Origin of the sequence: Veillonella sp. AS16, from assembly GCF_000517785.1 — a bacterium.
Lineage (GTDB): Bacteria > Bacillota > Negativicutes > Veillonellales > Veillonellaceae > Veillonella > Veillonella denticariosi.
Genome location: NZ_AZYX01000007.1, coordinates 115,343 through 230,685 on the forward strand (window position 1 = coordinate 115,343; position 115,343 = coordinate 230,685).

General features: G+C 41.8%; 104 protein-coding genes, 5 tRNA genes and 1 pseudogene (2 of these 110 running past the window's edge). 104 read left to right on the forward strand and 6 right to left on the reverse strand.

The genetic code is table 11. The annotated features are described in order from the left end of the window. The 3 genes from uvrB to uvrC form a co-directional block, all read left to right on the forward strand. Nucleotides 1-1,771, forward strand: partial view of an excinuclease ABC subunit UvrB gene (uvrB, locus tag HMPREF1521_RS00675; protein ID WP_038114603.1) — the 3' portion only. The gene continues 401 nt to the left of window position 1, outside the view; the window shows 1,771 of its 2,172 coding nt (coding positions 402-2,172); the start codon falls outside the window, past its left edge; its stop codon occupies nt 1,769-1,771. Nucleotides 1,772-1,880: 109 nt separating this feature from the next. Further along, on the forward strand, nt 1,881-4,736 hold the full coding sequence (uvrA, locus tag HMPREF1521_RS00680) for an excinuclease ABC subunit UvrA (protein ID WP_038114606.1): 2,856 nt from the start codon (nt 1,881-1,883) through the stop codon (nt 4,734-4,736). A gap of 120 nt (nt 4,737-4,856) precedes the next feature. After that, nucleotides 4,857-6,689, forward strand: coding sequence for an excinuclease ABC subunit UvrC (uvrC, locus tag HMPREF1521_RS00685; RefSeq protein ID WP_038114609.1), 1,833 nt, complete (start codon nt 4,857-4,859; stop codon nt 6,687-6,689). Between the two features lie 150 nt (nt 6,690-6,839). Here the strand turns inward: uvrC and HMPREF1521_RS00690 are convergent. Then, nucleotides 6,840-8,210: pseudogene (locus HMPREF1521_RS00690) on the reverse strand (MATE family efflux transporter). Nucleotides 8,211-8,511: 301 nt separating this feature from the next. On the opposite strand from HMPREF1521_RS00690, the gene HMPREF1521_RS00695 reads away from it, so the two are divergent. The 11 genes from HMPREF1521_RS00695 to HMPREF1521_RS00745 all read left to right on the forward strand — a co-directional run bounded on the left by HMPREF1521_RS00695 (nt 8,512) and on the right by HMPREF1521_RS00745 (nt 18,157). Further along, nucleotides 8,512-9,177: a TerC family protein gene (locus HMPREF1521_RS00695; RefSeq protein WP_051435738.1), complete on the forward strand. Its 666-nt coding sequence runs from the start codon at nt 8,512-8,514 to the stop codon at nt 9,175-9,177. A 140-nt stretch (nt 9,178-9,317) separates the two neighbouring features. Then, a complete protein-coding gene (locus tag HMPREF1521_RS00700) occupies nt 9,318-9,986 on the forward strand; it encodes a TerC family protein (RefSeq protein ID WP_038114615.1) in 669 nt (222 codons plus the stop codon). After that, the gene (gene rlmD / locus HMPREF1521_RS00705) at nt 9,986-11,473 is read left to right on the forward strand and encodes a 23S rRNA (uracil(1939)-C(5))-methyltransferase RlmD (protein WP_038114617.1); all 1,488 of its coding nucleotides are present in this window, start codon (nt 9,986-9,988) and stop codon (nt 11,471-11,473) included. Before HMPREF1521_RS00700 ends, rlmD begins: the two co-directional genes overlap by 1 nt. Before the next feature lie 165 nt (nt 11,474-11,638). Then, on the forward strand, nt 11,639-12,046 hold the full coding sequence (locus HMPREF1521_RS00710; protein ID WP_038114620.1) for a hypothetical protein: 408 nt from the start codon (nt 11,639-11,641) through the stop codon (nt 12,044-12,046). Nucleotides 12,047-12,070: 24 nt separating this feature from the next. Further along, a complete protein-coding gene (locus HMPREF1521_RS00715) occupies nt 12,071-12,556 on the forward strand; it encodes a prolyl-tRNA synthetase associated domain-containing protein (RefSeq protein ID WP_038115997.1) in 486 nt (161 codons plus the stop codon). A gap of 14 nt (nt 12,557-12,570) precedes the next feature. Further along, nucleotides 12,571-13,338 carry a putative quinol monooxygenase gene (locus HMPREF1521_RS00720; RefSeq protein ID WP_038114624.1) on the forward strand — a complete coding sequence of 256 codons (768 nt, stop codon included), beginning with the start codon at nt 12,571-12,573 and terminating at the stop codon, nt 13,336-13,338. A 108-nt stretch (nt 13,339-13,446) separates the two neighbouring features. Beyond that, nucleotides 13,447-14,226 (forward strand): protein-ADP-ribose hydrolase, encoded by a 780-nt coding sequence (locus HMPREF1521_RS00725; RefSeq protein ID WP_038114627.1) that lies wholly within the window; start codon nt 13,447-13,449, stop codon nt 14,224-14,226. 138 nt (nt 14,227-14,364) lie between these two features. Next, on the forward strand, nt 14,365-14,862 hold the full coding sequence (locus HMPREF1521_RS00730) for a methylated-DNA--[protein]-cysteine S-methyltransferase (protein ID WP_038114630.1): 498 nt from the start codon (nt 14,365-14,367) through the stop codon (nt 14,860-14,862). 167 nt (nt 14,863-15,029) lie between these two features. Next, nucleotides 15,030-16,052 carry a branched-chain amino acid aminotransferase gene (locus HMPREF1521_RS00735; RefSeq protein WP_038114633.1) on the forward strand — a complete coding sequence of 341 codons (1,023 nt, stop codon included), beginning with the start codon at nt 15,030-15,032 and terminating at the stop codon, nt 16,050-16,052. Nucleotides 16,053-16,373: 321 nt separating this feature from the next. Beyond that, nucleotides 16,374-17,156 carry an SDR family oxidoreductase gene (locus HMPREF1521_RS00740; protein WP_038114636.1) on the forward strand — a complete coding sequence of 261 codons (783 nt, stop codon included), beginning with the start codon at nt 16,374-16,376 and terminating at the stop codon, nt 17,154-17,156. Between the two features lie 11 nt (nt 17,157-17,167). After that, nucleotides 17,168-18,157 (forward strand): AraC family transcriptional regulator, encoded by a 990-nt coding sequence (locus tag HMPREF1521_RS00745; RefSeq protein WP_038114640.1) that lies wholly within the window; start codon nt 17,168-17,170, stop codon nt 18,155-18,157. A gap of 175 nt (nt 18,158-18,332) precedes the next feature. Here HMPREF1521_RS00745 and HMPREF1521_RS00750 read toward each other — a convergent pair whose 3' ends face one another. Further along, nucleotides 18,333-18,725, reverse strand: coding sequence for a thioesterase family protein (locus HMPREF1521_RS00750; RefSeq protein ID WP_038114643.1), 393 nt, complete (start codon nt 18,723-18,725; stop codon nt 18,333-18,335). 198 nt (nt 18,726-18,923) lie between these two features. Here HMPREF1521_RS00750 and HMPREF1521_RS00755 point away from each other — a divergent pair, with 198 nt between their 5' ends. The 29 genes from HMPREF1521_RS00755 to ade all read left to right on the forward strand — a co-directional run bounded on the left by HMPREF1521_RS00755 (nt 18,924) and on the right by ade (nt 52,893). Continuing rightward, the gene (locus HMPREF1521_RS00755) at nt 18,924-19,661 is read left to right on the forward strand and encodes a TVP38/TMEM64 family protein (RefSeq protein WP_038114645.1); all 738 of its coding nucleotides are present in this window, start codon (nt 18,924-18,926) and stop codon (nt 19,659-19,661) included. 127 nt (nt 19,662-19,788) lie between these two features. Next, nucleotides 19,789-20,982, forward strand: a complete 1,194-nt coding sequence (locus HMPREF1521_RS00760) for a PLP-dependent aminotransferase family protein (protein WP_038114647.1) — start codon at nt 19,789-19,791, stop codon at nt 20,980-20,982. Nucleotides 20,983-21,206: 224 nt separating this feature from the next. After that, on the forward strand, nt 21,207-22,040 hold the full coding sequence (locus HMPREF1521_RS00765; RefSeq protein WP_038114649.1) for an Mrp/NBP35 family ATP-binding protein: 834 nt from the start codon (nt 21,207-21,209) through the stop codon (nt 22,038-22,040). 230 nt (nt 22,041-22,270) lie between these two features. Further along, the gene (locus tag HMPREF1521_RS00770; protein WP_038114652.1) at nt 22,271-23,671 is read left to right on the forward strand and encodes an anion permease; all 1,401 of its coding nucleotides are present in this window, start codon (nt 22,271-22,273) and stop codon (nt 23,669-23,671) included. Between the two features lie 238 nt (nt 23,672-23,909). Then, nucleotides 23,910-25,268 carry a M18 family aminopeptidase gene (locus HMPREF1521_RS00775; protein WP_038114654.1) on the forward strand — a complete coding sequence of 453 codons (1,359 nt, stop codon included), beginning with the start codon at nt 23,910-23,912 and terminating at the stop codon, nt 25,266-25,268. Between the two features lie 190 nt (nt 25,269-25,458). Next, nucleotides 25,459-28,905, forward strand: a complete 3,447-nt coding sequence (locus HMPREF1521_RS00780; protein ID WP_038114658.1) for a pyruvate carboxylase — start codon at nt 25,459-25,461, stop codon at nt 28,903-28,905. Between the two features lie 190 nt (nt 28,906-29,095). After that, entirely contained in the window at nt 29,096-29,587 is a 492-nt protein-coding gene (gene nrdR, locus HMPREF1521_RS00785; protein ID WP_038114662.1) for a transcriptional regulator NrdR, read from the forward strand. 64 nt (nt 29,588-29,651) lie between these two features. Beyond that, nucleotides 29,652-30,578: a dipeptidase gene (locus HMPREF1521_RS00790; protein WP_038114665.1), complete on the forward strand. Its 927-nt coding sequence runs from the start codon at nt 29,652-29,654 to the stop codon at nt 30,576-30,578. Further along, nucleotides 30,578-31,147, forward strand: coding sequence for a D-sedoheptulose 7-phosphate isomerase (gene gmhA / locus HMPREF1521_RS00795; protein WP_038116000.1), 570 nt, complete (start codon nt 30,578-30,580; stop codon nt 31,145-31,147). Before HMPREF1521_RS00790 ends, gmhA begins: the two co-directional genes overlap by 1 nt. 22 nt (nt 31,148-31,169) lie before the next feature. Next, nucleotides 31,170-32,648, forward strand: a complete 1,479-nt coding sequence (gene rfaE1 / locus HMPREF1521_RS00800; protein WP_038114667.1) for a D-glycero-beta-D-manno-heptose-7-phosphate kinase — start codon at nt 31,170-31,172, stop codon at nt 32,646-32,648. Next, nucleotides 32,645-33,610, forward strand: coding sequence for an ADP-glyceromanno-heptose 6-epimerase (gene rfaD / locus HMPREF1521_RS00805; RefSeq protein WP_038114672.1), 966 nt, complete (start codon nt 32,645-32,647; stop codon nt 33,608-33,610). Before rfaE1 ends, rfaD begins: the two co-directional genes overlap by 4 nt. Then, on the forward strand, nt 33,610-34,104 hold the full coding sequence (locus HMPREF1521_RS00810) for a D-glycero-beta-D-manno-heptose 1,7-bisphosphate 7-phosphatase (protein WP_038114675.1): 495 nt from the start codon (nt 33,610-33,612) through the stop codon (nt 34,102-34,104). Before rfaD ends, HMPREF1521_RS00810 begins: the two co-directional genes overlap by 1 nt. 44 nt (nt 34,105-34,148) lie before the next feature. Continuing rightward, the gene (locus tag HMPREF1521_RS00815) at nt 34,149-35,171 is read left to right on the forward strand and encodes a glycosyltransferase family 9 protein (protein ID WP_038114677.1); all 1,023 of its coding nucleotides are present in this window, start codon (nt 34,149-34,151) and stop codon (nt 35,169-35,171) included. Beyond that, on the forward strand, nt 35,171-36,211 hold the full coding sequence (locus HMPREF1521_RS00820) for a glycosyltransferase family 9 protein (RefSeq protein WP_038114681.1): 1,041 nt from the start codon (nt 35,171-35,173) through the stop codon (nt 36,209-36,211). The genes HMPREF1521_RS00815 and HMPREF1521_RS00820 overlap by 1 nt, the downstream gene beginning before the upstream one ends. A 9-nt stretch (nt 36,212-36,220) precedes the next feature. Next, a complete protein-coding gene (locus HMPREF1521_RS00825) occupies nt 36,221-37,207 on the forward strand; it encodes a 3'-5' exonuclease (RefSeq protein ID WP_038114684.1) in 987 nt (328 codons plus the stop codon). A gap of 113 nt (nt 37,208-37,320) precedes the next feature. Next, complete coding sequence (locus HMPREF1521_RS00830; protein ID WP_038114687.1) at nt 37,321-38,712, forward strand: aminopeptidase; 1,392 nt, start codon at nt 37,321-37,323, stop codon at nt 38,710-38,712. A gap of 53 nt (nt 38,713-38,765) precedes the next feature. Further along, a complete protein-coding gene (locus tag HMPREF1521_RS00835) occupies nt 38,766-39,143 on the forward strand; it encodes a hypothetical protein (protein ID WP_038114690.1) in 378 nt (125 codons plus the stop codon). A 140-nt stretch (nt 39,144-39,283) separates the two neighbouring features. Further along, nucleotides 39,284-40,261 carry an ABC transporter substrate-binding protein gene (locus HMPREF1521_RS00840; protein WP_038114693.1) on the forward strand — a complete coding sequence of 326 codons (978 nt, stop codon included), beginning with the start codon at nt 39,284-39,286 and terminating at the stop codon, nt 40,259-40,261. Nucleotides 40,262-40,288: 27 nt separating this feature from the next. Continuing rightward, a complete protein-coding gene (locus tag HMPREF1521_RS00845) occupies nt 40,289-41,269 on the forward strand; it encodes an ABC transporter substrate-binding protein (RefSeq protein ID WP_038114696.1) in 981 nt (326 codons plus the stop codon). 11 nt (nt 41,270-41,280) lie between these two features. Beyond that, nucleotides 41,281-42,153: an ABC transporter permease gene (locus HMPREF1521_RS00850; RefSeq protein ID WP_038114699.1), complete on the forward strand. Its 873-nt coding sequence runs from the start codon at nt 41,281-41,283 to the stop codon at nt 42,151-42,153. 10 nt (nt 42,154-42,163) lie between these two features. Next, nucleotides 42,164-42,961 carry an ABC transporter ATP-binding protein gene (locus tag HMPREF1521_RS00855; protein ID WP_038114701.1) on the forward strand — a complete coding sequence of 266 codons (798 nt, stop codon included), beginning with the start codon at nt 42,164-42,166 and terminating at the stop codon, nt 42,959-42,961. 129 nt (nt 42,962-43,090) lie between these two features. After that, the gene (gene rpsO, locus HMPREF1521_RS00860) at nt 43,091-43,357 is read left to right on the forward strand and encodes a 30S ribosomal protein S15 (RefSeq protein ID WP_038114703.1); all 267 of its coding nucleotides are present in this window, start codon (nt 43,091-43,093) and stop codon (nt 43,355-43,357) included. A gap of 153 nt (nt 43,358-43,510) precedes the next feature. Further along, nucleotides 43,511-45,580: a polyribonucleotide nucleotidyltransferase gene (locus HMPREF1521_RS00865; protein ID WP_038114705.1), complete on the forward strand. Its 2,070-nt coding sequence runs from the start codon at nt 43,511-43,513 to the stop codon at nt 45,578-45,580. Between the two features lie 10 nt (nt 45,581-45,590). Further along, on the forward strand, nt 45,591-46,040 hold the full coding sequence (dut, locus tag HMPREF1521_RS00870; RefSeq protein WP_038114706.1) for a dUTP diphosphatase: 450 nt from the start codon (nt 45,591-45,593) through the stop codon (nt 46,038-46,040). Between the two features lie 139 nt (nt 46,041-46,179). Next, complete coding sequence (locus tag HMPREF1521_RS00875; protein WP_038114708.1) at nt 46,180-47,805, forward strand: class I SAM-dependent methyltransferase; 1,626 nt, start codon at nt 46,180-46,182, stop codon at nt 47,803-47,805. Nucleotides 47,806-47,813: 8 nt separating this feature from the next. Continuing rightward, on the forward strand, nt 47,814-48,347 hold the full coding sequence (locus HMPREF1521_RS00880) for an NUDIX hydrolase (protein WP_038114710.1): 534 nt from the start codon (nt 47,814-47,816) through the stop codon (nt 48,345-48,347). A gap of 127 nt (nt 48,348-48,474) precedes the next feature. Continuing rightward, nucleotides 48,475-49,647, forward strand: a complete 1,173-nt coding sequence (locus HMPREF1521_RS00885) for a phosphopentomutase (protein WP_038114712.1) — start codon at nt 48,475-48,477, stop codon at nt 49,645-49,647. A gap of 245 nt (nt 49,648-49,892) precedes the next feature. Beyond that, nucleotides 49,893-51,206, forward strand: a complete 1,314-nt coding sequence (locus HMPREF1521_RS00890; protein WP_038114714.1) for an NCS2 family permease — start codon at nt 49,893-49,895, stop codon at nt 51,204-51,206. A 13-nt stretch (nt 51,207-51,219) separates the two neighbouring features. Beyond that, complete coding sequence (gene ade / locus HMPREF1521_RS00895) at nt 51,220-52,893, forward strand: adenine deaminase (protein WP_038114716.1); 1,674 nt, start codon at nt 51,220-51,222, stop codon at nt 52,891-52,893. A 173-nt stretch (nt 52,894-53,066) separates the two neighbouring features. On the opposite strand, the gene HMPREF1521_RS00900 is transcribed toward ade, so the two are convergent. Continuing rightward, entirely contained in the window at nt 53,067-55,265 is a 2,199-nt protein-coding gene (locus HMPREF1521_RS00900; protein ID WP_038114718.1) for an RNA ligase, read from the reverse strand. A gap of 139 nt (nt 55,266-55,404) precedes the next feature. Continuing rightward, a complete protein-coding gene (gene rpsT / locus HMPREF1521_RS00905) occupies nt 55,405-55,665 on the reverse strand; it encodes a 30S ribosomal protein S20 (RefSeq protein ID WP_038114721.1) in 261 nt (86 codons plus the stop codon). Between the two features lie 179 nt (nt 55,666-55,844). On the opposite strand from rpsT, the gene polA reads away from it, so the two are divergent. The 16 genes from polA to HMPREF1521_RS00985 all read left to right on the forward strand — a co-directional run bounded on the left by polA (nt 55,845) and on the right by HMPREF1521_RS00985 (nt 72,097). Then, on the forward strand, nt 55,845-58,466 hold the full coding sequence (gene polA, locus HMPREF1521_RS00910) for a DNA polymerase I (RefSeq protein WP_051435727.1): 2,622 nt from the start codon (nt 55,845-55,847) through the stop codon (nt 58,464-58,466). Nucleotides 58,467-58,478: 12 nt separating this feature from the next. Further along, nucleotides 58,479-59,093 (forward strand): dephospho-CoA kinase, encoded by a 615-nt coding sequence (gene coaE, locus HMPREF1521_RS00915; RefSeq protein ID WP_038114723.1) that lies wholly within the window; start codon nt 58,479-58,481, stop codon nt 59,091-59,093. A gap of 27 nt (nt 59,094-59,120) precedes the next feature. Then, on the forward strand, nt 59,121-59,675 hold the full coding sequence (locus HMPREF1521_RS00920) for a lytic transglycosylase domain-containing protein (RefSeq protein WP_038114725.1): 555 nt from the start codon (nt 59,121-59,123) through the stop codon (nt 59,673-59,675). Continuing rightward, nucleotides 59,659-60,366 carry a hypothetical protein gene (locus HMPREF1521_RS00925; protein WP_038114726.1) on the forward strand — a complete coding sequence of 236 codons (708 nt, stop codon included), beginning with the start codon at nt 59,659-59,661 and terminating at the stop codon, nt 60,364-60,366. Before HMPREF1521_RS00920 ends, HMPREF1521_RS00925 begins: the two co-directional genes overlap by 17 nt. A gap of 244 nt (nt 60,367-60,610) precedes the next feature. Continuing rightward, nucleotides 60,611-61,069 (forward strand): ribosome maturation factor RimP, encoded by a 459-nt coding sequence (rimP, locus tag HMPREF1521_RS00930; RefSeq protein WP_038114727.1) that lies wholly within the window; start codon nt 60,611-60,613, stop codon nt 61,067-61,069. A 17-nt stretch (nt 61,070-61,086) separates the two neighbouring features. Beyond that, on the forward strand, nt 61,087-62,163 hold the full coding sequence (gene nusA / locus HMPREF1521_RS00935; protein WP_038114728.1) for a transcription termination factor NusA: 1,077 nt from the start codon (nt 61,087-61,089) through the stop codon (nt 62,161-62,163). Nucleotides 62,164-62,165: 2 nt separating this feature from the next. Beyond that, entirely contained in the window at nt 62,166-62,435 is a 270-nt protein-coding gene (gene rnpM / locus HMPREF1521_RS00940; RefSeq protein WP_038114729.1) for an RNase P modulator RnpM, read from the forward strand. 17 nt (nt 62,436-62,452) lie between these two features. Next, complete coding sequence (locus tag HMPREF1521_RS00945; RefSeq protein ID WP_038114731.1) at nt 62,453-62,758, forward strand: ribosomal L7Ae/L30e/S12e/Gadd45 family protein; 306 nt, start codon at nt 62,453-62,455, stop codon at nt 62,756-62,758. A gap of 15 nt (nt 62,759-62,773) precedes the next feature. After that, nucleotides 62,774-65,269 carry a translation initiation factor IF-2 gene (infB, locus tag HMPREF1521_RS00950; protein ID WP_038114733.1) on the forward strand — a complete coding sequence of 832 codons (2,496 nt, stop codon included), beginning with the start codon at nt 62,774-62,776 and terminating at the stop codon, nt 65,267-65,269. A gap of 9 nt (nt 65,270-65,278) precedes the next feature. Further along, nucleotides 65,279-65,635, forward strand: a complete 357-nt coding sequence (gene rbfA / locus HMPREF1521_RS00955; RefSeq protein WP_038114735.1) for a 30S ribosome-binding factor RbfA — start codon at nt 65,279-65,281, stop codon at nt 65,633-65,635. Between the two features lie 17 nt (nt 65,636-65,652). Further along, nucleotides 65,653-66,597: a bifunctional oligoribonuclease/PAP phosphatase NrnA gene (locus HMPREF1521_RS00960; protein WP_038114737.1), complete on the forward strand. Its 945-nt coding sequence runs from the start codon at nt 65,653-65,655 to the stop codon at nt 66,595-66,597. Continuing rightward, complete coding sequence (locus HMPREF1521_RS00965) at nt 66,597-67,538, forward strand: tRNA pseudouridine(55) synthase TruB (RefSeq protein ID WP_038114740.1); 942 nt, start codon at nt 66,597-66,599, stop codon at nt 67,536-67,538. The genes HMPREF1521_RS00960 and HMPREF1521_RS00965 overlap by 1 nt, the downstream gene beginning before the upstream one ends. Nucleotides 67,539-67,540: 2 nt before the next feature. Continuing rightward, nucleotides 67,541-68,473: a bifunctional riboflavin kinase/FAD synthetase gene (locus tag HMPREF1521_RS00970; RefSeq protein WP_038114742.1), complete on the forward strand. Its 933-nt coding sequence runs from the start codon at nt 67,541-67,543 to the stop codon at nt 68,471-68,473. A gap of 17 nt (nt 68,474-68,490) precedes the next feature. After that, nucleotides 68,491-69,255 (forward strand): shikimate kinase, encoded by a 765-nt coding sequence (locus HMPREF1521_RS00975; RefSeq protein ID WP_038114745.1) that lies wholly within the window; start codon nt 68,491-68,493, stop codon nt 69,253-69,255. Then, on the forward strand, nt 69,255-71,408 hold the full coding sequence (locus tag HMPREF1521_RS00980; RefSeq protein WP_038114748.1) for an ATP-dependent RecD-like DNA helicase: 2,154 nt from the start codon (nt 69,255-69,257) through the stop codon (nt 71,406-71,408). The genes HMPREF1521_RS00975 and HMPREF1521_RS00980 overlap by 1 nt, the downstream gene beginning before the upstream one ends. After that, entirely contained in the window at nt 71,408-72,097 is a 690-nt protein-coding gene (locus tag HMPREF1521_RS00985; RefSeq protein WP_038114751.1) for a ComF family protein, read from the forward strand. Before HMPREF1521_RS00980 ends, HMPREF1521_RS00985 begins: the two co-directional genes overlap by 1 nt. 102 nt (nt 72,098-72,199) lie before the next feature. Here HMPREF1521_RS00985 and HMPREF1521_RS00990 read toward each other — a convergent pair whose 3' ends face one another. Then, nucleotides 72,200-72,802 carry an HD-GYP domain-containing protein gene (locus tag HMPREF1521_RS00990; protein ID WP_038114752.1) on the reverse strand — a complete coding sequence of 201 codons (603 nt, stop codon included), beginning with the start codon at nt 72,800-72,802 and terminating at the stop codon, nt 72,200-72,202. A 939-nt stretch (nt 72,803-73,741) separates the two neighbouring features. On the opposite strand from HMPREF1521_RS00990, the gene HMPREF1521_RS00995 reads away from it, so the two are divergent. The 34 genes from HMPREF1521_RS00995 to HMPREF1521_RS01160 all read left to right on the forward strand — a co-directional run bounded on the left by HMPREF1521_RS00995 (nt 73,742) and on the right by HMPREF1521_RS01160 (nt 103,198). Further along, nucleotides 73,742-74,545 carry a basic amino acid ABC transporter substrate-binding protein gene (locus HMPREF1521_RS00995; protein ID WP_038114753.1) on the forward strand — a complete coding sequence of 268 codons (804 nt, stop codon included), beginning with the start codon at nt 73,742-73,744 and terminating at the stop codon, nt 74,543-74,545. A 15-nt stretch (nt 74,546-74,560) separates the two neighbouring features. Beyond that, entirely contained in the window at nt 74,561-75,211 is a 651-nt protein-coding gene (locus tag HMPREF1521_RS01000) for an amino acid ABC transporter permease (RefSeq protein ID WP_038114756.1), read from the forward strand. Then, nucleotides 75,208-75,927: an amino acid ABC transporter ATP-binding protein gene (locus tag HMPREF1521_RS01005; protein ID WP_038114760.1), complete on the forward strand. Its 720-nt coding sequence runs from the start codon at nt 75,208-75,210 to the stop codon at nt 75,925-75,927. The genes HMPREF1521_RS01000 and HMPREF1521_RS01005 overlap by 4 nt, the downstream gene beginning before the upstream one ends. Nucleotides 75,928-76,470: 543 nt before the next feature. Next, nucleotides 76,471-76,668: a cold shock domain-containing protein gene (locus tag HMPREF1521_RS01010; protein WP_004693056.1), complete on the forward strand. Its 198-nt coding sequence runs from the start codon at nt 76,471-76,473 to the stop codon at nt 76,666-76,668. 242 nt (nt 76,669-76,910) lie between these two features. Continuing rightward, a complete protein-coding gene (gene hpf, locus HMPREF1521_RS01015) occupies nt 76,911-77,438 on the forward strand; it encodes a ribosome hibernation-promoting factor, HPF/YfiA family (RefSeq protein ID WP_038114762.1) in 528 nt (175 codons plus the stop codon). Nucleotides 77,439-77,756: 318 nt separating this feature from the next. Further along, entirely contained in the window at nt 77,757-80,192 is a 2,436-nt protein-coding gene (gene secA / locus HMPREF1521_RS01020) for a preprotein translocase subunit SecA (RefSeq protein ID WP_038114764.1), read from the forward strand. A 94-nt stretch (nt 80,193-80,286) separates the two neighbouring features. Further along, a protein-coding gene (gene prfB, locus HMPREF1521_RS01025) for a peptide chain release factor 2 (RefSeq protein ID WP_232203178.1) occupies nt 80,287-81,394 on the forward strand; the annotation gives its coding sequence in 2 pieces (ribosomal slippage) (nt 80,287-80,343 and nt 80,345-81,394; 1,107 coding nt in all). 8 nt (nt 81,395-81,402) lie between these two features. Further along, on the forward strand, nt 81,403-82,098 hold the full coding sequence (locus tag HMPREF1521_RS01030; protein ID WP_038114768.1) for a DUF2993 domain-containing protein: 696 nt from the start codon (nt 81,403-81,405) through the stop codon (nt 82,096-82,098). A gap of 12 nt (nt 82,099-82,110) precedes the next feature. Continuing rightward, nucleotides 82,111-84,153 carry a DUF5693 family protein gene (locus HMPREF1521_RS01035; protein ID WP_038114769.1) on the forward strand — a complete coding sequence of 681 codons (2,043 nt, stop codon included), beginning with the start codon at nt 82,111-82,113 and terminating at the stop codon, nt 84,151-84,153. Continuing rightward, nucleotides 84,146-85,246, forward strand: a complete 1,101-nt coding sequence (gene csaB, locus HMPREF1521_RS01040; RefSeq protein ID WP_038114770.1) for a polysaccharide pyruvyl transferase CsaB — start codon at nt 84,146-84,148, stop codon at nt 85,244-85,246. Before HMPREF1521_RS01035 ends, csaB begins: the two co-directional genes overlap by 8 nt. A gap of 35 nt (nt 85,247-85,281) precedes the next feature. After that, nucleotides 85,282-86,118, forward strand: coding sequence for a transketolase (locus HMPREF1521_RS01045; RefSeq protein ID WP_038114772.1), 837 nt, complete (start codon nt 85,282-85,284; stop codon nt 86,116-86,118). Beyond that, nucleotides 86,118-87,050: a transketolase family protein gene (locus HMPREF1521_RS01050; RefSeq protein WP_038114774.1), complete on the forward strand. Its 933-nt coding sequence runs from the start codon at nt 86,118-86,120 to the stop codon at nt 87,048-87,050. Before HMPREF1521_RS01045 ends, HMPREF1521_RS01050 begins: the two co-directional genes overlap by 1 nt. Before the next feature lie 15 nt (nt 87,051-87,065). Further along, on the forward strand, nt 87,066-87,752 hold the full coding sequence (gene ftsE, locus HMPREF1521_RS01055; protein WP_038114775.1) for a cell division ATP-binding protein FtsE: 687 nt from the start codon (nt 87,066-87,068) through the stop codon (nt 87,750-87,752). Next, entirely contained in the window at nt 87,742-88,629 is an 888-nt protein-coding gene (ftsX, locus tag HMPREF1521_RS01060; protein WP_038114777.1) for a permease-like cell division protein FtsX, read from the forward strand. Before ftsE ends, ftsX begins: the two co-directional genes overlap by 11 nt. A gap of 6 nt (nt 88,630-88,635) precedes the next feature. Next, nucleotides 88,636-89,817: a murein hydrolase activator EnvC gene (locus tag HMPREF1521_RS01065; RefSeq protein WP_038114779.1), complete on the forward strand. Its 1,182-nt coding sequence runs from the start codon at nt 88,636-88,638 to the stop codon at nt 89,815-89,817. A gap of 1 nt (nt 89,818) precedes the next feature. After that, nucleotides 89,819-90,955, forward strand: coding sequence for a S41 family peptidase (locus HMPREF1521_RS01070; RefSeq protein WP_038114783.1), 1,137 nt, complete (start codon nt 89,819-89,821; stop codon nt 90,953-90,955). Between the two features lie 20 nt (nt 90,956-90,975). After that, nucleotides 90,976-92,247 carry a GTPase ObgE gene (obgE, locus tag HMPREF1521_RS01075; RefSeq protein WP_038114785.1) on the forward strand — a complete coding sequence of 424 codons (1,272 nt, stop codon included), beginning with the start codon at nt 90,976-90,978 and terminating at the stop codon, nt 92,245-92,247. 8 nt (nt 92,248-92,255) lie between these two features. Next, nucleotides 92,256-92,540 (forward strand): ribosome assembly RNA-binding protein YhbY, encoded by a 285-nt coding sequence (gene yhbY / locus HMPREF1521_RS01080; protein ID WP_038114787.1) that lies wholly within the window; start codon nt 92,256-92,258, stop codon nt 92,538-92,540. Nucleotides 92,541-92,625: 85 nt separating this feature from the next. Further along, nucleotides 92,626-93,747 carry a glutamate 5-kinase gene (gene proB / locus HMPREF1521_RS01085; RefSeq protein WP_038114789.1) on the forward strand — a complete coding sequence of 374 codons (1,122 nt, stop codon included), beginning with the start codon at nt 92,626-92,628 and terminating at the stop codon, nt 93,745-93,747. 10 nt (nt 93,748-93,757) lie between these two features. Continuing rightward, nucleotides 93,758-95,017 (forward strand): glutamate-5-semialdehyde dehydrogenase, encoded by a 1,260-nt coding sequence (locus HMPREF1521_RS01090; RefSeq protein WP_038114791.1) that lies wholly within the window; start codon nt 93,758-93,760, stop codon nt 95,015-95,017. 139 nt (nt 95,018-95,156) lie between these two features. Beyond that, entirely contained in the window at nt 95,157-95,771 is a 615-nt protein-coding gene (gene nadD / locus HMPREF1521_RS01095; protein WP_038114793.1) for a nicotinate-nucleotide adenylyltransferase, read from the forward strand. A gap of 3 nt (nt 95,772-95,774) precedes the next feature. Then, nucleotides 95,775-96,344 (forward strand): bis(5'-nucleosyl)-tetraphosphatase (symmetrical) YqeK, encoded by a 570-nt coding sequence (gene yqeK / locus HMPREF1521_RS01100; RefSeq protein WP_038114795.1) that lies wholly within the window; start codon nt 95,775-95,777, stop codon nt 96,342-96,344. 13 nt (nt 96,345-96,357) lie between these two features. Continuing rightward, nucleotides 96,358-97,482: an LCP family protein gene (locus tag HMPREF1521_RS01105; protein WP_038114798.1), complete on the forward strand. Its 1,125-nt coding sequence runs from the start codon at nt 96,358-96,360 to the stop codon at nt 97,480-97,482. Nucleotides 97,483-97,491: 9 nt separating this feature from the next. Then, a complete protein-coding gene (gene rsfS / locus HMPREF1521_RS01110; RefSeq protein ID WP_038114800.1) occupies nt 97,492-97,854 on the forward strand; it encodes a ribosome silencing factor in 363 nt (120 codons plus the stop codon). 1 nt (nt 97,855) lies between these two features. Next, a complete protein-coding gene (locus HMPREF1521_RS01115) occupies nt 97,856-98,758 on the forward strand; it encodes a S1 RNA-binding domain-containing protein (protein ID WP_038114801.1) in 903 nt (300 codons plus the stop codon). Between the two features lie 5 nt (nt 98,759-98,763). Next, nucleotides 98,764-100,104, forward strand: a complete 1,341-nt coding sequence (trkA, locus tag HMPREF1521_RS01120; RefSeq protein WP_038114803.1) for a Trk system potassium transporter TrkA — start codon at nt 98,764-98,766, stop codon at nt 100,102-100,104. A 12-nt stretch (nt 100,105-100,116) separates the two neighbouring features. Next, entirely contained in the window at nt 100,117-101,604 is a 1,488-nt protein-coding gene (locus HMPREF1521_RS01125) for a TrkH family potassium uptake protein (RefSeq protein WP_038114806.1), read from the forward strand. A gap of 8 nt (nt 101,605-101,612) precedes the next feature. Beyond that, nucleotides 101,613-102,209, forward strand: coding sequence for an MBL fold metallo-hydrolase (locus tag HMPREF1521_RS01130; RefSeq protein WP_038114811.1), 597 nt, complete (start codon nt 101,613-101,615; stop codon nt 102,207-102,209). Nucleotides 102,210-102,259: 50 nt separating this feature from the next. Continuing rightward, nucleotides 102,260-102,335 (forward strand) — tRNA-Asp (locus tag HMPREF1521_RS01135). A gap of 4 nt (nt 102,336-102,339) precedes the next feature. Next, nucleotides 102,340-102,415: transfer RNA gene (locus HMPREF1521_RS01140), tRNA-Phe, on the forward strand. A gap of 7 nt (nt 102,416-102,422) precedes the next feature. Beyond that, a tRNA-Gly gene (locus HMPREF1521_RS01145) sits at nt 102,423-102,497 on the forward strand. Between the two features lie 9 nt (nt 102,498-102,506). Then, nucleotides 102,507-102,581 (forward strand) — tRNA-Cys (locus HMPREF1521_RS01150). A 14-nt stretch (nt 102,582-102,595) separates the two neighbouring features. Next, nucleotides 102,596-102,684: transfer RNA gene (locus tag HMPREF1521_RS01155), tRNA-Leu, on the forward strand. A 61-nt stretch (nt 102,685-102,745) separates the two neighbouring features. After that, complete coding sequence (locus tag HMPREF1521_RS01160; RefSeq protein ID WP_038114814.1) at nt 102,746-103,198, forward strand: DUF523 domain-containing protein; 453 nt, start codon at nt 102,746-102,748, stop codon at nt 103,196-103,198. Nucleotides 103,199-103,373: 175 nt separating this feature from the next. Here the strand turns inward: HMPREF1521_RS01160 and HMPREF1521_RS01165 are convergent, their stop codons facing one another. Next, complete coding sequence (locus HMPREF1521_RS01165; protein WP_038114817.1) at nt 103,374-105,206, reverse strand: phosphoethanolamine transferase; 1,833 nt, start codon at nt 105,204-105,206, stop codon at nt 103,374-103,376. Nucleotides 105,207-105,358: 152 nt separating this feature from the next. On the opposite strand from HMPREF1521_RS01165, the gene HMPREF1521_RS01170 reads away from it, so the two are divergent. The 11 genes from HMPREF1521_RS01170 to rsmD form a co-directional block, all read left to right on the forward strand. After that, complete coding sequence (locus HMPREF1521_RS01170; RefSeq protein ID WP_038114820.1) at nt 105,359-106,084, forward strand: ScpA family protein; 726 nt, start codon at nt 105,359-105,361, stop codon at nt 106,082-106,084. A gap of 12 nt (nt 106,085-106,096) precedes the next feature. After that, complete coding sequence (gene scpB, locus HMPREF1521_RS01175; protein WP_038114824.1) at nt 106,097-106,606, forward strand: SMC-Scp complex subunit ScpB; 510 nt, start codon at nt 106,097-106,099, stop codon at nt 106,604-106,606. Nucleotide 106,607: 1 nt separating this feature from the next. After that, nucleotides 106,608-107,336, forward strand: a complete 729-nt coding sequence (locus tag HMPREF1521_RS01180) for a pseudouridine synthase (RefSeq protein WP_038114826.1) — start codon at nt 106,608-106,610, stop codon at nt 107,334-107,336. After that, nucleotides 107,333-108,580: an NAD(P)/FAD-dependent oxidoreductase gene (locus HMPREF1521_RS01185; RefSeq protein WP_038114829.1), complete on the forward strand. Its 1,248-nt coding sequence runs from the start codon at nt 107,333-107,335 to the stop codon at nt 108,578-108,580. The genes HMPREF1521_RS01180 and HMPREF1521_RS01185 overlap by 4 nt, the downstream gene beginning before the upstream one ends. Before the next feature lie 8 nt (nt 108,581-108,588). Next, nucleotides 108,589-109,272 carry a (d)CMP kinase gene (cmk, locus tag HMPREF1521_RS01190; RefSeq protein ID WP_038114832.1) on the forward strand — a complete coding sequence of 228 codons (684 nt, stop codon included), beginning with the start codon at nt 108,589-108,591 and terminating at the stop codon, nt 109,270-109,272. After that, the gene (locus HMPREF1521_RS01195; protein WP_038114835.1) at nt 109,265-109,885 is read left to right on the forward strand and encodes a 1-acyl-sn-glycerol-3-phosphate acyltransferase; all 621 of its coding nucleotides are present in this window, start codon (nt 109,265-109,267) and stop codon (nt 109,883-109,885) included. Before cmk ends, HMPREF1521_RS01195 begins: the two co-directional genes overlap by 8 nt. Further along, the gene (locus HMPREF1521_RS01200) at nt 109,876-111,774 is read left to right on the forward strand and encodes a bifunctional 4-hydroxy-3-methylbut-2-enyl diphosphate reductase/30S ribosomal protein S1 (protein ID WP_038114839.1); all 1,899 of its coding nucleotides are present in this window, start codon (nt 109,876-109,878) and stop codon (nt 111,772-111,774) included. Before HMPREF1521_RS01195 ends, HMPREF1521_RS01200 begins: the two co-directional genes overlap by 10 nt. 114 nt (nt 111,775-111,888) lie before the next feature. Continuing rightward, a complete protein-coding gene (der, locus tag HMPREF1521_RS01205) occupies nt 111,889-113,223 on the forward strand; it encodes a ribosome biogenesis GTPase Der (protein WP_038114842.1) in 1,335 nt (444 codons plus the stop codon). Next, nucleotides 113,223-113,822 carry a glycerol-3-phosphate 1-O-acyltransferase PlsY gene (gene plsY / locus HMPREF1521_RS01210; protein ID WP_084214618.1) on the forward strand — a complete coding sequence of 200 codons (600 nt, stop codon included), beginning with the start codon at nt 113,223-113,225 and terminating at the stop codon, nt 113,820-113,822. The genes der and plsY overlap by 1 nt, the downstream gene beginning before the upstream one ends. A 1-nt stretch (nt 113,823) precedes the next feature. Then, nucleotides 113,824-114,822 (forward strand): NAD(P)H-dependent glycerol-3-phosphate dehydrogenase, encoded by a 999-nt coding sequence (locus HMPREF1521_RS01215; RefSeq protein WP_038114848.1) that lies wholly within the window; start codon nt 113,824-113,826, stop codon nt 114,820-114,822. A gap of 67 nt (nt 114,823-114,889) precedes the next feature. Continuing rightward, on the forward strand, nt 114,890-115,343 hold the 5' portion of the coding sequence (rsmD, locus tag HMPREF1521_RS01220) for a 16S rRNA (guanine(966)-N(2))-methyltransferase RsmD (RefSeq protein WP_038114851.1). The gene runs 98 nt beyond the window's last position; only the first 454 of its 552 coding nucleotides appear in the window; its start codon is at nt 114,890-114,892; its stop codon lies off the right edge, out of view.

Here is a 115,343-nt window from a genome sequence, read left to right on the forward strand (position 1 = left end):
TGCTACGATGAGTTTATTTGAGCGTCGCGATGTCATTATCGTCGCTTCGGTCAGCTGTATTTACGGCTTGGGGGACCCTGAGGATTATTCGGACCTCGTATTATCGTTGCGATTAGGTCAGACGAAGAGTCGCGATGAAATCTTATCAAAATTGGTTGATATTCAATATACGCGCAATGATATGAATTTTGTACGTGGTACATTCCGCGTACAGGGGGATACGATTGATATTTTTCCTGCCGCATATAGTGAAAGAGCTGTGCGAGTTGAGCTGTTCGGCGATGAAATCGACCGCCTCGTGGAAGTGGATGCATTGACCGGCGAAGTCATTGCGGAACGCAAGCATGTTGCCGTCTATCCGGCATCTCATTATGTAACGACGAAAGAAAAAATGAATATTGCCGTAGAGCGCATCGAAGCCGAGCTGGACGAACAGTTGTCGAAATTAAAAGCGGCTGATCGCCTTTTGGAAGCGCAGCGATTGGAACAGAGGACGCGATACGACATTGAAATGATGCAGGAAATGGGATATTGCTCAGGTATCGAAAATTATTCCCGTCATATGTCGAATCGCAAGGCCGGGGAAGCACCGTATACATTGATTGATTACTTCCCTGATGATTTTCTTATCATGGTGGATGAGTCACATGTAACGATACCGCAGGTGCGGGCTATGTATAATGGAGACCGGGCCCGTAAGGAATCCCTTATCGAATATGGATTCCGTTTGCCTTCCGCATTAGATAACAGACCTCTTAAGTTTGATGAGTTTGTAGAGAGAATCAATCAAATTGTTTACGTATCGGCTACACCGGGTCCATATGAGATGGATGTGCAAACAAATGTGGCGGAGCAAATCATTCGACCTACAGGACTTTTAGATCCGTCGATTGAAATCCGTCCTATCAAGGGGCAAATGGATGACTTGCTTGGGGAAATCAATACAAGAGCCGCAAAAAATGAACGCGTTCTCGTTACGACATTGACGAAGAAGATGGCGGAAGATTTGACGGAATTCTTGAAGGAAATGGGCGTTCGCGTACGTTATCTTCATTCGGATATCGTTACCATTGAGCGTACCGAGATTATTCGGGACTTGCGGGCCGGCGTATTCGATGTGCTGGTAGGAATTAACTTGTTAAGAGAAGGTCTCGATATGCCTGAGGTATCCTTAGTGGCTATCCTCGATGCGGATAAGGAAGGTTTTCTGCGTTCCGATACGGCCATGATTCAGACAATCGGTCGTGCGGCTCGTAATGTAAATGGCCATGTTATCATGTATGCTGACCGGATTACGGGCTCCATGCAGCGCGCCATCGATGAAACAGATCGCCGTCGTGCCGTACAGGAGGCTTATAACGAAGAATATCATATTACACCGAAATCGGTAGCTAAAGAGGTTAAGGAATTAATTGAATTAACTAAGATTGAAGACGATATGGTGACGGATGGACAGGGACTTTCACAGGCAAAACGCAAAGGCAAGACCAAATCCGATGTGATGAATCACGGTCATGAGTCATATGTACAAGATACGCAATCCACCAAGGTGGCGGATATTACACCGGAAGAACTGTATAATAAGATTGAGGATGTGGACCGACAAATGAAGGCGGCCGCTAAGCAGCTGGAATTTGAAAAAGCAGCAGAGTTACGCGATCAGTTGGGAGTTTTACGTCAACAATGGTCGGATATGCACAGCGCCGGTAACAGTAAATTGAAGAAACCGAAACGAACTGTGAAAAAACAAGCGCCGAAAAGTAAAAAATAATATAGATTATATAGCTCATATGTGCGATACTATAGTAGTATGGATATATGGTATATACGTATGCCGATGATACCTACGGGTATCATCGTTGCTATATAGAAAGGAAAGTATGAAAGACCAGTTAATAGTTAAAGGTGCACGTCAGCATAATCTTAAGAATATAAATATCGCTTTGCCCAGAGACCAGTTTATCGTCTTGACAGGCCTCAGCGGATCCGGTAAGTCATCACTTGCGTTTGATACGATTTATGCCGAAGGACAGCGAAGATATGTGGAATCTTTGTCGGCATATGCACGTCAGTTTTTAGGGCAGATGGATAAGCCCGATGTAGATTATATTGAAGGATTGTCACCGGCTATCTCTATCGACCAGAAAACGACAAGCCGTAATCCGCGTTCTACGGTGGGCACCGTGACGGAAATTTATGATTATTTGCGGCTTCTTTTTGCCCGTGTCGGTCATGCTCATTGTCCTGAGTGCGGCAAACCGATTACGCAACAGACGATTCAACAGATGACGGATGACGTCATGTCGTTTCCGGAAGGCACAAAGATTTTGGTATTGGCGCCTATGATACAAGGAAAAAAAGGGGAGCATAAATCAGTTTTCGAACAACTGCGTAAGGAAGGCTTCGTACGGGCTCGTGTAGATGGGGTTGTACGCACCTTAGATGAAGAGATCAGTTTGGAGAAAAATAAGAAACATTCCATTGATATCGTCGTGGATCGTCTCATTGTGAAAGCCGGCATAGAATCCCGCTTAGCGGACTCCATGGAAACGGCAGGCAAATGGGCGGAAGGCATCGTCGTAATTCAGGAAATCGACGGTCCTGACCATATGTACAGTCAACATTTCGCCTGTCCTGATTGTCATATTTCATTACCGAAGATTGAACCTCGTATGTTTTCATTTAACAGTCCTTTTGGTGCATGCCCCGCATGTCTCGGTATCGGTTCGACCATGGAGGTCGACGAGGAACGGGTTATCCCTGACGGATCTATATCCTTTGCGGACGGATGCGTACAAGCTTTGAGTTCGAATCCTAATGCGTGGTTTATGCGTCAATTGGAGGGCCTTCTCATAGCGAACGGGTATTCATTGAACTCTACATATGATGAATTGCCGAAGGCATTGCAAAAGAAGGTCATGTACGGTACTACGGAGAAGGTATCTTTCACTTATGAGAATATGCGCGGTGAAGTGAAAGAGTTTTTTACCGAATATGAAGGCATTTTGCCTATGGTGAAGCGTCGTCACAGTGAAGCATCGACGGACTCCATGCGTGAGGAATTTGAAAAGTTCATGTCCATCAAGCCATGTACCACCTGTCATGGAGCGCGTTTAAAACCGGAGGTTCTCGCCATTACCGTCGGACATAAGAATATCAATGAAGTGACGCAGCTAACAATCAAAGAGGCTTTGGATTTCTTTGCGAATCTCAAAATGACGGAGCGGGAACAAGTTATCGGGGCTCAAGTTCTGAAGGAGATCAACGCCCGTTTAGGGTTCCTCAATAATGTGGGACTTGATTATTTAACGATGAATCGCAGTGCCGGCACATTATCCGGCGGAGAGGCGCAGCGTATTCGGTTAGCCACTCAAATCGGTTCCGGTTTAGTGGGGGTCCTCTATATTCTTGACGAACCGTCTATCGGTCTGCATCAACGGGATAATGACAGACTCATCGATACCTTAAAAGGTCTTCGTGACTTAGGCAATACATTGCTTGTTGTAGAGCATGACGAAGACACGATGCGCGCCGCCGATTATCTTGTCGATATCGGACCCGGTGCCGGTGAACATGGTGGCGAAGTTGTTGCGGCAGGTACCGTAGATGAAGTGATGAAGGTAAAGGATTCCATTACCGGCCAGTATTTGAGCGGTCGTAAATTCATCGCTCTTCCTGAAAAACGTCGCAAAGCCGGCAAAAACTATATTGAAATTCGAGGGGCTAAGGAGAATAACTTACAGAATATTAATGTAAAATTTCCAATCGGTCTCTTTACCGTTGTTACCGGTGTCAGCGGATCAGGCAAATCCACATTGATTAATGAGATTTTATACAAAGGGTTAGCTAATAACTTATATCGTTCCTATCATAAAGTGGGAGCTCATAAGGAAATTCGAGGCTTAGAACATATCGATAAGATCATCAACATCGATCAGAGTCCGATCGGTCGTACGCCGCGTTCAAATCCCGCTACCTATACAGGTGTGTTCGACGCGATTCGCGAATTGTACAGTCAAACGCCGGAGGCAAAGATGCGCGGTTATAAACAGGGCCGTTTCAGTTTTAATGTGAAAGGCGGTCGCTGTGAAGCTTGTCGCGGTGACGGTATTATTAAAATTGAAATGCACTTCCTGCCGGATGTGTATGTTCCTTGTGAAGTGTGTAAGGGAGACCGTTATAATAGAGAAACTCTGGAGGTTAAATACAAGGGTAAATCCATAGCAGACGTGTTGGCCATGACCGTCGATGAAGCGGTGGAATTTTTCAGCGCCATTCCGAAAATTCATCGTAAGATGGTCACTCTACAAGAGGTGGGGCTAGGCTATATTCGCTTGGGGCAAGCCGCTACGACATTGTCCGGCGGGGAAGCTCAACGTGTTAAGCTTGCAACGGAACTGGCTCGTCGCAGTACAGGTAAAACTCTGTATATTTTAGATGAGCCTACAACGGGACTCCATGCTGAGGATATTCGCAAGTTGTTACATGTTTTACAGCAACTCGTAGATGCAGGCGATACGGTTATCGTCATTGAGCATAATTTGGACGTTATCAAGATGGCGGATCATATTATCGACTTAGGCCCTGAAGGGGGGAATCGAGGCGGTATGATTGTGGCTACCGGTACACCTGAGCAGATTGCGAAGGTGAAAGAGAGCTATACGGGAAAATTCCTTGGACCTGTATTAGATCAGACCAATGCATTTATGAAAGCGGCCGGTAAGAGTAAAAAGTAAATGTTAAGATTTTAAATACTGGTATGGTTAAATAAGCATGGTTAAATAAGATTATATAGGAAACATGTTAGCTGATATAGACGGTGGTTACAAAATATTTCTACATGGAAAGGAGGACCTATGGCATCAGAGGAATTACTGGAAAAGGTCAGTCATCTACCGACAACGCCGGGCGTTTATCTCTGGCGTGATCAATATAACCGTATTATTTATGTAGGAAAGGCTATCAATTTACGCAATCGCGTTCGTTCTTATGTACGGAATGATGTAAACAGGGCGCCTAAGGTGACGGCTATGATGAAACGGGCCGTCGATGTAGAGGTGATCCAAACCAAGACGGAAATGGAAGCGCTTATTTTGGAGAATACGCTTATCAAGGAGCATCATCCGAAGTATAACATCAGACTTCGAGATGATAAGACCTATCCGTACGTAAAAATTTCCGTTCAGGAAGATTATCCGCGTGTATATATGACGCGCCGACTTGAGCGGGATGGTGCTAAATATTTCGGCCCCTTTACAGATGTCACCTCCGTTCATGTAGTGCTTAAACTGCTACACCTTTATTATCCGCTCCGTACATGTAGGTCCATGAAGGTTGAACGTCCTTGTTTACAATATCATATGCATTATTGTGAGGCCCCTTGTGCGGGAAAAATTACAAAGGAAGCTTATGATGTGTATATTCAGGAGATTATACAGCTCTTTGAAGGTAAACCGATTCCACTGTTGAAAGAACTTAAAGAGAAGATGGAAACAGCAGCTGAGCAATTACGCTTTGAAGATGCCGTAAGATACCGGGATCAGCTGACAAGCATCGAGAAGATTCAGGAAAAACAACGGATGGTAACACAGCGCGGTGATTTGGATGTACTAGGTATGGCTGTAGATCATTCAATGGCCTGTGTACAGTTGCTTTTTATTCGCGGGGGTCGGCTGTTAGGCCGAGAAAACTACTTCGTGCAGCACGATGGGGATAGTCCGGAAACGATTATGACGGACTTCATTAAACAGTATTATGGAGAGACGAATTTTATTCCGAAAGAACTGTTGCTGCCGATTGAAAGTTCGGACCGTCAGTTGCTCAGTGAGTGGTTTACACAGCTGAAAGGGCAGCATGTGGATGTGTCCGTGCCGCATCGCGGGTATAAGATGGATATGATTAAGATGGCCCATGAAAATGCGGAAGCCTTCCTGGAGGAGCGGCGTCGTCAATGGCAATATCAAATTGATAAGACAGGCGGAGCCGTTAAGAAATTGGCGGAAGTCCTTGACCTACCGCGCTTACCGGAGCGCATGGAGTGCTTTGATATCTCTCATACTCAAGGTGCTGAAACCGTTGCATCCATGGTTGTTTTTGAAGGCGGTAAGCCGGCAAAGAAGGAGTATCGTCGCTTTAAGTTGAAAACGACTCAGGGCAAGCCGGATGACTTTAAGTCGATGGCGGAGATTATGGAGCGTCGTTACGGAAATGAAACGGACTGGCCTATGCCGGACCTCATCATCATTGACGGCGGTAAGGGGCAGCTCAATGCGGCTATTCCTCTTATTCGAGCCGTAGGTGTTACGGATGTACCTGTTATATCTCTGGCAAAACGCATTGAAGAGGTCTTTGTGGAAGGACAGTCTGACAGTATAATATTGAGTCATCATACGCCGGAGCTGCAACTGTTACAACAAATCCGCGATGAGGCCCATCGCTTCGCCATTACATATCATAGAAAATTGAGAGGTAAAAGGAATCTCGAATCTATCCTTGACCATGTTGAAGGTATCGGTCCAAAACGACGCAAGGCTTTATGGGCTCATTTCAACAGCCTTGAAGCCATGAAGGCCGCCTCTATCGATGAGCTGGCGCAGGTTGATTCGATGAATTATAAGACGGCGGAAACATTGTACAATTTTTTTCGTATGTCGAAAGTAGATAAACATAACTTGTTGAATAGTAAATAATATTTGATACTAAAATAGTATCCATATGAATAAAATAATATTTTTCATATTGAAAGCCCCTAGCGTAGATTGGTTTTAATCTAACGCTAGGGGCTTCGTATTGTGTAGTTCTCGTTATATAAGTTATGTTTATACTATTAAGAGATTGAATTATTGAACAGCTGTATTATTTACGGATTTTGGTTTGTAATGTTGAATATACCATGCTCGGATTGTAAATAATATACTGGCAGCCGCTACGCTTGATAAGAGACCGATCCATACGCCATATGGTCCGTATGCAGGATTTTTAGATAGGATATAAGCCATAGGGAAGCAGACGCCCCAGTAGGAGATAAAGGAGATGTAGAAGACCATTTTTACATCTTTATATCCTCTTAGAATGCCTTGTAACGGAGTTCCGATGGCATCGATTGCGGCGAAGAATACGCCGTATCCCAAGAAGCTGTATATCAGATTATATACTTCCGGATCGTTCGTGAAAAGCGATGAAAGCGTATCCATATGGGTAAAGGTAAAGCTGCAGATAAGTACAGCCATAATGATGGCCAGTATACGGGCTAAGTATGAATATTCAATCGCATCTTTCGGGCGCATGGCCCCCACTTCGTAAGCTACCGCAATAGTTGCCGCCATGGAAACACTCAACGGTAAGCAATAGAATACATTCGTAAAGGAAATAACCGATTGATGGGCTGCAACAACGGCAGAGCCGAAGTGAACCATTAAAAGTCCGGCGATACTGAATATGCTTACCTCTAAAAACGTGGAAAGACCGATTGGAATTCCGATTTGCAGTTGCTCCTGAATATAAATCCATTTAAGGCCATACCAAGTTTTAAAGACCTGATATCCTTTAAGCTTGGGATGAAACAGCATCATAGCGCTGAAGAGTATAAAGTTTGTCTAGCATGCCCCTGCCGTTGCATAGCCGGCACCGACACCTCCCAGTTCCGGAAAACCGAAGTGACCGAAAATAAGGGTATAGTTTAGGCATACATTGATTATGAAGCTGGTAACGACAATGAGCATAGAGTAGTGAGTGAGCCCATGAGAATCCACCGTATTACGCAATGTGTTGACCCATAGTAGAGGGAATAGGCCGATACTGAAAACTTTCAGATAATCGATACACACATCGCGTGCCGCCGGTTCCAAATTGAGATATGTCAATAGCGGATCGAGACCGAAAATGCCGAGTAATAGAATTATTAAGCCTAGAACGGTACCGATAAACAAACCTTGATAAATGATAATACCGATAGAGGTGGTCTGTTTTGCCCCCAATAATTGTGATATAATCGGCGAAATACTCATCAGTATGCCCATAGCGAAGATATAGAATAAAATCCATAAATTATATCCCGTCGCAACACCGGCCAAATCCGTCGTGCTATATTGTCCGGTCAGGAATATAGCGATGAACGTGCCTCCTACGAGGGAGAACTGGGTGATGCACATGGGGGTGAATAGTCTGATAAATAGCCATAATTTTTCCAATATAGAATATGTCTGATACATGATGACCTCCCTAGTTGATGATATAGTATACCATAAAGTATGGCAATTTGATAGTTAAATCCTTGTCGTTGAGGGATTAAGAATTATGAAATACGGAGATATTGTAGTTATGTTTGTATTTATGTATCAATCATGGAATTGCTCATGATGATACGATAGGATTTAATGGTCAATGGTCTATGATAAAAATGAATATATACTTTAATAATTGAATTTTACATTCTCTATATAAATCGAATATAATAAATATATTGAATATATTATATTCCGTGTTATGTTGAAATTTGTATAGGAGGATATGTTGGACATAGTATCTGCACAGGGATTATTGGTGATGCTGCAAATCATCGTTATCGATATTTTATTGGCCGGTGATAATGCTATCGTAATCGGTATGGCGGCTCGTAATTTGCCTGCTGATTTGCAAAAAAAGGCTATTTTCTGGGGCACTGCGGGGGCGATTATCCTGCGTCTCGTTATGGCGTTTCTCTTTGTGGAGGCCTTAAATAATATTCCCGCACTTCGTTTAGTCGGTGGTATCCTCTTATTGTGGATCGGTTATAAATTGGTGGCTGATGACGGGAAAGAGCATACTATCGAGGCGAAAGATAATTTGCGGTCCGCTATTATGACCATCGTGATTGCCGACGGCATTATGGGGATAGATAATGTAATCGGTGTCGTCGGCGCTGCCGGCGGTCATATGATGATGGTGGCGATCGGTATGCTGATTACGGTACCTATCATCATTTATGGCAGTACATTGTTTGTGAAAGTTATCGAACGTTTCCCGATTATTCTTTATATCGGCGGCGGTATCCTTGCGTGGGTCGGTGCTGCGATGAGTGTTGAAGATAAACTTATTGCGCATGTGGTTGAACCGTATGCATTATTTATTAAGATTGCGGCTGTTATCATCGTTGTAGGGGCATCGTTACTAACAAATAAATTGAAAAATAATCCTTAATATCCGTTTCCTCTCTCGTCATGATCGGGGGAGGAAATTTTTTATATCCGTGGCATTTTACTGTGAAAGACGATGAAATTTATGATATAGTTAATAGATAGTTATTAAGTTTATGAACGTATAGTCGGGGTAATATAATCATGGAATTTTTAGAAGCGGCTACATGGCTTACCATTAGTAAAATTATTTTGATAGATATTTTATTGGCCGGCGACAATGCCGTTGTAATCGGTATGGCGGCGGGGAAACTAGCGCCGGAATTACAAAAGAAAGCCGTTATATGGGGTACTGTGGGAGCTATTGCCATGCGTTTGCTGTTCGCCACGATTTTAGTGGAGGCATTGACTTTGATTCCTCTCATCCATTTAGGGGGCGGACTTGTTCTTTTGTGGATCGCCATCCAATTACTCAAGGGCGGTGATGAAGAGGCTCATATCGATGCGAAGGACTCCTTGCTCGGTGCTGTCTGGACTATCATTGTGGCGGATGCCATGATGAGTATTGACAATGTTATCGGTGTAGTCGGTGCAGCGAAGGGGCATTTGGAATTAGTGATTGTGGGGATGCTGATTACGGTGCCTATTATCGTATTCTGCTCCACATTATTCGCCCGTCTCATCAATAAATTTCCCGCTATTCTATGGGCCGGAGGTGCCCTGCTCGGATGGGTTGCAGGGGAAATGATCGTAGAGGATCCTCTTTTAATACCGTATATTCAAGGTGAAGAACTGTTGGTTAAAATCGGCACCGTATTCTTTGTTCTCATCGTGACCGGCATGATTAAAATTTGGAAGAAGAGAGATTCGTAATGAGTGACAGAAATCATATATCTCGTAAATTTACGAAGTGTGGAAACAAATATAATCACGGGCAGCGTCAGAAATCTCAGGATATATCAAAACTCTCTAAAAAACAGAAGGCTGTTACATCGGTTCCCGTTAAGGTCGGCGATACTGTACTCGTAGGAATTCACGGTATCGGCAGCAGCGGTGAAGGCGTAGGCCGTATAGAGGACTTTACCGTTTTTGTACCGTTTGCTTTGCCGAATGAAACTGTGAAAGTAACTATAACAACAGTGAAAAAGACATATGCTACGGGGCGGCTCTTAGAGGTCGTAATCGCAGCGGATAATCGGATTGAACCGAACTGCGAACTATACGGCATTTGCGGCGGCTGTCAATTACAGCACATAACCTACGAGGGACAGCTTTCACTAAAAACACAAAAGGTGAAGGATGTTATTGAACGAATAGGACATCAGAATCCGGATCTTGTAAAAACCGCATTGGGACCGGAGAATCCGTGGGCCTATCGGAATAAGATGCAAATACCTGTAGGAGGCACACGAGAAACGATACAGATGGGTTTCTATGCCATGGGGTCTCATGATATCGTTCACGGCACAAACTGTCCTATACAGATGAACGGAAATAATCAGATTGCTCAAGCATGCTATGAAATCGCGAAGGAACTTGGTATAGAACCGTATGACGAACATACGGGTAAGGGTGTATTACGCCATGTCATCGGTCGTATCGGTCAATCCGGATATATGGTTATCCTTGTAACGGCAACTGATTATTTGCCGGACCAGGACCAATGGATTGAAATGCTGACAGAACGGGTGCCATCGGTAGAAACAATCGTTCATAATGTGAACGGAAAGCGGACAAATGTCATATTAGGGCCTACAAATCATGTTCTTTATGGGGACGGTACGATTACGGATCATATTAAGGATTTGCGATTTACCTTGTCACCACACTCCTTCTTTCAGGTTAATCCGGAACAGACGAGGGTATTATACGATCAAGCGTTAATATATGCGAATTTAAAAGGCCATGAGAGCGTTGTCGATGCCTATTGCGGTACGGGGACAATCTCATTGTTTCTTGCGCGCGAGGCGAAGCATGTTATCGGCATAGAGATTGTAGAACCGGCCATTATCAACGCTCGTGAAAATGCACGACGCAATGGCTATGATAATACGGAATTTATCGTTGCTGATGCGGCCGTGGAAATGCCGAAATTATATAAAGCCGGTGTACGACCTGATGTTATCGTATTCGACCCGATCCGCGCAGGCTGTAAAGAAGAAGTTCTTACATCCGCAGCGGGCATGGAACCGAAACGCATCGTTTATGTGTCCTGTAACCCCGCTACCATGGCGAGAGATATTGAAATTTTGACACATTACGGCTATGAACTGAAAGAAGTGCAGCCGGTGGATATGTTTCCGATGACGGCACATGTTGAGGCAGTGGCTTTGCTCACTAGGAGTGAAGCGACACAGTGAGTATTAGCACTGTCCTTGTCAGGGGTGTCCAAGAATTCGAACGAAGTGAAGAATGATTGGAAACAGCCTACGGCTGAGACCGTGGCTTTACTTATAAGGAATCAAGTGAAGCGGTAAGTATTATCATAATCATGGATGTTCAGGAATTTATATGAGGTGATCGTTATGGCAATTTCTAATATGAAAGTTACTCTTTTATGCCCTGTAGAAATCGTGTGGAATACGGTCACGAATGTAAATGATTTTTCCTGGAGAAGTGATTTAAAAGATGTAAGAAGTCTAGATGAGCATAATTTTATAGAGATTACCAAGGACGGAATTGAAACTCATTTTAAAGTTACAGAATGCGTTACATACCAATCATGGATATTTGAGATAGAAAATAAGAATATTAAAGGCACTTGGGTTGGAAAATTTTATACAAAGGGAGATAAAACAATTCTGGACTTTACTGAAAACGTTGTCTCTAAAAAATTAATATTTAGGCCATTTATAAGTTTATATTTGAAACGACAACAAAAAATATATTTTAGAGATTTAAAAGCGAAACTGAATTGTGAAGAATTTAGTTAATACATAGGATTGGTAAGTAGTATGATATTGGACAAACAAGGCGTATATGATTATTTAAAAGAACATCATATCGATTTTGAATTTACTGATCACGCACCATTATTTAGTATGGATGATAAGCCGAATGTGCAGTTGCCATATCCTGAGTTGGATGCGAAGAATTTATTTATACGAGATCATAAACGAGAGCATTACTATTTAATTACCGTTCGCGGTTCTAAACGTGTAGATTTAAAACAATTCCGTAAGGATCATAAGCTTAAAAAGATTTCCTTTGGTTCCGAAGAAGAGCTATGGGATATATTGAAGATTAAACCAGGTCATGTATCTCCATTCTGCTTGCTCCACGATGAAGAGCGTAAGGTACATTACTATATTGATGCGGACTATAAGGATAATCTAATCGGTATCCATCCAAATCAAAATGATGCGACCGTATGGCTACAAGGTAAAGAATTAGTTAAACTTATTGAAGAGCATGGTACAATAGTAGAATATATTACATTGTGATTTAGGAGTCTTTTATGAACAAAAATTTGTTAAAACGTATTGTATTAACATCTGCCATAGCCGTTTTAGGTGTGAGCACATCCTTTGCAGCTCTTGTTATGGAGCGGGATCAATCTGTAGATACAGCACCTAGTGTAGCTATGTATCGTTTTGAAGTACCTGTAGAGCTGCTAGGCACTTATAATAGTGCAGGTGTAGCTAATCTGACAGCATCTATGGAAAAAGAGCCTAATACATTGTCCATGAATGTGGCTCATGTAAAGGGGAATCCTTCGGAGTCTTATGTAGTTGAAATCTATAAAGATTTAGCCGCTATTGAAACACATCGCAAATCTGACCATTATCAAGCATTTGTTAATGAAGTCGGTTCTAAATTAACAAATCGTAAAATGTACGATGTACAGTCTGTACTTTTATTTGAAAAGAAAGATGCTTTATCTATCGTAAATGATGGTAAGGCAGTAGTTACCTTAACTGAGTTTACTGTTGATAGCAATGAAATCGATACGGTGCAACGCCAATATCAACTCGATATAGAACGTGCCCTACGCGATGATGCAGGCTACAAGGCCGGTTATGTGCTTCGTGAAAGAAACGCAAAAAATCGCTGGTACGTTATTCAGATCTATAGCGATCAAGAAGCCCTTACTAAACATTTGAACAGCCCCGGTTATCGCTTTATGATGAGCCAAATCCAAGGTAGTTTACAAGGAGTTACTACTAAAGTATTAGATGGGGATATCCTTGTAAACCATGGTGGTCAAGCTTTTGTCAGACCTTAGCCTCTGGTATAATACTAATCAGTAAAGTTACTGCTAGCATACTATGTGCTAGCAGTTTTTTACTATATAATAGGTTATAATCTAGTTAATTCTACTTAGGAGTTATATATGACACAGCAAGAACGATTACGCTATCTTTTAGAGGGATTAGTCGTCGAATATAAACAGAAATATAACGAACATATAGATATTCCAGTAAATGAAGAAGAACAGTTTACTCTATTTAGAGCACTATGTAATATTCGTCCTGCAGGAGCCATGCCCGCTGAGTGGATGAAGGTAGAGGATGAATATTTAAATACATTGGCTCACGAAAAGGGCATTGTCATGATTCATGATATGGAAGAGCGAGAACCTCAGATATATTTGTGGCAAGGTGATATCACACGGCTAGCTGTGGATGCCATTGTTAATGCAGCCAACAATCAATTGCTTGGTTGTTTTGCTCCTAACCATAAATGTATCGATAATGCGATTCATACCTTTGCGGGTATTGAGCTCCGTATGGAATGTGCAAGAATGATCGAGTATTTAGATATGCCTGAGAAGACCGGCGTAGCTCGTATGACATACGGTTTTAATTTGCCGGCAAAGCATGTACTTCACACTGTTGGGCCTATTATTTATGAAGCGGTAACAGATAAAGAACGAAATGAACTAGCCTCTTGCTATCGCTCCTGCTTAGAGCTGGCTAATGCGTATAGCTTACACTCTATTGCCTTTTGCTGTATCTCTACCGGTGAGTTTAGATTTCCGAATGAAGAGGCCGCACAGATTGCTATTGATACTGTGAGAACCTATTTAAAAGAATTAAATAGTAAAATCCAAGTGGTATTTAACGTATTTAAGGATATAGATTATGACATCTACAACAAATTATTGGGATAATATAGACGCACTATATGTACTAATTAAACTTAATAAACAATGAAATCCATTTGATATTCAGCAAAGAATAGTAGTATTAAATAATGATATACTAAAGGTATTACATGATTTATTGTCTTAAGAAGGAGTTAATGTACTATGAATTATAAATACACCTATGAAAGCCCATTAGGAACTATGGTTATGCTTGGTACATTATCATACTTAACAGATTTATTTTTTATTGATGAAAGTCACGTACCGTCTTATGATGATGCGGAGTATATCGAGCAGTTGACCGGCCCTTTTGAGGTGACTGTTATGTGGCTCAATGATTATTTTAAAGGGCAGAGGCCACGAATATACCCGCCGATGCAATTGGAAGGATCTGCTTTCAGAAGGTCAGTGTGGGCTATACTTCAAACGATACCGTATGGTGAAACGACTACATACGGTGCGATTGGAAAACAGATTGCAAAGGCGCAAGGTAAAGAAAGTATGTCCGCTCAGGCGGTAGGAGGAGCTGTAGGTCATAATCCCATATCCATCATCATTCCATGTCATCGCGTAGTGGGGTCTAACGGACAGATGACGGGGTATGCAGGGGGCATCGCCCGTAAAGAATATATGCTTCGATTGGAACAAGAGCATAAATGATAGATGGGAATCAAAGTATAAATGATAGATGCAGTATTACTTTCAGATAAAGTATCTGTTGTGGTGATTGTACCGTATCGAATTGAATTCTATAGAATCTATTGAAATTACATGCATATAGTGTTAAGATTATTCATATATTCAAGAATGTTTTGGAGGTTATGGTTATGAGTAAAAATATCGACTGGGACAATATCGGGTTCGGTTACATAGAAACCGATTACCGTTATTTATCTACATATAAAGATGGTAAATGGGATGAAGGCGGACTGATTACAGATGCCAATGTCGTTTTGAATGAATGTGCCGGTGTATTCCAATATGCGCAAACCGTTTTTGAAGGTTTGAAAGCATATTATACAAAAGATGGTCATATCGTATGCTTCCGTCCGGACTTGAATGCGGAACGCATGAATAATTCTGCAGAACGTCTTGTGATGCCTACATTGCCTGAAGGCAGATTTGTAGAAGCCGTTAAAAAAGTAGTAGAAGCGAATAAAGATTTCGTACCTCCATATGGTCACGGTGCAAGTCTTTATATTCGTCCTTACATGATGGGCACAAATTCCGTTATCGGTGTAAAGCCTGCGGATGAATATCAGTTCCGCGTTTTTACGACACCTGTAGGACCTTATTTTAAAGGCGGCGCTAAACCGATTAAAATCCGTATCACTGACTTTGACCGCGCAGCTCCACATGGTACCGGTCATATTAAAGCGGGCTTGAATTATGCGATGAGCTTATATGCAATTACCGATGCTCACAAAGCGGGTTATGCGGAAAATATGTATCTTGATGCGGCTACGCGTACACATGTAGAGGAAACCGGTGGTGCAAACTTTATCTTTATTACGAAGGACGGTACTCTTGTAACGCCTAAATCTGACAGTATTTTGCCGTCCATAACACGTCGATCCTTGATGTATGTGGCTGAACATTACCTCGGTATGAAGGTGGAACATCGTCCGGTACATGTAGATGAGTTGAAAGACTTTGCTGAAATCGGTCTTTGCGGTACTGCAGCGGTTATCTCTCCGGTCGGTTTGATTCATACTGAAAGAGGTGATATCAACGTACCTGCCGGTATGGATGATATGGGCCCTGTAACGAAAAAATTATATGACACATTACTCGGCATTCAACACTGTGAACTTGATGCACCTGAAGGCTGGGTTGTGAAAATCTGTTAATTTATTATTGAGTCAACAGATATATGGGGATAGGGGTAAGTTTGTTTTATCTTTGTTATATTCCCGAAGAATTAAATCTATAGTTAGAGTAGCAGCCGATTCGGTTGCTGCTCTATTTTTATTGATTGATTAACTGTAGGAACTTTTATTGGAATACTTTAATATTTTGCACATCATATATATTTCCATATTGGCGTAAATTGATTAAATGATGGCACGCATTGATGTTACATTTAAGGTTACAGTCAGATATAATATGAGTGTAATGATTCAGGGCATTCTGGTAAAACAGAATGTGCATATTATGAAATGAGGTATATAATGAAACATACAACAGCATTAATTACAGGGTCTACGGGTGGATTGGGCATCGAGTTTGTTAAATTGCATGCCCGTCAGGGCGGTGATGTAATTCTTGTAGGCCGAGATGAAAATAAGTTAGATGAGCAAAAAAAATGGGTGAAAGATACCTATCATGTTCAAGTTTACTCTATTGCAGCTGATTTTACTAATTATAATGCGGCAGAGACAATCTATAATACAGTTAGAGATTTGGGCGTAACTGTCGATTATCTGATCAATAATGCCGGTTTTGGAGGTCAAGGCACATTTGTTGAGCGTACCATAGAGCAGGATTTGTATATGGCAAATGTAAATATGATTACGCCTACAAAATTGATGAAACTGTTTCTTCCTGAGTTCATAGCTCGTAATAGCGGGCGAATTTTAAATGTGTCCTCCACGGCAGCACTGATACCCGGACCGTTACAAGCTGAATATTATGCTACGAAAGCGTATCTTACATCGTTGAGTAATGCGGTGTGGTATGAATTAAAGGATACCGGTGTAAGTTGTACTGTATTGATGCCCGGTGCGATGGCGACAGGATTTGCAGCGGCTGGCGGCTTGGCTGATACGAAGATGTTTGCCAATGCAGGTAAGCCCGAACAGGTTGCAAAGGATGGGTATGAAGGTATGATGAAAGGTGAGATGAGCGTTATTTCCGGATTACCGGGATGGCAGAAAGGGTTTGTGAAGCTTATGCCGATGATGCCTAAAAAAATAACTATGGGGTTTATAGCGGATCAACAGACTGTTAAATAAGGTTAAAAGCAATGAAAAAATATCATTTGGATGGGCAATATGAGGAACTGTTAAAACGAAATAATGTAAATTTGACTGAAGTATTAAAGAAAGCAAATCTTCCGTCAGGATTGTTCCGTGCTGAAAAGGTGATGATGACATCTGACGAGTATAGGCGGTTTATGGATGTCATAGGGGAATCCTTACAGACTCCGCAAGATTTAATCCGTATGGCTACAGGTGAGGGCATAGAAATATTCTCACCTCCTATTTTTGCGGCTTATTGCAGTCAGAATGGAATGGAATGCATCCGGCGGTTAAAACAATATAAAATGTTAATTGGCCCCATGAATTATCGACTTGAAATAAATGCATCATCAGTGACGGTTTCGTTAATATCTTATGATAAAGGGCAATTATCTGCTACGTTTGTTGTCGGTGAATTTCTGTTTCTTGTCAATTTATTACGTAAAGCGACTAAAGAACATATAAGTCCCATTTATGTAGGAATAGATAATTTCACAATAAATACAGATCTGTATAGCGAGTATTTCGGTATAGATATTACAAACGACAGTCAACCAAATATAATCTTTCGGATTTCTGATTTACATATTCCCTTTATCTCGAACAATGATACGATGTGGACGTTCTTTAAACCAGAGTTAAATAAACGGCTATATAACATGGGAACCGAAGAGTCGGTTTGTAAGCAGGTGAAGGCCATATTACTTGAAGCATTGCCGGCCGGTAAATATACTGTTGATGATGTGGCACATGAATTGGGAATCAGCAGACGTACGTTACAACGTTATTTAACAGAAGAACATAGTACATTTCAGAGCATATTAAATGAGACTCGGAAAGAACTGGCGATATACTATTTTGAACATACGACCATGGAAACGCGGGAGATAGCATTTTTATTGGGATATCAAGAATATAACCCTTTTACACGTGCTTTCACTGTATGGACAGGAATGAGTGTAAGTGAATTCAGACGACAGTTGTCATTAAATTGACGGTTACTGGTAATGTGATGGTAAAGTTAACATTTAAGGGACGTAAGAAAAAATAAATACCGAGCATATATAAATTTAATGGTGTTTCATGGATATGTAAACATGACCGCTCATATCTCTAATGTTTAATTTGAGATATGAGCGGTCGTTTTGTGTGTGCTTTTCCGTCATGGCATTAATTGCTGGAACTGCGTTGTACAACCTTCTTCGTGAATTTATCATTGTTGATGATGAATCGTTCATGCGTACCGCGGCCGATAATACCTATTCCGTCAGATGCTTCAATATCGAATGTGATTTTGCGACCTTCGACTGCGCTGACAGTAGCTTTTGCCGTAATCGTTGCACCGAGAGGTGACGGTGCTTCGTGAGTGATGGATAGGGAAATCCCCACCGTGCCCTCGCCGGCTTCCAGATGTGGTTGTACGGCTGCCTGTGCGGCTTCTTCCATGAGAGCGCACATAGCGGGTGTGGCGAATACATCTAAGGCACCGGATTTCATTGTTCTTGCGATGTTTGACTCTGTAACGACGACAGTGGCTGTTGCTGTTTGACCTGCTGATACCATAGTATACCTTCTTTCATTGAGAATATTGTTATAATAATTGTATTATACATCTTTAAATAATTGTTATGCTATTCTATGGTAAATAATTTTTATGATATTAGCGCTAGAGCGCTAGTTAGAATTAAATTTTTTATGCTGCATAACTGTTCTATAGAATTCATGGTATAATGGAACTAGTTTTTATAAAACGAGGTATATATGAGTAAACGACATTTAAAGCCTTCCGGTGAAGGCTGGGTTCAGTTAATAGCTGGCATTGGTTTTATTGCCCTATTAATTGCCATTAATATAGTAGATCCTACATTTTATCCGACTATGTGGCATCTGGCTACAGATGGATCGATGGAGGAAATTGCAGAGTATATTCAAAGCTTCGGGCCTATGGCGATGTTGATCAGCATGGTCCTCGACATTTTTGTTAATGCGGTCGGCTTTTTACCATCCATTTTTATTTCTACAGCTAACGGTTTGGTTTTCGGTATGTGGCCGGGCATTATTATCTCTTGGCTCGCTGAAACGATTGGCGTTGTTATCAGCTTTTATATTATGCGATACTTCTTGCGCGATACGGCGGATAAACTGATTGCCAAGAGCAGCGTGCTGATGAAAGTAGATGATTTTTCCGGTAAAAACGGCTTTGTCGTTATGCTTTTTGCACGGTCGCTACCGTATTTTCCGTCCGGTGTCATCACGGCTTTGGGCGCTATCAGTAAGATTAAGCCGCGTGATTATATCTTGGCCAATTTAATCGGTAAGTTTCCTTCAACGGCGCTCGAAGTTGCCATCGGTACGGATATCGTTAATTTTCAGGACAATATGTCCCGCCTCGGTATCATCGTCGTTGTGGCAGGCATTGCATATTTTATATTGTGGAAAGTATATAAATATTACATCAATAAACGAAATGCCGAGCAGGATCATGATCCGAATGCGTAATGTGTTATATGTTATACTGCAGCTGATTAATATCGAGTTGCGGTGCAGCGTGTAATTTGTAATAGTGCTATTGAATGCATATCGTAATAGAACGTAGATATAGTTATTATGTGAAAGAGGCGATTTTATGAGCTTTTCCCTTCCTGAACGGGTGACCTTGAAAGGCCCTAATTTTATTCGTGAAGTTTTTGAACGTGGTGTGGGCGTAGATGGTTTTATCAGTTTCGGTATCGGTAATCCCGCACCGGAGGCTATTCCTGTTGAAATTATTGAAAAAGCTTTTGATAAGGTGGTACATTCAAACCCTATGAGTCTGTTGCAATACGGACCGATGCAAGGCGATGCCAGACTTGCAGAGTTGACTTTACAGCGCTTGGTTAAAACGCATCATATGAACCCGGAAGGCCAAGATCTCATCATTTCTAATGGAGCGGGACAACTGTTAGGCCTTGTGCCTATTACCGTCATTGAACCGGGTGACGAAGTGTACATGGATGAGTATACTTTTACCAGTGCAATCAATTCGGTGCGCAATATGGGCGGTAAGGCGGTAGGAATTAAAACCGATGAATACGGGATGATTCCGGCTGAGCTGGAAAAGGCTGCTCAATCTGGAAAGGGGAAATATATCTATCTTATTCCTAATTTTCAAAATCCTACAGGAATTACGATGCCGCTGGAGCGACGGAAAGAGATTTATGCAGTTGCCTCAAAATATGACTTATTTATTTATGAAGATGATCCTTACGGTGAAATTCGCTTTGCCGGTGAATATATTCCGACCTTTAAGTCTTTTGATACGGAGGACCGTGTTCTTTATGCAGGCTCTTATTCCAAGACGTTATCAGCAGGCCTTCGGGTAGGTTTCTTGTTCGGACCGGCGAAGATTATCGAGGCGGTTCAGGCACTCAAAAATAATACGGCAGGGCAGATGCCGCTAGTGACACAGAAGGTAGTGGCCCATGTTTTAGATACCATTGATTATGATGCACATCTCGATAATGTACGCAAGGTATATAAAATGAAGTGTGATGCATTGCTCAACGCTTTCGATACATATGCGAGTTCTAAAGTTCATCTTACAAAGCCTACAGGCGGTATGTTCGCATGGATGACGATGCCGGAATCCGTCGATTGCGACGCATTTTTTGAAGCCTGCATGGATAAGAATGTGGGCATAATTAAATGCGGAGCCTTCGCGGCGGACGGAGCCGGTGAGGGTCATGCATTCCGGTTGAGTTATACGGTGCCGACTGTTGAGGAAATCACAAAAGGGATGAAGATTTTAGGCGCCTTGACGAAAGAATTCTGTGGTGAATGAGATAAGCCTTGAATTTGTATAACGGTTACTCCATAGGTTTTTTATATTATCGGAATGTAAAACCGGATTAATTACATTGTCATCATTATGGTATATCTATATATTGATAAATTTTGATATAACATGATACAATGTTACTGTAGATACGTCGTATTTACAGTGTAAGAATTAAACTTTTATATAGATTATAAAGGCAAGTCCTTTAAAGAAAGTAGGTGTTTACTATGGGTTGCAGTAGCAGCGGCAGCGATTGCGGCGGATGCCCATCTCAATCCTCCTGCGGTGGTGGCGCACCACAACAACCGCAAGATCTTACGGCTCCATTACATGAATTGAGTTCCGTTAAGCATGTTATCGGTGTTGTTTCCGGTAAAGGCGGCGTAGGTAAGTCCTCGGTTACGAGCTTGATGGCTATTACGATGGCTCGTAAAGGTTATAAAGTCGGTATTCTAGATGCGGATATTACAGGTCCATCAATTCCTAAAATCTTTGGTATCAAGGAAAAAGCGTATGCCGATGAAATCGGTATGTATCCTGTGAAATCCAAGGGCGGTATCGATGTTATGTCCGTAAACCTCCTCTTGGAAAACGATACGGACCCTGTTTTATGGCGTGGTCCGATTTTAGGTAATGTGGTTAAACAATTCTATAGTGATGTTATTTGGAAGGATATCGATTATTTATTTGTTGATATGCCGCCGGGCACAGGTGATGTGGCGATTACCGTTTATCAATCCTTGAAGTTGGACGGTATCATCATCGTTACGTCTCCTCAGGATCTGGTATCCATGATTGTTGAAAAGGCCGTAAAAATGGCTGATCTCATGCAGGTGCCGATCATCGGTGTAGTAGAAAACTATTCTTACTTCCATTGCCCAGATAACGGCAAGGATTATGAGATTTTTGGTAAAAGCCATATTGAAGAAATTCTTCAGAAGTACGGCTTACTTTTATTGGGTCGTTTGCCAATTGATCCTACCATTGCCAATCTTTGTGATCAAGGCGATATTGAATCCATTGAAAAGACGAATTTGGAGGATGTATCCTTACCGCAATAGGTTATATTCTACATGTGAGCTGTACATGCCATCGGTGTGTGCAGCTTTCTTTTTTACAATAGATTTTATTTATGATATGTAAATAAATTTATATTTCTATTTTATATATTATGGATTTATACTAAAGATAATATAATGGAAGCTATAGACGATATGGCTGTCACTATAATACCTTGAAACTTTAATAATGAATTGTTAGGTTTTCGAGTTCCTAAGTAGGAGGTATGTAAATGAAGAAATTTACTAATTGGTTAATTCCAATCATCTTAGGTGTAGGGCTATGGTTTGTGCCTACACCGGAAGGGCTTACACCGCAGTCCTGGCATTTATTCGCCATCTTTGTCGCTACTATCGCAGGTTTTATTACGCAACCGTTGCCGATTGGTGGCGTATCTATTATCGTTATCACAGTTGCTGCATTGACGGGAACATTAAAGATCAGTGAAGGTTTATCCGGCTTCTCTAATTCTGCTATTTGGCTCATTGTAGGCGCGTTCTTATTCTCCCGTGGCTTTATAAAAACCGGTTTAGGCAAGCGCATTGCATATAATTTGATTTCTGCTTTCGGTAGCTCAAGTTTACGATTGGCTTATGCGTTGGCATTATCTGACTTGATATTGGCGCCGGCAACACCGTCTAATACGGCACGTGTAGGTGGTGTTATCATGCCGATTACAACAAGTTTGGCAAAAGCATTCGGTTCTGAACCGCAAAATGGTCCACGTAAAATCGGTTCATTTTTGATGCAGTCTATTTATCAGGTAAATACCGTTACATCTGCCATGTTCCAAACTTCCATGGCCGGTAATACCTTGGTTGCTGCGTTGGCACTTCAATCATTTGGTATCGGTATCACTTGGGGTGACTGGGCCATGGCCGCTATCGTCCCGGGGATAATTGCGTTGCTGATTATGCCGTACTTTATCTATAAGGTATATCCACCTGAAATCAAAGATGCCCGTGAAGCGCAGCAAATGATTCGTCAAGAATTAAAAGAATTGGGCTCTATGAGCTTCCAGGAATGGATTATGCTTGGCGTATTTATTTTAGCGCTTGTATTGTGGGCTACATCTCAATTCACGAATCTTGATGCAACTGTTGTAGCCTTCTTGGGTATTTCTATTTTATTAGCTACAGGCGTACTGATTTGGGATGATGTTAAAAGTGAAAAAGGTGCCTGGGATACATTGGTATGGATGGGTACATTGATGGCTTTCGCCGGATTTCTTTCCAAGCTGGGCTTTATTAAATGGGCCACCGTACTAGTTGGCGGTTATATTCCGGAAGGCTCCTGGGTTATTGCATTTATTGTAGCCGTGGTTGTCAATACATATGCACATTATGTGTTTGCATCGCTAACAGCGCATATTTCCGCAATGTTCGTAGCATTTTCTGCGATAGCAATTTCCGCAGGTGCACCACCGATGTTGACATTGTTGATGATCGCTTTCACATCTAATCTCTGCATGTCCTTGACTCACTATGCGGCAGGTCCATCTCCGGTAATCTTCAATACCGGTTATGTTCCTCAAAACACATGGTGGAAACTCGGTTTCTTCACGTCCGTAATTAACTTGATTATCTTCGTGGGCATTGGTTCCGTATGGATGAAAGTGATCGGTATGTGGTAAGCCTGTATAAAGTGTAATTACAAATTAAGATTTACATAGTATAATTACAGTCCAATTTTATTGATGTGAACATATCTATGTATACATGAAGCCGTCCCGTTGGGGACGGCTTTTTGTGATAAAATAAGAGCAGTAATCATATGTGATTAATCTGTAATATTATTATAGATTGTATGAATAGTGAAAGTATTCATTATGATTGTACGATTACATGCATGCTTTTGCATAGGAGGTACATATGAAGTTTGATAATCAACAATTATTGAAATATATTGGTGCGTGTACGTCACCGTATCATACGGTAGATACGAGTTTACAAATGTTACTGGACTCGGGATTTACCGAACTTTCATTGGGGGATACATGGGAATTGCATCCCGGTTCTTATGTAGTGAATGTATTCGGCACGACATTGTTTGCCTTTCATATCGGTAAGAACCCTCGTCAGACATTGCGGGTTGCATCGGCACATACGGATTTTCCCGCGATTCGTGTAAAACCGAATCCCGTTGTGTCCGTGAAAGGTTATAAAAAATTAAACGTGGAAATGTACGGCGGCCTCATTGAAAATACATGGCTCGACAGACCTTTGGGGGCTGCCGGGACCGTCGTGCTTAAGGGGGAATCCGCATTTGACGTGGACTCCGTTTTAGTGGATACAAAGCGGCCCATCGCCATCATTCCGAACTTGGCGATTCATATGAATCGTGCCGTTAATGACGGGGTAAAGCTGAATCGTCAGAAAGATATGTTGCCGATTCTTATGATGGAAAAAAGAGATGCCGATAACGGAACCCGTAACGGGGATAGTCATGTTAAAGCCATGTCGACGTCGGATAATAATGAATCTATTGAATGTTATGATGAATGGATGCATTTTCTTGCGGATGAGGTCGATTGTGATCCATCGGAAATTTTATCATATGAAATGACGTTATATCCTGTCGAGCAAGGTTGTACATTAGGGATAGAAGGTGATTTTATCAGCTCACCGCGATTAGATAATCTGACATCCTGCTTCGGTGTATTGTCGGGAATTATTGCAGCTCATAAAAATAAAGTCGACGGCATTCGTTGTGCCATTTTATTCGACAATGAAGAGGTAGGAAGTCGGACTAAACAAGGCGGAGCCGGTATGTTGTTACCGAATCTGGTAAAACGTATTTATGATGTATTAGGCTTTACTGCGCAGGATATGGATGAAGATTTGGCAAAGGGTTTTATGATTTCAGCCGATGTAGCTCATGGATTACATCCTAATTATCCGGAGAAAAATGATATTACGAATATACCCGTGCTCAATCAGGGCCTGGCACTTAAAATGGCCTCCAGTCAGTCCTATGCGGGTGATGCGAAGGCGATTGCCATCGTTAAGGGGCTTTGTGAGGAGGCCGATGTACAGTATCAGATCTACGTAAATCGTTCCGATGTTCCCGGAGGCTCTACGGTGGGATCGATTTCTTCCGCTATGTTACCGATGCGTACCATGGATATCGGCTTACCGATTTTGGCGATGCATTCCGCGCGAGAAACAATGGGATCCGCTGATCAAAATCAACTGAATCATTTAATGAATTATTTCCTCGGAGATGAGTAAATACTATCTTTTATTATGGTGAAAATATTGTATAATAAGTGTATATCAGTATGAATACAAGGATATCGTTATTTTTGATGAGTCATATCTATATATGCTTATAACTAAATATATATCCGATTAGTATTTATATATTAATAAAATTGAAAGCTGAAGGTTCACATCCGTCGAAGCTGGTAGGAGGCAATACATGAAAAAAATCAAATCCGTTTTGGTTGCCAACCGTGGTGAAATTGCAATTCGCGTATTTCGCGCATGTAATGAAATGGGTATTAAAACAGTAGCCATTTACTCTAAAGAGGATACATTGTCCTTACATCGTAATCAAGCTGATGAAGCCTACCTCGTAGGGGAAGGTAAGAAACCTGTTGATGCATATCTTGATATTGAAGATATCATCCGTATTGCAAAAGAACATGACATCGACGCCATTCATCCGGGTTATGGATTCTTATCCGAAAATGAAGGTTTCGCCCGTCGATGCGAAGAAGAAGGAATTATTTTTATCGGTCCTAAAATTGAACATCTTCATATGTTCGGCGATAAGGTTAATGCCCGTGAACAGGCGAAATTGGCTGACATCCCTATGATTCCGGGCTCTGATGGAGCGCTTAAGGATTTTGCTCAACTGGAAGAATTTGCTGATACTCATGGCTTCCCGTTGATGATTAAAGCCGTTAACGGCGGTGGCGGTCGCGGTATGCGTGAAGTTCATCGCAAGGAGGATCTTCGCGATGCGTATGATCGCGCTAAGTCTGAAGCGAAAGCCGCTTTCGGTGATGACGATGTATACGTGGAAAAGCTCATCGTAGAACCGAAACACATTGAGGTACAAATCCTGGGTGATGAACACGGTAATGTGGTTCATCTCCATGAACGTGACTGCTCCGTACAACGCCGTCATCAAAAGGTCGTTGAAATGGCGCCAGCCTTTGCGTTACCGTTGGAAACGCGCAAAGCTGTATGTGAAGCAGCCGTTAAGATCATGAAGAATGTTCACTACGTCAATGCCGGTACAGTTGAGTTTTTGGTAACAGCGGACGGCAGTTTCTACTTCATCGAAGTTAACCCTCGTATTCAGGTAGAACATACCGTAACGGAAATGGTTACGGATATTGATATTGTACATTCTCAGATCCGCATTGCTGAAGGCTACAGCTTACATAGTCCTGAGGTGGGGATCCCTGAACAGGATAAAATTCCTTGTAAAGGGACGGCTATTCAATGTCGTATTACCACTGAAAATCCGAAAAATAACTTCATGCCTGATACGGGTAAAATCCTGGCATACCGTAGTTCCGGCGGTTTCGGTATCCGCCTTGACTCGGGGAATGCTTTCACGGGGGCTGTCGTAACACCGTATTATGATTCCTTGCTTGTGAAAGCGACTGCATTCGGGCCTAATAATGACGAAACTATTCGTAAAATGTTACGTTGCCTGAAGGAATTCCGTATCCGCGGCGTAAAAACTAATATTCATTTCTTAATCAATGTATTGGAAAATCCTGAATTCCAAAGTGGTCATTACAATGTAAACTTCATTGAAGAACATCCTGAATTGTTTGAATTGAAACCGGATCGTGACCGTGGTACAAAATTATTGCGTTACATTGCGGATGTGACGATTAACGGCTATTCCGGCGCCGGTCATCAGGAAGTTCCTGACTTTGATCCTATTCAGATGCCATCTGCATTGGATATAAGCCCTGCGGAGGGAACAAAACAGACCTTCGATAAATTAGGTCCGGATAAATTTTCCAAATGGTTGAGCGAACAGAAACAAGTATTCTTTACGGATACTACATGGCGTGATGCCCATCAATCATTATTTGCGACTCGTCTACGTACCATTGATATGGCACGTGTAGCCGGCCATGCGGCAAAAGGTGTACCGAACTTATTCTCTCTTGAATGTTGGGGCGGTGCTACCTTTGACGTATCCTATCGTTTCTTGCATGAAGATCCATGGGAACGGTTGCGCATGTTCCGTCGCGAAGTACCGAATACATTGTTGCAAATGTTGCTTCGCGGTGCTAATGCGGTAGGTTATACTTCATATCCGGATAATGTGGTACGTCAGTTTATTCAACGTGCCGCTGTAAACGGTATCGATGTGTTCCGCGTATTTGACAGCTTGAACAGCTTGGATAATATGCATGTAGCCATCGATGAAGTTCGTGCTCAGAATAAAATAGCCGAAGTGGCTCTATGTTATACGGGCGATATTTTGGACGGGAAACGTACAAAATACAACTTGGACTACTATGTGAACATGGCGAAAGAGCTTGAAAAAGCAGGGGCGAATATTATTGCCATCAAAGACATGGCGGGCCTCTTGAAACCGCAAGCGTCTTATAATTTGGTATCCGCCTTAAAAGATGCGGTGTCCGTTCCTATTCATTTGCATACACATGAAGGCTCCGGTAATTCCATTTATACATACGGCCGAGCAGTAGATGCCGGTGTAGATGTTATCGATTTGGCGTACTCCGCGTTTGCTAACGGCACAAGTCAGCCGAGCATGAATTCCATGTATTATGCCTTGGCAGGTCATGAACGTCAGCCTGAAATGAATATCGACTACATGGAGGAAATGTCCCATTACTTCGGCAGCATTCGACCTTACTATAGAGGTGTCGATAAAGCTGAAGCATATCCTAATACAGAGGTATACCAACATGAAATGCCGGGCGGACAATACTCCAATTTGCAGCAACAGGCAAAGATGGTAGGCCTTGGTGACCGCTGGACGGATATCAAGAAAATGTACCATCAGGTCAATATGATGTTCGGTGATATCATTAAAGTAACGCCGTCCTCCAAGGTTGTAGGGGATATGACATTGTACATGGTACAAAATAACTTGACGGAAAAAGATATCTTCGAAAAAGGAGAGCTTCTTGATTTTCCTCAATCCGTAGTGGAATTCTTTGAAGGCCGCCTCGGAACACCGTACCAAGGGTTCCCTGAAAAGTTACAGAAGATTATCTTGAAAGGGGCGCGTCCTATTACCGTTCGTCCGGGTGCCGTATTGCCTCCGACCGATTTTGAACATGTCCGCAATGAATTGAGCGATATGGGTGCGCAAACCACTGATGAAGATGTAAGTGCATATTGCCTATATCCTAAGGTTTATCAGGATTACAATAAATTTGTAAGCGATTTCGGTGATGTGTCCGTACTTGATACGCCGACGTTCTTCTTCGGTATGAAGCGCGGCGAAGAAATTCAGGTAACCATTGAAAAAGGTAAGACCCTTATCATCAGAATGAACGGTTATTCCGAACCTGATGAGGATGGTAATCGCATTGTATTGTTTGAGTTTAACGGTCAATCGCGTAGCATTAAGGTTCATGATAAACATGCAAAAACCACCGGTGTTGTTCGTCGTAAAGCGGATGAATCGAACCCTGGTGAAATCGGAGCTACATTATCCGGATCTGTTGTTAAGATTCTCGTTAAGAATGGTCAGTCCGTAACGAAGGGTGAACCGTTAATCGTAACGGAAGCCATGAAGATGGAAACGACGATTACGGCTCCAATCGACGGTATCGTTGAAGAGGTTCTCGTTCGTGAAGGCAGTCGTATTGAATCCGGTGACTGCTTGCTTCGTATCGAGGATGCTTTGAAGCGATAAGGACTATAACTTAATAAAAGTTTATTCTCTATTTTGATAATTTGAAAATCGTGGGAATAATGAAGAAATCCCTAGGAAATCCTAGGGATTCTTTGTATTTTAGCGGTTTTCATGGTACTATATATAGTGTAGAAAATGGGCTTATTATGCCTGTTTCACTTAATATTTAGTAGAAAAGGAGTAGTAACAGATGAGATGTCCTTATTGCCAACACACAGACACGAAGGTAACAGACTCGAGAACGACTGATGAAGGTAATAGTATTCGCCGTCGCCGCGAATGTATCAATTGTGGCCGTCGCTTTACTACATATGAAATTATAGAAGAAGTGCCGCTTATGGTACTAAAGAAAAACGGACGCCGTGAACTCTTTGATCGCGGTAAATTATTAAACGGTTTATTGCGCTCCTGTGATAAACGAACTGTGCCGATGTCCGTGATGGAACAGGTTGTTAATGATGTGGAACGCGATATCCGCAACGAAATCAATCAAGAGGTAACTACGGACCGTATCGGTGAACTGGTATTGCAACAATTAAAGGATATCGACCAAGTTGCCTATGTTCGCTTTGCCAGTGTATATCGCAAGTTTGACAATATTGACAGTTTTATGGAAGAGTTAAAGGCCCTTAAAAAGCTAGATGCCAAAAAGCCGAAACGTAAACCTGCCGTTGAAGAATAGTTATTTTCGCAGTATCGATTATACATGGTTTTGAAATCATGATGTATACGATGTGTGGGGCCTTATGATAGATTTACATTGTGATACGATGATGCAGCTGCTGGATCATCCTGACAGCGGTGATTTATATCGAAACCGCTGGAAAATAGATATAGAAAAATTACGGAAGGCTCACAGCAAGGTGCAAGATTTTGCATTTTATATCGATTTACATGAAACAGATAATCCTTATGGTCGCTATGAGGATATGCGTGATTTATGTACATCGCAAATTGAGCGTTATGGAGAGCACATAGAGCATGTGCTCTCTTATCAGGATATACAGGGGGTATATGAGTCCGGCAAAATCGGGGCTCTTCTTTCCATTGAGGAGGGCGGTGTTCTCGGTGGTGATTTACAGAAACTTTCACAAGCCTATAAGGACGGCATACGTCTTATCACATTGACCTGGAATTATCCGAACGGATTGGGAGAACCTCATTGTGGGGATCAATCCAAAAAATTGACGGCTAAGGGTGTTGAATTTGTCGAAGCCATGCAGGATATGGGGATTATTGTTGATTGTTCACATCTCAATGATGCTGGAACGGAGCAGTTAGGTGATATCCTTGATGTCCCTTTCGTCGCATCTCATTCAAATGCGCGGGCAGTGAGAAATCATACGCGTAATTTACCTGATACCCTTATTAAGCTCATCGCTAATAAGGGGGGCGTTATAGGGCTCAATTTTGCGCAGAATTTCCTGGGCACATCGCCGGTCAGTCGTATTGAGGACATTGTTAAACATGGACTATACCTTATCGATAAGGGCGGTGAAGATGTGTTGGCGTTGGGCACTGATTTTGACGGTATTCCACCGGAAACGGAAATCGCGGATACATCGCAGATGAGTCGTCTCTATGATGCGTTTGGAATGGCCGGTTTGACCGTGGAACAACGGGATAAGATATTTTGGAAAAATGCGGACAGACTGTTAAAGGAGCTTTTATGATGAATGATTTAAATCCTATGATTGCAGAGCGATTTTCTGAGCATTTAGATGTTTTTGGAAAGACCATGGAACAGATGGAGATTATCCAGGACATAGGAATTCGCTGTAAAACAGCTATTGAAAATGGAAATAAAATATTGTTTTGCGGCAATGGCGGATCTGCAGCAGATTCTCAGCATTTGGCGGCTGAATTGATCGGTCGGTTTAAAAAGGAACGTCGTTCCTTGGCTGCTGTTGCACTTACGACGGATACATCTATTTTGACATCCATTGCCAATGATTATGATTATGATGTTGTCTTTGCTCGTCAGGTGGAGGGACTTGGTCGCTCCGGAGATGTTCTCATCGGAATTTCTACGTCGGGAAATTCCAAAAATGTTCTGAAAGCTGTTGAAATGGCACGCTCCATCGGTATGCATACAATCGGATTTACCGGCGAAGGCGGCGGCAAGATGGCCGAGCTTTGTGATATTACACTCGCCGTTCCGAGCAAGGTGACGGCCCGCATTCAAGAAATGCATATTTTAGCAGGTCATATCATCTGTGAATTAATCGAAGAAGACTATTGATGAGTAGATAGGAATATAAGCTATGATCAATACCACAATTAATCAATTTTTAATGAATACATTGCCAAATCTTAACATTGCCGTTATCGGTGATGTGATGGTGGACCGATATGTATTTGGCGATGTGAGTCGCATTTCGCCGGAAGCTCCTGTTCCGGTAAATCGCGTTTCTCAAATAAAAGAGGTGCTTGGTGGCGCCGGTAATGTGGCGTCTAATTTGGCAAACCTGGACTGTCATGTATACTTAGGAGCTTTATCTGGCAATGATGATCATGGTCGCCTATTGAAATCCCTCTTGGAGGCAGATCACATTGATACTTCAGGACTCATCATCGATGATAATCGCTCCACCATTACAAAGATGCGTATTTTAGGTGACCGTCAACAGATGATGCGCCTTGATTTTGAAATAATTATAGATTTAACCTCCGATGAGGAAATGCAACTTGCAACATGGTTGGAGAATCTTTGCAAATCGGGTATAGACGGTATCGTTATTTCCGATTATGGTAAGGGCGTATGTACACCGAGCCTGTTAAAAAAGGTCTTTGCGTTGGCAAAACAATACAATGTACAGACTATCGTGGATCCTAAGGGGGCCGATTGGTCTAAATATAACGGGGCGACGTGTATTACCCCGAATGTGAAAGAACTCGGTGAATGCGTGGGGCGTACGTTGGTGAATGATGATGAATCTATCGTCAATGCGGCGAAGGAGATTCTGCAATCTGTTGATTTAGATTATATTGTAGCCACTCGCTCCGCAAAAGGGATTACCGTTATCGCGAAGGATGGCCGTACATGGCACAATCCTGCGACACAGCAGGAAGTATTTGACGTAAGTGGTGCCGGCGATACGGTGGTGTCGATGATTATTACATGTCTTGCAGGTAAATTATCGATGCGATTAGCGCTTCATATTGCAAATGGTGCGGCCGGTATCGTCGTAGCGAAGGTGGGAACCTATCCGATTCATCGCTCCGAGTTGATAGAACTGTGGCACTCTTTGCAACGGGGCTTACAGGATAAGCCTCTATACACGAAAGAGGAGATGTCAGATCTCGTGAAACGGTGGCAGCAAAATGGAGACACCGTGGTATTTACGAACGGATGCTTCGACATTCTTCATCGCGGACATATTACATATTTGCAAGAGGCGGCTCAACTCGGCGACCATCTGATTATAGGCCTTAATTCAGACTGTTCCGTCCGTCGTTTGAAAGGGGAAACGCGTCCCATCGTAAGTGAAGATGATCGTGCTGCACTGCTCAGCGCTTTGGGCTGTGTGGACGGAGTTGTACTGTTTGAAGAAGATACGCCTGCAGAACTATTGGCCTATTTGCGACCTAATATACTCGTTAAGGGCGGAGACTATAAAAAAGAAGATATCGTAGGGCGTGAGTCCGTTGATGATGTAGAGGTGCTTTCATTTAAAGAAGGCTATTCCACGTCGGATATAGTAGAAAAAATAGCCGAGATGGCTAAGGAGGGCAAATTATGATTATCGTAACCGGTGGTGCCGGTTTTATCGGCAGTAATATTGTGAAAGCCTTGAATGAGCGTGGTCGTACGGATATTATTATCGTTGATGACCTCACAGATGGGCGTAAAATTCGCAATATTCAAAACCTGGAATTTTTAGATTATATCGATTGTGATGATTTTGATTATGCTGTTGCTGACGGATCTTTTGATGTAGGGCCTATTGACGTCGTGTTCCACGAAGGCGCTTGTGCAGATACGATGGAATATAACGGCAAGTATATGATGAAGAGCAACTATGAAGGTTCTAAAAATTTATTTCATTATTGCCAAGATCGGCGCATCCCATTTATCTATGCGTCCTCTGCATCTACATATGGAAATGGTACACATGGTTTTGTAGAAAAGCCTGAAGCTGAAGAAGCACTCAATCCATATGCGTATTCTAAATTGTTATTCGACCGTTATGTACGCAAATATGAAGGTGAATATACAGCCCAAGTAGTTGGTTTACGTTACTTTAACGTATATGGTCCTAATGAAGCTCATAAAGATAAAATGGCTTCTTTAGTACGTCAAATGTTCTATAAAAATCAGGAGACCGGTGTGATCAATTTGTTTGAAGGCACGGACGGTTATGAAGATGGCGGTCAGACACGAGATTTTATCTACGTAAAAGATGTAGTCAATGTGAATTTCTATTTCTGGGAACATCCTGAAATCTCGGGGATATTTAACTGCGGTACGGGTAATGCACATAGCTTTAATCAATTTATGCAGGCTGTTATCGATTACAATGGTAAGGGTAAAATTGAATACATCCCGTTCCCTGAGGTATTAAAGGGTAAATACCAAAGCTTTACCGAAGCGGATACGACTAAATTGATGGCTGCCGGTTATGATAAAGGCTTTACAAAGATGGAAGATGCCGTTAAAGAATATTGTGAACTGTTGGAACATAATGAAGGATATTTACGTTGATGCGCAAAGTACTGTTTCTCGATCGGGACGGGGTCATCAATAAGGATGTGAACTATCTTTACAGGATTGACGATTTACAATGGGTTGATGGTGCTAAAGAGGCGCTTGCATATGCCTACAGTAAAGGGTATGACCTCATTGTGGTGACCAATCAGAGCGGTGTGGCCCGGGGGTATTATACGGAACATGATGTGCAGATTCTGCATGAATATATGGGGCGTGAACTGGATGCCTGCGGGGCTCCGATTCTACGTTTCTACTATTGTCCTCATCATGTAGAAGGCACGGTGTCTCGCTATGCCGTTGAATGTGAATGTCGTAAACCGAAACCCGGTATGATATATCAGGCTATTAAGGATTATGATGTGAATGTTGGTGAAAGCTTTCTCATAGGAGATAGTCCGCGTGATATTGAGGCCGCCGAGGCTGCCGGTATAAAAGGGTACTTATTTACGGGTACCAATTTGTTGGATTTTATAAAAACGATTATTTAGCGTGTAATTTTATACTTTGATATAGATATGATGGAGGTGATGGTATGAAAGATTACAAGAATATACTCATTATCAAGATGAGCTCTTTAGGCGATGTTATACATGCATTACCTACCTTGTATGCAATTCGTAAGAACTGGCCTGATGCGCGTATCACCTGGGCTATTCATGAACAGTTCGCCAGCCTCCTGCCCGGTACCCCCTGGATCGATGATGTCATCATTATCGACAAGAAGAGGTTGAAACAACCGGCATATCTTTGGGAGCTTAGAAAAGAGCTACATAGTCGTCATTTTGATATGACCTTAGATTTACAATGTATTGCAAAAAGTGCTATAGTTTCTCTACTATCGGGGGCGCCTGAAAAATACGGTTACTGGGAACTGCGCGAAGGCAGTAATCTTGTGAATAAAGCCCTTGTAGGAGAGCACAAGTACGATCATGTTATCGAGAGATATTTAGATACCGTTCGCGCCTTGGGCGGCGAAGTGGAAGGTGTTGAATTTCCCATGCCCGTCTACGGGAATGCGGAAAAATCGATTAAATATCGTCTTCAATGCTTTGGTATTTCCGATGATGAATATGTCGTAGTAGTACCCGGCGCACGATGGATAGTAAAGGAATGGCCTCTTCTCAATTTTGGCGAACTCTGTATTCGCCTCTGTGAATCAGGTAAGAAGGTCGTCATCGCAGGTGCACCGGAGGATATTGAGAAGGGCGCTTTCATAGAAAATTATGTAAAGAATGATAATCTCGTAAATCTCGTTGGGGCTACATCGATGGAGGAACTGATAGAACTGATCCGTCGATGCGAAGTATTTATCAGCGCCGATACGGGACCGCTACATATTGCAAATGCCTTGAAGCGGCCTCTCATTGCCTTATTCGGTACGACATCACCTAAGCGGACAGGTCCTTATGGAGGCAGTCACGTACATCTCATCATTTCTCCTACCTCAAAGGCGACGCCGGAGGACCCGTTGGTTGATGATCCGGACTGCATGGCTCAGATCCCGGTGGATGCGGTATGGTCCGTATATGAGCAAGTGCTTGGAAAGGAACTGTAATGGAACTCGATAATAAGCGAATTGTTGTGACCTTTCTCATGCATCTGGGTGATGTTATCCTGACGACACCGTTTTTAGAGGTATTGCGAAAGGCGGCACCTCATAGTCATATTACATATGTAATAGATGAGAAATTACAGCAGGTTATGCAGTATAATCCAAATATTGATGAACTTGTCGTCGTGGATAAAAAAGGGCGTCATAACAGTATTTCAGGCCTCAATGCGGTCGCGCGTGAGATCAATGCGAAGGGTAAGCCGGATATCGTGATTAATCTGCATCCCAATGAACGCACATCATATTTAGCGTGGAAGATTCATGCACCTGTTACAACGGGGATGAGTCATTTTTTATTCAGACCCTTTATGACGAAGTATACGCGTCTCGACCGCAAGACGCGTCATGCCGCGGATATGTATATCAATGTTTTGGAGCAGTTAGGGGTTGCGGATTTATCAAATTCCGGTTTACATATAGAAACTTGTGAAGCTTGGCGCCGTGAGGCATATGATTTCTATACCGATCATGGTGTAAAGGATGAAGATAAGCTTATCGGATTCAATATCGGTAGTGCGGTCCCTGAAAAACGATGGCCTGCCGAACGTTTTGTCCATGTGGCGGATTATTTCGGACGGCAAGGGTACAAGACGATATTCTTTGGAGGCCCTATGGATATCGATATGGTAGAACCGGTTGTAAAGATGATGGAAACAAAGCCGATTGTCGCGACCGGTGCATTTCAGTTAGGGCCTTTGGCTGCGGCTATGGGGCGGTGCTCCTTGCTCATCACGAATGATTCGGGACCGATGCACGTCGCTGTGAGTCAACATGTGCCCGTAGTGGCACTTTACGGACCGTCAAATCCATTTTTTTACGGACCGTATCAATCTGAATCTATTGTTCTTGAGTCCATGGATACATATGAAATCGGTAAAAGTATGAAACAGATCATCAAGGAAGGTCACTACGCGGGAATTTCCGTAATATCCGAAGATGAAGTGATTAAAGCGGCGGAAACGTTGCTTTCAGAAACAAAATAAAGGCCAGTTATGAATTATATTGTATTTGATTTGGAATGGAATCAACCGTACAGTAACGATATCAGTTTTATGAAACGCACAAAGATGCCGTTGACGGGTGAGATTATTCAAATCGGAGCAGTAAAATTGAATGAACGGATGGATATCGTAGATCATTTTACGATGTTTATCAAACCTCGATATTTAACACGCATGCATAAACACGTGCGTGAATTGACGGGGATTACATCGTTGGATTTGAATCATGGCGTGCCGTTTAAGACGGCCATGCATCATTTTCAAGCCTGGTGCGGCGATCAATACATGCTCTTATCGTGGGGTGCTGATGATATTCTCATTTTACGGGAAAATCTCATGTTGCACAGTATGAAAGTGCTGTCCTATGATCAGTGGGTGGATGCGCAGATGATTTATGCCTATCAACGGTACGGAACAAATCAACAGTATTCCGTATCCCATGCCATGGAGGATTTAGGAATTTCCTCAGAGCATTTGTCGGCACACAATGCATTGCATGACGCGGTTTTTACGGCACATATTTGTCAGAAACTGGATATTCCTGAAGGAATACGGCAGTATGATGAGATCCGTAAGACCGGTTCCAATCCATTGTTATATCCGCCGATTCTGACGTTTTTTATGTATGAGAACTTTTCCGAAAAGAAGCGTGTTGTCCATGATAAACGGGTTAGACTGTCGTTTTGTCCGTATTGCCAGAATAGATTGGATATGACGCAGCCGGAACGGTTACAGGGGGATAAGTATCTTGCACTCGGTATTTGTCCTAAACATGGCGATTTTGCGGTGCAGTTAAAGGTTGGAAAATATACGATCAGATCGGGAATTACAAAGTTTTATGTTACAAAAGTACTGACACATTGTACCGATGAGATTCGTTTATTATATAAAAACAAGTCCGAGGTTAATCGGGAGAAAGAAAGATTATATCATGAACATCGCAGAGCGGAGCTGGAAAAGCGACATGCGACTAAATGATTTGATTTTAATGTCAATCGAATAAGATTTCTATGAAGCTGTATTCTGTAGATTTAGAGGCTTATTTTATACAGGATATTGAGGCATAGAATACCTTTAGAAAGGATAATTGTATGGAACGTAAATATGCATGGCACAATTATGATGATGCGACCATATCCAAAGTATATGAGTTAAGTGATGGATATCGTCAATTTCTAGATGATGGAAAAACTGAACGGGAATGTGTGATTCAGGCTGTACAGATGGCAAAAGCGAAAGGCTATGTTAATTTACAGGATTTAATTGCATCGAATACGTCAATCAAGGCGGGGGATAAGGTGTATTATACCCACATGGATAAATCCATCGCTCTTTTCAATATCGGTACGGATGATATCGAATTGGGCATGAATCTGTTAGGAGCCCATATCGATTCTCCTCGTATCGACGTTAAACAAAATCCTCAATATGAAGACAGCAATCTGTTATTTTGGGATACTCATTATTACGGGGGAATCAAAAAATATCATTGGGTTGCGATGCCTTTGGCTATTCACGGTGTAGTTGTGAAGACTGACGGTACCCGTATCGATATCAATATCGGCGATAAGGACACGGATCCTGTTTTCTGTATTACCGATTTATTGCCACATTTGGGTCAGGAACAGATGCAGAAAAATGCGGCAAAGGTTATCGAAGGGGAGGCGTTGGATCTGCTCATCGGCAGCCGTCCCGTAAAAGATGAAGAGAAGGACGGGGTTGCTAAATTTATTAACGCCCTTCTTGAAAAGGAATATGGTTTTGAGGAACGGGATTTATTATCCGCAGAACTTGAAATCGTTCCTGCCGGCAAAGCGCGCGATATGGGCTTTGATCGGTCCATGGTTATGGCGTATGGCCAAGATGATCGCGTATGTGCCTACACTTCATTGGTAGCGATGCTCGAAGTGGATCAGGTAAAACGTACTACATGCTGTTTGCTTGTGGATAAAGAGGAAATCGGTTCAGTCGGCGCTACGGGGATGCAATCCCGATTCTTTGAAAATGCGGTGGCTGAAATTTTAACGCTTATGGGAAAACCGAATTCTGTCAGCGTTCGTCGTACATTGGAAAAATCACGTATGTTGTCCTCCGATGTAAGCGCCGGATATGATCCTCTTTACAGCTCCGCTTTTGAAAAGAAAAACGCCTCTTACTTAGGAATGGGCGTCGTGTTCAATAAATTTACGGGGGCTCGCGGTAAATCGGGCTCTAATGATGCCAATGCGGAGTATATGGGCTTTATTCGCCGCATTATGGAGTCCAATAATGTTACATATCAAACGGCTGAGCTCGGTAAAGTCGATCTCGGTGGAGGCGGAACCATTGCATATATAATGGCTTTGTACGGTATGAATGTCATCGATTGCGGTGTGGCTGTACTCAGCATGCATGCTCCGTGGGAAGTTACCTCCAAAGCGGATATTTACGAAGCTAAACAGTGTTATGTCGCGTTCCTTAATGCGGCAGATGAAACAATCTAATGATAGAGGGCTTTCACCGGTGGTGAAAGTCCAATTCATGTATGAGGTGGATTATGAGTAAAACGGAATTGGGCGCCGCTATTGCAGCCGCTAAAGACAATGCATCGGAGGTAAAGACCGTAAAGGTCGATATCTTTGATATTCCTGAATCGAAGGCGGACGAATACATTGCAAATCGGGAAGAAGTGGCAAAGGCTGCCGCAGAGGTTATGAAACCATACTGTGTAACGGTAAAACGAGAAACACTTGAGATGGATGAAGGTGAAGCTGTTGTCGGTTACTATGTGACAGGCGAGATTTTGATGTGTGTTATCCTGGACCCCTTTGAAGTTCCCGTTATGAAGATGGCCCTCGATAAGGGAACGCTGAAGGAGTATATTCTAGCCGCAAACGAATTGACGGAAGAAATGTTGGCGTCTTTAAATCGATAACCTTATCTCATAAAAACAGTATTTTCTGTATATTCAATATGAACAAATGTAAAATACTTTAGTCTGCTACATTGATGTAGTAGATAAAGTCGTTTATAATTAATATATTATTAGTTATGACGAAGAGGAAGGGAATCCCTATGAACTGGAAAAAAGGAATCGCCTTGGTACTGACTGCGGCAGCTTTTATGGCCGTTACCGGGTGTGGTACAAATGGAACAAGTGATGGCGGTAATTACAAGGTAGGTGTGGTTCAACTTGTTGAACATCCTGCTTTGGATGCAGCCAATAAAGGCTTTGTCGATGCATTAAAGGAAAAAGGCTTAGATAGCAAGATTACCTTTGATCAACAAAATGCTCAAGCCGATCAATCAAATTTGAATACGATTGCTCAACGTTTTGTATCGGATCGTAAAAATCTGATTTTAGCGATTGCTACACCTGCGGCACAGACGATGGCTAATGCGACTCATGATATTCCGATTTTGGGGACGGCCATTACCGATTATGAAGCGGCAAAGCTCGTTAAATCAAATGAGCATCCGGGCGGCAATATATCCGGTACGAGTGATATGAACCCGGTAGAACAACAAGTTGATCTGATATTACAAGTCATGCCGAATGCGAAAACAATCGGTACCATTTACAGTTCCAGTGAAGTGAACTCTCAGATTCAAGTAGAGAAAATGAAGGCTTATGCTGCTACAAAAGGGATTAAGGTAGAAGAGGTTACGGTATCCACCGTAAACGATATTCAACAAGCGGCTCAAAACCTCGTATCTCAACATGTAGATGCGGTATATGTACCGACAGATAATGTGGTGGCATCTGCGATGAGTAATCTTGTCGCTATTACAGATCCTGCAAAGATCCCGGTTTTCGGTGGTGAAGATAATCATGTTAAAGGCGGAGCACTCATGTCCTTATCCGTGGATTATTATAAATTGGGATATCAAACGGGTTTGATGGCTGCAAAAATCTTAACCGGTGAAGCTAAAGTTGAAGATATGCCTATCGAAACGCAAAAAGAGTTTAAATTAGTTGTGAATAAAGACAAGTTGGAAAAATTGGGCATCACCTTACCAGAGGAATTGATGAACAAAGCATCTATGATTTAATACGCAACTGGTAAGGAGTAATGTTACATGAACTGGAAAAAAGGTATTGTAGTGGCCCTCAGCGCCATTACCGTAATGGCTATGGTCGCAGGTTGCGGTTCCAACACGGCATCCGGAGATCAAAAGAAAATCGGTGTTATTCAACTGGTAGAACATCCATCTCTTGATGCAGCAAATAAGGGCTTTATTGACGGCCTTGCCTCCAAAGGTTATAAGGATGGAGAAAATATCAAGATTGATCAACAAAATGCACAGGCCGATCAATCTAATTTAAATAGTATTGCACAGCGTTTTGTATCTGATAAAAATGATTTGGTGCTTGCCATTGCAACACCGGCGGCACAGACAATGGCTAATGCATCTCATGATATGCCGATTTTAGGAACAGCTATTACCGATTATGTGACGGCTAAGCTTGTTAAATCTAATGAACATCCCGGCGGTAATGTGTCGGGTACATCGGATATGACACCTGTAGAAAAAGAGGTGGATCTCATTGTAGCATTGGTACCGAATGTTAAACGAATCGGTGCTATCTACACATCTTCGGAAATCAATTCCCAGCTACAGGTGGAAAAAATGAAGGCTTATGCTGCGACAAAGGGGATAACTGTAGTAGAAGCGACGGTATCTAATGTTAACGATATTCAACAGGCGGCAACCAATCTCGTAAATCAGGATGTACAGGCCATTTATACGCCGACGGATAATGTAATCGCATCGGCGATGGCCAACTTGGCACAAATTACGGATTCCGCAAAGATTCCTGTATTCGCTGCTGATGAAGGCATGACTATGACCGGTGGTGTGGCAACCTATTCTGTAGATTACTATCAATTAGGTTATCAGACGGGATTGATGGCTGCAAAAATCCTGTCAGGGGAAGCTAAAATCGGGGATATGCCGGTTGAAACACAAAAGGGAATTAAATTAACTGTCAACGAAGAGCGTGCCAATAAATTGGGGATTACTATTCCGGAGGCACTTCGAAAAGATATGAAAAAATAGAGGAGATATTGATGTTTGATTTATTGGTAGGCACCATAACTCAAGGCCTTTTGTGGTCTTTATTAGCGATTGGTGTATTCATCACATTCCGCGTTCTTGATGTGGCGGACTTGACGGTGGAAGGAACGTTCCCTATGGGGGCGGCTATTTCAGCCATTTTGATTACCAATGGCATGAATCCGATTTTATCCATTTTAGTTGCCGGCATCGGTGGTATGGCGGCAGGTGCTGTAACAGGCTGGATTCATACAAAATTAAAAATACCTGCTCTCTTAGCAGGTATCTTAACGATGATCGCCTTATACTCCATTAATCTCCATATCATGGGCAAGGCTAATGTATCCTTACTTCGTATGGATACGGTGTATAGCATGCTCGGCGGTGTATTACATACACCGAATATGTGGTCTGCGGCCATTGTAGGAATTTTGGTGGCTATCGTTGTATGTCTGTTCTTATTCTGGTTTTTCGGTACTGAAATCGGTACAGCTCTTCGGGCGACCGGTGTAAATCCGCAAATGATTCGCGCTCAAGGTGTGAATACGGATAATATGATTGTCCTTGGTCTGTTGATATCCAACGGTTTTGTAGGTATATCCGGAGCCTTAATCGGTCAAGCGCAAGGGTTCGCCGATGTAGGGATGGGTATCGGTACAATCGTAATCGGCTTGGCATCTGTTATCATCGGTGAGGTCGTATTCGGTACAAAATCTTTTGTACAGAGTCTTATTGCCGTAGTGCTCGGATCTATCGTATACCGTATCGTAATTGCTACCGTTCTTTATCTCGGTATGCCGCCGAACGATTTGAAATTATTCACCGCTATTCTCGTGGCTATTGCGCTTTCGTTGCCTACATTGAAAGCCAAATGGCTGGCTCGCTAAGGAGGTTTCTATGTTAGAAGTAAAAAATATGGTAAAAACCTTCTTTAAGGGCACCATTAATGAAAAAACCGCTCTTCAGGGTATCAATCTTAGACTTGAAGAAGGTGATTTCTGTACGGTTATCGGTGGTAACGGTGCCGGTAAAAGTACGCTATTGAACTCTATTGCCGGAGTATTTCCCGTAGATGAGGGACAAATCACAATCAATGATATTGATGTGACGAAAATGGCTGAATATAAACGTGCTAAATATATCGGTCGCGTCTTTCAGGATCCGATGGTAGGAACTGCGGGCAATATGCAGATTGAAGAGAATTTGATTCTCGCCATGCGTCGCGGTAAAAGATTGGGCCTTAAGTGGGCTTTCAAAGACAGCGAACAGGCGTTTTTTAAAGAGCGACTCGCCCTACTTGGTCTCGGTTTAGAGGAACGGTTATCGGCTCGCATGGGGTTACTATCGGGTGGTCAGCGTCAATCGATTACCTTGTTGATGGCGACTATGCTTCGCCCGGAAATCTTGCTGCTCGATGAACATACGGCGGCACTTGATCCTAAGACAGCGGAAAATGTACTGCAGTTGACGGAAAAGCTCGTATCTGAACATAATTTGACAACCCTTATGATCACTCACAATATGCGCGATGCATTGCGTTTCGGTAATCGTCTCATCATGATGGATGCGGGTCGCATCATTTACGATGTAAAAGGGGAAGAAAAGAAAAAACTCACCGTTCAGGATCTTCTTGAAAAATTCGAAGTGGCCGGTGAAAATGCATTGAGCGATCGCATGGTTTTAGGAGCGAAATAGTTTTTCTTTACAACATCAGGCAGATACTGTATACTAAATAAAGTCATTAGACACATCGTAAGCGAAGTATTCGACTCTCCGACGGTTACTTAAGCTTAACGAGATTTTTATTTATAGGAGGTAACAGAAATGTTAACTACAGAAGCTAAATTAGCAATCATTAAAGAATATGCTACACATGAAGGTGACACAGGTTCTCCGGAAGTACAAATTGCGATTTTGACAAGCCGTATTCAGTACTTAACAGAACACTTGAAGGAACATAAAAAAGATCATCATTCCCGTCGTGGCTTGTTGAAACTTGTAGGTCAACGCCGTAATATGCTTGACTATCTTCGTCGCAAAGATATCGAACGTTATCGTTCCATTCTTGAAAGACTTGGTCTTCGTAAATAATAAAATTTGCCGTCCTCCGGGACGGCTTTTTTATTTATAACTCTGCAAATAAGCGGTACCAACAACTAAAGTCTTTAAATACATGGCTTATTTTTATATGATGATATATAATAATAAGGTATATGAAAAAGATGATTTATAGGAGGAATAGGAATGGAACAATTCCAAATGGACCTGGCCGGTCGTACGCTTACGATTGAGACTGGGGAACTTGCAAAACAAGCCGGCGGTGCCGTAATGGTTGGTTATGGAGATACACGTGTACTTGTGACCGCTACGGGTTCTAAAGAGGCGAAGGATATCGATTTCTTCCCGCTTACCGTAGACTATGAAGAAAAAATGTATGCTGTCGGTCGCTTGCCTGGAGGATTTATCAAACGTGAGGCACGTCCACCGGAATCCGCTATTTTGAATAGCCGTTTGATTGACCGTCCTATTCGTCCGCTATTTGATAAGGGTGTGCGCAATGAAGTGCATGTAGTGGCAACGGTTATGTCCGTAGATCACGACTGCGATCCTGCTATATGCGGTATGATCGGTGCATCTGCAGCACTTTCTATTTCTGATATTCCTTGGAACGGACCTATCGCAGGTGTTCGAATGGGACGTGTTAATGGAGAATTTGTTGTTAATCCGACTAAAGCTCAAGCTGATGAAAGCGATCTTAATATCGTTGTAGCCGGTACGAAGGATGCTATCCTCATGGTCGAAGGCGGTGCACAGGAGGTGCCGGAAGATATAATCCTCGAAGTTATCATGACCGCTCATGAAGAAATAAAAAAAATCGTAGCCTTCCAGGAGGATATTAAAGCTAAAGTCGGTAAGGAAAAACGCGTCTTTGAAAGTAAAGAAGTGCCTCAGGATATCGCTGATGCAGTACGTGCATACGGCCATGATAAATTAGATGCCGCTGTTCGTTGTGCTGATAAACAACAACGTGATACTCAAGAAGCGGAAGTTCGCTCCGACGTATTGGCTCATTTTGAAAGCATTTATCCGGATAATCTTTCTGACGTTAATAAAGCATTTGATGCGATGACGAAGGAAATTGTCCGTCATATGATCACCGTTGAAAAAATTCGTCCGGACGGTCGTAAGCTTGATGAAGTTCGTCCGATTTCCTGCCGTACAGGCGTATTGCCTCGTACACATGGCTCCGGATTATTTACACGCGGTCAAACTCAGGTATTGAATATTACAACAGTAGCACCTTTATCCGAAACACAAACTATCGACGGTCTTGGTGTTGAAACTGAAAAACGTTATATTCATCACTATAACTTCCCGTCCTTCTCCGTAGGGGAAACACGTTCTTCCCGCGGTCCTGGCCGTCGCGAAATCGGTCACGGCGCATTGGCTGAACGAGCATTGGTTCCTGTAATTCCTAGTGAAGAGGATTTCCCATATGCATTGCGTCTCGTATCTGAAGTATTGGAATCTAATGGTTCCAGTTCCATGGCGTCCGTATGCGGCTCCACATTATCCCTGATGGATGCCGGAGTGCCTATCAAGGCGCCTGTGGCCGGTATCGCTATGGGGCTTGTGACTCAAGGTGAACATTACACGATTTTAACAGATATTCAAGGTATGGAAGATGCTCTTGGCGACATGGACTTTAAGGTGGCCGGTACCGCTAAAGGGGTAACGGCAATCCAGATGGATATCAAGATTTCCGGCTTGTCTCGTGAGATTTTGCATGAAGCATTGGAACAGGCCCATAAAGGTCGTATGCATATTATGGGTATCATGCTTGATACTATCGCTGAACCGCGCAAACAAATGTCTCAATACGCACCGCGCATCATTACGATGAAAATCGACCCTGATAAGATTCGCGATGTTATCGGTACAGGCGGTAAAGTAATTCGCAGCATTATTGAAGAAACAGGTGCTAAGATCGATATTGAAGATGACGGTACCGTATTTATCGCATCCGTGGAACAAGAAGGGGCTGCGAAAGCGCAAGAAATCATTACGAACCTTACTAAAGAAGTGGAAGTAGGGGAAGTATATCTAGGAAAGGTAACACGTCTCATGGCATTCGGCGCTTTTGTAGAGGTATTGCCTGGTAAAGAAGGTCTTGTACATATTTCAAAATTAGCTAAGGAACGCGTTGAAAATGTAGAGGATGTTGTAAACGTTGGGGATGAAATCATGGTAAAAGTTATCGAAATTGATAAACAAGGCCGTGTTAACTTATCCCGTAAGGATTGTTTAAAGTAAGAGGTGTCTCATGGATATTCGCGGATTTGAGGTAGTAACTGCCTTTGAAGAACAAGATATCAATTTACCGACCCGTAAAACGACGGAAAGTGCAGGATATGATATAGAATGTGCTGAAGCCGTTACATTGGAACCGGGTGAAATAAAACTTGTGCCTACGGGTCTTAAGGCTTTTATGGCATATGATGAATACCTTGCTATTCATATCCGCTCCAGTATGGCCGTTAAGCGTCATTTGGCACTTGTGAACAGCACGGGCATTATCGACAGTGATTATTATAATAATGAGGACAATGAAGGTCATATTATGATTGCCCTCTTGAACTTTGGTCAAGAACCGATAACCCTTGAAAAAGGAGAACGCGTTGCTCAAGGCATATTCTCCAAATACCTTATTACCAATGATGACGATGCTACAGGTGTAAGAACCGGCGGTATCGGCAGTACGGGGACTATGTAAAGTCTATATGATTCATAATAAAATGGTGAAAGCCGCTCAACTTGGTTGGGCGGCTTTCATGTGTTATTATGACTTGTCTACAATTCTTTTTCATAATACTATATAATAATTCTTATAGAAGAAGAATTCGGGAGGCGTTATGAAACAGGAGTCAAAACAAAAAAGGAATATGAATACATCAATTATGGGAAATGATGTCGAGTCAACACAGAATACTATGCACATACTGGATGAAAATAAAGTTCTAAAAAAGAGTTATGAGGATGTAGTGTATATTTCTCAGCCCTTTGGAGCCACTTCTCTAAATACATTAGCGGCACGAGCTTTATTATATGGATTGGAGCCTGTACCTTTAAAAAAGGCTCGCGTTCTTGAACTGGGCTGTTCTTTTGGGGGAAATATAATTTCTCAGGCTTTATATTATCCTGAAGCTTCTTTTACGGGCATTGATCTATCGTTTTCGCAGATTGCGATGGGGAATGAATTGATTGCATCGATGGGGCTTTCCAATATACATTTGATTGAAAAGGATATTTTGGATATTGACGAATCCTTCGGTACTTTTGACTATATTATTGTACATGGAATTTGGTCGTGGGTTCCGGATGTGGTAAAAGATAAGATTTTATCGATCTGTAATAAGAATTTATCCGATAAAGGTATTGCTTATATATCATATAATACATATCCCGGATGGAAACGGTTAGAGCAATATCGAGAAATCATGCAGTACGCGGAGCAAAAAGCGCTAGAGATGCCGTTGATGGAGCGGACTTTATATACAAAGAACATATTGAAGCTCGTAGCCGATACGATGGGACTGGATAATCGGATGAGTCAGACGGCGAGTTATAAAATTGATAACATCCAAAAGGTATTGAGCTCTAATGATTATTATGTGGCTCATGAATATTTGGAGCCTTTTAATGATCCTGTATATGTACATGAATTTATAAAACGTGCCAATGATCAAGGTTGCGCGTATATAGGTGATGTGTTTCTTTCACGGTCTTATATAAGCTGGTTACCAGAGGATATTCATGATAATATAGCGCAATTAGCTAATGATGATTATATTGCTAAGGAACAGTATTATGATTATATTTATGATACGCAGTTCAGAATGTCCCTTTTGACGAAGGAAAAACGTAGTGAAGACATCATTCGTAATGAACGGGTCGGCATAGATGTATTATCAAGATTGTATTTTTGCAGTATTGTTAATGTAGGCATTCCTTCCAATATGACGGACAGCATCCATATTGCTATTAAAGAGGTTATGGACCGAGGGGATGTATTTACTGTTCAGGATATAGTGGATCATATACATAGAAAGCTGCCCGGATATACTATAGAAATGGACAGAGTGTACTCTCGTCTACTGTATTTGATCATCGTGGATAATCTTGATATGTACGCTGAACCATATGAAAGAATCGCTTTTGAGGATAATAAGGTATATATACCGCAAAGATTTATAGATTTTATTGCCACCATAGTGGAAAAAGAAGGCAGCTCCTATATCGGTATAGGGGATATGTACAATAAAGTGCAACAGGATATAGATAACGGGTTTCTTTTTATTATAAAGCAGATGGCGGAGCCTACGACAAAAGAAAAGATTCTTGCTATTATGGATGACAATATTACGGTTCAGCGTCATACGCAGGACGATATTGATTTTATCGTTCCTAATGAAGTGTATTTAGAGGAAATTTTACAACGTATCCGAATGCTCGGATTTTTACATAAAATAGAAGATTAGAGGTACATATGGCAATTAGTAAGGAAATACAGAAATCCAGTGAAATGAAATTTAACGGTAAGTTGATTCAAGTTACCTATGATATAGCCGATGTGAACGGCAAGGAGGCATGGCGTGAGGTTGTGCATCATCCGGGGGCCACGGCGATTGTGGCGGTTACAGAGGACAATAAGATCGTCATGGAGCGTCAATTCAGATATGCCTTGCAGCAGCCGCTACTGGAGGTACCTGCAGGAAAACTTGACCCCAATGAAGAGCCGATTGTCTGCGCTAAGCGTGAACTGGCCGAGGAAACCGGGTATCGTGCGGCTCAGTGGATTCCGTTAGGAGCTATCGCTACGAGTCCGGGATTCTGCAATGAGGTACTACATTTATATCTTGCCAAGGATCTTATCATGGGGGAAACCAATTGGGATCCCGATGAATATGTGGAGCTGGAGTACTACACAGTACCGGAACTGCTGGAGGCTATCAGAAATGAGAATATTAAGGATAGCAAGTCTTTGGCGGCACTCATGCTTGCTATGCCGTACCTTAAGTAGTATTAAACGTATCTCGATTTATGTCAGATGTTTTTGCTGGTTCATGGTCGTGATACCTGACTGTAATTTACTATGAAATATTTACATTATATAGGGTAATGTATTTCATATGAGTTTAGGAGTACATATGTATAATCGGATTATTCTATTAGTGATGGACAGTGTCGGTGTGGGACATGCGGCCGATGCGATTAAATTCGGCGATGAAGGTTCGAATACATTGGGGCATATTGAATCTGCAGCGGGACCTATCCGCTGTCCGAATCTAAAAAGCTTAGGTTTAGCCCGTATTGCTGATATTTCAGAGTCCGATGAACCTGTTGTCGGTGCTTACGGTCGTATGACCGAAATGAGTACCGGCAAAGATACGACAAGCGGACATTGGGAGATGATGGGGCATCCCGTGACGGTACCTTTCCCGACATTTTATGATGGCTTTCCGAAGCAATTGATGGATACTTTCACGAAGGAAACGGGTTATGAATTTCTGGGTAATGAGGTTGCATCCGGAACGGAAATTATTGAACGCCTCGGAGAAGAGCATATAAGAACAGGTAAACCGATCGTATATACATCGGCGGATTCGGTCTTTCAAATCGCTGCTCATGAGGATGTCATTCCATTAGAAGATTTGTATCGCATGTGTCAAATTACGCGCGATAAGGTGTGTATCGGTGATTATTATGTGGGGCGCATTATTGCGCGGCCTTTTGTCGGTACACCGGGACATTTTGTGCGCACTTCGAATCGCCATGATTACAGTCGCATGCCTGAAAAGAAAATGGTGCAACAAGCGTTACAAGACTTTAATATTCCGACAGTGGCAGTCGGCAAAATCGGCGATATTTATGCTCATGTCGGCTGGGATGAATCATATCCGACAAAGTCCAATGCTCACGGTATGAATGTGGTGCCGTATCTGTTGGGACGAAGTTTTATACGGGGGCTCATGATGGTTAACCTTGTTGAATTTGACAGCCTTTACGGTCATAGGCGCAATGTAGACGGGTATAAGCGTGCTATCGAAGACTTTGATTACCAATTGGGCGGCTTGTTGGATTTACTTACGGATGATGATTTGCTCCTCATCACGGCGGATCACGGGAATGATCCTATCTGGAAGGGAACCGATCATACGAGGGAAATGGTTCCTTTACTTGCTTATAGCCCAAGTATGAATCATTCGGTAGCCTTAGGTGATAGACAAAGTTTTGCGGATATCGGGGAAACGGTACTTCAAAACTTCGGGTTGGAACAGTGGAGCATCGGAACGTCATTTCTTGATTCTTTGAAAGCGTAGCTTTGTATAGAGATTATTTCTTATGCATAATTGAATATATTTTCATAATATTGTTCTCATAAAATTGTACGGACAATTACATATTGAACATACCGCAGCGTATAGACTCTATTTGAGTTAACTATGCTGCGGTATTTTTATAGATAATATTTTTGTATAGAAAAAGGATATTCCTACATAGATGTGGAAATATATAAGTATGTATGAATACACCCATGGTTGTAAGTACGAGAGGAGGAATTATTATGAGAGAACAAGTACAAGGTAGTGTATGGGACAAAGTATTCAAGATTTCAGAACGAGGTTCATCCGTATCAAGAGAGTTATTTGCAGGGGCCACCACATTTCTTTGTGTTTCTTATGTATTAGCCGTAAATCCGGCTATTCTTGGTGCTGCAGGTATGGATGTAGGTGCTGTATTCACGGCGACGGCCGTGAGCGCAATCATCATGACTTTATTGTTGGCTCTGTATAGCAATATGCCGTTTGCAGGATTATCTGGTATGGGGATTAATGCATTTTTTGCTTACACTATTGTTGTTCAGATGGGGCATAGTTTTGCCTTTGCTTTGACGGCTCAATTGATTGCAGGTTTGGCATTTTTACTGATTGCGGTTACACCGTTAAAAGAATACCTGTTCAATGCCATACCTCATACGATTAAATTGGCAGTAACGGCGGGCATCGGATTATTTATCGCCCTCATCGGCCTCAGCAGTGCAGGTCTTATCGTCAGCAATCCTGCTACCATTGTGAGCATTGGCGATTTACAAAGCCCATCCAGCCTGGTATCTATATTGGGAATTATATTGATCGCCGTTTTTACGGGCCGTAATGTAAAAGGTGGAATCTTTCTGGCCGTTATCATTGCCGCGGTCGTGGGATTTTTCTGTGGTATTACCAAATTACCGGTCACGGTATTTTCCATGCCGCCGTCGTTGGCACCGATTTGGTTTCACTATGATATGAGCGAACTTTTATCTGTGGATATGGTGTTTGTGGCATTTACATTTTTATTTGTCAATTTATTTAATGTGGTCGGTGTATTAATCGGCCTTACAAATCAAGCTGAGGTACCTCAGGAGAAACAGATGGGTGTTCAGAGTTCCTGTATGAAAGTATCCGCTTTAGGCACTATTATCGGTAGTGCACTAGGTACATCACCTCATATCGTGGCGGTTGAATCGGCTGCGGGTATCGCAGAGGGGGGACGTACGGGGCTGACCGCGTTAACCATTGCGGGGCTTTTTATAGCGTCCTTATTCCTGGCACCGTTACTCATGGTTATTCCTGTGGCGGCTACAGCGCCGGTACTCATCGTGGTAGGTCTATTTATGATGGCATCCGTTAAGGACATCGACTTCGGAGATATTTCTGAAGGACTACCGGCATTTTTGACTATTATTATGATGCCATTTGCTTACTCCATAGGTGTAGGTATCGAATGGGGACTCATCAGTTATGTTTTGATTAAAGTGTTGACCGGTAAGTACCGAGATATTTCCGGCGTTATGTATTTCTTGGCGCTCATTTTCGTTTTGAAAGAAGTCTTTATGTAGGGAGGACCCTTATATGATACAATTTAATGCAAAAATTTCTCGACAGGCACAGGGGCTGGATAAGGCTCCTGTCGTATTGAAGGGGGCATCTGTTTTAAATGTATTCACCGATGAATGGATAAAAGCGGATATTGCGATTCATGATGACACGATTATAGGTGTAGGAACATATACCGGTGAAACAGAATATGATTACAGCGGTAAATATATTGTGCCCGGATTTATAGACAGTCATCTCCATCTGGAATCCACCTTGGTGAATCCGAAAGAACTCGTATTTGAGGCCTCTCAAGTGGGAACGTTAGGATTTATTGTAGACCCTCATGAAGCCGGTAATGTAGCGGGTATTGCCGGTATTGAGTATATGATTAATGAAACTGCTACTGCTCAGGGGGATGTATATGTTATGGCGCCATCCTGTGTACCTGCTGTACCCGGAGAGGATAACGGCGCCATACTGGATGGCGATGAATTACATAGATTACAGAGCAATTCTCGCATCTTAGGTTTAGGGGAGGTCATGGATTGTTATAGTGTTATTAATGCTGATCCGTATATGCTTAAGAAGCTGGATTACTTTAAGAATACCGTTATGGATGGTCATATAATCGGACTTTCACCACAGCAGCTTGCAAGTTATCGATTAGCGGGGATTACGACAAATCATGAATGTATCTCTTATGATGAGGCTAAAGAACAAGTCAGAAACGGTATTTATGTATGGATTCGTGAAGGTAGTGCCGCTCATAATCTAGACTCTATTGTAAAAGGGATTATAGGGGAGCAGGCGAATACGGAACGATATGGATTCTGTACGGATGATAAACATATTGAGGATATTCGTTCCGAAGGACATATCAGCTATAATATTCGTCGCTCTATCGAGTTAGGGCTCAAACCTATTGAGGCATATAAAATGGCTTCTACACATCCGGCATCATGTTACGGATTAAAAAATTTAGGTGCAGTTGCGCCCGGTTATAGCGCCAATCTGGTAATCCTCAATGATGAGCAACGCGTGGATATTCACGAGGTGTTCTATAAAGGGAAACCGATTGAACGCGTTCCCGTAAGAGAAGAAAAGGTTGTGCCGGAGGAATTACTGCATACCATTAATATCGGTGCTTTCACAAAGGATAAATTAGATATTTCCGTTGAAGGGCCTCAATCGATTATTAATATTGTTCCCGGGCAGATTGTAACGAAGAAAACGATGGAAGACGTACCTTCAGAAAATGGATTATTCGTGCCTAATGATGCATTTAACAAGATTACCTGTATAGAACGGTATAAGGCGACCGGGCGAAATGGTGTAGGCATCTTGAAGGGGTTTAACCTAAAGAACGGTGCCATTGCCACATCCTTTGCACATGATTCACATAATCTGATCGTCGTCGGAGATAATGATGCGGATATGATGATTGCTATCGATAGAATTCGTGAAATCGGCGGCGGATATGTTATTACCGGTAGAGAAAAGGTAATCGAAGAGTTGCCTTTGGAAGTTATGGGGCTCATCACAAATCGTCCGCATGAAGAGGTGGATACAAAGGTGGCCAAAATGAAGGAAATCGCCTATTCCATGGGCGTGCCTAAAACATTGGATCCGTTCATTAATCTCAGCTTCTTAGCGTTGACGGTGATACCTGAAATTCGAATCACCACAACGGGAGTAATGGAGTTTTAAGGATTTTATTGCCGATTTAAAAGCAAATAAAAGTATACAAAAATATCAAATAAAAACGTAGATTAATCCTTAGAAAATAATTTTAGTGAAAATAATTTTAGTTAAAGACAGAGCCTCACAGATTTCTGTGAGGCTCTGTCTTAATAGTTTTAAATTGTATAAATTATTTTGCATTAATCTTCAATGCCAAGCATTTTTTTTACATCGAGTAAAGTGGCCGTTTTAACGGTGTCGAAATCCAACTTAGCCAACGAATAGGCAAATTTGAGATCTTCTTCTGATTTACAGTTGTCGTAAGGCATTATGCCTGTTTCCTGATAAGGTTCAAGAATACGGTTTCTCCGATGTTTCCAATCAGAGTAATAAGATCCTTTTAATTTAGCCATGAAACCGTTTCTATCAACTAAGACTATACCTTCAGCCGGTTTATAGGAGTTCATTTGTTCATTGAGAACTTCTGTTAATTCATGAATGGAATCGACTGTTTTTATCGTGTTTACAATAGATATAAAATCACATGTGTTTACTTTCAATAGTTCATTTATACTTTGTAAATGATGTTTAGAAAAGGCTACGTCCACATGTTTACCGTTTATATCCAATGAATTAGGTATGAGGTCTAATATAAACAGGTGGTCTTTTTCATATCGGATGATATGCGTATCCTGTGAGCTGATAACTTCGAAAATGATGGAACAATCTTCACGTTTCAGTAGTTCTTTTATTCCCATCTGTATTTCCTTAGGCAATTGTAAAAATAAATCCTTAAAGATTGTTACGTGACTGCCTTTAGTCGTACTTTTGGAAGCAAATACAAATTCATCGTTAATTACACCGAGAATGGCAAGAAATCCGTTTTCTTTGGCACGAATTTCTACCGGAAAGGAGAGTGTATCAGCTAAACTGGGCCATTGTGTTTCCGGTCGTTCACCAATATTAAAGAATTTGTTATAGCTGCGTAGCTTAACGTCTCCCGTGATGCGATCTACAAATAAACCGCGGGCCTGAACGGTGCAATCATTCCATTGACGCTTATGAAATGCACGAGGTGTAAAGTTAAGGGAGTAAAGGTTCGGCTCGCAAGCTTTTACTTTCACCAGTTTAGAATTACCTATTATATTGATATCTTCATTTTGTGTAAATATGGTATGCTGTGACATTCTTTCAAAATCATGACGCATATAATTTTTATCATATATATCATTTTTTATGCCTTTTTTAGTAAACGTAGTTTCTACGATATCAATATATTTGAGTTCTCCTCCAAATTCCACTTCACCTTCTAGGCAATAGGAGTAGGTACCATCCGGTACATCTCGATGTCCATGAATCTGAATGAAATCCTGACAAAGTCCATTTTCATAGTTTTTATCATATATTTTAGCAATATCCGTTTCATAACTGCCATATCCTTTGATAAATGTATCCGTACTGATATACGTCATATTGGGTACATAGGATATACCGCCGTGAGAAACTAAATATTTTCTGCCATGAAATATGAATGGATAGCATTGACGAAGACGTTTATAAAATAGACGTAAATCACGTTGTAGCGAATTGATTTCTTTCTTAGACATATCTTTAATGATAGGGGCGATGACTTCCTTTAAGAAACTTTTTGATGTATTCAACTCTGTGTTAAAGGCGAAATTTTTGATATGCTTTTCATGATTGCCTTCCAGCATAATTGTATTCGGCAGTTCACTGAGTCGCATCATTTCGTAAAGCATTTCCTTGTTTTCAATGCCACGTTCCAAATAGTCACCGCAGAAAATGTATAATGTTTTTTCGTCCCAAGGCGTGATTGCCTTTTGTAATACCGTATAGCAGGCATGAATGTCGCCAATGACACGAATGCGATCATATTTTTCCGTTACATTAACAGTGAAGTAGTTGTTGATTTCATCTATTGATGTAATTTTTTTGCAGAAGCTGGGAAGGGAATGGGTATTTATCATTTTATACATGCGTTTGATGACTTGCTCAGGGACTCGCTTGTATTCTAAACGTGATGCATTACGTGTTAAACACTCCTCTAGAGTGGTTTCTTGTTCATAGTAATAGACGCTGTATTTATATCGATTGATTAATTCTTTATATCCATTGACGCTCTTCGGTGTGGTATGAGTGGCATCAAGAACGATGAAATCACCGTGGCTCATTCTTTGTTCTAAACAATCAAGTAACAGCTTCCATGCCGCATCATTGTCCTTTTGGGAAATATACCAGCCATCGTCACTGATAACAGGGCTACGTAAAAGCATACGGAAATGATCGGCTTCAAGGGTGTAAGCCTCAAGATTGTTGTCACGAATCCACTGAGACTTACCACTAGCAGGAGCACCGCGCATAAGTAGTAGTGTTCTCATAGTAATAATCCTCTCTCTGCCCAAAGGGCGAACATGAAATAATAAAGTATGTGAAACGAATTAATTTAAAGGATAGGTTGGAATAGAATAAAAAAACAGCCTCACGGAAATCCGAGAGGCTGTTTAGATAGCTTTTATATTATAAAGCATTCACTTTAGCTGCTAGATTGGATTTTTTGCGAGCTGCAGTGTTTTTATGAAGTATACCTTTGGAGGCTGCTTTATCAATTACGCTAGTAGCATGAACAAGTGCTTGTTTAGCTTCTTCTACTGCGCCTGCTTGAACAGCTTCAACGGTTTTACGAGCTGCTGTACGGATTTTAGATTTTACAGCGGCATTTTTCGCACGACGTTCAGCATCCGTTTTTACGCTTCTAATACTGGATTTAATATTTGGCAATTGAGTCACCTCCTTAAATTCGTTTCTTATACCTGAATGATTATATCACACAGCATATTGATACGCAAGAACTTTTACAGAGGAAGACTGATTATACTCCTTAATTTATAACATGGATTTTATGAGAGCCTTAATGCTCTATATGATATAATAAATGATAGAATTAAGTGAGGTGTATTATGAAACAATTAATGATCATAGATGGAAGCAGTTTATTATTTCGTGCGTTTTTTGCATTGCCTCCGTTGAGTTCCGCATTGGGAACGCCTACCAATGCGGTTTACGGTTTTTTGACGATGCTTATCAAGCTGTATGAAGAAATTAAACCGGATTATGTGGCGGTAGCTTTTGATAAGGGACGTCAAACATTCAGAACTGAATTGTACAGCGATTATAAAGGGAATCGTCCCGATGCACCGGAGGATTTGCGGCCTCAGTTCAGCCTTATTCAGGATGTTCTGAAAGCACTTGGCATCTGTGTCATTGAAGAAGAAGGCTTTGAAGGTGATGATATTCTCGGATCCTTGAGTAAAAAGTTCGGCTCCGATGATTTGGCGGTCAAAATTATCACCGGTGACCGCGATAATTTACAACTCATTACAAAGTACAGTCATGTGCTATTAACGAAGAAGGGCATTTCCGAAATGTTGGAGGTAACTCCGGATAACATGGAGGAACTCTACGGATATGGTCCTGATAAGGTCATCGATATGAAAGCTCTCATGGGGGATTCGTCCGATAATATTCCAGGGGTTCCTGGTGTTGGAGAAAAGACGGCTCTTAAGCTGATTACTGAATACGGCACTCTTGAATCCGTATACGATCATATTGAGGATATTTCCGGTAAAAAATTGAAGGAACGTCTTGCAGAAAATAAAGATTTGGCATTTTTGTCCCGTCAACTGGCAACGATTAAAACGGATATGGATTTATCCTATACGGTGGATGATTTTGTGCAGAACTTTCATCCCTCTGAGGTGCAACCTCTGTTTGAGACTCTGGGCTTTACCAAGTTGACACCGCGCATCGCACAGGTTATGGGCGGTGAGTCCGAAGCTTTTGGAGAACCGGGTTCTCTTTTTGCGCCTCAAGAGGAGATTTCTTTGGAAAATCTAGGTGATGCAAAGGATTTAACTGCAGATTACTATGACAAAAAAACGGTAGCGGTTCATGTTATATTGGATGGAAAATCCCCGTTCAGAGTTCCTGCCTCGATTTATCTGTCGAATGGGGATAGGGTTGTAAAAACAGATGACGTTAATGCCGTGCTTCCTGTGTTGAAGGGGGCTGAGACGCTTGTAACTACTCAGGCGAAAGAATTGCTGGAGGCGTTTAACGAGGCTGAACCTGCTCGGATATCTCTGTTTAATGATGACGGTACGGCACGGATTCATGATATATCACTATTGGCATATTTGCTTGATCCGACGCGGACTAATTACGGATATCTGTATTTGACCGAGCGTTTTTTCGTACCGGCTATTGCCAGTGGCAGTGTCGATGTGGAGTGCGTATCCATGGTGGAAGCTTTACTTGCCATGAATTCCGGGGCCTATGATGCCGCTCATAGAGAAAATGTATGGTCCCTATATGAAAGTATAGAATTACCTCTTACCCATACGTTAGTAGTAATGGAAAAGAACGGTATTTATATCGATCCTGAAAAGCTTTCAGAAACAACGGTTCGGTTTAAGGCCGAACTGGAAGCCGTACAGCAGGAGATATATGAACTTGCAGGGGAAACTTTCAATATTAATTCACCGAAACAGTTGGGCGTCATCTTGTTCGAAAAATTAGGATTGCCTGTCATTAAGAAAACGAAGACCGGTTATTCCACAGATGCGGAAGTGCTTGATATGTTGCGTAATGAGAGTCCGATTGTAGAAAAGATTCTCGCGTATCGATCTGTGGCAAAACTGGTATCTACCTATTTAGAAGGCCTTGCGGTATTAATTAATGAAAAGACGCATCGTATTCACACCAGCTTTAACCAGATGGTGACGGCTACAGGTCGCTTGAGTTCATCGGATCCGAATTTACAAAATATTCCGGTTCGTACGGAAAAAGGACGTGAGATTCGAGCTCTGTTCTATCCGGGGACGGACTATGACACATTGGTGAGTGCCGATTATTCCCAGATCGAATTGCGTATTTTAGCCCATCTATCCGGTGATAAGGCGTTAATTCAAGCTTTCAAGGACGGTAAGGATATTCACCGTTTTACGGCGGCGGAGGTGCTCGGAAAGGCACAGGAAGATGTGACAAGCGAAGAACGTTCTCATGCAAAAGCGGTTAATTTCGGTATCATCTACGGAATTTCCGATTTCGGTTTGTCCAGAGATCTCGGTATAACCCGGGCGGAAGCAAAAAATTATATCGAATTGTATTTCAGCCGGTATCCGAAGGTTAAGGAATACATGGACCGTATGGTGCAAGAGGCCCATGAAACAGGTAAAGTTCGTACTATGTTCGGCCGTCAACGGGAATTGCCGGATATTAACAGCCGAAATTTTAATCGTCGTTCCTTTGCGGAGCGCACGGCTATGAATACACCGATTCAAGGAACGGCGGCGGATATCATTAAAATCGCTATGAATCAGGTGGAAGAAAAGCTGGAAGAAGGAAAATTCGTATCGCGTCTATTGTTACAGGTTCATGACGAACTCGTGCTGGAAGCGGTAAATTCCGAACTCGATGCGGTGAAAGAATTATTGCGTAGCATTATGGAGAACGTTGTGGAACTGGAGGTACCGCTCATTGTGGATGTGCATAGTGCGGAAAATTGGGCCTTGGTGAAATAAAAGGGAAATCATATGAAAAAAATCGGCTTAACCGGGGGTATTGCGTCCGGTAAAAGCACAGTTTTATCATTTTTTAAAAAGCGCGGTATTCCTTATGTAGATGCGGATGTGGTAGCTCGGGAAGTGGTGGAGCCCGGAACGAAAGGGTTAGAAGCCGTAGTTGAGCATTTCGGTAGCGAAGTACTACATAAGGATGGCACTTTGAATCGTGAGATTCTGGGAAATATCGTTTTTCATGATAATTCGAAACGTGATGTATTAAATCATTGCTTAAAACAATATATTCGGGCGCGTATCATGGAGCTTACCGAAAAATACGAAGAGAAGAGGGTGCCCGTACTCATTTATGATATTCCTCTTCTAATCGAGGGGGAATGGTATACTATGATGGATGAGGTATGGCTCGTTTATGTAAACGAAACAACGCAGGTGCAGCGTTTAATGGAGCGTAATGGATATTCTCGGAGTGATGCGTTAGCTCGCATTCACAGTCAAATGAAACTTGACGACAAGAGGTCTTATGCGACTATAATTATAGATAATAACGGAGCTCCTCATGAGTTAGAGAAACAACTGCAATCTATATGGTCTACTCGGATAGACCCTGTTTTAAAGCCATTTGAGTGATTAATTTGATCGATAGAAGGGGGACTTATGAAACGCACAACAGCAACGGCGTTATCATGCGTCGTTTTGGGCTGGTTTTATTTTGCTCACCTTGACGATTTTGTAGCGCGCCAGTTTGTATATCCCTTTGACTATCGGGCGGAGGTTATGGCTGCCGCTGAAAAGGAAGATGTATCTCCCGCGTTAGTGGCCAGTGTGATTCTCGCTGAAAGTAAGTATAGAAATACGGCGGAATCCGAAACAGGGGCTCTCGGATTGATGCAGCTCATGCCGGAGACGGCACGTTGGATAGCGGAGCAGGTGGGACATGGTAATTATACCGACAGACAGTTAAAAGAACCGGCAACGAATATCGAGTTAGGGACCTGGTATTTAGCACACCTGTTAAAAGATTTTAACGGCGATGAAGTGATGGCTTTAGCCGCATATAATGCAGGGCGCGGACATGTTGAAGCATGGCTACAGGAGAATAAATGGAACGGGATGGTCGATACGATACCATTTCCTGAAACGCGAAGCTATGTAAAGGCCGTATTACAATATCAAGAAAGGTATGAAGCTTTATATGGACCGGATTATTGAATCCTGTAAGAACTTGGACTACTCATGGCTACCTCAGACCGTGGGGGATTTTTCCTTGTTCGTTACGGAGCCCGATGCTTGTACTGCTATACAGAAACGTATCGCTGCAGGTGAAAAGGTAATGACTGTACCCCTTTTTCATTATGAAAATACACTAGGATGGCGTTGGTGCGCCCTCTATGATAAAGAGGTGGAGGACTATACGGTACATGTGGAATTACCGCTTTTCTCTTTTGTAGATATATCTTTTGTTCGTGCGGATCTTGATTCGTTCTGGGCAGGATTACAGGAACGCTGTGTAAAAGGGCTGACGAATATGCTCATAAATCCGTCAGAAAATTTTACGTTCACCTATAAACGTCGAGGTATTCCTACATGGAATTTTTCAGAGGTTATGCCTGATGAACTGGAAGGTTTTGTGCGCGATGTAGATCCTGCACATGCTATTTGCATGATTAACGGATCCTTTATTATCGGTGAATATCGCAAGATGGATGAATGTACGGGGTTGCTACTGTATTATAATGAACTGCGTGATGAGTTCTTTGCTGAACTGCGATATAAAAACTATCCGGAAATCGATCATCATTTAGATGCAAAGAATTTAGATGATTTGAGCTCGCTCTTGCGGGAGTATCTTCAGATTGTATTGCATGATCTCAATGAGCGCAGCTTACAAGAATCCGTATAAGCATATCGGGTCGATTTCAAACTTGACACATTTGTGAAGACGTCTGGAAAATTTTTTTCCAATACCCGAAATTAGGGGATAATTTGTATATATATAGTAAATATGATATACTATATATGACTTTTATATAAATCTTTTAAAAGAGTGGGCGTATGTCCACTCTTTCATTTATGATTAACACTCTTAAGAAATACCTTAACTAAAAGATATATAGATTGTAGTAAATTGTTAGGAGGCGATGGCTATGAAAAGAGAGGCGGTGGAGGAATTTGTTTCCTCTGTAGTTGAAGGCATTATAGCCGGCACCGATATGGAGTTAGTCGATGTGGACTATGTGCGCGAGAGGGACTGGTATTTGCGTGTCTACCTTGATAAACCCGGTGGTGTGGATTTGGACGATTGCCAAGGGGTCAGTGAAAAATTAAGTGCGGTCCTCGATGAAAAGGATCCGATTAAGGAGAACTACTTGTTGGAGGTATCTTCTCCAGGTCTTGATCGGGTATTAAAAAAGGACAAGGATTTAGTTCGTTATAACGGTCGCGATGTTGATATTCAGTTATTTAAACCTATTAACGGCAGCAAACAATATGTGGGCACGTTACAAGGCTTTACGGATACAACTATGGACTTTACAATCAATGGTGAAAGCATTTCGTTTGAACGGTCTGCTGTTGCACAAATTCGATTACACCTTGATTTTTAATATATGGAGGCATACGAGTGAGTCAAGAATTAATTCAAGCGGTGATGGTGCTTACAAAGCAAAAAGGTTTTGCTCCTGAGGTTATTTTCGAGTCTTTGGAGGCTGCATTATTGCAGGCGTATCGCAAAGAACCTACATCTAATCCTGATGCATACGTTGTGATTGACCGTGAAACCGGCGATTATAAGGTAATGGCAAAAAAACAAGTTGTTGAAACTGTAGAGTTGCCGGAAACAGAAATCAGTTTATTTGATGCCCGAAAAAAAGATAAGCGTTTTGAAATCGGCGATATCGTTGAGGTAGATGTAACACCTGCCAATTTCGGACGTAGTGCTGCACATACGGCAAAACAGATGCTTATTCAACGATTGAAGGAAGCGGAACGAAGTGTAGTTTATGAAGAGTATTACAGCCGTGAAGGTGATATTATCACGGGTGTTATTACACGTGTTGAAGGCAAGAATGTATTTATTGATCTCGGTAAGACAGAAGCGATTTTACCGCCTACAGAGCAAATTGCGACGGAAACCTATCGCGAGGGTGACCGTATCAAATGTTATATTGTAGAGGTTAAGAAGACGACAAAAGGTCCTCAAATCATGATTTCCCGTACACATCCGGGCTTATTGAAACGATTGTTTGAGTTGGAGGTACCGGAAATTTACGAAGGTGTGGTAGAGCTTAAATCCGTTGCACGTGAACCGGGGATGCGTTCTAAAATCGCCGTGTACAGCCGTGATGAAAACATCGATCCTGTAGGTTCCTGTGTAGGACCGAAGGGACAACGTGTACAACACATTGTGGATGAACTGCATGATGAAAAAATCGATATCGTTAAATGGGATGAGGATCCGGCGATTTATATTGCCAACTCGTTAAGTCCTGCAAAGGTCGTATCCGTAGATGTGAGCGAAGAGGAAAAATCTTCCTATGTAGTAGTGCCGGATTACCAATTGTCCTTAGCGATCGGCAAGGCCGGTCAAAATGCAAGGCTTGCAGCAAAATTAACGAATTGGAAAATCGATATTAAGAGTGAAACTCAGGCGGCAGAGGAACCTTTCACGGGATTTGGTACTGCTGAGGGTGGTGAATAGTCATGAAACAGAAATCCCAACCTATGCGTACCTGTGTAGGCTGTGGTGAGTCCAAGGTAAAACGGGAACTAATTCGCGTGGCCTTGAGTCCGGATGGCGTTATCAGCATTGACCGCACCGGTAAAGCACCGGGACGAGGCGCTTATCTATGTTCATCCGTTTCCTGTTTTGAGCAGGCCTATAAGGCAAAACGATTGGAGCGATCGTTAAAACATAGTGTATCTCAAGAGATATACGAACAACTTCGACGTGATTTTCAAGAGACCGAGTAATCACTGGTTAAGATATTATGAATGAAGATAAAATTTTAAATCTCTTAGGATTAGCACAACGAGCAGGTAAGGTTGTTTCCGGTGATTTTATCGTGGAAAAAGCCATTAAGAGAAAGGAACCTAAGTTGGTCCTTCTCGCAGGTGACTGTGCATCCAACAATGAAAAGAAATATATACAATTAGCAGATATACATCATATCCCGCTTTGCAGTATTGCCACGAAAGAGGCTTTAGGTACGGCCATTGGCAAGGATGTTCGGGTAGTGGTAGCCGTATTGGATGATGGATTTGCAAAAGCATTATTAAAAGAGATTGATCGATAATAAGGGGGTATGCAGATGTCCAAAAAACGCGTCCATGAAATTGCCAAGGAGTTTGGCGTAGAAAGCAAGCAGGTCATTTCTATATTGCAACAACATAATTTTAAAATTACTACAGCTGTTAATTCTGTTGATGAGACAGGATATGACATTGTAAAAAAACAGTTAAGCAAGAAAGATGGTACAGCATCTAAGACTGTACATAAAGCACCTGCTAAAACGGCTGAACATAAACAGGTGTCTAAACCTCAAAAATCAGAGTCTGTAAGTCATAAAAAAGAGCAAAAAAAGTCGGACAACAAAACGCAAGAGCCGAAGAAACAGGAGTTAAAAAAGCAGGAGCATAAAAAACAGGCACCACAGAAAACAGAACAATCCAAACGTGATGATCATAAGCGAAGTAATGTGCGTCATGTACAAATAAGTGAACCTACGCGCAAATCTAGTGGTAATCAATCTGCCGGAGACCGTCCTAATAATCGTTCCAATAACCGCAACAATGACAATCGCAATAACGATAATCGAAATAAGGATAATCGTAATAGCGGTCGTTCTCATGATACTCGTAATAATGAGAACCGCAATAACGATAATCGTAATAACCGCAACGATGATCGCCGTAACAAGAAGAATAAAAAAGGCGGTAATAACCGTCCGCAATCCTTGTTATCCACATCTATGCAGAAGAAAAAAAATCGCGTAAAGCATCGTAATGAACAATACTTGCAACAAAAAGCGGAAGCTGAACGCAAGGCGGAAGCGGCTATCGCTACGGAAATCGAATTGAGCGGTTCTTTAACGGTTAAAGAATTAGCTGAAAAAATGGGTCGTGAAGTATCTGAAATCATTAAAAAGTTGATGCTTTTAGGTGTTATGGCCAGCATTAACCAGGAGGTAGATGTCGATACGGCTACTATCGTGGCCGAGGAGTTCGGCGTTACTGTAACGGAAGTGGAACCGGAAGAGGATCCAACGGATGTTATTGAGATTGAAGATGCACCGGAAACATTGAAACCTCGCCCTCCAGTTGTAACAATCATGGGGCACGTTGACCATGGTAAAACATCGTTGCTTGATGTTATTCGTCAAACAAATGTAACCGCAGGCGAAGCGGGCGGTATCACACAGCATATCGGTGCATATCAGGTTCGCTACAAGGATAATAAGATTACATTCCTTGATACACCGGGCCATGAAGCTTTCACAGCGATGCGTTTACGCGGTGCAAAGTCCACGGATATCGCCGTCCTTGTGGTTGCCGCGGATGACGGTGTTATGCCTCAAACTATCGAAGCTATTAACCATGCAAGATCTGCTGAAGTTCCTATTATCGTTGCCATCAATAAGATGGATAAACCGGGCGCAAATCCTGACCATGTAAAACAACAACTGTCCGAACATGGTCTCTTGCCTGAAGAATGGGGCGGAGATGTAATTATGGTGCCGGTTTCTGCAAAGCAGAAGCAAGGTATTGATGATTTGCTTGAAAATATCCTGCTCGTTGCAGAGGTTATGGAATTAAAGGCAAATCCTAATCGCAAAGCGTACGGTGTCGTTATCGAGGCTCAACTTGATAAGGGCCGTGGTGCCGTTTGTACAGTTTTAGTACAAAAAGGCTCCCTTCGCGTTGGCGATACGGTGCTGGCGGGTACGGCGTACGGTAAGGTTCGTGCCATGACTAATGAACGTGGTGAAAGGGTAAAAGTAGCCCGCCCTTCCATGCCGGTGGAAATCTTGGGCTTCTCCGAGGTTCCTCAAGCCGGTGAAATCATCAACGGTATGGATGATAATGAAGCACGGGCAATCGCGGAAAAACGTATTGCTAAACAACGTGTTCAGGAATTACAGGCTACACATAAGGTTACATTGGATGATATCTTCAATCAAATCCAACAAGGCGAGTTGAAGGATCTCAATATCATCATCAAAGCCGACGTACAAGGTTCTGTAGAAGCATTGCGTCAATCTTTGGAAGCGATTAAAAATCCTGAGGTTCGCATCGTTATCGTTCATGCTGCAGTAGGTGCTATCAACGAATCCGATATTATGCTCGCATCCGCATCCAATGCGATTGTAATGGGCTTTAATGTACGTCCTGATGCAAACGTTCGCCGTGCGGCTGAACAGGAAAAGGTCGACTTACGTACGTATCGTGTAATCTATGATGCCATTAATGACGTTGAATCCGCTATGCGCGGTATGTTGGCACCTCAATTTAAAGAGGTTGTCGTAGGCCGTGCGGAAGTGCGCCAGGTTATTTCCACACCGAAGGCTATCGTTGCAGGTTCTTATGTAACGGAAGGTCGTATTACAAATGACTCCGAAGTACGTTTGATTCGTGACGGCATCGTTGTTTTCGAAGGTAAGGTCGATTCTTTACGTCGATTTAAAGATGAAGTTAAGGAAGTAAAAACATCCTTCGAGTGCGGTATTTCCCTTGAAGGGTATCGCGATATCAAGGAAGGCGACGTTATCGAAGCATACTTGATGGAAGAAATTGCACCTCAACTTTAGGAGGTTATTATGAGTGACGTTCGTGTCAGAAAATTACAGGAATTTATCAAACAAGAGGTAAGTCAAATGCTGATGCGCGGATTAAAGGATCCTCGCATCGGCTTCACTACCGTTACAGATGTGCATGTGACGGGTGATTTACGAGAAGCTACTATTTACGTCAGCTTGTTTGGTTCCGATAAGGAAAAAGAAGATACTCTTATCGCATTAAAGCATGCATCAGGCCATATTCGTACCGAACTCGGAAAGGTACTTAAATTGCGCCATATTCCTACGATTACCTTTGATAAGGATACATCGCTGGATTACAGCATGCGCATCGAATCCCTTTTACATGAGATTAAAAAGGATGAAGAAACAAATTAACACAAAGGATACAGAACATGAGTAAGATTACAATTAATCAATTACATATGGCTCTGTGTGAAGCTAATTCTATTATGCTAACCGTCCATATCCGTCCCGATGGCGATGCTATCGGCTCTATGGTCGCCTTTTATGAAGCCCTTGTAGGGCAAGGCAAAACCGTATATATGGTAGTGGATGATGTAGTACCTGATAAATACACTTTCTTACAGTATACGGATCATATCCATGATGTAGCGTATTTTGAGTCCCATCCTGTGGATATTGATATGCTCATGGTTTTGGATGCTAGCACGTATGAGCGAATTGGCAAAGTAGGTGCACTCTGGAGTGCACCTATTTTTAATATAGACCATCATATTTCCAATACGGAATTTGCGGATCATCTATACTTAAAGCCTGAGTTTGCTGCTACCGGTGAAATCATTACCGATTTATGTGCAAAATGGAATTGGCCTATTACAGAGTCCATGGGGACCGCTCTATATATGGCTATTGCCACGGATTGCGGATTCTTTAAATTCAGCAATACAACGGCTAATACGCTAGAAATGGCTGCTAAATGTGTTGCTGCAGGGGCTAGACCTAATGTGATTTCAGAGACGATTGAGGCTGTATCGGCGGAGCGTCTCGATTTGACGAAGCAGATTATGCAGACCATTGAATTTTATAAAAATGATACTGTGGCTACCATCGAATTAAACAGAGAGGCTATGGCTATTCTCGGTGATGATACAGACGGTTTCGTGGATATAATCCGCAATGTAGATACGGTGGATATTTCCATTTTGCTGAAAGCCGAGTCGGATAATCGCACGCGTGTGAGCCTGCGATCTAGAGGGGCGGATGTAAACGCAATTGCTGCCCGTTTTGGCGGCGGTGGTCATATCCGTGCCGCCGGCTGTACGATTAATTTACCATTAACAGAGGCTAAACGCGTATTAATTGAGGCTATTAAATAATGGATGGTATTTTACCGTTTTTAAAACCGCCCGGCATTACCAGTCACGATGCGGTGGCTATATGTCGTCGTATTTTAAAAGAAAAACGCATCGGCCATAGCGGAACGTTAGATCCCATGGCATATGGTGTATTACCTATATTTCTCGGCAAGGCGACTCGCCTCATAGAATACACGGAGGGCTTTGACAAGACCTATGTAGCGGAATGTAAATTCGGTACCTTTACGGATACGGAGGATAGTTCCGGCAATCCGGTACTGCCCGATGCGGATATGTCTCTTAGAGCAGGTGTTCTCGTAGATGCTGAGGCAGGCTCGTCTTTTCTAGATGAATCTATTGGCAAGCCTGGTTTTGATGAACTACAAAGCACATTGAAAACCTTTGAAGGAGACCAGCATCAACGGCCCTCAAGATATTCGGCAATCAAGGTGAACGGTATTCGCGCTTATGAATACGCTCGTAAGGGGATTTCTGTAGAATTGCCGTTACGTCGAATTCATATTAAGCATATTGAACTCATGGCGTATGGATTTCCTTACTTCACAGTCCGTATTACCTGCTCAGGGGGCACGTATATCCGATCCCTGTTACGCGATATATGTATATCTCTTGGAATTCCTGGCACGATGACATCCTTGGCACGTACACAGGTGGGCCCTTTTGATATCTCCATGACCAAGATTGCTGAAGAGCTGATGGTCCATGGTGAAAGCTTACTATTACCGACGGATACGGCGGTTTCCCATCTTTCACAAGTCGTTGTAAATAGTGTACAATTAAGGATGATGATAGAAGGCAAGGAGTTACCCATTGGTAAAGATTTTGCTTTCACAGAAACAGGTCATCTCTATAGAGCCTATGGACCTCATGGGTTTATAGGTATTATGAAACGAACAGACCACACATTGAAGGTGGATAAAAATATTTTTATTAAAGGATAAGTATGAAGCAAATACATTCGTTTGATGAATTGCGCCAAATCAAAGATAGAAAAGTATATGCCTTGGGTACCTTTGACGGCATTCATAGAGGTCATCAGCGAGTTATATATAAGGCTGTGCAAGAGGCTAAATCAGCACAGGCGGTGAGTATCATTGTCACATTTGAACGTCATCCGTTGACTATTTTACATCCGGATAGAGTGCCGAAGTTACTGGTTCAGCAGGATGTTATGGACGATATTTTATCATCTATGGATGTGGACTATGTTTTACGGTTACCTATGACGGCAGGTTTATTGCGTGTCACGGCGGAGGAGTTCCTTAAAATTCTATGCAAAAACATGAATGTAGCCGCAATTGTAATGGGTGAGAATTTTACCTTTGGTGCGCAGGGGTTGGGAAATCCTTCCTATATACAGCAGTCATTAGGTTCTACGGACATCCGTGTTTTGGTACAGCCGTTATTACCTTGCGATTCTTTGGAAAAACCGATTTCCAGTACGGAAATTCGCAAGGCGATTCAAGAAGGACGTATGGAGGATGCCACAAAGTGGCTAGGTCGACCGTATCAATTCAAGGGGACCGTAATTAAAGGTGATCAACGGGGACGGACGTTGGGATTTCCTACGTTGAACTTGCTCTTACCTGATGAAATGGCGATTCCTCCCGATGGTGTTTATGCAAATCGTGTATGTATTGATGAGAAATGGTATAACGGAGTCGGCAATATCGGAGATAATCCGACCTTTAAGAATCAATATCATCGATGTGAAGTTCATGTATTTGACTTTGATCAAGATGTATATGGACAAAGTGTTATTGTTCAATTTATTTCGTATATACGGTCAGAGGTTAAATTCAGCCATTTGCAGGATCTAATCGATCAGATGAAAGTCGATGAAGAGAAAGCGTTGCGTATTTTGACTGACTCGTGAGGATAGAGGGGGTTCTAATGGATATTAAAGAAGCTCGTAAACAAATTGATAGCATAGATGCCGTATTGGTTAAAGAATTTGAAAAACGGTTAAACCTGATAAAGGAAATCGGGAAGTATAAGGATGAGCATCATTTGCCGCTTATCGATGAAGAGCGTGATGAAGATATCATTGCTTTGCACAAGGATCTTTGTAAGGATAAAAATTTGTCGCCATATGTGGAGAATTACTTAAAAACTGTTGTGTCCATGAGTAACGAGTTTTTGAAAGAGCATATGCATAAACACATTTTCCTTATCGGTATGCCCGGCGCAGGCAAGACGACGGTCGGAAAAATGCTGGCAAAGGAATTGGGGCGTGATTTTTACGATTTGGATCAGACCATTCAAGATAAGGTCGGTAAATCGGTGCAGAACATTTTTATTTACGATGGTAAGGATGCTTTCAGTAAATATGAATATTCCACGATTAAAGAACTCATCCGGAATAAACCGTCGGTGATAGCGACCGGCGGCGGTACGGTTACCTATGATAAAACGGTTAAACTCATGCGAAATAACGGATTGGTTGTATTCGTGAATCGCGATGTCAATCATATTCTGGATGATTTGGATTTGGAAATCAGACCTCTTGTAAAGGAAAGTATCGAGTACATTTTTAATGTTTATGAAGAACGGTATCCTTTATATGAAAAGGTTGCACATATTAAAATCGGTAATGAAGGCAGTATTACCGATGCGGTACAAGAAATCATTGAGGCATTGCCGAATACGGAGAAATAATGGACGCCATACGAGGAGTTGTATACCGAACTATATATGAAAATACACAGCGCACATATTGTGTGTTTATATTGAAAGATTATAATGAGGAATACATTACTTGTACGGGTAAGTTCGAATCGCCTAAGGAAGGCGAGGATATCGAAGTTCGTGGCCGATATGTGGAGCATGCGAAATACGGTTTTCAGTTTGATTCTTTCAGTATAGAGAAATTGAAACCCGATAATATGGGGGCCGCTAAATTATACCTGATGAATCTCGGCATCAAAGGCTTCGGTGAAAAATCTGTTGAAAAGGTGCTCGATTACTTCGGTATTCGGATCTTAGAGGTATTGCGCGAAGAACGACCTGAGGAAATCAAGGATGTACCGGGGCTGAGACAAAGCGTTAAGGATGAACTTTTTAATACCTTATTAGGGGAAGGCATTTTAGCGGATCTGAATCATTTCTTTGAAAGTCACCATATTTCATCGAAATGGAGCCGTACCGTTTATACATACTATGGGGTACAAGCCGTCGATGTAATCAAGGATAATCCGTATACATTGCTTCGCGTGGCTCAAGATATGGCCTTCGGAACGGCAGATACGCTGGCTGAAAATCTTGGAATTGCTGGCAGCGATATGCGACGACTTGAGGCCGGTCTTGAATGGATTTTACGAAATCTCGATAATCAGGGCCATACATGCTTACCGGTGGATCAGCTTATCGGTCGCATGGATGATCTGTTACAAACAGATGCAGATGATATTGCTGATTTTATTGAATCCTTATTGGAGCAAGGTGCTCTTTACAGTACTTATTACGATGATATTCTCTATATCTATCCGCCTCAGATGTATGTAGCCGAAGTGGAAGGCGCTAATTATACGCGTGACTTTCTACTGGAAGCTGACCCCATATCGCTTGATATACAGGGGTTTATCAATCGATTTGAACAGGAGAATCACATTACTTTCGGTGATGCTCAGAAGGAAGCCATCAAACTGTCTTTTTTTGAAAAGTTTTCCCTTATCACAGGTGGACCCGGTACAGGTAAAACAACGATTATCAAGGCCCTGGTGAAAGGCTTTCAATTAGGCGGCCTGGGGCGTATCATTCTCTGTGCGCCGACAGGGCGTGCTGCTAAGCGGCTGACGGAGGCGACGGAGTTTGAAGCGACTACGATTCATCGCTTACTGGTACCCGTCCAGGGGAGCGATTCATATGATTTTACGAAGAATGAAGATGATCCTCTCGAAATTGATGTTATCATCATAGATGAAGCCTCCATGTTGAATGTGCGTTTGTTTTATTCTCTCATGGCGGCTATTCCCAGGGAGGCTCATGTCATCATTGTGGGCGATGTGGATCAGTTGCCGCCGATAGGTGCTGGTTTTGTTCTTAAGGATTTGCTTGACAGTGAATGCGTGCCCTATACAAGGCTAAATCAGATTTATCGGCAGAATTCTGGTAATACAATTGTCGACAGTGCTTATGCTATTAATCGGGGTGATATGCCTAAACTCGATGGTAATGGCGATGAATTTTCTTTTATTCCTGTGAACTCTTATGATGCGCTGATGAAAGTTATCATTGATGTGTATAAGCGTGAGCAGGAGCATATAGAGGATGAACTGGATATTCAGATTATTTCGCCCATGCGTCGCGGGGAAGCGGGGAGTACACGTATATCACAATATGTACAACAAGCATTGAATCCTCCTGACAGTCATAAGGGTGAGGTTCGTGTTAATGGTATTACGTATCGCGTCGGAGATAAGGTTATTCAGATTTTGAATAACTATGATTTGGATATATTTAACGGTGAAATCGGTATTATTTATGCCATTTCGAGAACGGATATTTGTATCCGTTTTATCCATAAGGAAGTGCGTCTTTCTATCGATGATGCACATATGATTATGCCTGCTTATGCGATTACGGTGCATAAGAGTCAAGGCAGTGAATATGGTGTGGTGATTATTCCTTTTGTACCCCGATACGGCGGTATGTTGCAGAGAAATTTATTATATACGGCTGTAACACGTGCTAAGCGTAAGGTTATCATTGTCGGTACAACGAGTGCTATTGACCGTGCGGTTCATACGGTAAATGCTGATGAACGGTATACATTATTTAAGGAACGCATACAGGGGAGCTGTGATTCGTAATGAGCTTATGGGATTTTTTATTTCCTCCTACATGTCCGCATTGCGGTGCTGAGGTAGTATCACAAGGGGATTGGTGTGAATCCTGTTTTACCGAACTTTTACATATTCGCCATGTACCGAACAAGTTTTTACATTATTTGGATGATGTATGTATATTGGCTGACTATAAGGGCGGTATGAAGTCCATGATATATGATGTCAAATTTAACGAAAAAAAGGAGCAGTCCAAAGGGGCTGCTCCTTTTTTAGTATCGTACAACTTTTACATGCACAGAAAATTTAATAATGATACTGTAAATTCGCATGTATTTGATTATATTGTTCCTGTTCCATCCGGTGCAGCTAAGAGAAAACAACGAGGATATAACCAGGTGGATCTATTTTTTAAAACTTGGGCGGATGCATTACATCATATGTATCCTACCTATTTTGAGTGGCTTGATTGCCTTTACAAATTTGATACAGAGCGTGATATGTGGAGTCTGACATATAAAGAACGGCACGCTAATATTGATGGTGCTTTCATGATGCATTGTGATTATGATGATGTTAATCTGGAAGGTAAGAGAATTCTTATTGTGGATGATATTTATACTACCGGTGCCACCTTGGAGGCGGTAGCTAAAATATTGCGATTAAAGAGGCCGAAAAAAATAGAAGCCCTTACACTTGCCAGTGGGAGCTTCTAATGATAGTTCATACATTATTTGTATCTTAAATTAGTACATTAAATATAGAATTAGGTGTTATGGTTTGAGGCCAGAGCATAGACCTTTAGATAAAAACATAATTTATCCTAGGACATCGATAAAGGCTTTTACCACATCTGGATCGAAGAGAGAGCCTGATGCACTGAAGAGTTCTTCTTTTGCTTTCGCCTTAGTTTTTGCCCAAAATTCGGTGGATGGATTAACCGTTGTGTCATAATAATCAGCAACGGCGATAATACGGGCACCTAATGGAATATTAGCCCCGCGTAAATGCTTCGGATATCCGGAACCATCCCATTTTTCGTGATGATAGCGGATATAAGGCAAGATTTGCTGGCAACACGGATAATTTTCAATCATGTTGGCACCGCTTGCAGCATGTTGTTTATATTTGGACATTTCTTGTTTGTTCAGATATGGACACTTTTGTATAAGTGCATTAGGCACCATCAAGAGCCCTACATCGTGGAGTAAGGCGGCATGACGAATTTGCTCAATTTCATTTAGGGGCAACCCCATTTTTGCGGCGATACTGACTGCATAATTGGCAACCTGGATGGAATGCGTATATAGATGATAGCTTTTCATCTGTATCATCTGTAATAATTGTGCACTGATGGCCTCTAGACTATCTTTCTCCAATTCATACAGCCCTGACGGCTGCATTAATGATAACATAAACATAGTAAACCCCTTTACTCACCTACATAACATATTATACATCCCCAAGTATAAATGTTTATATCGTACAACTTTTGGTTCGTTCTTTATTAACAGTATACGTATTATACACCATAAAAATTTTTTTGTGTATGAGACATATGTTCTTCTATGATGCTAGTATTCGTATTTATCATACAAAAAATGATTGACTTTTTAGGAATGCAATAATAACAGTGCTTTAAAAATTTGATTTAATAAAAATGATAGAATTATGAAGAAATTTTTATGTATTCTATTCCTATTTTCTATACAACGAAAAAAAGACTTGAAAAATTTATTTTTATTCTACTGAGAATAAAGAGACAGTATGTTCGGACATATTATGTGGGGAAAAGTGTTATGTTTGTATGGTATTAAAAGAATACATCAATTAAATTCTACGGTTAAAAGACGGGTTAATAAGCGTATACCTAGACAGTAATGAGAATATTATTTATAATAACTTTATACGGGTCTGTGGTTGCAAGTCGATGCCAGTCGCAGGCGAAACGATCCACATAAGCAGCCCGAGAGGCTGTGAGCATGGTGCGGCTTAGGTGTAAGTCCTGCCGGTAACACGAGAGGAGTAGTAGTGGGGAGTCACAGACTTATGAGCGAACCTTCCAGCAGGCGAGTGTGGGGGCAAAAACCAGGTCAGCCGTATATAGGCACATGAGGCTTTTCTCATGTGCTTTTTCTTTTATACATATGTATATCGGTAAACGGTTATAAATCCTATGGTTAAAGTAAATAGAGTATACATTGATGTAATAAATATTCATAAGATGTATAGGCAAAGGGGATTATATCGGAAGTATGTCGATTAAACGGAATAATATATACAAAAATATTGACATATTTATACCTTATGTCTATACTATCAATATAGTAATTGAAAATTAAGTTTATGAGGGTGATACTATGTTACATAATAAATTAAAAAAACTAATTCTTGGTAGTTGTATGCTGATTATGGCCGGTGCTGTTGTAGGCGGTTGTGGATCAACCGCTGACACATCTAATAAATTAATTGTAGGTACGAATGCGACTTTTGTACCGTTCGAATTTAAAGATGAAAAAACACAGGATTATACCGGTTTTGATATCGAATTGATCCGTGCAATCGGCAAGCGTATCAATAAAGATGTAGAACTTAAAAATGTCGCGTTTGATGCGTTGATTCCGGCTTTGAATACACATGATATCGATGTGGCGGCATCCGGTATGACCATTACAAAAGCAAGAAGTGAAAAAGTGTTATTCTCATCTCCATATTATGAAAATGCTTTAGCCGTTGTATTTAAAGACGGTCAGAATATCAACTCTTTAGATGATTTAAAGGGCAAGAAAATTGCGGCTCAATTAGGTACTACAGGTTCCGATTTGGCACATAAAATTGAAGGTACTACGGTAAAAGAATTTGACCATAGTAACGAAGCTCTGTTAGAATTACAAAATGGCGGGGCTGATGCAACGGTTATCGATTTGCCTGTAGCACAATATTACACTACAAAACATCCGGACCAACAGATTAAATATATGGCATATCCGAATACGAAAGAATATCTCGGTATTGCAATTAATAAAGATAATAAGGCTTTACAGGAACAAATAAACAAAGCTATTGAAGAGATGAAGGCGGATGGCGAATTTAATGCATTATATAAAAAATGGTTTAATGTAGATGCACCTGCAGATATGCCCGTTGTTGTAGATTTTAAATAGTATAGGGAGTAATGAATGGACTGGAATGTCATATCTAGTAATTTGCCGCTTTTACTGCAAGGAGCCTTAGTAACAGTAGAAATAACCGCAATGTCGGTAGGCTGTGGATTTTTTATAGGTTTATTGGTGTCTTTAGCGAATTTATCAAATTTCAGTATAGTTAGACTATTGGCCAAATGTTATGTTGATATAATTCGTGGTACCCCTCTTTTGGTACAAATATTTTTAATCTATTTTGCATTGCCGATGCTTACAGGACAGAGAATCGATCCGTTTATTGCTGCTGTAACCGCATGTAGCATTAACTCCGGTGCCTATGTTTCTGAAATTTTCCGTGCCGGTATTCAATCTATCGATAAAGGGCAGATGGAAGCGGGACGTTCTCTTGGTTTGACTTGGGGGCAAACGATGCGATATATCGTTATGCCGCAAGCTTTCAAAGCAATAATTCCTCCATTGGGGAATGAATTTATTGCGATGTTGAAAGATTCTTCATTGGTTTCTGTTATCGGGTTTGAAGAGTTAACACGTCGCGGTCAATTAATTATCGCAAAAACGTATGCGTCATTTGAGATTTGGGGAACCGTTGCCATTATTTATCTCATAATGACGGTGAGTATTTCTCAATTAGTTGGATACCTTGAAAGGAAATACAGCATTAAATGATTAGATTAGAAAATGTACATAAAACCTTCGGTAAAAATGAAGTACTTAAAGGTATCAACTTGCATATTGAACAGGGGCAAGTTGTGGTAATCATCGGCCCATCCGGTTCCGGTAAAAGTACGGTGTTGCGTACGATGAATTACTTGGAAGAACCTACATCGGGCAAGGTTATTGTTGATGGCATGGATTTGGCTGATAAGACCAAGTTGAACGAAGTACGCGCTGAAGTGGGCATGGTATTCCAAAACTTCAACTTATTTCCTCATATGACAGTAATGGAGAATCTAACATTGGCGCAAAAGAAGGTGCGTAAATTATCTGATGAGGACGCTAAGAAAGTCGGACAGGCTTTACTTGATCGAGTAGGTTTAGCCGATAAAGCAAATGCGTATCCCGATTCCTTATCGGGCGGGCAAAAACAACGTGTGGCTATCGCTCGTGCGTTAGCGATGAAACCGAAAGTAATGCTTTTTGATGAGCCGACTTCCGCTCTTGATCCGGAAATGGTTCGGGAAGTACTTGATGTTATGAAGTCTCTTGCTTATGAAGGGATGACGATGGTTATCGTTACTCACGAAATGAATTTTGCGAAAGAAGTGGCGGACCGAGTGCTGTTTGTAGACGGCGGCTTAATCTTAGAGGACGATACGCCTAAACATGTATTTGAATCGCCGACGAATGATAGAACAAAATTATTCCTATCTAAAATTTTATAATGATCAATCATAATCGATAGACATCAGATTAGTCATAATTGAGAGATATTAAGAGGTGTGATTACATTGCGTTGTAATTACATCTCTTTTTTGTTCATAAAGAAAACTGAAAAGGTTCATATTTAAATTCATGATAAATGAATGCCTTTATACCTATCAAAAATTATGATGATAGTAATTTATAGTCGTGAAAATGAGTCTGTTAAACAGTGAATGTATAGACAGTTAAATCTGTAAAAATCGATTATACCTATAAATATTTGTGATATAACAATAATTTATGCATTCGACGGTGTAATTGATAATTTTTAATGCATACTTTTATTATTAATATAATGTTGATTTGCTTTTAATATGAACTCTTATAATTCAATTTATAACAGATGTTGCGGGTATAATAAGAAAATTATCTCCATTAAAAAGTTTTTGTATATTCATTAAGCGCACGGTTAATAACGTTTGATATTTTATACATGCTGTGTTATGATACAAATGTAGTGCAAGACAGTAAGACAATATATATATTTTTAGGAGGATGTTACCATGTTAGGTAAAGTGAAATGGTTTAGCGCAGAAAAAGGTTATGGCTTTATTGAAAGAGAAGACGGTAGCGATGTGTTCGTGCATTACTCTGCAATTCAAGATGAAGGATTCAAATCTTTGACTGAAGGTCAAAATGTTGAATTTGAAATCGTTGATGGCAACCGTGGCCCTCAAGCTGCAAATGTTGTTAAAGCGTAATTACATACTGAAAAATACATAAGTACAACATAAATTAAGATCCCGATATCCTTTGGTATCGGGATTTTTTGAGTTATCTTATAAAGCGATTTTATAATTCTGCAAAAATTAAAAAATTTTTTCTAATAAAAAGAGGAGTTTAACGGTCTTATGTAGAAATACTAAATATAGCACGAGACATTAGTATAAATTATGTAAAGCACTCGTATCTCGTGGTTGATTTTTAGAAAGGGTGTTGACTTATGAAAGTAGCTATCAGAGGTAAAAACATTGAAGTGACAAATGCTCTTCGCGAGTACATCGAAAAAAGATTGAGCAAATTGACCCGTTACTTTGATGATGAATTAGATGCACAAGCGGTGCTATCCGTTGTAAGAGATAAATCTACTATCGAAATTACTTGTTTTGTGGATAAAATCGTACTTCGCGGTGTAGAAACAAATGATGATATGTATGCAGCTATCGATTTAGTTGTAGATAAAATTATTCGACAAATTCACAAACATAAAACTCGTTTAGCGAAACGTTTCAAAAAACAGGAAGCGTTCCATCCTGCTCAACTGGATGTACCTGTGGAAGAAGAAACCATCGAAGTTGTAAAACGGAAACATTTTGCAGTACGTCCAATGGATGTAGAGGAAGCTATTTTGCAAATGAATCTTATCGGACATGATTTCTTCATGTTCTTTAATGCGGAAACGGAAAGTATGAATGTCGTATATCGCAGACATGATGGGTTCTACGGTTTGATTGAACCGGAACTTCAATAATTGATAATATCGGTTGACCATTTATTCTAAACTCCTTTCTATTGTCAGCGTCGGCCGATCATTATAAAAAAGTGGATGACTATTTATGTCATCCGCTTTTTATGTGTAGATTTTTCGAGACCGACTGTCGATGAAAGTATATCGAGTTAAAAATGAATATCAAGTTAAAAATATATCTTTTAATTTTGAGTTTATTATGGAACGGTAATGTGGAGAAATAATAGTAAAAGGCCTTTGAATTCTTTGACTATTAAAGGCGTTTTCGTTATAATAAATTAGATAAGATAATGTAAGATGTCCTGTAGAGGAGTGATTTGTTTGTTAGGCTTTTTACAAAGGCTAATTGGCAATAATAGCGCTCATGAAATTAAGAAGATGCGCACTATTGTCGACCATATTAATGAAATTGAACCTAATTATGTAAAACTCAGTGATACTAATTTAGTTGCTAAAACCGATGAGTTTAAGCGTCGCATACAAAAGGGTGAATCCCTGGATGATATATTACCGGAAGCATTTGCTGTCGTTCGTGAAGCATCTAAACGCGTGTTGGGAATGCGTCATTTTGATACGCAAATGATCGGCGGCATTGCACTTCATCGTGGAAATATTTCAGAAATGCGTACCGGTGAAGGTAAAACCTTGGTAGCGACATTACCGGTATATTTAAATGCCCTTACAGGTAAAGGCGTTCATGTTGTTACCGTCAATGATTATTTGGCTACGCGTGATAGCGAGTGGATGGGGAAACTATATAAATTTTTAGGACTATCTGTCGGTCTTATCGTGGCAAACCTTGATTATAACCAACGTAAGGAAGCTTATTCTTGCGATATTACATATGGTACAAATAATGAGTTCGGGTTTGACTATCTGCGTGATAACATGGTATCCGATGCATCGCAAATGGTGCAACGACCTTTGAATTATGCTATCGTCGATGAAGTTGACTCTATTCTTATCGATGAGGCTAGAACCCCATTGATTATTTCGGGACCGGGTCAACGCTCTACGGATAATTATTATAAATTGGCTAAAATCGTTCCTCATCTTGTAAAAGATGAAGACTATACGATTGATGAAAAACAGAAGACCATTGCGCCTACAGATTCGGGTATTGCTAAAGTAGAAAAAATGCTTGGCGTTGAAAACTTGTACGATTCTGAAAATATCGAGTTGAATCATTTGCTCGGTGCCTCCTTACGTGCTTACGCAATGATGCATCGCGATGTCGATTATGTGGTCAAGGACAATGAAGTCGTTATTGTCGATGAATTTACAGGACGTTTGATGTTCGGCCGCCGTTATTCCGATGGCTTGCATCAGGCAATCGAAGCAAAAGAAGGCCTGCAGGTTGAACGTGAAAGCCAGACCTTGGCATCCATTACATTCCAGAACTATTTCCGTATGTATGAAAAATTAGCAGGTATGACCGGTACGGCTAAAACGGAAGAAAAGGAATTCAACGATATTTACGGATTGGACGTACTGCCGATTCCACCTAATAAACCGTTGGCCCGTGTGGATTTACCGGATCAGATTTTTAAAACGAAGGCTGCTAAGTATCGTGCCGTTGTACGCAATGCTGTAGAGCGTCATCAGAAGGGGCAACCGATTTTGATCGGTACAACTTCCATCACACAATCTGAAGAACTTTCAGATATGTTATTACGTGCCGGTGTACCTCACAAGGTTTTGAACGCGAAACATCATGAAAAAGAAGCGGAAATCGTTGCAGATGCGGGCCAAATGGGTATGGTGACCATTGCCACGAATATGGCCGGCCGCGGTACTGATATTTCCCTCGGTGAAGGTGTGGCTGAACTCGGCGGTTTGGCTATTTTAGGTACAGAACGTCATGAAAGCCGTCGTATCGATAACCAATTGCGCGGTCGTGCAGGCCGTCAAGGTGACCCGGGGTCATCGCAGTTCTTCTTGTCCTTAGAGGATGATTTGATGCGTATCTTTGGTGCCGATAATATTTCGGGTATCATGGATAAATTAGGCATGGAAGAAGACGAGCCTATCGAACATTCGTTGATTACTAAATCAATTGAACGGGCTCAAAAGAAAGTAGAAGATCATAACTATAATATTCGTAAGTATGTCCTTGAATATGATGATGTTATGAATCAACAACGTGAAGTTCTGTATGAACAACGTCGTCGCATTTTATGCAATGAATCATTGCGTGAAACTATAGATGAAATGATTAATAAGCTGGTGACTGAGTCTGTAGATACTTATGCGGATGAAAAACTCTATCCGGAGGAATGGGACTATGAAGGCTTATATAAACATTTGAGTCAATACTTCTTAACAGAAGATATTATGTCAGCTCAAGACATGGAGGAATATAGTCGTCAGGACCTCTTGGAACGCTTATTGGATATTGCTCATGAAGAGTACCAAGACCGTGTGGATATGCTTGGCGAAGCTATGTTCGGACAACTTGAAAAGGCTATTATGTTGCGCGTTGTTGATAACAAATGGATGGAACATTTGGATAATATGGACATGCTGCGTGAAGGTATCGGCCTTCGTGCATATGGACAAAAAAATCCGTTGGTGGAATATAAATTTGAAGCCTATGAAATGTTCCAACGTATGATTGAAGCGATTCAAGATGAGACAATCATGGCGTTATACAAAATTCGTGCACAATTGATTGAGGAAATTGAACAACCTGTTGATCACTTGGAAGGTGCACAACCCCATCATGAAGATGTGTTGGAGCCACAAAATATAGATTAAAATTTGTGAATGGCACGTTGCTCAGTGGGAGATCTTTTGGGCAACGGCCATTTTGCATTTTACTGGAATCATTATCGAAGGTGGTGAACATAAATTGTTAGAGGATTTAAAACCGATTATTGCAAACCTGGAAGAACGAATTTATGGAATGAGGGATTCACTTTAACATCGCTCAGAAGGAAGAGCGGATTTTTACGCTTGACGTGCAGATGAGTGATCCCACATTTTGGGATAATCCGGATAAGGCCCGTGAGATATCTCAAGAGGCGACACAACTGAAAAATGCTGTGGAAGGTTATAAACAATTGGTTAGCGATATTGAAGATGCCGGTGTTATGCTGGATATGGCTATTGAGGAAGACGATTCTTCAATGGAAGGCGATATTAAAGATTATGTTGACCATATTGAAGAAACCGTTGAGAAACAAGAAGTATTGCTCTTATTGAGCGGTGAATATGATGCGAATAATGCGATTCTGACTTTCCATGCCGGAGCCGGCGGCACAGAGGCACAAGACTGGTGTTCTATGCTGATTCGTATGTATTTACGATGGGCTGAAAAATCGGGATATTCTGTTGAACTTATGGATGAACAGCCCGGCGATGAAGCAGGTATCAAATCTGCCACATTTCTTATTAAAGGCGAAAATAGTTTCGGGTATTTAAAATCAGAAAAGGGTGTACATCGTCTTGTTCGGATTTCACCATTTGATGCGGCGGCGCGTCGTCATACATCTTTTGCAGCTGTCGATGTTATGCCGGAAATAGATGATACGGTGGATATCAATATCGATATGAAGGATGTACAAGTCGACACATATCGGGCCAGTGGTGCCGGCGGACAGCATATTAATAAGACCGATTCCGCTGTCCGTATGACTCATAGACCGACGGGAATCGTCGTACAATGTCAGTCTCAACGCTCTCAAATACAGAATAGAGAACAGGCATTACGATTATTGCGGGCTAAATTATTCGAACTGGAACTAGAAAAACAGGCTGAATTGAAGGAACAAATCGGTGGTACCTATCAGGCCATTGAATGGGGAAGTCAAATCAGATCCTATGTATTCCATCCATATAATCTTGTAAAAGATCATCGTACCGGCGTGGAAACTGGCAATGTACAATCCGTTATGGATGGTAACATTGATCAATTCATCGAAGGGTACTTGAAAAAGGAAGCTAATTTAACAATTTAGGAGACATGATGAAAAAGCTTTTACTCTTTTTACTGGTGCTTGTTGTGGGCATCTTCTTAGCGACTCAATTTTTATTGCCTAACTATGTAGAATCGCGCATTGAAAAGGAAATCAATAAGTCTCTACAACCCGATTCTCAAGTGGTTAATGTAGAGGTGCAGCCCGGCTTTAAACTGTTATATGGGGAAGCGGATGAAGTGTCGGGTACACTTAAAAATGTACGATTAGGCAAATTGAATTTTGCAAACTTTGACTATGATGCAAAGCAAATTTTAATTAATCCTGTTTCTTTGATTGCTAATCAGGAACTGGATGTGATTAGCGTGGGGAAAGCTAGCATCGACGGTGTTATTACAAGTGCGGATTTATCTGCATTTTTGAGTGAACAAGCAGGTAACACCATTAAAGATGTTAAGGTGAACATCGGCAATGATAAGATTACCTTATCCGGGGATATGAATGTTGGTATGGTGTTCCGTGGTACTACTCAACTTGAAGGTGCGTTGGAATTAAAGGGAAATACATTGGTTTTTGCGCCTAAGAGATTTACTCTTAACGGTGCAACGATTCCGGGTTTCACATATGGTATTCTGGAAACTACAGAAATTTACGATTTCAATACGTTCCCGATTCCTGTGAAAGCGGAACGTATAGACGTTACTAATGGGGAAATTCATATCAAAGTTATCCCTGTACTCAAATAGAAAGGATTTGCCGTGAATCGTCGGAGCGCACAAAAAAATAAGTATTCTTTGATTCTTATACTTTGTATTATTGTTGGTTTATTATCATCGTTATACTTGGTATTTGAACGACATCAAATTGAAAAGTCTCAAAATCATATTGAAAATATTGTTGACTACGATGCGGTATTGCGTGCCAATGCCTTTGAAAAAAGAAGTCAGGAAGAAGCTTTTGATGCATTGCGGAATGCAGGTGTCACAGCATTTGCCATTTATGATCGCACATTGGAAAAGGCGCACGATGCCGGTCAAATCAGATTATTGACTGCTCAAGATATGAGTTCCGTTCGTGTTAACGGAGCATCTGTAAAACCGGGGGCTCTGTATATAGCACTTGCCTCAGGCAAGGAAGGTTATTACAAGGAAATTCGTGAGGATTTGTATCATCGTATCGGCAAGGATAAGGTACATGAACTCAACACGAGCATAGGACCTGTTATTGAATTATACGGTGCTACAGAAGATAGTTATAAAAAGATGAATCTCGGCATTTCCAAATTACAGGCTGAGGAAGTGGCCAATAAAGGCTTTAATGTTATTGTCCGACCTACTAACTACAGAAATGTAACATCTGAAGATATTCAATACGTCTTTAATCGCCTAGATGGAGTGCCTCATGTGACCGGTATGATTTTTGCCGGGAAAGAGGCTCTGGGGGCACCGAATCATATCGATGAAACAGTGGAACTGTTAAATAAACACCATATCCCATTAGTCGGTATTGAGGCGGTAAACCAGCTGCAATACGAGCCACAACAAGGCTTTCTTGAAATGGCTGCCAAGAACGGCTATAGTGTAGGACGAGTTTATACAATCGCTAAAGATGAATTAAAGAAAATCACACCTGAAGAGTCCGCCCAGCGCTTCTATATCAGTGATATTGAACGCAATATTCGCTATAATTTGTTCCCTGTATATGAAACCGGTCAAAATAATGAGACCGTGTTACAAACGACAATTAATTATATTGCGATGGCAACAGACAAGTTATCTGCAAAAGGCTATGAGTTTGGTCCTGCCGATATTTATCCGGCGTATACGCCGAATCCTCTACTTGTCGTATTGAGTATGATCGGTGCGGTGGCATTGTTTGTATATGTGGCGCAGATGTTCATACCTATGCCTAAACATACGCAGTTAGTTGCATTCTTTGGTATCTCTTTAGTGTCTATCATAATTTTTATTATTACGAGCGGCACGTTGATTACTCAGATTTGGGCCCTTTCATCAGCTGTACTGGCACCTGTAGGTGCTATGATTTGCCTGATGGAGGAATGGCGCCGGTATGACGCTTCTCGCCCGTTGGGGACGGTTAAATCCATACTGCTTTCCGTGTTATACCTTGTTGTCGCCGCATTATTCGCGGCTATAGGGGGAATGTTCATCGCAGCTCTCCTTGGAAATACGAAATTCTTTATGGAGTTTGCACTCTTCAGAGGTGTTAAATTAACATTTGTATTGCCGATTATTCTTGTAATGATAGCTTATTTACAACGGTTTCCCCTCTGGAAAGGGCGCATGATTAACTCTAAAGAAGAAGCCAAACAGTTCATTATTGAGTTTCTTACGATGGACGTTAAGTTTTATGTGTTCTTTATCATTGCCGCGTTAGGTGGTGCAGCTTGGGTATTTTTAGGGCGCAGCGGTCATACGGCAGGCGTGCCGGTGCCGGGTTTTGAATTGATGCTTCGCCGATTCCTTGAGAATACACTATATGCACGACCTCGTGAAAAGGAATTTATCATTGGACATCCTATGTTGATGTTAGCTACTTTTGGATTCCTTAGAAACTGGCCTACAGTAATTCATTTTGTTTTGACTATTACCGGTGTTATCGGTATTGCATCTATGGTTGAAACATTCTGTCATATTCGGACCCCTGTATTTATGTCCATCATGCGAGGCTATGATGGATTGCTTATAGGTGTTATTATCGGTCTTGCGTTGATTATTGCGATACGTTTTATGATGTACGTAACACAATGGTTTCAACAGCAGGAGGTAAAACATGAGTAATATTGTTATCTCCGGTTATTACGGCTTTGGCAATGCCGGTGATGAAGCCATGTTATGTGCTATCGTTGATGCCATTCGTAAGGAAGAAGCTGATGCGCACATAACGGTTATTTCGGGGAATCCGCAAGAGACCAGTAAGAAACATGATATTCATGCTGTCGGTACTTTTTCAGCATTAGGTATCGTGAAAGCCATTGCGAGCTCCGATTTGGTCATCAGCGGGGGCGGCAGTCTTTTACAAGATGCGACGAGTATACGTAATACATATTATTACTTGAGTATTATGGGTCTCGCAAAGCTGATGGGGAAAAAGGTTATGCTTTACTCTCAAGGTATAGGACCTCTCAATCGCAAATCTACACGACGTGCCGTAGGATGCATGTTGAAATTCGTAGATGCCATTACGGTACGCGATTCTATTTCTAAAGATGAATTGGAATCCTTAGGAATTGAGAATGTAGAGGTTACCGCCGATGCGGTACTGGCTATGAATAAAGCTGATATATCTATCGGTCAGCATATTTTAGACGGGTACACGTCTAGGTTGCCTGATACCGTGATATCACCTAGGCGTATTGGTGTTGCGGTACGCAGCTGGAAAGAGGATACGGAGTATCGGGAATCGCTGGCTAATGTGTTGGCGCGTTTACAGGAACAGGACCAAGTAGAAATTATATTTATCCCTATGTCTCATCCCGAGGATACTAAAGAAGCAAAACTGATTGCCGGTCTTATGCCGAAGGGGGCTATTGTGTTAGAAGGCCCATTTTCCACAGAGCAGCAATTATCTTTATCCGGAAATGTGGATCTGATGATCGGTATACGTCTCCATGCATTGGTGTTCAGTTCTCTCATGGGAAAACCTGTTATCGGAATCTCCTATGATCCGAAAATCACCAGTTTTTTACATATGATTGGTCAAGAACCGATTGGAACAATGACTCATTTGAGGGAAGAAGCATTATATAGACGTTGCCATGAATTATTGACGTCAAAGACTGTTTATCAGGAGTCCTATGACCGTATCCAAGCATTGAGATCAGATTCTCAACGCAATGCGGAAATCGCTATTTCATTGTTAAAGGATTTCTAATTATATATGGATAGTATCCAGAAAGTGAGGTCTCTATGGCTGCATTAACACAAGATGTTAAACAATTAGTTCAAGAGAAAGCAAAAGCTATTCGCGTTAGTATTATACAGTCTGTTACGGCTGCCAAATCAGGGCATCCCGGAGGTTCCTTATCTATCGCTGATGTAATGGCATTGCTTTATTATGTAGAGATGAATGTGGATGCTAAAAATCCTAAGAATCCCGATAGAGACCGCTTTGTATTATCTAAAGGGCATGCGGCACCCGCTTTGTATGCGACATTGGCGGAAAAGGGATATTTTCCGAAAGAGGAGCTCCTCAATCTTCGCAAAATCAATCATATGTTACAGGGCCATCCGGATATGAAACATACACCGGGCGTGGATATGTCTACAGGTTCTTTGGGACAGGGTATATCTGCAGCCTGTGGTATGGCTTTAGCCGGTAAAATCGATAATGCTGATTATCGTGTTTACTCCATTCTCGGAGACGGTGAGCTCGAAGAGGGACAAGTATGGGAAGCAGCTATGTTTGCCGGCCATTATAAGCTAAACAATCTGACTGCTTTTGTCGATTTTAACGGATTACAAATTGATGGAGATATTACAAAAGTATTGTCTCCATTGCCGATCCCTGAAAAATTTAAAGCTTTCAATTGGAATGTAATCGAAGTGGATGGTCATAATCTCGATGAGTTGCACGATGCCATCGAAACGGCAAAGGCTTTCACAGAAGGACCTACATGTATCGTAATGCACACCGTAAAAGGTAAGGGCGTCGGAGAAATGGAAGGTCAAGCCGGCTGGCACGGCAAGGCTCCGAGTGCTGAACAAGGTACGGAGTTTGTGAATGAAATTATGGGGGTGCAATAATGGGTAAAGCAACACGTGAAGCATATGGCAATGCACTGGCTCGCATTGGCAAAGCCAATCAGAATATCATCGTTCTAGATGCGGATTTATCTAAATCCACCAAGACCGATACATTTAAAACGGCATGTCCCGAACGTTTTTTCAATGTGGGTATTGCGGAACAGAACTTGATTTCCGTCGGTGCAGGATTGGCTGCGGCAGGAAAGATTCCGTTTGTATCTTCCTTTGCTATGTTTGCGACGGGACGTGCGTTTGAGCAGATTCGAAATGCTGTATGTTACCCGAAACTCAATGTGAAAGTATGTGCCACTCATGCGGGAATTACCGTTGGTGAAGACGGGGCGACTCATCAGAGTTTAGAAGATATTTCCTGTATGCGTACATTGCCCAATATGACGGTTATCGTTCCGGCTGATGAACGGGAAACAGAAGCTGTTATTGAATGGGCTGCGTCTTATGAGGGACCTGTATATGTTCGCTTGGGCCGGGCCGGAGTAGAGGATGTAACGGCAGAAGGTTATACGTTTAAACCGGGCAGATCTACAACGCTAGCTGATGGATCCGATGTAACTGTCATCGCATGCGGCGCCTTAGTCGGACCTGCACTTGAGGCGGCTAAAATATTAGGTCAGTCCAATGTATCGGCTCGTGTTATCAATATGGCATCTATTAAACCTATCGATACTGATGCTATTGTAAAAGCAGCCGCTGAAACAGGTGCTATAGTGACTGCGGAAGAGCATAATATCATCGGCGGCCTCGGTTCTGCCGTGGCGGAAGTAGTGGTGGCTGATAATCCGGTACCTATGGAATTCGTCGGTGTTCAAGATACGTTTGGGGAGAGCGGGACACCAAAAGAATTGATGGTAAAATACGGTTTGTCCGCAGATGATATTGTGGCAGCAGCAAAACGTGTAATCGCTCGTAAGTAATAAAAGGGGACCCCCATGATTGAATTTAAGAATGTTAGTAAAGTTTATGATAATGGTTCCATTGCATTAGATGACGTTTGCTTGACGATTAATGACGGCGAATTTGTGCTTATTTGCGGTCACAGCGGTGCAGGGAAATCAACATTATTTAAATTATTAACTCATGAAGTCGTACCGGATTCGGGTACTGTTCTTGTTGATGAGTTTGATGTTACGCGCATGAAACGCGGTAAAATTCCAAAGTTGCGTAGAAAACTGGGCGTAGTATTCCAGGACTTCCGTCTTTTACCTAATAAGACGGTATCTGAAAATATCGCCTTCGCTCTCGAAGTAATCGAGGAAAAACCAAAGGTGATTAGAGAGAAAGTAAGTCATGTTCTTGAATTGGTGGGTTTGACTGATAAGGCGAATGACATGCCGGAGGATTTATCCGGCGGAGAGCAGCAACGCGTTGCAATCGCTCGGGCTATTGTCAATCGCCCGACCGTTCTTATTGCTGATGAACCGACGGGAAATTTAGACCCTACAACGAGTCGGGATATTGTAGATTTATTTAAACATATCAATAATTTCGGCACTACCGTTATTATGGTTACTCATAATATGGATATTGTTTCGTACTTAAACAAGCGTGTTATCCGTCTTAAAGATGGTCGTGTACAGAGTGATAATATGAGAGGTGCAGAAGTTAATGAAGCCTAGAACATTAAAATACTTTTTCAAAGAAGCCCTCAAGTCGATGAAGCGCAATGGATTAATGACATTGGCATCCATTTCGACGGTGGCATTATCCTTATTCATGCTCGGTGTTTTCCTTTGCGGTGTTATAAACTTGAATAATATGGCATCCAGCTTGGAAAATCAGGTGCAGCTAAGTGTATACCTTAAGGATGGTCTGACAACGGATCAGATTATGGCTGTGGGAAAACAGATAAAGGCGATTCCGAATTTAAAACATTTGGAATTTGTAAATAAAGAACAGGCCATGAAGGAATTTAAGGAACGTTTGGGGGACCAGCAACAGCTGGTAAATGCTTTAGGTGGGGTGAACCCGTTACCTAATTCGTACGTATTGACCTTTGATAATCCGAATGATGTAAAGACGACCGCTAAACTGGTGACAACCTTCCAAGGGGTTGAAAGTACTCATTACGGGCAAGATATTGTGGAGGAGTTATTCCGCATCACTCAAGTTATCAGAATCGGTGGCATCGTATTGATTGCTTTCTTAGCGGCTGCTACATTGTTTATCATTTCCAATACAATTCGTCTTACCGTATTTGCACGTCGTAAAGAAATCGCCATCATGAAATACGTAGGGGCTACGAATGGTTTTATTCGTTGGCCATTCTTGATTGAAGGTATGTTGTTGGGCTTTATCGGGGCCGTCATTGCCGTTCTTTGCGTAGGTGAGTTTTATCATTTCATTTCGATGGAAGTATCCGAATCATTGGCATTCTTTCCATTAGTACCGATGTTCCCATTTTTCTATGATGTAGCACTATATATCTTAGGTGGCGGCATCGTAGTCGGTGCTATCGGCAGTACTATTTCTTTAAAACAATATATGAAGGTGTAATAGTTTATGAAATATTACATGTTTAAGTCACGTCTTGTAGCGATGCTTTTAACAGGTATAGTCGTATTGGGAACACCTCTATACATAGCGGCGGAAGATGAGGATTTGACAAATCAGCTAGATGCTATTCAACAACAGGTAAATCAACAGAATGCAATTAAGACAGATGCGGAAAGCGTTATTGTCAGCGTATCTGAACAATTGCGACAAATTGAAGTACAGTTGCGGCAGGCACAACATGATTTGGAAACCATTCAACAGCAACGAGTTGCCGTTGAAAATGATATTACTGTCAATGAAAAGCTGTTGGCGGAAGCTCAAAAACGATTAAAGGGGCGTGAGGCTGTTTTCTATAAACGGGTAAGAGATATTTATATCAACGGGCGTCTCAGTTATATCGATGTGGTTATCGGCTCAAAGGATTTTAATGATTTTGCGAATCGTTTGGAAATTTTAAAACGCATCATTGATTCCGATATAAATCTCATCAATGAAATCAAAAAGGAACGCGCTGAAATTGAAGCTCGAAAGCAGGCGTTGGAACAATCCAGGGCAAAACTTGTAGAATTAGAAAAGGCAGCTGTCGCGAAACAAGCTGAAATTGAACAGAAAAAGCAAGAACGTGCCGTCGTATTAGAGAAGGCTAAGACTGATCAGGCGACAGCCATGAAGGCGATTGAGGAATTAAATGCATCCTCAGCGCAGATTACAGCACTTTTGAAACAGCGTCAGGCGGAACGGGCGGCAGCCCGAGCTGCTGCGGCACAGCAGGCTTCATCATCAGGATATACCTGGGTGCAGGGGACAGGACAATTAGGTTGGCCTGTAAGTGGTGAGATTACTTCGCCTTATGGTTACCGTACACATCCGATTTGGGGAACCACGATTTATCATTCCGGTATCGATATCGGGGTTGATGAAGGTACTCCTGTTCATGCGGCTGATGGCGGTACTGTTGTTTGGTCCGGCTGGATGGGCGGTTATGGTTATGCCGTAGTTATCGATCATGGTAATGGTATGTCCACCTTATACGGTCATAATTCTGATTTAGCCGTTTCTGAAGGACAGGATGTTGGAAAAGGGCAGGTTATTGCCTATGCAGGTAGTACCGGTAACAGTACCGGCCCACACGTGCATTTTGAAGTTCGTATAAGTGGGGATCCTGTGGATCCAATGGGATATTTATAATATGAAATTTGATACACGGACGGTACTCTGGTCCTTATTGAGATATATAGGGGCCGGTATCGTCATCATGTGGCTTACCTTCTGGTACCTATCAGGTTCTTTTTTCGGGTTGCCGCGATTATTTGTTGCTTACTATGCAGCCAGTCAAGTCTTTATGACGCCTATGGATAAGTCTACATTGTATGACGGAATGTTAAAGGGGCTGGTGGATTCTTTAGGGGATCCGCATAGCGTATATTTAAATGCGGATGAATATAGTAATATAAAACAACAGACTTCCGCTACATATGCCGGTGTCGGTATGGTTTTAGGTATTGACGAACAAGGTTTATATGCGGTCAGCGTCATGGAAGATCAACCGGCCGCTAAAGCCGGCGTTAAAACTGGTGACCATATTTTAACCATTGATGGTCAATCCACCAAAGATGTTCCTATTGATCAGGCCTCCGGGCTTATCAGAGGGGAACCCGGAACAGTAGTAGCACTTGATGTGGAACGAAATGGGGAAAAGCTTCATTTTGATATCACTCGAGAGTCTATTGTTTTACCTACTGTAAAAAGTAAAATGCTTACACCTACAATCGGCTACATTCGAGTAAGTCAATTTGCAGAATATACGGCTGACGATTTCGAAACTCAATATAAGGAATTGCAGTCCCAAGGCATGAAAGCATTAGTTCTTGATTTACGGGATAACCCGGGCGGATTGCTTTCTACAGCAGAGAAGCTGTCCAATTATATTATGCCCCCGGGAACACTCGTAACTGTTCAAGATCGTTCCGGTAAATTGGCTACTTATAAATCAGACGGTTCTGAAACGACAATTCCATTAGTTGTTTTAGTTAATAAGGGATCCGCCAGTGCATCTGAAATCATTGCGGGTGCTATTCAGGATCGTAAGTTGGGAACGATTTTGGGGACTAACACATATGGTAAAGGAACGGTACAGTCCGTATATCCAAGCTTTGATAATGAAGGTATCAAGGTGACTATAGCCAAGTATCATACGCCGAATGATCGTGTTATTGACGGTATCGGCATTAGCCCTGATGTAGAGTTGGATTTACCGAAAGGGGTATCTCCATCAAGTACATTAGAAGATATTCAAATTCAGAAAGCAGTGGAACTGTTACAATAATAGTTCATAGGAGTCAACATATGTTTATAGATCGAGCCCGTGTATTTGTGAAAGCCGGTGACGGCGGTGACGGCATGTCCAGTTTCCGTCGTGAAAAATACGTTCCTAACGGTGGGCCTAGCGGCGGTGACGGCGGTAAAGGGGCAGATGTCATCTTTAAAGCCGATAAAAATATTAATACTCTCGTCGATTTCCGATATAAGCGGCAATTTAAGGCCCCTGCGGGCGGCAATGGTGAAAGCTCCAATAAACACGGTCGCGGGGCGGAACCGCTTATTATTCCGGTACCTTTAGGTACAGTGATAAAAGAAGAAGAATCGGGACGAATTTTTTGTGATCTCATCAATGATGGGGATATGTACATCATTGCCAAAGGTGGTCGTGGTGGCCGCGGCAATGCACGATTTCAGACCAGTTCCAATCGCGCACCGACATTTGCGGAAAAGGGTGAGCCCGGTGAAGAATTCTGGTTGCAATTGGAATTGAAGGTTCTTGCTGATGTGGGCTTACTGGGGTATCCGAGCGTGGGTAAATCAAGCATTCTCCGAAGGGTATCTAAAGCACAGCCGGAGGTGGCGGCCTATCATTTTACCACATTAACACCTGTTCTAGGGGTAGTGACACTTTCCGGTGAACGCAGCTTTGTATTGGCCGATATTCCGGGACTCATAGAGGGGGCCAGTGAAGGTGTGGGATTAGGTCATAATTTCCTGCGTCATATCGAACGTACCAATATTCTGATTCATGTATTAGATGTATCCGGTATCGAAGGCCGTGATCCGAAGGCTGATTTTGATGCTATTAATGAGGAGTTGCGTAAATACTCTGAAAAACTGGCGAATAAGAAGCAAATTGTTGCACTGAATAAAATTGACCTGGTTTTTGATGACACCACGATTCCTGATACGAAGAAATATTTTGAAGATAAGGGCTATGAGGTGTTCCTCATCAATGCTCTTAGCGGTGACGGTTTATCTGAACTTATGGAGCGGGCATACTATTACGTAGAAAATTATGAACCGGAACCTGAGGCTACTGACGATACGGTGATGTATGAGGCAAAACCAGATGTGGAATTTGTAATTACTCGCGGTGATGATGCAGCTTTTTATATAACCGGTAAACGAATTGAACGATTGGTAGCTATGACAAATCTAAGTGACGATCAATCGCTTCGCAGATTCCAACGCATTTGGCGCTTTATGGAATTAGATGCTAAATTGAAGGAAAAAGGTTGTAAAGACGGTGATGAAGTTGTTATCGGCGATCAACGCTTTACATTCCAAGAGTAGGAGTAATGATGACAGGTAAACAAAAACGGTATTTACGTTCTTTGGCGGCCACAATGGTACCGGTCGTACAAATCGGTAAAAACGGTTTGGAAGATAGCGTGATTGACAGTGCTCGCGCCGCATTGATGGCACGAGAACTCATCAAGGTAAAGCTACATAACAACAGCCCCGAGGAGAAGACAATTTTTCAAGAGTTAGCAGATATGTTAGGCGCGGAACTCGTACAAGTCATCGGATTTAACGGCGTTTTATATAAGGCGAAAAAGGAACCGAAGATTATTTTACCGAAGTAGGATGCATTTTATATTGAATGTATTTTAAGAACCATGTCGCCTGTAGATTTCATGTGGTTGCTTTCATCAGTGGAGGACTAATCCTATGCGTAGCGCTATCGTAAAGGCAAAGCGAATTGTAGTAAAGGTAGGTAGTAGTACTCTTTGCTATGCCAACGGACATTTAAATTTAGAGCGTATTGAAAAGTTGGTACGTCAATTGTCTGATTTGGCTAATCAGGGAAAGGAAGTTATTCTTGTGTCCTCCGGTGCTACCGGTGCAGGTTTGGCACCTCTAGGATTTAAAGAAAAACCGCGTGATCTCGTATTAAAACAGGCGGCGGCCGCCGTAGGTCAAGGTGTACTGATTCATATGTATGAGCGTATGTTTCGTGAATATGGTCGTACGGTAGCGCAAATTTTGCTGACGAAAGAGGATAGCACCGGTCGCCACAGTTATCTGAATTTACGCAATACATTGCATACTTTGCTACAACTCAATGTCATTCCTATTATTAATGAAAATGATGTGGTAGCCATTGAGGAATATAAAATTGGTGATAACGATACCTTATCGGCTACGGTAGCCGGTATTGTCGATGCTGACTTACTTATTATTTTGTCGGATATAGAAGGCCTTTATACGGCAAATCCGACAATACATCTGGATGCTACATTGATTGAAACCGTATCGGAAATTACTGATGACACTTTTTCTATTGCCGGCGGTGCCGGATCTGATATGGGAACGGGCGGTATGTATACAAAGATTAAGGCGGCTCATATGGCGACAAACTCCGGAGTGCCTATGGTAATCACTTCCGGTGAGGTAGAAGATTCTATACGTCGTGTCTGCAAAGGTGACCAGATCGGGACGCTTTTTGAGGCACGTGATAGCAGTTTATCCGGTAAACATCATTGGCTTGCTTTTGGAAAACGTTTAAAAGGTGTTATTGTTGTTGATGACGGTTGTGCTCGCGCTATACTTGATCAAGGCGCCAGCATATTGCCGGCCGGAATCATATCCGTAGAGGGTGAATTTGAACCGGGGGACACGATTTCTATTTATCATCAAGAAAAGGAAATCGGACGCGGCCTCACGAATTACGGTACAGCGGATATGAAGGCCATTAAAGGTCATAATTCTAATGATATTGCAAACATTTTAGGCATAAATACAACCTATGATGAAGCTGTACATAGAAATAATTTAGTCTTATTACATTAGGAGCGCTGCTATGAATCAATATGAAGAATTATGTGTCGATATGGGACAACGTGCTAAAGAAGCTTCTTATGAACTGGCTCAAATTGATCAGGGTGCTTTGGATCGTGCGTTATTAGCTATTGCCGATTCTCTGGAAGCTCATATCGATGAGGTTATGGCGGCTAACTCCAAGGATCTTGACCAATCCGTTCATTACGATGTGCCGCAAACGATGTTGGATCGATTGACCTTGACGCCGGAGAGAATTGCTCAGATGGCATTGGGTATCCGACAGGTAGCTGAACTGAAAAGTCCTGTAGGGACACTACTGGAAACGATTACGAGGCCTAACGGTTTACGCATTGAAAAACGTGCTGTTCCATTCGGTGTTATCGGCATTATATTTGAAGCGCGTCCCAATGTGACTGTTGATGCCGGCGTACTCTGTTTAAAGACTTCGAATGCGACCATCTTACGGGGCGGTAAAGAAGCATTAAATACGAACAAGGTTATCGTAAGCCTGATTAGAAATACATTGGAAACTCAAGGAATTACACCGGATGCGGTACAACTGGTTGACGTCCTTGATCGTGATATGGTGGGCGCTTTACTGGCGCAAAGACAATATATCGATGTTATCATTCCGCGTGGTGGTGCGGGACTTATTCGTCGCGTTGTCAATGAAAGTAAGATTCCTGTTATTGAAACGGGTAGCGGTATATGCCACACTTTTGTTGATGAATATGCCAATTTCGATATGGCTGTACAAATTGCAGTTAATGCCAAGGTACAACGTCCATCCGTCTGTAACGCCATGGAAACCCTGCTGGTACATAAAGCGGTTGCCGATGAATTCTTGCCCCGCTTACAGGATGCGCTTGAATCGTATAAGGTGCGTATCCATGGTGACAAAGATGTGTCAAAATATATGAATCATACGATTCCTCTCGAAGACATATCATTCAGTACGGAATATAACGATTTAGATTTAAATGTGCGTATAGTCGATTCTTTAGCTGAGGCTATCGATCACATCAATCGGTATACGACTCATCACTCTGAGGCGATTATCACCGACGAGCCGATGCGTGCCACCGTATTTATGAATCTCGTGGACTGCTCTACCGTATATCATAATGCATCCACGCGTTTTACGGACGGCTTTGAGTTCGGCTTCGGAGCGGAAATCGGTATCAGCACACAGAAATTGCATGCTCGTGGACCGATGGGATTACAGGCTCTCACCTCCTATAAGTATTTTGTGTTTGGAGAAGGTCAAGTTCGGTCGTGAAACAGCTATACTATCTGATAAGGGCATATTATCGTTATATTCAGACCTCGAAGGGGCGATATGAATGGATGTCCTATGGTAAGGCATTGCTCTTATTTATCATTATTTGTGTCATTGTCATAAAGGGTGTGACCTTATTATGGTAGAAAAAAGAAAGATAGGTATTATCGGAGGGACCTTTAATCCAATTCATTTGGGGCACCTCATGATTGCCGAGGTGGCATGTGAAAGCTTCGGCCTGGAAAAGGTTATCTTTGTTCCTGCCCGTATTCCACCGCATAAGCAACATGATGTTATTGACAGTCGACATCGCTATGCTATGACAGCCGCTGCGGTTATGGATAACCCTAACTTTGAAATATCCGATGTGGAAATGCATCGTGACGGGCCGTCCTATACGGTAGATACGATACACTATTTCAAGAATCTGTATGGGCCAGATGTGGAATTTTATTTTATCGCCGGAACAGATACGATTTGTGCATTACCGACGTGGAAATATATCGATGAACTACTGGAGCAGGTTCATTTTATCGGGGCTACAAGGCCGGATGGATCTGCAGATATAGATGCCGCCTTAGACGCTTTAGGACCGATAGCAAGAGACAAGGTACATCTTATGGAGGTTCCTGAAATGAGATTGTCCGCTACATATTTGCGGGAGCGCCTGCGAGAGGGAAAGACCGTTCGCTATATGCTACCTAAATGCGTAGTTGATTATATTGAAGATAATCATATTTATGAGAAGGATTGAAGTATGTTATCATTTGATGAAATTAAAGATGCGGTTAGTCGGTTGATGGGAAAAAAACGTTTTAAACATACTTTAGGTGTGGTTGAAGCGGCGACACGATTAGCTGAACGGTATGGAGTAAATCGGGATGAGGCTCGTTTGGCAGCATTGTTACATGACTGTGCTAAGGAAATGCCTTTGCAGGCTATGCAGCATCTTGTTCGGGGCAGTACTTATGATGCGGATGATGAAATGTTGCAAAACGGTGCTTTATTACATGGCCTTGCAGGGATGATACGAGCTGAGCGGGACTTCGCTGTTACGAATCGCGATGTGCTGGAAGCTATACGCGTTCATACAACGGGTAAGGTGGGGATGTCCAAATTGGATAAAATCATCTTTTTAGCCGATTATATTGAGCCTAATCGGGAGTTTCCCGGCGTAGATATGTTGCGCAAGGCGGCCGATGAGGATTTAGATACAGCGGTTTTGCTCGGCTATGATACGACCTTAAGGTATCTCCTGGATCAACAACTTTCAATTTATCCGCTGACCATCCTCGGTCGCAATGATATATTACGTTCGTGTAAATAATGGGGTATAAGTAATGGAAGAACGTGAACGAGCTCGAGCTCGCCGACGTAGACGGAGACGTCAACGTCAATCAAAGGTTAAATGGACAAGACTTATTATTGTAGGAATTATTCTTATAGCTGTCCTCAGCGGTATCGGATGGGGATTGTACACCGGTGTGTCATATGTATATAGGTCGATTACGGGCTATAGCGAGAACACCGTAGAGGAGACCTCCGATAAACAAGATGTATCCACAGTATCTGTGGAGCAGAAGCGCCTTGATAAGCCTGTTTATGTTCTCGTAGTCGGTACTGATGAAAATAATCCAAGTCAAGGTGACAGTTTATTTCTGTTATCTATCAATATCGATCAGAAAACGATGGATATTATAGGAATACCAAGTAACAGCAAGATTGATAATCGGGATCAGACTGCAACGGTTATGCTGAACACTATGTATGAAAAGGGCGGTATTGAATTAACAAAAGCAGTTGTGGAGGATATGTTCCATATATCGATCCCTTACTACATCGTGGTGAATCAGGATGCTTTCAAAAAAACTAATGACGTATTAGGCGATCAGCAAATCTATGTGGAACAGAATATGGAACATTTTGATGCTGATGGTGTACAGGATATCGATTTACGTCGCGGCTATCAGACATTGAACAGTGATAAAGCTCTGGCATATTTGCGCTATTCCGATCCGAAGAACGATACATTTACACGATTACAGCGTCAGGAACGGTTTTTGAAATTATGGGTTGAGAACGAACATAATTCTTTCTTCCTTACTAATGCATGGCATATTTGGCGTGTGTGGGATTATTATGAAAGCAATATCTCCACGATGGATGCTATCAAGTTAATGTACAATGTGGGGCGCATGAATAAAGATCAGATTCATTTTTATATTCTGCCGGGTGAAAAGGAAGTTATTGAAGATAAAACGTATTGGAATATAAACCCTACAGAAGCACAACGATTGGTTGGCATTATGATGGGAACATTGCCGGCTAATGAAATGACACAGTTCATATCGGCACCGACAAACTCCACTACAAAGCGTTCCGATGATTCTGAAGATTCAAAAAAGGCGACTACAAAGCCGACAGAGCCCGGTGATGATAACAACGCTAAAAAAGAGAATCGATAAGGAGATAGAATGAAAGAAAAGAAAGATATTAAAAAAATTGTATTGCAATTAGCACAAGCCGGATTTGATAAGAAAGCAAAAGATATCACGATTTTGGATTTGGAAGGAATTTCCATGTTGGGTGATTATTTTCTTATCACCAGCGCAAATAATATCAAGCAGTCCCAAAGTATTGCCGATGAAATTGAAGATAAAGGGGCTGAACTCGGTATGACCGTCCGACATCGGGAAGGATACAGAGAGGGTGAATGGATCCTGTTGGATTTCGGCGATATTATTTGTCATATTTTTGGCGGAAGCGAATTGCGCGAGTTCTATGGTTTAGAAGAACTGTGGAATGATGCTCAGCGAGTTCCGTTTGAAGGAGTTTAAAATGGCGACGGAATTGTTGGAAAATACGATTGCCACATTAAAAGTACTGCGTACCAGTGACCAGGGTGCCTTTTTAGATGGACAAACGGGGAATACCAACGATGATATTCTATTGCACAAGGATCAGCAAACGATGCCTGTTGCGATTGGTGATGAAGTAGAGGTATTTCTATATCGGGATCCGAAAGGGCGTTTAACGGCATCGATGCGTTTACCGGCTATGAAGGTTGGTCAGATCGGTTATGTAGAGGTGATTAATACGACGAATTTCGGCTGTTTCGTCGAGGTCGGCACAGAGCGTGGAATTTTTATGCCTCACGCTGAAATGCGCGGTCGTCCACAAATCGGTGAAAAGGTTTGGGTCCGTCTGTATACGGATAAATCCGGACGCATGGCTGTATCCATGGATGTGGATGACGAAATGCGTCGCGCTTCTAAAGCGGCTACGGAGGCCGTTGTGGGACAGATGGTAAAAGGGGCTATCTATAATTTGACAAGCGATGGGGCCTTTTTTATTACGCCGGAGCGATGGATTGCATTTTTGCACTGCTCGGAAATGACCAGAAAATTAAAGGTGGGCGAGATGGTTGAAGGTCGTATTACATTCAAACGTGACGACGGACGTATCAATGTATCAATGCGACCTATAAAGGAAAAAGCCATCGTATCGGATGGAGATATTATTATGGAATATCTCCTTAACCGAGGAGGTAAAATGCCTTATAGTGATGAGTCGTCCTCGATGTTAATTAAAGATAAATTTAACATCAGCAAGGCGGCTTTCAAACGGGCATTGGGCCATTTGATGAAGGAAAAGAAGATTATTCAAGAGGATGGTTGGACCTTACTTACAGACATCGGTCGTTCATCTCTCGCAGGTAATGAGTCACAAGACAAGGAATAAAGGCGATGAAAATTGTCATTGTAGGGGCCGGTAAGGTCGGCTATTCATTAGCACAACGATTGCTTCAGGATGATCATGATGTATATGTGATCGACAAATCACCGGAACGCATTAACAATCTTGAAAGCACTTTGGATGTCAGTTTAGTCCAGGGGAATGGCAGTGATTTACAACTGCTCAATGAAATCGACATGTCTGATGTGGGCATGTTTATTGCCGTAACGGATTCGGATGAAGTAAATATGCTGTCTTGTGCAGTGGCTAAAATCATGGGCGTGCCTACGACTATTGCCCGTGTACGGGATAATAATCTGGCTGAACATATGGATGACGATATGAAAGCCAAGCTGGGCGTAGATCTATTTATCAATCCTGAGATGGTTACAGCGCAGGAATTGTTGCGAATTCTTGAAACTCCGTCTGCCATTGATGTGGAGGAATTCGGACAGGGGGCTGTGCGCCTTATGGAATTCAAACTGAATGATGAGGTACCGATAGTGGGGCGTGCACTGAAGGATATTCAATTTCCTGAGGGGGTTCTGCTCGTAGGTATTCTAAGATATGGGGAAATGATTATTCCCCATGGTGAAAGCCAGCTGCAACCCGGCGACAGCGTATTCTTTTTAGGCCTTAAAGAAGGGATTGAAACGGTAGAAAATCAATGGTTTCATAATCATACGGCTTTTTACAAACGCGCGGTCATCATCGGCGCAGGTTTATTGGGGCGGAATCTGACTGTACTATTAGAACAGGCCGGCTTTTCCGTTAAGATTATTGAGAAAAATTTTGAACGATGCGAACAGTTAGCGGCTCAAGTGGATAGAGCGATGGTCATCAATGGTGATGGTACCGATTTTGACCTGCTTGAAGCCGAAGAAATTGCGGATAGTGATGTTATCATCGCATTGACGGATGATGATAAACTGAATCTGTTGGTGGCCCTTGTAGGAAAACATATGGGTATTCCTAAAACTGTTGTTCGCGTAGGTCGCCCTGAGTATATTATGCTTATGGAGCAGGTCGGTATTGACGTCGTATTTTCTCCGCGCCTCTTGACAGCAGGTCAAATTTTGCGTTTTGTTCGCAGCGGAGAAGGTGTTGTATCTATTTCCACCTTTGAAGGAGGTAAGGCGGAATCTATTGAAATCGCTATTACCGATGAATCTCCGGTGGCAGGCAAACAGTTAAAGGATATACGCCTCCCCGGAAAAGCTTTGGTCGGTGTTATCTTACGTGGTGATGAAGCCATTGTTCCTCGCGGTGACACGAGGATTCTTGATGGTGATCATATCATTATGTTTACCTTACCTGAATCGGTAAGTAAATTACTTAAGTATCTCACGTAGTCTGGAGGGTCTATGCGCATTCAAATCGTCATGTCTTTGGTGGGCAAGCTACTTTATATTTACGGGGTATTTACGATAATTCCCTTTATATATGGCATAGCATTTGAAACTGCATACTGGTCATTTCTAATTACTACCGGTCTTTCCGTAGTACTGGGGGCGGTTCTTGTTCGCTATGGTCGTGACAGTCAAAATTTCAGTTTGCGCGACGGCTTTCTTGTAGTATCTTCCATTTGGATTCTAACGATTATTTTAGGGGCCATTCCCTTTCTAGGCAGTGGAATACTTACGAATGGTTTTGATGCCCTTTTTGAAGCTACATCAGGTATCACGGCTACGGGCGCTACAATAATTTATAATGTTGATGAGCTGCCGGATACGTTTATTCTTTGGCGCGGTTTAATGCACTGGATCGGCGGGATGGGGATTATCGTTTTAATCCTTTCCTTTCTAAAAAATTTAGGTGCCGATGCAGCTCATTTCTTTAATGCCGAAGCATCTGTACCTAAGGTAGGCGTGGTGATGCCTCGTGTACAATCTATAGCTTTGAAATTATGGCAGTTATATGTGGTGTTTACCGTATTATGCTTCCTTATGTTATGGGCGGGAGGACTCAGTCCTTTTGATGCGTTAAATTATGCGTTCTCCATCATTTCTACGGGCGGATTTACTCCGACTACGGCAGGTGCATTTATTTATGAGCAGAACAATTACATTTGCTTTGTGTTTATATTCTTTATGATTCTTGCAGGTGGTAATTTTGCTATATATTACGGGGCATTGCAACGGGGAATAGGGGTTCTTTTACATGATTTTGAAACCCGCATGTATTGGCTCGTTTTATTTATTGGTATTGCAGTTACGGCAATATCGTTAGCATGGCATTCGGGCTATACTGATCCATTGCAGATCGTTCGGGATTCGGCATTTAATCTGGTGTCTTTACAGACCGGGAGCGGATTTGCTGTCAGCGATTATGATTTATGGCCGGCAGCAGCGCAAATGATGCTGTTCATTTGTACTTTTTTTGGAGGCTGCAGCGGATCTACTACAGGGGGCATAAAGATTATTCGGCTTATCACTCTTATTAAGAGCAGTATTCTGTATTTACGTAAATCAATTCATCCCGATATGGTACAGGTTGTGCGCATCAGTGGTAAGCCGATGCCGGAAAAAGCGATTCAGATGACACAACAGTTTATATTCCTTTATTTGTTGATCTATGTAGGCTCCGCCTTTTTAATGACATGTACGGGATTGACGACTTATGATGCATTACAGGTTGTTACCGCATTTTTAAGCAATGTAGGCTTAGGCTTTGGCGGATTTGGTCCGACTGATTCGTTTGCTGTTATGCCGAATACGGCTAAATTAATCGCATCTGTTGATATGTTATTAGGTCGTCTGGAATTATTTACTATTCTCGTTATGTTACACCCCCAATTCTGGGAAGGTTATTTTATCAAGAAAGAACCTCTTAAACGCTATAAAATTCTTTAGGAGGAACGATGCAGGTTATAAAACGTCCGCTAGGGTTATATAAGGCTAATTGTTATGTATTGATTCAAGATGGAAAATCTCTAATCATCGATCCCGGTTTTCATAGTCATCATATCATTAATATGGTAGGGGATTCACAGCCTTTAGCCGTATTATTAACACATGGCCATTGTGATCACGTATCCGCTTTGGATGATATCTGTGAGCATTATCATATTCCTGCGTATTTGCATCCGGAAGATCAGGAGTTGCTACAGCTCATTAGAAGACGCCCCAGTGTATATAAAAAAAAGATGTATACCGACTGTGAAGATCTGTTGCCCGGTAAGTTGAATTTAGATCCTTTTACGATAACTGTGCATCATACGCCGGGGCATAGTGCCGGATCTGTTTGCCTTGAAATAGGTGAATACCTTTTTACGGGGGACACTCTCTTCAAGCAAAATGTGGGAAATACGGACAATTATAATGGCAATGCATCACAGTTATTGGCGAGTATACGCTACCTTTTGTCATTGCCTAAAAACCTGATAGTTGAGCCCGGACATAAGGATTCTACGACCTTGCGGAATGAAGAACGTTTTATGAAAAATCTTTTGTTATAGTGTTGACAAATATTGTGATAACCGATATACTAATCAAGTACTTTGGATAAGGCCCCGTGGTGTAGCGGTTAACATGTCGCCCTGTCACGGCGAAGATCGTCAGTTCAAATCTGATCGGGGTCGCCATCATGCCTCGGTAGCTCAGTCGGTAGAGCAACGGACTGAAAATCCGTGTGTCGACAGTTCGATTCTGTCCTGAGGCACCATGTACATGCGGGAATAGCCCAGTGGTAGAGCATCGCCTTGCCAAGGCGGGGGTCGCGAGTTCGAATCTCGTTTCCCGCTCCAATTTTATATGGCGGCATAGCCAAGCGGTAAGGCAGAGGTCTGCAAAACCTTTATTCCCCAGTTCGATTCTGGGTGCCGCCTCCACAAACGTCATCCATGCCGGGGTGGCGGAACAGGCAGACGCAACGGACTTAAAATCCGTCGGTTGGAAACAACCGTACCGGTTCGATTCCGGTCCTCGGCACCATTAGACTAACTTAGGTTAGTCTTTTTTATTTTATATGAAAATTATCTTATAGGGGATATTTATGAAGAGAAAAATTAATCTATTGATCAGTGAATGTCTCTGCGGAGTGCCTTGCCGCTATGATGGAAAGGATAATGCACTTCCTTGCCTTAAAGAGTTAGAAGCTTCATTTAACTTAATTCCTGTTTGTCCGGAGGTATTGGGCGGGTTAGATACGCCGAGACAGCCGGCGGAACGATGCGGTTCCAATATTTGTACTTGTGATGGTACCGATGTAACGGATGCATTTTTGAATGGAGCACAGCTCGTATTAGATATGGCATTACAGAATAGTTGCAAGGTCGCCTTAATGAAAGCGAAAAGTCCCAGCTGCGGATATAAACGCATTTACGACGGTACTTTTACGAGAACCCTTACAAATAGACATGGTGTGACTGTGGAACGTTTATTGCATCATGACATTGAGATTTATACGGAAGATGATATTCTCGATTTATTAGAAAAATATAAGTAATATAGAAGTATTGAAAATTATATATGCTATTCAATATAATTTGGAATTATCTAAAATTATTTACAGATAAACAGCCTCCTAAGGTTGATAGCTATTTACGATTTTGCGGTAAATAGTGCCAACCTTAGGAGGCTGTTGTTCATATATATGTAATTAATATAAAATTAATATAAAATCATTTGCCTGCATTTGCTGGGTCGTTTGTTAGGGGTTGATCTCCGAGCAGGGTAGTAAGGTTATGCAAATTGAAACGATACTTGCTGTTACTGAAATCCCGCTGCGGATCATATCTTTGACTCGGTGCATGCATGAGCCCTACCAAGGTGTCGTAGAGTAAATCATTTGTGAAATACTGATGTTTATGACTATTGAGCACTGATACCGTTTGTGGATAGGTAGCGCGATATTGAGGAGATAAATAGATCCAGAATGGTATATGCGTCATGATAAAGTCGAATGTGTCTGGATTGTGAGATTTATCGAGACTTTCACCATGATCGGAAAAATATACCATAGCCTGAAGATTCAGTTTTTCCTTACCATATGTATAAATTTGCTGTAATAGCCAATCCGTATAGAGTTGACTGTTCGCATAGGCTTCCTGTCCGTCAGGATAAGGACCTTGTTTCCATTTACTGAATTCATGAGGATAACGGTCATTATAATAAATATGGCTGCCCATGATATGAATGACGATAAAATTATTTTTGGTAGGATCCACGGTCTTGAGTAATGGCAATAACGCTTCATCGTAGCGATCCGAGAATGCATAGGATTCATGCGCCCATTTCGTCGTATCTGCTGTTTTCGCCATTAACGAGATCGCCGTATCATATTCTCCGAATACACCTTGATTACTGAACCAGGATGTAGTGTATCCCGCTTTTTTAGCAATGTCTAAAATATTGGCGGAATCGAGGAATGGTCGATCATCGTATTGATTGCGCTCAGATAGGGCGCGTTCCAGGCTCGGAACGGTCTGTACATAGGATGAATATGCATTATCAAAGAAGATAAAGTCTTTGTTATCCGCATACATAGCACCTTGCCAAGGTGTATCATCATAAGGAAAAGCGGGATTATACATTTTCATATAATCTCGAGAGCTCGATTCACCGATGACGAGGATGATTGTGCCCGGTGTTTCTTTAGCAGCCGTATCGGTTGAATCCAAATTGAAAGAATCAAAGACAAGATGATGATTATCATTATATTGCTGCATTTGTTTTACATAATCACCGGCTGAAATCCAATTGGCTACGATACAAGTTTTGGGAAATAAAAAGAATGGCACGTATACGAGAAATGCGGCTATCGAGGCGATGAGCAATGCGGATCGCATAGGTCGTGTCGTGTTGAGATTTACTACATATTTCATGCCCAGATTGGACCAATATAATAAGTATGTCCAAAGGATTAGACCAATTCCAACGGCTATTAGGCCCGGGATGCCGGCGGCATTTTTAAGAAATCCGAAGGCTTCCTCCGGATTAGTCATATATACTGCGAGGAGGCTGGCCGGAGTCAAACAATGCCAAGTTGTCATGTAGTAGCCGATTTGTAGGAACGGAATGAGACTTAGTATCATGGTGATGATAGCCATGATGAATGATGTCGTTTTATGGAATCGATTAGTCTGGGTGATTAGAAATTGAATTCCTGAAAACCCCATAAAGATGAGAAGACCGAAGAGAAAATCATTGGCAAATTCATAAAAATATAGAGGCTTTACGTAGGACCAGTGGAATAGCAACGGAAAGGTCAATGCCCATAGAATACCGACTAATCCATATCCCAAAAACGGGCGATGAAACACGGTACAGCCCATAAAATATTGAAATAAAAATGTACCTACAATAGTAGGCACAGCTAAAATTGTAATATCTTCTACATCTAATCCTAATGTAATCGGTTCGTAGATGATGTACAGTACAATATATAACAAAATGCCTATAATACCAAAGCGAAAAATAGGATTACGTCCTATTTGCTTTATCATGGATGACATAATACGGCCTCTCTTACAAGAAAACAATAATATATAATAACTACTCTAATAAAGATAGCAGATGAATGCAAAAAAAACAATTATTTGAAAGTACTATGATAAATGCTTTATAATTATATAGTTAAATATATTATTTCTGAGGATTGGGGATTATGGGCGATTATAATTACAAGCTGGACGTTTTTGAAGGCCCTCTTGATTTGCTGTTGCATCTCATCGAAAAACATAAAATAGATATCACCGATATTCCTATCGTCGAGATTACGAGCCAATACTTGGAATATCTGGATAATTGGAATCATTTTGATATTTATTACAGCAGTGAATTCCTCGTTATGGCATCCACATTATTGCAAATTAAATCACGAATGCTGTTACCTAAGGCAGACCCGGAACCGGACGAGGCGGAAGATCCTCGGGATGAACTGGTGGCTAAGTTAGTGGAGTTTAAAAAGATTAAAGACTTCACAGCTCTACTTATGGAACGCACGTCCACATCTTCCGACTGTTTTAGCCGCCCCGAAGAAACCAGTGTGCTGGGATTAGATAATGTTTATAATTTTGAACTTTCACAGTTGTATCAAATCTTTTATCAAACATTGAAACGTGCAAAGGAAATATCTGACGAAGAGCCTTTACATGAAGTTAAAGTGGAAAAGGACACGTATAGTTTAGAGGATATGATTTTGTCTTTGTCCAGCCGTATTCGCCGTGGTGAAAGCCTTTATTTTAGAGAATTACTCATAGCTATTGAGACGAAGAGCGGTATGGTTACAATATTCATGGCCGTCCTGGAGTTACTTAAACAGCAAGTGATGGAAATGCGGAGTGAAGGTGAAGATATTATCTTTACAGCAACCGTAGGACAAAATTTGTAGAAAGGGGATACTATGTCGTTACCGACAAAGCATTTAGAGGCTGTTTTATTTTCTGCTGCGAAACCGATATCCCAGGATATGTTGGCGGATGTTTTCGAGCTTTCAGAACAGGAAATATCTGATTATATTAAATCATTACAATCTGAATTGGAATTGAATGATCGGGGGATACGTGTTCGTGTATCCGGTGCCGGTGTAGAATTGGTGAGTGTCAGTGAATCAGCACCGTATGTGGGACATATCCGCAAGCGGGAAGATAAATTATCGAATGCGGCGATGGAAACATTGGCTGTTATCGCTTATAAGCAGCCTATTACAAAGGCGGAAATTGAAGAAGTCCGCGGGGTTAATAGCGATAAAATCATCAAACAGTTGCTTACCAGATCTCTCATTGCTGAGCTGGGTCATAAGGATACGGTAGGGAGACCAATTTTATATGGCACGACAGATGAGTTTTTGCGCAGTGCCGGTGTCGAATCGATAGATGCACTGCATCAGGAAGTATCGGAAACAGAAGGGTAATATGGAACGATTACAGAAATATATTGCCAGTTGTGGTATTGCATCACGACGTAAGGCAGAGGCGTTGATCACAGAAGGACATGTTCAGGTTAATGGTCGCAAAGTGACGGAGCTAGGCGTAAAAATCGATCCGCAAAAGGATCGTGTCAAGGTAGATGGTCAATTATTGGCACAAGAAAAACCGGTATATTATTTATTGAATAAGCCTAAGGGGGTCATCACATCCGTATCGGATCCGCAGGGTAGAGAAACCGTGTTGGATTATATAAAAAATGAGTCGAAACGTATTTATCCTGTAGGTCGTCTCGATTTATATACGGAAGGATTATTATTGCTTACCAATGATGGAGAGTTGGCGCAGAATTTGACACATCCTTCAAAAGGTGTAGAAAAAACGTATGAAGTTCGTATTAAAGGTCGAGTACGCGATGAAGATTTACAAATCATTGCGAACGGTGTCAATCTTGAAGACGGTATGACCGCACCGGCTACGATTATAGATCTGGGCTTTGATGATCATAACGGGGTTCATGAGGTGGAGATTACAATTCACGAAGGAAAGAACCGTCAGGTACGACGCATGTTTGAGCATTTCGGCTATCGTATTCACAATTTAAAGCGCATCGCTTATGGGGGACTTACGTTAGGTGGTGTAAAGAGAGGCGGTTCACGAGAGTTGACGTCTCGCGAGGTGAAAGCTTTAAAAGCGTTGGGGTCTGATAAGAAATGAAGCAGATCATTGTTATTGGAGGCGGTGCAGCAGGATTGATGGCGGCGGTTATCGCCGGTCGTGAAGGCGCTCGTGTCATACTGTTAGAAAAAATGAATATGGTCGGTAAGAAAATGGGAATTACCGGTAAGGGCCGTTGCAATATCACTAATAAAGCTGATATGGTTGAATTTATAAAGAATACACCGGGAAACGGTAAGTTTTTATACAGCGCTTATGAGCGTTTCAGTAATGAAGATTTATTGGAGTTGTTACATAGTTGGGGCCTTAAGACAAAAGTTGAACGCGGCGGTCGCGTCTTTCCTGAGTCGGATTCCGCTTTGGACGTACGTGATACGTTCATGAAAGTTCTTAAAAAGTATCATGTTCAAGTTCGACTGAATGAGCCCGTAAGAGAAATTACGGTTCAGGATGGCCGTGTTATTGGTGTGCGAACCGATAAAGAACGATACGCATGTGATGCGGCTATTTTATGTACAGGCGGTGCTTCCTATCCGTTGACTGGTTCTACCGGAGACGGTTATATACTGGCGGAACAAATCGGGCATACGGTAACAGATATCAGACCTTCCTTGGTACCGATCGTGACTGATGAAACATGGGTTAAGGATATCATGGGCCTTAGCTTGCGTAATGTAGAGGTATCGGTTATTTCGAAAAATAAGATACAGGCGAAGCAGTTTGGAGAAATGATGTTTACACATTTCGGTATTACGGGACCCACTATTTTATCGCTCAGTCATACGGTGGGAAAATTATTGCGCAAAAAAGATCCTCAAATCTCTATAGAGATTAATTTAAAGCCCGCTTTGACACCGGATGTATTGGATAAGCGTGTACAAAAAGATTTTGATTTATATTCAAAGAAGCAATTAACGAATGGGATGAAGGATTTGTTGCCGCAAAATTTAATACCTGTCGTTATACGATTAGCAGAATTAGATCCTGCAAAGCCCGTTAATCAAATTACGAGGGACGAACGTCAACGGCTATGTCATGTGTTACAACATATGACATTGACTGTAAAAGGGCTTCGTCCTGTGGAGGAGGCTATTGTTACAGCCGGCGGACTATCATTAAAAGAATTTAATCCTAAAACGATGGAATCAAAATTGATTCAAGGGTTATATGGTGCCGGTGAAGTGCTTGATATCGATGCTTTCACGGGCGGATATAATTTACAGGCCGCCTTTTCTACGGGCTATGTCGCGGCTATGCACGCTGTTCATGGAGATGAGGAATAGAGGTTATTATGAGTTTGAAAAAAATTGCTGTTGCCATTGACGGTCCTGCAGGGGCCGGTAAAAGTAGTATTTCAAAAGTTGTGGCAAAGCAACTGGGATATTTATATATAGATACGGGCGCCATGTATCGCTCCGTTACGTGGGCTGTTTTACATGACGGTATAGATCCTACTGATCAGGCGGCGGTGGAGACCATCCTTCCAACTCTGGAGTTAACGATGGAACCGGGCAATGATGCCTGTAAGGTGTTTGTACGGGGCCAAGAGGTGACCGACTTTATTCGTACGCCTCAAGTAAACAATGCCGTTTCCGAAGTAGCTTCCCATAAAGGGGTACGTCAATATCTGGTAGAACGTCAACGTCTTTTGGCGGATGAAGGGGGCGTCATCCTTGACGGTCGCGATATCGGTTCCGTAGTCTTACCTGATGCGGAATTAAAAATATATCTAACCGCTTCTGTGAAAGCACGTGCGAAACGCAGATGGCTTGAAGTGCAGGGAACAGCTAACGAACAATCTTTGGATGAGATAACTAAGAACGTAGAGCGCCGGGACGAGATGGATAAGAATCGTGAGGAATCTCCATTAGTGTGTGTCGACGATGCGGTAGTAATAGACTCTAGTGATATGACATTTGATGAAACGGTGAATCGTATATTGCAGTTGGTACAGGAGATAATTAATCATGAATAGATTTTCCACCTGGCTATGGCGTACTGCTTTTTGGTTACGCTATAAAGTCGGATACGGTTTAAAAGTTTATGGGCGCAATAATTTCCCTATGGAAGGACCTGTTATCGTTGTGCCGAATCACATGAGTAATAACGATCCGTGCATAGTCGGATATGCATTACCAAGACACGTGCATTTTATGGCCAAACAGGAATTGTTTGTTAATCCGATTTCAAGATTCCTTTGTACCTGGCTTGGTGCATTTCCTTTGAATCGTGGCGCTATTGATAAGGTTGCTATTCGACATGCGTTAGGATTATTGAAAGCGAATAAGGTCCTCGGTATTTTTGCGGAAGGAAATCGACAAAAAAGCGGTAAACTGGGCAGATTTCATGACGGTGCGGCTTCTATCGCTCTTCGCACCGGTATAGGTATCGTTCCCGTAGCTATTATCGGATCGCATAATATGCAACGGGGAAGGGTAGCTTGTATTATTGGTGAACAGATTTCTGTAGAAAAAGCAAAACCGACACCTGAGGCTATTCAAGAGGTAAATGATCGTGTAAAAGGTGAAATCCAACGCATGATAGATTCATATCACGGTAATTCTATTCAGGAGATATTATGGAAATAATTTTGGCGGAAAATCACGGCTTTTGTTATGGTGTAAAACGGGCTGTTGAAATGGCGGATGATGCGGCTAATCATTGTGGAAAGAGTTATACATTAGGCCCTATTATTCATAACCCTCAAGTTGTGGGCCGCCTTGAAAGAAGAGGTGTCAGTCCTGTTCAGGCTGTATCGGATATCGAAGAGGGGACTATGATTATCCGCTCTCACGGTGTGGGGCCGGCTGTCTATGATGAAGCCGAAGAAAAAGGTCTTAATGTTGTAGATGCTACGTGTCCATATGTAAAAAAAGCACAACAGGATGCGAAATCCGTCATTGAAGATGGAATGACTTTAGTGATTTTAGGTGAAAAGAACCATCCTGAGGTCAAAAGTATTAATTTATGGGCAGATAACAAAGGAATAATCATCGAAGATGAGGAATCCGCTGAAAAATTACAAATTGTGGAAAAAATGGGCGTTGTTGTACAAACAACCTTTTCACAATTTAAATTTAACAGTATAATAGACATATTAGAGAAAAAATCTAAGAATCTTAAGGTTTTCAAAACGATTTGTAATGCAACGCAAGAACGACAGAACTCTGCCGTTGAATTAGCTCGTAGTGTTGATCTTATGATTGTGATAGGCGGTAAAAATAGCGGTAACACAAACCGATTGGCAGAGGTATGTCGTGACGTTGGATGTATAACCTATCACATTGAAACCTCTACTGAATTACAACTGGAATGGTTTGACCGAGTACAGACGGTAGGGGTAACAGCAGGAGCATCGACTCCCGACTGGATTATTAAGGAGGTCATTGAGACAATGAAAGATTTTGCAGAATTATTAGCAGCAGAAGGTCAAGAAGAATTTAAGAAAGGGAATGTTGTAGAAGGTACAGTTGTTCAAGTTGAAGATGAACGTGCATATGTATCTTTTGGCTATAAAACAGAAGCCATTTTGAATAGAACTGAAATTTCTTATCCAGCACCAGAATCTGCCAAAGATGTGTTAAAGAATGGTGATGAAATTAAAGCAGTTATCATGAATCACATCAAAGAAGATAATCCTATTTATCTTTCCATGACTCGCTTGGCTAAAGATGAAGATTGGCAATACGTTATCGAAGCACAAGAAAAAGATGAAACCATCCTATGTAAAGGTATTGATGCTATTCCAGCAGGTTTGGTAGTAACCGTTAAATCCCTTCGTGGTTTCATTCCATTGTCCCAAGGTGATGTTCACTTTGTAAAATCTTTGGACAACTTGGTTGGCACAGAATTCGAAGCTAAAGTACTTGAAATCGATGAAAAGAAAAACCGTTTGGTTCTTTCCCGTCGTGCCGTATTGGAAGTAGAACGTCAAGCTAAATTAGCTGAAGCATTGAAAAATATCACCGTTGGTGAAAACTATACAGGTGTTGTTCGCAAAATTATGCCTTATGGTGCTTTCGTAGATATCGGCGGTATTGAAGGTTTACTTCATATTTCCGACATCTCTTGGCAAAAAATCAAAAAAGTGGAAGACGTTCTTTCCGTTGGTCAAGAAATCGAAGTTAAATTACAATCCTTTGATGCTGAAAGCAATAAATTATCCTTGTCCTTGAAAGCTTTGACTAAGAGCCCATGGGACGTGGCGGAAGAAACATTGCATGTAGGCGATGTTATTACAGGTAAAGTTGTCCGTTTGGTTGCTTACGGTGCATTCGTAGCAGTTAACGACGACATTCAAGGTTTACTTCATATCTCTCAAATTACAAAACAACGTAATGCGAAAGTTGAAGATTACTTGAACCGTGGTCAAGAAGTTGAAGTTAAAATTATTTCTCTTAATAAAGATGAAAAGAAATTGGGTTTGGCATTGACTGAATTGATGGAAGCAAAAGAAACTGCAGAAGACGCTGAATAATTCATTGTCTAATAGAAGGCTAACCAAGGTTTTCCTTGGTTAGCCTTTTTGCGTACTGTATGGGGAATATGATAAAATATTATAATGTATTATAGTTGATAATGAGGTGAAACTATGGCAAAACCATTAGTGGCCGTCGTAGGTCGTCCAAATGTAGGAAAATCTACACTTTTTAATGCCATTGTTAATAAACGTATTTCCATCGTAGAAGATATTCCCGGTGTAACACGGGATCGTATTTACTTTGACGCGGAATGGTTAAATCGTGAATTCACGATGATTGATACAGGTGGTATTGAATTTGTAACAGAAAATAGTCATGTAATTCCTAAGATGATGCGCTTACAGGCAGAGCTCGCTATTGAAGAGGCGGATGTTATTCTTTTCGTCGTGGATGGCAAACAGGGCATTGTTCCTGCTGATGAAGAGGTTGCCAACATTCTTAGAGCCAGCGGAAAACCTGTTGTGCTTGTAGTTAATAAGATTGATAGCGTAAATCAGGAACCGAATATTTATGAATTTTATAATCTTGGCCTAGGTGACCCTATCGGTATTTCTGCAAAGAATTTAATGAATCTCGGTGATTTATTGGATGATACGGTAAAACACTTTCCTCCGGTCGGTACGAATGTAGATGATGAGGATACGATTCATGTTGCCGTTATCGGCCGGCCGAATGTGGGAAAATCCTCATTGACGAATGCATTGCTTGGTCAAGATCGGGTGATTGTATCCGATGTGGCAGGTACTACACGGGATTCTATCGATACCCATTGGACTCATGATGGACAGAAATTCGTTCTTATCGATACGGCCGGTATGAGACGGAAAGCTAAAATTGAGGAAGCTGTTGAGCGGTACAGTATTGTTCGCTCATTACGTTCGGTGGACCGCTCTGATATTGTCGTGCTTGTTCTCGATGCTCAGGACGGAGTGACGGAGCAGGATAAAAAAATTGCCGGCTATGCTTATGAAGCCGGTAAAGGTGTCGTTATCGTTGTCAATAAGTGGGATCTTGTAGAAAAAGATGATAAAACCACATTGCGTTTTACCGAAGATATATACGACGAACTTGGCTTTTTACAATTTGCTCCGATACTATTTGCATCTGCTTTGACAAAGCAACGCATTCATCGGTTGGCGGATATGTTGAAATTTGTTTCCGAACAACAATATCGTCGTGTATCGACTGGTACATTAAATCAATTGTTGCAAGATGCGCAAACCGTTAATCCTGTGCCGTCACGGAATGGTCGTATTCCTAAAATTTACTATATGACACAGGCCAGCGTTAAACCGCCTACATTTATTCTTTTTGTAAATGAACCGGAGTTGATTCACTTCTCATATATGCGATTCCTAGAAAATCGATTGCGAGAGTCCTTCGGCTTTGAAGGAACACCGATTCGCTTGATATTACGCGGTAAAAAACGGGATGATGAAGAATGATTGATTCGATGATTATTGTATATGCTATATTAGCCTATCTCATAGGCTCCGTTCCCAGTGGATTAATTATTGGCAAGATATTTTTTAATACGGATGTACGTCAATACGGTTCTAAAAATATCGGTGCTACCAATACATATCGGGTTATAGGCCTTAAAGCGGCTTTACCGGTATTTTTATGTGATGCTTTAAAGGGGTCTGCCGGAGTTTTATTACTATCATTTTATGGTCCTATGTATATGATCCTGGGTGGTATCCTGGCCATGATAGGGCATAATTGGTCTCTGTTTTTGGGCTTTAAAGGCGGTCGCGGTGTTGCAACTGGGCTTGGCGTGCTTATTGCATTATCTCCCTTAGTGGCCGTCATTTGTCTGCTTGTCTGGGGCGTTATCGTGTATATGACGAAACTTGTATCTTTAGGATCTATCATAGCCGCTGTATTGGTACCATTTTTGATGTATTTTACAGGTGAATCGTATTGGTTTGTTGGATTTGGTGCTTTAGCCGGACTTTTTGTAGTGATACGTCACCGGGATAATATTAAACGTCTATTGGCAGGTAATGAGTTGAAAGTAGAACGTATAAAAAAGGATGAATGATATGAACGTAGTTGTTATCGGCTCCGGTAGTTGGGGAACGGCATTAGCCATAAAATCCGCATTAGCGGGAAACACTACAACTATATATTGCCGTCGTCCTGAATTCGGAAAACAATTAGCTATCGACCGCGAGAATAAAGAATATTTACCAGGGGTTAAATTACCCGATTCTTTACAATTCAGTTCGGATTTGAAGTCCTGTATTCGTGATGCTCAGATTGTGTTAATGGTAACTCCGTCTGTCCATGTTCGAACCAGCCTTGAGGCAATACAACCTTATGCGCATAAGGAACAGTCCTATGTGTTATGTTCAAAAGGGGTGGAACGAACTACAGGAAAATTGTTGACTACCGTTATGTCTGAGGTATTAGGTTCTGTAGGGTGTAATTTAGCTGTTTTGACAGGACCGAACCATGCGGAGGAGGTCGCCCGGAATCTACCGGCTGCCGCCGTATTGAGTACGAACAATCTTGATGTGGCCATCAAATTACAAAATACCTTGCATAGTCAAAACTTTAGAATATATTCCAGTACGGATTTAATCGGTGTTGAACTGGCCGGTGCAACAAAGAATATTATTGCACTGGCGGCGGGGATTGTGGACGGCTTGGCATTAGGGGATAACTGTAAAGCTATGCTTCTGACGCGCGGCCTTCATGAAATGACGCGTTTCGGTGTTGCTTTAGGTGCGAAAAAAGAAACCTATGCAGGTCTGGCCGGTATGGGTGATCTTATTGCCACCTGTATGAGCGGTCACAGTCGCAATCGCTCGGCAGGTCAACAGTTAGCTGATGGCAGGTCGATGGATGATATTATGCAGCACACCAATATGGTAGTAGAAGGTTTTTTTGCAACAGATATCATTCATAAGATGGCTGAAGAACATGATATAGAGATGCCGATTACAGCGGCTTTACACGATGTATTGCATCAGAAAAAAACACCTGCTGCAGCATTAGAAGAATTGATGGGACGAAATAGTAAAATTGAAGTATCATAAGTAAAAGATACTTTTATTTTGGTTATTTATATACTATAATTAATGAGTATAATCTTGTGAGGATTGTATGCGAATTATTGGCGGAACTGCGAAGGGGCATGCTATTAAAGCGCCAAAGGGAATGGATACTAGACCTACACTGGATCGAGTTCGTGAAAGTGTATTCAATGTCTTGGCTAACAGGGGGATTTACGGTACAGATGTACTGGATCTTTTTTCCGGTACCGGTGCCATAGCAATCGAATCGTTGAGTCGCGGTGCTGCTCGGGCAGTGGCCGTTGACTGTAAAACGGGAAAACTGATTTTAGAAAATGCCGTGCATTGTCGTGTCGATGGTCGATTACAGATCATCCCGAGAAAACTTTCACAAGTAAAAAATTATATAGAAGGACAGCAGTTCGACTATATTTTTTCTGATCCACCATATGAGCATGGATTTATACAGGATACTATTGATTTCGTGGTAGTGAACAATCTGCTGAAATCCTCTGGGGTTTTACTCTTGGAACATCATAAGGATG

Coding starts and splice junctions, on each gene's coding strand:
- uvrA (WP_038114606.1), top strand. CDS start 1,881: ATGAAAGACCAGTTAATAGTTAAAGGTGCACGTCAGCATAATCTTAAG.
- uvrC (WP_038114609.1), top strand. CDS start 4,857: ATGGCATCAGAGGAATTACTGGAAAAGGTCAGTCATCTACCGACAACG.
- HMPREF1521_RS00700 (WP_038114615.1), top strand. CDS start 9,318: ATGGAATTTTTAGAAGCGGCTACATGGCTTACCATTAGTAAAATTATT.
- rlmD (WP_038114617.1), top strand. CDS start 9,986: ATGAGTGACAGAAATCATATATCTCGTAAATTTACGAAGTGTGGAAAC.
- HMPREF1521_RS00710 (WP_038114620.1), top strand. CDS start 11,639: ATGGCAATTTCTAATATGAAAGTTACTCTTTTATGCCCTGTAGAAATC.
- HMPREF1521_RS00720 (WP_038114624.1), top strand. CDS start 12,571: ATGAACAAAAATTTGTTAAAACGTATTGTATTAACATCTGCCATAGCC.
- HMPREF1521_RS00725 (WP_038114627.1), top strand. CDS start 13,447: ATGACACAGCAAGAACGATTACGCTATCTTTTAGAGGGATTAGTCGTC.
- HMPREF1521_RS00730 (WP_038114630.1), top strand. CDS start 14,365: ATGAATTATAAATACACCTATGAAAGCCCATTAGGAACTATGGTTATG.
- HMPREF1521_RS00735 (WP_038114633.1), top strand. CDS start 15,030: ATGAGTAAAAATATCGACTGGGACAATATCGGGTTCGGTTACATAGAA.
- HMPREF1521_RS00740 (WP_038114636.1), top strand. CDS start 16,374: ATGAAACATACAACAGCATTAATTACAGGGTCTACGGGTGGATTGGGC.
- HMPREF1521_RS00745 (WP_038114640.1), top strand. CDS start 17,168: ATGAAAAAATATCATTTGGATGGGCAATATGAGGAACTGTTAAAACGA.
- HMPREF1521_RS00750 (WP_038114643.1), bottom strand. CDS start 18,725: ATGGTATCAGCAGGTCAAACAGCAACAGCCACTGTCGTCGTTACAGAG.
- HMPREF1521_RS00755 (WP_038114645.1), top strand. CDS start 18,924: ATGAGTAAACGACATTTAAAGCCTTCCGGTGAAGGCTGGGTTCAGTTA.
- HMPREF1521_RS00760 (WP_038114647.1), top strand. CDS start 19,789: ATGAGCTTTTCCCTTCCTGAACGGGTGACCTTGAAAGGCCCTAATTTT.
- HMPREF1521_RS00765 (WP_038114649.1), top strand. CDS start 21,207: ATGGGTTGCAGTAGCAGCGGCAGCGATTGCGGCGGATGCCCATCTCAA.
- HMPREF1521_RS00770 (WP_038114652.1), top strand. CDS start 22,271: ATGAAGAAATTTACTAATTGGTTAATTCCAATCATCTTAGGTGTAGGG.
- HMPREF1521_RS00775 (WP_038114654.1), top strand. CDS start 23,910: ATGAAGTTTGATAATCAACAATTATTGAAATATATTGGTGCGTGTACG.
- HMPREF1521_RS00780 (WP_038114658.1), top strand. CDS start 25,459: ATGAAAAAAATCAAATCCGTTTTGGTTGCCAACCGTGGTGAAATTGCA.
- nrdR (WP_038114662.1), top strand. CDS start 29,096: ATGAGATGTCCTTATTGCCAACACACAGACACGAAGGTAACAGACTCG.
- HMPREF1521_RS00790 (WP_038114665.1), top strand. CDS start 29,652: ATGATAGATTTACATTGTGATACGATGATGCAGCTGCTGGATCATCCT.
- gmhA (WP_038116000.1), top strand. CDS start 30,578: ATGAATGATTTAAATCCTATGATTGCAGAGCGATTTTCTGAGCATTTA.
- rfaE1 (WP_038114667.1), top strand. CDS start 31,170: ATGATCAATACCACAATTAATCAATTTTTAATGAATACATTGCCAAAT.
- rfaD (WP_038114672.1), top strand. CDS start 32,645: ATGATTATCGTAACCGGTGGTGCCGGTTTTATCGGCAGTAATATTGTG.
- HMPREF1521_RS00810 (WP_038114675.1), top strand. CDS start 33,610: ATGCGCAAAGTACTGTTTCTCGATCGGGACGGGGTCATCAATAAGGAT.
- HMPREF1521_RS00815 (WP_038114677.1), top strand. CDS start 34,149: ATGAAAGATTACAAGAATATACTCATTATCAAGATGAGCTCTTTAGGC.
- HMPREF1521_RS00820 (WP_038114681.1), top strand. CDS start 35,171: ATGGAACTCGATAATAAGCGAATTGTTGTGACCTTTCTCATGCATCTG.
- HMPREF1521_RS00825 (WP_038114684.1), top strand. CDS start 36,221: ATGAATTATATTGTATTTGATTTGGAATGGAATCAACCGTACAGTAAC.
- HMPREF1521_RS00830 (WP_038114687.1), top strand. CDS start 37,321: ATGGAACGTAAATATGCATGGCACAATTATGATGATGCGACCATATCC.
- HMPREF1521_RS00835 (WP_038114690.1), top strand. CDS start 38,766: ATGAGTAAAACGGAATTGGGCGCCGCTATTGCAGCCGCTAAAGACAAT.
- HMPREF1521_RS00840 (WP_038114693.1), top strand. CDS start 39,284: ATGAACTGGAAAAAAGGAATCGCCTTGGTACTGACTGCGGCAGCTTTT.
- HMPREF1521_RS00845 (WP_038114696.1), top strand. CDS start 40,289: ATGAACTGGAAAAAAGGTATTGTAGTGGCCCTCAGCGCCATTACCGTA.
- HMPREF1521_RS00850 (WP_038114699.1), top strand. CDS start 41,281: ATGTTTGATTTATTGGTAGGCACCATAACTCAAGGCCTTTTGTGGTCT.
- HMPREF1521_RS00855 (WP_038114701.1), top strand. CDS start 42,164: ATGTTAGAAGTAAAAAATATGGTAAAAACCTTCTTTAAGGGCACCATT.
- rpsO (WP_038114703.1), top strand. CDS start 43,091: ATGTTAACTACAGAAGCTAAATTAGCAATCATTAAAGAATATGCTACA.
- HMPREF1521_RS00865 (WP_038114705.1), top strand. CDS start 43,511: ATGGAACAATTCCAAATGGACCTGGCCGGTCGTACGCTTACGATTGAG.
- dut (WP_038114706.1), top strand. CDS start 45,591: ATGGATATTCGCGGATTTGAGGTAGTAACTGCCTTTGAAGAACAAGAT.
- HMPREF1521_RS00875 (WP_038114708.1), top strand. CDS start 46,180: ATGAAACAGGAGTCAAAACAAAAAAGGAATATGAATACATCAATTATG.
- HMPREF1521_RS00880 (WP_038114710.1), top strand. CDS start 47,814: ATGGCAATTAGTAAGGAAATACAGAAATCCAGTGAAATGAAATTTAAC.
- HMPREF1521_RS00885 (WP_038114712.1), top strand. CDS start 48,475: ATGTATAATCGGATTATTCTATTAGTGATGGACAGTGTCGGTGTGGGA.
- HMPREF1521_RS00890 (WP_038114714.1), top strand. CDS start 49,893: ATGAGAGAACAAGTACAAGGTAGTGTATGGGACAAAGTATTCAAGATT.
- ade (WP_038114716.1), top strand. CDS start 51,220: ATGATACAATTTAATGCAAAAATTTCTCGACAGGCACAGGGGCTGGAT.
- HMPREF1521_RS00900 (WP_038114718.1), bottom strand. CDS start 55,265: ATGAGAACACTACTACTTATGCGCGGTGCTCCTGCTAGTGGTAAGTCT.
- polA (WP_051435727.1), top strand. CDS start 55,845: ATGAAACAATTAATGATCATAGATGGAAGCAGTTTATTATTTCGTGCG.
- coaE (WP_038114723.1), top strand. CDS start 58,479: ATGAAAAAAATCGGCTTAACCGGGGGTATTGCGTCCGGTAAAAGCACA.
- HMPREF1521_RS00920 (WP_038114725.1), top strand. CDS start 59,121: ATGAAACGCACAACAGCAACGGCGTTATCATGCGTCGTTTTGGGCTGG.
- HMPREF1521_RS00925 (WP_038114726.1), top strand. CDS start 59,659: ATGGACCGGATTATTGAATCCTGTAAGAACTTGGACTACTCATGGCTA.
- rimP (WP_038114727.1), top strand. CDS start 60,611: ATGAAAAGAGAGGCGGTGGAGGAATTTGTTTCCTCTGTAGTTGAAGGC.
- rnpM (WP_038114729.1), top strand. CDS start 62,166: ATGAAACAGAAATCCCAACCTATGCGTACCTGTGTAGGCTGTGGTGAG.
- HMPREF1521_RS00945 (WP_038114731.1), top strand. CDS start 62,453: ATGAATGAAGATAAAATTTTAAATCTCTTAGGATTAGCACAACGAGCA.
- infB (WP_038114733.1), top strand. CDS start 62,774: ATGTCCAAAAAACGCGTCCATGAAATTGCCAAGGAGTTTGGCGTAGAA.
- rbfA (WP_038114735.1), top strand. CDS start 65,279: ATGAGTGACGTTCGTGTCAGAAAATTACAGGAATTTATCAAACAAGAG.
- HMPREF1521_RS00960 (WP_038114737.1), top strand. CDS start 65,653: ATGAGTAAGATTACAATTAATCAATTACATATGGCTCTGTGTGAAGCT.
- HMPREF1521_RS00965 (WP_038114740.1), top strand. CDS start 66,597: ATGGATGGTATTTTACCGTTTTTAAAACCGCCCGGCATTACCAGTCAC.
- HMPREF1521_RS00970 (WP_038114742.1), top strand. CDS start 67,541: ATGAAGCAAATACATTCGTTTGATGAATTGCGCCAAATCAAAGATAGA.
- HMPREF1521_RS00975 (WP_038114745.1), top strand. CDS start 68,491: ATGGATATTAAAGAAGCTCGTAAACAAATTGATAGCATAGATGCCGTA.
- HMPREF1521_RS00980 (WP_038114748.1), top strand. CDS start 69,255: ATGGACGCCATACGAGGAGTTGTATACCGAACTATATATGAAAATACA.
- HMPREF1521_RS00985 (WP_038114751.1), top strand. CDS start 71,408: ATGAGCTTATGGGATTTTTTATTTCCTCCTACATGTCCGCATTGCGGT.
- HMPREF1521_RS00990 (WP_038114752.1), bottom strand. CDS start 72,802: ATGTTTATGTTATCATTAATGCAGCCGTCAGGGCTGTATGAATTGGAG.
- HMPREF1521_RS00995 (WP_038114753.1), top strand. CDS start 73,742: ATGTTACATAATAAATTAAAAAAACTAATTCTTGGTAGTTGTATGCTG.
- HMPREF1521_RS01000 (WP_038114756.1), top strand. CDS start 74,561: ATGGACTGGAATGTCATATCTAGTAATTTGCCGCTTTTACTGCAAGGA.
- HMPREF1521_RS01005 (WP_038114760.1), top strand. CDS start 75,208: ATGATTAGATTAGAAAATGTACATAAAACCTTCGGTAAAAATGAAGTA.
- HMPREF1521_RS01010 (WP_004693056.1), top strand. CDS start 76,471: ATGTTAGGTAAAGTGAAATGGTTTAGCGCAGAAAAAGGTTATGGCTTT.
- hpf (WP_038114762.1), top strand. CDS start 76,911: ATGAAAGTAGCTATCAGAGGTAAAAACATTGAAGTGACAAATGCTCTT.
- HMPREF1521_RS01030 (WP_038114768.1), top strand. CDS start 81,403: ATGAAAAAGCTTTTACTCTTTTTACTGGTGCTTGTTGTGGGCATCTTC.
- csaB (WP_038114770.1), top strand. CDS start 84,146: ATGAGTAATATTGTTATCTCCGGTTATTACGGCTTTGGCAATGCCGGT.
- HMPREF1521_RS01045 (WP_038114772.1), top strand. CDS start 85,282: ATGGCTGCATTAACACAAGATGTTAAACAATTAGTTCAAGAGAAAGCA.
- HMPREF1521_RS01050 (WP_038114774.1), top strand. CDS start 86,118: ATGGGTAAAGCAACACGTGAAGCATATGGCAATGCACTGGCTCGCATT.
- ftsE (WP_038114775.1), top strand. CDS start 87,066: ATGATTGAATTTAAGAATGTTAGTAAAGTTTATGATAATGGTTCCATT.
- ftsX (WP_038114777.1), top strand. CDS start 87,742: ATGAAGCCTAGAACATTAAAATACTTTTTCAAAGAAGCCCTCAAGTCG.
- HMPREF1521_RS01065 (WP_038114779.1), top strand. CDS start 88,636: ATGAAATATTACATGTTTAAGTCACGTCTTGTAGCGATGCTTTTAACA.
- HMPREF1521_RS01070 (WP_038114783.1), top strand. CDS start 89,819: ATGAAATTTGATACACGGACGGTACTCTGGTCCTTATTGAGATATATA.
- obgE (WP_038114785.1), top strand. CDS start 90,976: ATGTTTATAGATCGAGCCCGTGTATTTGTGAAAGCCGGTGACGGCGGT.
- yhbY (WP_038114787.1), top strand. CDS start 92,256: ATGACAGGTAAACAAAAACGGTATTTACGTTCTTTGGCGGCCACAATG.
- proB (WP_038114789.1), top strand. CDS start 92,626: ATGCGTAGCGCTATCGTAAAGGCAAAGCGAATTGTAGTAAAGGTAGGT.
- HMPREF1521_RS01090 (WP_038114791.1), top strand. CDS start 93,758: ATGAATCAATATGAAGAATTATGTGTCGATATGGGACAACGTGCTAAA.
- nadD (WP_038114793.1), top strand. CDS start 95,157: ATGGTAGAAAAAAGAAAGATAGGTATTATCGGAGGGACCTTTAATCCA.
- yqeK (WP_038114795.1), top strand. CDS start 95,775: ATGTTATCATTTGATGAAATTAAAGATGCGGTTAGTCGGTTGATGGGA.
- HMPREF1521_RS01105 (WP_038114798.1), top strand. CDS start 96,358: ATGGAAGAACGTGAACGAGCTCGAGCTCGCCGACGTAGACGGAGACGT.
- rsfS (WP_038114800.1), top strand. CDS start 97,492: ATGAAAGAAAAGAAAGATATTAAAAAAATTGTATTGCAATTAGCACAA.
- HMPREF1521_RS01115 (WP_038114801.1), top strand. CDS start 97,856: ATGGCGACGGAATTGTTGGAAAATACGATTGCCACATTAAAAGTACTG.
- trkA (WP_038114803.1), top strand. CDS start 98,764: ATGAAAATTGTCATTGTAGGGGCCGGTAAGGTCGGCTATTCATTAGCA.
- HMPREF1521_RS01125 (WP_038114806.1), top strand. CDS start 100,117: ATGCGCATTCAAATCGTCATGTCTTTGGTGGGCAAGCTACTTTATATT.
- HMPREF1521_RS01130 (WP_038114811.1), top strand. CDS start 101,613: ATGCAGGTTATAAAACGTCCGCTAGGGTTATATAAGGCTAATTGTTAT.
- HMPREF1521_RS01160 (WP_038114814.1), top strand. CDS start 102,746: ATGAAGAGAAAAATTAATCTATTGATCAGTGAATGTCTCTGCGGAGTG.
- HMPREF1521_RS01165 (WP_038114817.1), bottom strand. CDS start 105,206: ATGTCATCCATGATAAAGCAAATAGGACGTAATCCTATTTTTCGCTTT.
- HMPREF1521_RS01170 (WP_038114820.1), top strand. CDS start 105,359: ATGGGCGATTATAATTACAAGCTGGACGTTTTTGAAGGCCCTCTTGAT.
- scpB (WP_038114824.1), top strand. CDS start 106,097: ATGTCGTTACCGACAAAGCATTTAGAGGCTGTTTTATTTTCTGCTGCG.
- HMPREF1521_RS01180 (WP_038114826.1), top strand. CDS start 106,608: ATGGAACGATTACAGAAATATATTGCCAGTTGTGGTATTGCATCACGA.
- HMPREF1521_RS01185 (WP_038114829.1), top strand. CDS start 107,333: ATGAAGCAGATCATTGTTATTGGAGGCGGTGCAGCAGGATTGATGGCG.
- cmk (WP_038114832.1), top strand. CDS start 108,589: ATGAGTTTGAAAAAAATTGCTGTTGCCATTGACGGTCCTGCAGGGGCC.
- HMPREF1521_RS01195 (WP_038114835.1), top strand. CDS start 109,265: ATGAATAGATTTTCCACCTGGCTATGGCGTACTGCTTTTTGGTTACGC.
- HMPREF1521_RS01200 (WP_038114839.1), top strand. CDS start 109,876: ATGGAAATAATTTTGGCGGAAAATCACGGCTTTTGTTATGGTGTAAAA.
- der (WP_038114842.1), top strand. CDS start 111,889: ATGGCAAAACCATTAGTGGCCGTCGTAGGTCGTCCAAATGTAGGAAAA.
- HMPREF1521_RS01215 (WP_038114848.1), top strand. CDS start 113,824: ATGAACGTAGTTGTTATCGGCTCCGGTAGTTGGGGAACGGCATTAGCC.